The following is a 115343-nucleotide window of genomic DNA, read 5'->3' on the forward strand; positions in this document are numbered from 1 at the left end:
GATTCGCCAGCGTCAGCCCTGAAAACATCAAGGCAATGGCACTGGCCTGGCGGTTGGGGGCCACCAAAGATGCGGCAATGATAGAGCCGATACCAAAAAAGGCGCCATGGTTGAAGGATGTCAATAGCCGCCCGGCTAATGCGACAGTCAAGGTCGGGGCTATCGCGGTGATGATGTTGCCAAGGGTGAAAAGGGTTGCCAGACCAATGAGCATCTTCTTACGTGGCACCCTGGAACCGAGCACCGTCAACAAGGGGGCTCCCACAAATACACCCAAGGCATAGACGGTAGCCATCATTCCAGCCTGAGGAATGTCGATGCCGAATCCCGATGCTACCTGGGGTAGGATGCCGGCGATGACGAACTCCGTCATGCCGATACCGAAAGCGCCTACCGCTAAAGCCAATAGAGCAATGGGCATGAATAACCTCCAATAGAAACTTAATTTAAGCTAACCAAATTCTGTATTTTTCGAATTATCCAGAATAAGGTTCTGCTGTGAAGGAGGTGTTTTGATGTCAGATAAAGAAAGAGATGAGGTTCGGCAAAGACGCCACAAACCGGTGGAACTGGATGACATTGACCGAAAAATATTAAGGGAGCTGGCAAAGGATGCATCCCAGAGTTATGCCGAACTGAGCCAGTCAGTGCATTTGTCTACCGCTGCCGTTCATGACCGGGTGAAAAGACTCAAACGGGATGAAGTGATCACCGGCACCGTTGCTCGCCTCGATGGATGCAAGCTAGGCCGTACCTTGTTGACCTTTGTTCTGGTTGATACCAGTAGCTATGCGGCAACCCGTGAACTTCTGGCATTCAACGTCAGGCCTGATGTGGAGGAGATCCACAGCGTCGCCGGCGACTCGAGTGTGATGATAAAGGTGCGTGCCAACGACACAGAATCATTGGAAGCCTTTCTGATGGAGGTACAACGCTTGGAAGGGGTGCGGTCGGTACGAAGCTATATCGCGCTTTCTACTTTTCTCGAACGCGGCCCAATACCTGACTGATGGCCTTCGATCACGCTTAGTGGCGGTGAGAAGACGAGGCTGCTTGGACTATTTCATTAGCGGTGGGCTTCGGTGACAATAGCGCCCCTTGCTCGGGTACTAAGGTAATAAAGGACATCCATCTTCTGAGTAACTAAAAGTCCAGTTTTCGCATTGCATCGACAGTGCGGCATTAATCAGCCTTGAGGGTGTTTGCTTCGCGCTGACACCGCGTTTTGTTGTTGAAAACACAAATCCAAGTCGAGCGAGATTGTCAGCGGGGGCCGAAGGTCTGTGAGCGTGGCGCTGTGAGGGGATTAAGCGGCTTTTATTGGTGGGCCGACCACGTGCCGTCGATGATGGGCTTTGGCATAGGCACTTTGAGCCTGTTTTTGGCCAATCACAGAGCCTCGGGAAAGCTGGTGCTGGCCCAGGGCGATAAGGAAGCTGTCGGCATCAAGGCCTAAGCGTTCCAAAATGGCAGGTGTTTCTGGGGTGATGAAGCCGCGCTTGTCTTCTCGTTGTGCGCGGCCTGTCCAATCCACCAAGGCCAGGTAATCGGCCAACGCAAAGGGAATGCCCTTGGGGCTGTCTTTAAACTGGGTGACAAAAGGCAGTAGTGCAGGCTTTGTTCCGTCGTCACTATTAAGCCGTGCTGAGAGTGACACATCGGCTGAGGCTTCCGGGGTATCCACTATCTTGGCTCGAAGGGGATTAAGGTCCACATACGCCATGCAAGCCAGTAAACCGGCTTCATCCAAAATGGCTTGCGACTTAAACCGCGCCTCCCAAAACCGGCCTTTACACTTGTCTTCTTCATTGGCCTTGCGGGCAATGTGCTCGTTCAAACAGCGCATAAACCAGGACAGGTCACAGAGCCGCTGCCGCAACGTATCGATATGTGACCGCGCCACAATCCGCTCAGCCTCACAAGTTAACTTACCCGCCCGATAGCGGCTGATGAGCAGTGGTAAAGCAAACAGCAGCTCCCAACGGGCCATTACCGCGTCATCGTCTAACACCGCTGCCGCTTTGGCATCCACATGCACCACCAAGTGGTAATGATTGGACATCACCGCATAGGCACAAAGCTCGATGGTAAAGACTGATTGCAATACCTTTAGCCGCTCCATCACCCACGCCTTGCGGTGACTGAAATCCTGGCCGGTGACAGTGTCTTTGCCACAGAGAAAGGCGCGGCGAACACAGCGACCAATGCAGTGGTAGTAGGGCGTGTCGTTCACCGACACCAGTTCAGCACGAGGACGGGTCATGGCCAGAGCCTTTATCAAGAGAGGGGTCTTTCAAGGCTAGTTTTTGCGAGGCAATTTCGCCATGATGGGGTGGGTGTCCTCTATTACTTCTATTGCCACAGAGAAAGGCGCGGCGAACACAGCGACCAATGCAGTGGTAGTAGGGCGTGTCGTTCACCGACACCAGTTCAGCACGAGGACGGGTCATGGCCAGAGCCTTTATCAAGAGAGGGGTCTTTCAAGGCTAGTTTTTGCGAGGCAATTTCGCCATGATGGGGTGGGTGTCCTCTATTACTTGTCCGCTCCCATTTTCGGGTTGAGGTGGATATCCACTTCATCTTCAAAGAACACCGGATGCTTGTGGCTGCACTGGCTAAGGGCCTGTTCGATAGCCTGCATCTTCTCGGCTTTATAGGGATCTTTGATATGCAACGTTGGCGCGGCCCGGCGCCAGACAATGCCGATACGAGGCAGCCAGCGGCGGACGGTGGATGCGCACAGAGTGCTATTGAGCATCCTATTGATTTCCATAGCCAAGAGTTCGGTGCTCCAACGCGAACGTTGGTAGCCGAAGTCCGTTGGCGTGAGCGCGGTCAAGGCCTTGAGCAAGGCGGTGATATGCGCGTAGGGCAAACGCCGACGGCGTCCCGCCTGCAAGCTTTCCAACCCATCCAGGCCTGCTTCTTGATACCAATCCAACCAGCGACGCACCGATGAACGTCCAGCGGCCAAGAGCGCGGCGGTGGAGGACACGGAATGCCCCTTATCCAACAAGAGAATGGCGTTGAGCCTGCGGCAGAGGGCCTTGTCTAAGGTGTGATGGAGACGCGAGGTCAGTTCACGTCGTTCGGTGGCGTTGAGTAGTGGTAGCATGGCGAGAACCCGGTGTCCGGCGGTAGGTTTTTGTTTGGCGACAGATCTGATCGCACAAACGGACCCGGGTTCCCTTCCTTGAGTGATCTACTATTCGGAACAGTTATTTAGTTTTCACGAGGCAATTTCGCCATGATGGGATGGGTGTCCTCTATTACTTTAAATTTACTAAAGGTGAAAAATGAGTTGTTTAAAAAATATAATTTCTGACTCCGTGGGGGGGGCTTTAAATACATTATTTAGTTCAGTATGTGGACACAATCCTCATGCAACTCTATCTCAGAAGGAGGATCTTTTTTTCAAATGCATATATGAATTACTTCTGTCTGAGAAAGTGAAGTTTATAAGGTTCGGAGCTGATTGCTACAGCTCTCCTGACAATCCAAAGCCTTCATTAACTATTGATGATGAGAATGCAATTTGGAATGATAGTCCTGAAGTTATAGTTGGGAAGATACGTTCTCTTTGGCCAAGAAATATAGTGGATGAGGATGATCCGGAATTGATATTTTATCTTATTGGTACTCTTCCTGGGATCATTTGGTATGATGAAAACGGTAATGTGATTTAGGGAGATAAAGATAACAGGGGACATCCATCTTCTGAGTAACCAAAAATCCACTTTTCGCATTGCATCGACAGTGCGGTATTAATCAGCCATGAAGATGTTTTTTCACGCTGATACCGCGTTTTATCGTTAAAAACGCAAATTCAAGGCGAGCGAGATTGTCAGCGGGTACTGAGGGTCTGTGAGTGTGGTGCTGTGAGGGGATTAAGCGGCTTTTATCGGTGGGCCGACTACATGCCGTCGATGATGGGCTTTGGCGTAAGCACTTTGCGCCTGTTTGTGGCCAATCACCGAGCCACGGGAAAGCTGGTGCTGGCCCAGGGCAATAAGGAAGCTGTCGGCATCCAGGCCTAAGCGTTCCAAGATGGCGGGGATTTCTGGGGTGATAAAGCCGCGTTTATCTTCTCGTTGTGCCCGACCGGCCCAATCCACCAGCGCCAGGTAATCAGCCAATGCAAAGGGAATGCCCTTGGGGCTGTCTTTAAACTGGGTTACTGACCCTGACCTTCGAAGTGGCTTTGCAATAAATCAGGCCGTTAATGACAGGGCACCCCAGGGCGTCTTTTTCGCAGGCAATGCCGGTGGTAGCATGGGCGCCCCTCTTGAGGTAGGCGCCCATGCTGCTGGTTATCGACAACTACGACTCCTTTACCTACAACCTGGTGCAGTATTTCCAGGAGCTGGGGCAGCAGGTGGGGGTGGTGCGGAACGATGCGGCAACCTTGCGCGAGCTGGAGGCCATGGGCCCGAAGCGGTTGGTTATCTCCCCCGGCCCCTGCTCGCCAAATGAGGCGGGTATTTCCCTGGCGGCTATCGAGCATTTTATGAGCCGGCTGCCGGTGCTGGGGGTATGCCTTGGCCACCAAGCTATCGCCCAGGCCTTGGGCGGGCAGGTGGTGCGGGCGCCCAAGGTGATGCACGGCAAAACCTCGCGAATCGACCATGACAACAGTGGCCTCTTTGCCGGGTTGCCCAATCCCCTTACTGTGACCCGCTACCACTCCTTGCTGGTTGAGGCGCAAAGCCTGCCGGCGCCGCTGCGGGCCAATGCCTGGACCGAAGAGGGCCTAGTTATGGGCTTTGCCCACCGGGAGCTACCACTGCACGGCGTGCAATTTCACCCCGAAGCCATCCTCACCGAAGCCGGCCACGAACTGCTGGCCAACTTCCTGGCCCTTTAAGGGCATTTTTGCCGACTTGTTAGCAAATTAGCCTGGCTAATGTTTCATTATCTTGGATAAGCAAAATTTTTTGCGACAATCGGGCAGGCCAGTTATCTAAGGGTAAGACGCCCAAGACAGTGCCTGAGTCCTTTGAAATAATCAGGCCACCGTCCTGCCCGGCCCGCGGGGGCAAGCCTTTTACACTCTCTCTCCCCTCGCTGGCGCAACCCATTGGAGAATCAATATGTCCGAGCAAATGTCTGTCAGTCGTGCCACGTTCGATGAAGTGATGGTCCCCAACTACAACCCGGCGGCCATCATTCCTGTTCGTGGTAAAGGTGCCCGGGTATGGGACCAGGAAGGCAAAGAGTTTGTGGATTTCGCCGGCGGCATCGCCGTTAACGTGCTGGGCCATTGCCACCCGGCGCTGGTAGGCGCACTGAAGGAGCAGGGCGAGAAGCTCTGGCACCTGTCCAACGTTATGACCAATGAGCCGGCCCTGCGCCTGGCCAAGAAATTGACCGATGCCACCTTCGCCGAGCGCATCTACTTTGCCAACTCCGGCGCCGAGGCCAACGAAGCGGCCTTCAAACTGGCCCGCCGTTACGCCCTGGACCACTTCGGTGAAGGCAAAGACCAGATCATCTCCTTCAACAAGTCCTTCCACGGCCGCACTTTCTTCACTGTGACTGTGGGTGGCCAAGCGGCTTACTCCGACGGTTTCGGGCCCAAGCCTGGCGCCATCGACCACCTGGATTTTAACGACTTGGCCGGTCTAGAGGCGCTTATCAGCGACAAAACCTGCGCCGTGATCATGGAGCCGATGCAAGGCGAGGGCGGCATCATCCCCGCCGAACAAGCCTTTATCGAAGGGGTGCGCGCCTTGTGTGACAAACACAACGCTTTGCTGGTGTTCGATGAAGTGCAAACCGGTATGGGCCGCTCCGGCCACCTGTACGCCTACCAAAAATACGGCGTGACCCCGGACATCCTCACCTCTGCCAAATCCCTGGGCGGCGGCTTCCCCATCGGCGCCATGCTGACCACCGCCAAAATTGCGGCCAGCCTGAAAGTGGGCACCCACGGTTCTACCTACGGTGGTAACCCCCTGGCCTGCGCCGTTGCCGAAGCGGTACTGGACGTGGTGAACACCCCGGAAGTGCTGAGCGGCGTGAAGCAGCGCGAAGCCTGGTTCCGCGAGCACCTCGAAGCCATCAACGCCAAGTACAACGTCTTCAAAGAAGTGCGAGGCATGGGCATGTTGCTGGGCGCCGTACTGAACGACCAATACCAAGGCCGCGCCCGCGATTTCCTGACCGCCGCCGTTGATCAGCAGCTGATGGTGCTGGTGGCCGGCATGGATGTGGTGCGTTTTGCCCCGTCGCTGGTGATTAGCGAAGAAGACATCAAGGAAGGTATGGCCCGCTTCGAGCGCGCCGTGGCCAAGGTGGTCGGCGCCTGAGCCGACTTGGGCGGCGCGCTGCGCCGCCCTTGTGACTCACACCAATCTTAGGAGCCATCTATGCTGGTTATCCGTCCTATTACCAGCCGAGATCTGGTCGCTCTGCTGCGCATCGCCGAAGAATCCGGCGTTGGCTTTACCTCACTGCCGGTCAACGAAGAACGGCTGGCGGCGAAGATCGCCCATTCAGAAGCCTCCTTTGCCCTGAGTGACAGCCAGTGCCAGTCCGGCGAGCAAGGTTACCTGCTGGTGCTGGAAGACACCGACACCGGCGAAGTGGTGGGCACTACCGCTTTGGAAGCGAGGGTCGGCCAGACCGACGCCTTCTGGCACTACCATCTGGGCAGCGCGGTGCATTCATCGCCCTCCCTTGGGGTGCATAAAGAGCTGAAAACCCTGAGTTTGTGTAACGACTACTCCGGGGTTTCAGAGCTGTGCACCTTGTTTTTGAGCGAGAGCCACCGCCAGGGTTACAACGGCAAGCTGCTCTCGAAATGCCGCTTTATGTTCCTGGCCGAGTTTCGCGACCGCTTCTCGGATGTGGTGATCGCCGAGATGCGCGGCGTCTCTGACGCGCAAGGCAAATCGCCGTTCTGGAGCTGGCTGCAAGAGCACTTTTTCGACATGGAATTCCCCCAGGCCGATTACCTTTCCGGCCTTGGCAAGAAGACCTTTATCGCCGAGCTGATGCCGCGCCACCCCATCTATGTGGACATGCTGCCCCAGGCCGCCCAAGCCGTAATTGGCCAGGTGCACGACAAAACCCGCCCGGCCCTTAAGCTTTTGAAAGCTGAGGGCTTTCGCTGGCGCGGTTATGTGGATGTCTTTGACGCCGGCCCCACTGTCGAGTGCGACATCGACCATATCAAGGCCATTCGTGAAAGCGAGCGGCTGGAAGTGGCCATTGGCGACGCCTCTGAAGGCGTGCAGACCATGATCGCCACCACCCATATTCAGCAATTTCGCTGCACCCTGGCCCAGGCCTGCCACCGTAAAGGCGACCTGGTGATCGACCAGGCCACCGCCGACGCCCTGGGCGTCAAAGCCGGTGACTGGGTGCGCGCCATTGCCTTTGAGAAGGAGTAACCCATGAGCCAATTGATTAACGGCCAATGGCTGGCCGGCGAAGGCCAGGCTTTGCGTTCCCTCAACCCCGCCGATGGCCAAACCATCTGGGAAGGCCAAGCTGCCTGCCCAGCGCAGGTGGACGCTGCCGTGGCTGCCGCCCGCAGCGCCTTTGTGGCCTGGGCTGACCAATCGGTTGAAGCGCGCCTGGCCATCATCAATGCCTTTGGCGAGCAGCTTAAGGCCAACAAAGAGGCCCTGGCCCGCACCATCGCCGAAGAAACCGGCAAGCCGTTCTGGGAAACCCAGACCGAAGTGGCGGCCATGATTGGCAAAATCGCCATCTCTACCCGCGCTTATGAAGAGCGCACCGGCCTGGTGGAAAACGACGTGGCCGGTGGCCGCGCCTATATCCGCCACAAGCCCCATGGCGTGGTAGCGGTGTTTGGCCCCTATAACTTCCCTGGCCACCTGCCCAACGGCCACATGGTGCCAGCGCTGATTGCCGGTAACACCGTGGTGTTCAAGCCTTCCGAGCTGACCCCGAAAACTGCCGAGCATACCTTGAAACTGTGGCAAGCCGCTGGCCTGCCGGCCGGGGTTATCAACCTGGTGCAAGGGGAGCTTGAAACCGGCAAGGCTCTGGCGGGCCACGCGGGTATCGACGGCCTGTTCTTTACCGGCTCGTCCAACACCGGCCAACTGCTGCACAAGCAGTTTGGTGGCCGCCCGGAGAAAATTCTGGCCCTGGAAATGGGCGGCAACAACCCGCTGCTGGTGCGCGACGTGGCCGATATCAAGGGCGCCGTGCACGAGATCTTGCAATCGGGTTATATCTCCACCGGCCAGCGCTGCACTTGTGCCCGCCGCCTGTTCGTGCCCAAGGGCGCCAAGGGCGATGAGTTGGTCAGCGCCCTGGTTACTGCCGTTAACGCCATCAAGGTCGGCGGCCAGTTCGATGAAGAGCAGCCCTTTATGGGCCCGCTTATCTCCGAAAAAGCGGCCCTTGGCATGGTAGCGGCCCAGGACAACCTCAAGGCCCTGGGCGGCGAGGTGCTGGTGGAGCTCAAACACCTGCAAGCCGGTACCGGCCGAGTGAGCCCGGGCCTTATCGACGTTACGGCGATCAGTGACCTGCCTGATGAAGAATACTTCGGGCCGCTGCTGCAGCTCATTCGTTACAGCGATTTCGATGCCGCCATTGAGCAGGCCAACAACACCCGCTACGGCTTGTCTGCCGGGCTGTTGGCCGATAGCCGCGCCGACTGGGACTACTTTTTCCGTCGTATTCGTGCTGGTATTGTCAACTGGAACAAGCAGACTACCGGTGCCTCCGGTGCCGCGCCCTTCGGTGGCGTGGGCGCCTCCGGCAACCACAGGCCCAGCGCCTACTATGCAGCCGATTACTGTGCTTACCCTGTTGCCAGCGTGGAAGCGGAGGCAGTCAGCGCCCCAGCCACTCTGGCCCCCGGCCTGAGCCTGTAATGACAATAAACGGCAGCCTAGAGCTGCCGTTTTTACAACGAGAAGAGGTTCGTATGCACAAGGACATCAATACCCTATTTGAGTGCCTCTGGAATAACTACCTGGAGGTTACCCCCAGCGCCAAGAAGGTGCATCAGCTGCTGGCCAGCTCCGAGCAGGGCGACGACATCATCAACGACCACGTCGCTTTTCGTACCTTCAACATCGGCAAGGTTGGCCTGGATAAATTGGCCGCCCACTTCCTGGCCCTGGGCTACGAAGAAAAAGGCGAATACCACTTCGAAGCCAAGAAGCTCTACGCCAAGCACTTCGAGCATCCGGACGACACCCAGCCCAAGGTGTTTATCTCCGAGCTTTTGGTAGAAAAATGCAGCCCGGCGCTGCAGGCCCTGGTGCACAAGATGGTCGAGCAGGTGGACGCAGGCGCGGTAAGTGCCGACGACTTCCTCTACTCCGGCACCCACTGGCAGGTGTCTCACAGCGATTATGAAGCCCTGCTGGCCGAGAGCGAGTACGCGGCCTGGATGGCGGCCTACGGCTACCGCGCCAACCATTTCACGGTGTCGGTTAACCACTTGAGCAACTTCGAGACCCTCGAATCGGTGAACCAGGCGCTTAAAGATGCCGGTTTCACCCTCAACACCTCCGGTGGCGAAATAAAAGGCAGCCCCGAAGTGTGCCTGGAGCAGTCTTCCACCATGGCCGACAAGGCCGAGGTGAGCTTCACCGATGGCAAGGTTGCCATCCCCAGCTGCTTCTACGAGTTTGCCCGCCGCTACCCCCTGGCAGACGGTAAGCTCTACACCGGCTTTGTGGCGGCCAGTGCCGACAAGATTTTTGAAAGCACCAACGCCAAGGTGCAGTGCAACGCCTGATTCCTCAGGCAAGAAAAAGGCCGCTTTGAGCGGCCTTTTTTGTTACTCCACGTCGTATTTTTTCTTCAGCTCCCGCCACTTGCCGGAGCGCATCAGCTCCATGCGGCCCTGATTGAGCCACTCGACCAGCTCGGGGCCATTGCGTTTGTTGGAGCAGGCCACGTAGAGCGGCACCGGTTTGGTGAAGGCGCCAGCGTCACGGAACAGCTTACCGAGATCGTGGGTTTTGATGTAGTTGAGCATCTCCCGCTGCGGCGAGGCGATAACGTCGATTTCACCGAAGCGCAGCTGGCGCACCAACTCGTCCATGCCAGCGTTGTCGGAGATTGCCTTAAGTTGGCCGGGCTTGAATTTTTTCAGCGGCTCCAGCGCCGCTTCCATCCGTGAGCCCTTGATCACCCCCACCCGGCGGCTTTGAAAGCTGCTTAAGTCTTCGTACTTGAGGGGATCTTCGGTGCGCACAAAAAGGTGCGGCGACATCACGGTCCAGGCCTCGGAGGTGAAGTTGAGATCCGGCGCTTCCGAGGTATGAATACCCAGCAGGCAGTCATAGAGGCCGCTTTCGCCACCGGCGATCATGGCGTTCCAGGGAACCATCTTGTAATCGGTTTGCTCGCCATGGCTGGCTAATATCGCCTCGGTTGCCTCCACGAAGAAGCCGGGATGGTCGGTGCCGGGCGTGCCGGTAAAGGGATAATCGTCTGGCCCCCTCAGACGCAATTCGGCGGCCTGGGCTACGCCGGCCGCCATCAGTAGTACCAGGGGAAAGATCTTACTTTTCATTGGTGTACTCCTAGAGCCGCTGGTCAGCTTTATCTTAGGCGATAGCGCTGTCGCTTGGTACTTTGCTTTTAAAGACGTAGGCTTAAGAAAACAAAAAGAGGTAGCTTGCGTGTCCCCTTCCAATCAAATCCTGAGCCAACTCAACGGTGTGTTGCTGGGCAAAGACGAGCCGGTGCGCCTGGCGCTGTGCTGTTTGCTAAGCGGCGGCCACCTGCTGATTGAAGACTTGCCCGGTACCGGCAAAACCACTTTGTCTCACGCCCTGGCCGCGACATTGGGGCTCGAGTATCACCGGGTGCAATTTACCTCCGACATGCTGCCGGCCGATTTGATTGGGGTGTCGATTTTTCGCCAGGACCAAGGCCATTTTGACTTCCAGCCCGGCCCTTTGTTTAGCCAGGTGCTGTTGGCCGATGAAATCAACCGAGCCAGCCCCAAAACCCAAAGCGCGCTCCTCGAAGCCATGGCCGAAGGGCAGGTGAGCGTGGATGGCCGCACCTACGAGCTGCCCAAACCCTTTTTTGTTATCGCCACCCAAAACCCGGTGGAGCAGGCCGGCACCTACCCGCTGCCCGAGTCGCAACTGGACCGCTTTACCATGCGCATTACCCTGGGCTTTCCGCCAAGGGATGCCGAGAAGCGGCTGTTAAAAGGCGAGGCCCTGGCGCACCAGACCCTGGCGCCGCTGCTGGATGACAAAACCCTTGCCCAGTTGCAGGCCAAGGTGGCGGCGGTTAGCGCTTCGGACGATCTCCTCGATTACCTGCTGTCGTTGCTTAAGGCCTCGCGAGAGCTTCCTGATGTGCCAAGGCCGCTCTCCCCTCGGGCCGGCAAGGCGCTGCTGGCGGCAGCCAAGGCCTGGGCCTTTCTGGCCGGGCGCGATTACGTGCTGCCAGAGGATATTCAGGCCATCTTCCCGGCGGTGGCCGAACACCGGTTGAGCCCGGTGGTGCAGGGCGGCCAGCAAGCCTACGCCAGCCTGGTGCTGGGCGCTGTGGATCCGGTGCTGTCATGACCGGCTGGCGCCAATGGTTGCTGGCGCGGTTTTTGGCAAAAAGGCAACCGGCTGCCAGCCAGTGCCGCCTGGGTAACGCCAACATCTATATCCTGCCCACGGCCTTTGGTTACGCCTTTTTGGCACTGGTGATGGCCATTTTCCTGCTGGGCACCAATTACCAGAACAACCTGGTGCTGCTGCTGGCCTTCTTCCTGATAAGCCTCTTTACCACCTCCATGTACTTTACCCACCGCAACCTGGCCGGTTTGACCCTGCATCGCCTGGCGCTTGAGCCTCAGGTGGCGGGAGACGACCTTCGCCTTGACCTGCAAGCCGATGGCAAGGGCCATTGGGGACTGGAGTTTTGCTATGGCCAGGGGCCGGTGCGCAAAAGTGATGTGGATGGCCTGAAAAGGCTGGTGCTCTTGGCGCCGCCGGGGGTAAGGGGTCGCCACCGGCCGGGGCGGTTGACGGTAGCTTGCCGCTTTCCGCTGGGGCTGTTTCGGGCCTGGAGCTACCCCGATTTAGACCAGGAACTGCTGCTCTATCCACGCCCGGAGCCCTGGCAGCGGGGCCTGGGGGTGGATCTCGATAAAGGCGCGGTGCAGGGCCAGCACCATGGCGAGGACGACTGGCAGGGCCTTAAAAATTACCAACCAGGCGACCCCCTCAAGCGGGTGGCCTGGAAGCAACTGGCCCAGGGCCGGGGCATGTGGTCCAAGGAATTTGCCCGCCCCGAGCAAGACAGTCGCTGGCTGCGCCTAAGTGAAATAAAAGGCGCCACCCTTGAGCAGCGCCTGGCTCGGCTGGCCTGGCTGGTGCTGGACAGCGACCAGCGGCAGGCCCAGTACGGCCTGGATTTGGGCGGCGTGAAAATCAACCTCGGCAGCGGCCATGGCCACTGCCGGCGCTGCCTGGAAGCCCTTGCTTGTTATGGAGAGCCGGCATGAGGTGGTATTTGCCCCGGCGTACCCTGGTGCTGCTGATCGTCTCGCAGTTAATGGCGGTGCTGCCCACTTGGGACAGAGTCGGGCTGGTGCTGGTGGCGGTAAACCTGTTTTGCCTTGCCTGGTGCAGCGGCATTTGCCTGGGCCGCTTTGGCCAGCCGCCGCGCTGGCTGCTGGTGGCGCTGGCGGTGGGCGGCGCCGTTGCCCTTGGTATCAGCCTGCCCGGCAAAGGGGTGTACCTGGCCATGGTGTCTTTGCTGGTGCTGGGTTACAGCCTCAAGGTGCTGGAGATAAAAGCGCCGCGGGACCTGTTCGCCCTGGTGCTGTTCGGCACCTTTTTGCTGGCCACCAACCTGGTGCGATACCAGTCCATGGCCATGGCGCTGTATTTACTGCTGGCAGCCCTGGTGCAGCTGTCGGTGCTGCTGAGCCTGCAAAACACCTTGCCCTGGCCCCGCTTGCTTAAGGGCATGGGCCGGATGAGCCTGGCCAGCCTGCCGCTGACCCTGCTGCTGTTTCTGCTGCTGCCCCGGCTCTCGCCGCTGTGGCAGATGCCGGATGCTCAGTCTGGCACCACCGGGCTTTCCGATGTGATGAGTCCGGGGGATTTTTCCTCCCTGGCACAATCGACCGAACTGGCCTTTCGGGCCGAGTTGCCCTGGCGGCCAGCCGGTAGCAGCCTTTACTGGCGAGCCCTGACGTTGGAGGCCTTCGACGGCCGGGCCTGGCGCCAGGCCGATTTTCGAAAAGCCGAAGAAGAGCGGGCCAGCAGCCCAAACCCAGGCCAGGGCCGGGACTGGACCCTGATGATGTCGCCATCCAGTAAACCCTGGCTGCCAGTGCTAGATGGCAGTAGGCCGCTCTCTAGCGGGCTGGTTTACACCAGCGACCGGCGGGTGCTGAGTAAAGAACCGCTGGCCAAAACTACCCAGCTTAAGCTGCGCCAGGGTACGCCTTTGCGCGATAAAGACAGCGACGCAGTGCTGGCCTTTGACCAGCGCTTGCCCCAAAGCGGCAATCCCAGGGCCCGCCAATTGGCGCTGTCCCTTCGCCGCCAGTACCCAAGTGATGGCGCCTTGGCCCAGGCCATGAACCGCTACTTTGCCAACCCGGTGTTCCGCTACAGTCTGTCGCCGCCGCCCTTGGGAGCAGACGCTGTAGACCAGTTCCTGTTTGATACCCAAACCGGCTTTTGCGGCCACTACGCCTCGGCCCTGGCGTTTATGCTGCGCGCCGCCGGCGTCCCGGCTCGGGTGGTAGCCGGGTATCAAGGGGGGCAATACGTGCCTGAGGCCGGCTTTTACGCCCTTTATCAATACGATGCCCACGCCTGGGTAGAGGCCTGGTTGCCACCTGCTGGCTGGACCCGGTTTGACCCCACCGCCCAGGTGGCGCCGACTCGTCTGAGCCAGGGGCTGAGCGGTCTTGCCAGCAACCCGGCCTTCAGCGCTGGCGGTGGCTGGCTGTGGCAACTCAAACAGCAACCGGCCATGAAGTGGCTGCGTTACCAGGCCGCCTTGATGGATTACCGCTGGAACCGCTGGGTGCTTAACTACGGCAGCGGCCAGCGTGAGCAGCTGCTGTCGTGGCTACTGGGCACCAGCGACTGGCTACCGGCAGCATTGTTGTTTGGCGGCCTGCTGCTGGGGGCCTTGCTGCTGATGCACTGGTTGACCCATCGCGACCGGCGCCAGCCCTTGGCAGAAGTCAGCCGCCTGTACCTTAAAGGCTGCAAACGCATTGGCCTTGAGAGGCTGCCGGGGGAGGGGGCCGAAGCCTATGCGCTGCGGGTAGCGGCAGCCTATCCGCCACTGGCGGCCCACTGGAACCACATCACCGGCCTTTATCAGCGGCTGCGTTACGCCCAGGCCGAGCCGGCGCTGGTGCGCGAGCTGAAAAGGCGGGTGCGGGCGCTGCCCCGATCGGTGAAAATGCCCACATGAATGATTTCAATACTTTAAAGGCCGAAGCGGCCCAAAGCTGGCAGCGCCGCTTGTTGCTGCTGACCGGCGAGCCCGAGCAGAGCCAAGCCAAGGCCCGGGCCATGGTTGAGAGCGTCGCGTCAAGCTTGTGGCTCGGCGCCGACGGCATCGCCCCCAAAGACGCCCGCCATTACCTGGGCCAGGAATGCGAGCTGCTGGTGGTGGACTGGCACCAGGGCATTCACCTCGATGCCCTTGGCGCCCTGGCAGGCTGTTTGCGCGGCGGCGGTGTGCTGGTGCTGCTTAGCCCGCCACTAGAGATATTGGCGGCCCAAAGCCCGCTGGGCGCCTGGCTGGCGGCGGTGTTGGCCGGGCGCACGCCAAAAGGGACAAGCCAGCACGTGCCCCTTAACGGGCTGAGCGACGATCAGCAAATCGCGCTGGCGGCGGGGCTTAAGGTACTGACCGGCCATCGCGGCCGGCCACTGGTGATGACCGCCGACCGGGGGCGGGGCAAAACCGCCACCCTAGGGCTGCTGGCCGCAGAAGCCCTCAAGGCCGGGCGCGGCCCGGTATGGGTGACGGCGCCGCGCTTTGAGGCGCTGGCGCCGCTTTTTGCCTTTGCCGAGCGGGTACTGGACGGCGCCGAGCGCCGCGGCCAGGCCCTTTATTGGCAGGGGCAGACCATCGCCTTTTATCCGCCTGACCGGCTCCTGGCCGAGCAACCTGAGGCGGCGCTGCTGCTGGTGGACGAAGCGGCGGCCATTCCTACCGGCTTGCTGGACCGGATAGCCAGCCACTACAAACGGCTGGTGCTGTCGACCACCTTGCATGGTTACGAGGGCTCGGGGCGCGGCTTTGCCCTGCGCTTTTTACCCAGGCTCAAGGCGCTCTATCCCGGCACCCAAACTGTGCATCTGAGTGAGCCGGTGCGCTGGGCCGCCGGTTGCCCGGTAGAGCGGGACATCAACCAGATGCTGCTGTTGGACGCCGAGCCCGACCCCATCGCCGCCGGCCCGGTGGCCCTGCATTGGCTCAGTGGTAGCGAATTGGTGGCGCGCCCGGCCTGGTTAAAGGCGGTGATGGGGCTTTTGGTCAGCGCTCACTACCAGACCGCCCCTTCGGATATCCAGCATTGGCTGACCGACGACAAGGTGACCTTTGCCGTGGCCACCTGCCAGGACCAGGTGCAAGGGGTGATGGCACTGGTGGCCGAGGGCGGCCTGGACCCGGCCCTTTGCGAGGCGGTGTACCTGGGCAAACGGCGCCTCAAAGGGCACTTGGTGTTGCAGTCGCTGAGCGCACATCTGGGTATAAAAGAAGCGCCGGCCTTTGAGGGGCAGCGGGTAATGCGCATCGCTGTGCTCAATCGCCGCCAGGGCCTTGGCAGCTGGCTACTGGAAGAGCTGGAACGGCGCGCCAAGCTGCTGCTGGTGAGCTTTGCCGCCGATGAAGAGCTGTGCCGGTTCTGGCAGCGCTCCGGCTGGCAGGCGCTGCGCCTTGGCAGCAGCATTGATGCCGCCTCGGGTTTACCGTCGGTGATGATGGCCAAGGGCCTTGAAGACAAAAGCCAAGCTTTGGTGGCCAAAGCCAGGGCCCGTTTTACCGAAATTCTGCCCTGGCAGCCCGGCTTGCCAGCCGAGCTTATCAATCGCCTTTACCAAGGGGCCGAAGCTGTGGCGCTCAGTGACTGGGACAAACGCGACTTGGCCCGGCTGGTGGCGGGCGGCGCCAACCTCGATACCTTGCAGCTACCCCTTTGGAAGCTGGCCTGGCAAGCGGCCAGTGAGGGCCAGTGCCCGTTGCTGGTGCGGCGATGGTTGGCCGGGATGGCCTGGGAGGCGCTAGGACCGCGCAAGGCGGTCCTGGCAGAGGTTCGAGAGTGGGTGGCTCAGCGGGTACCGTAAACGACGATGGTTTTGCCGCGCGCGTGAATAAGGCTCTGTTCTTCAAGCATTTTCAGCACCCGGCCTACGGTTTCGCGGGAACAGCCGACAATCTGACCAATCTCCTGGCGGGTAATTTTGATTTGCATGCCGTCAGGGTGGGTCATGGCGTCCGGTTGCTTGGCGAGATTCAGCAAGGTTTGGGCGATACGGCCCGCCACATCCAAGAAAGCCAGGTCGCCCACCTTACGGCTGGTGGAGCGAATGCGCTTGGCCATCTGGGCGCTGAGTTTTAACAGGATCTCGGGGTCCTGCTGAATGATCTGGCGAAATTTTTGATAGCTCATTTCGGCTATCTGGCATTGGCTTTTGGTTCTTACCCAGGCGGTACGCACAGGTTCTTCTTCAAAAAGCCCCAATTCCCCGAAAAAGTCCCCCTGGTTGAGGTAGGACAGGATCATCTCTTTGCCTTCATCATCCTTGATCAGTACTACCACTGAGCCCTTTACCACGTAGTAAAGGGTATCGGCCTTTTCGCCGGCATGGATGATGGGTGCCTTGGCACCGTACTGTTTGACGTGGCAGTGGGAGAGAAACCGTTCAAGCACGGGGTCGTTTGGAATGCGACCAAGGATTGCCATGGTTTTGCCTCACTTCTACCCATTGAATTTATGGACGTTATCACACTTTGGCAGGGTCGACGTGGGGCATCAAGCATAAATTGATCCTTTAAATGGCATTTCGTTGTGGTATCGTGGCGCCCACTTTTTGTGAGTGCTCGGGTAGCAGTAATGGAAGCGAAGGTCCGCTGGCTTGAAGGTATGCGCTTTGTCGGCACCAGTGGCAGTGGCCACGACCTGGTGATGGACGGCGACAACCCCGGTTCGGCTCCCAGCCCCATGGAAATGATCCTGCTGGCCATAGGTGGTTGCAGCTCGGTGGATGTAGTGTCCATTTTGCAAAAGGCCCGCCAGGACGTTACCGACTGCGAAGTGGAAATCAAAGGCCTGCGCGCCGACGACCACCCTCGGGTATTCACTGACATTGAGCTGGTGTTTGTTATCACCGGCCGTGGGGTACAGGAAAAGCACGTTGAGCGTGCCGTTAACCTGTCCATGGAAAAATACTGTTCGGTGTCGAAGATGCTGGAAAAGGCGGCCAATGTCCGCCACAGCTACCGCATAGTCGACCTGCCGTAACCTGGCATCAAGCAATCTTGGTGCGTTACACCGTGACTGGCCCTAAGGCTGGTCGCGGCGTCGTTGTTATCGCGCAAGCGAATGCATATCAAGGCGCTTCAATGCTTTAGCGTCTCGACATGCAGACCAGCAATGGCTCTGTCTGCCGCTAAGTCGGCAAGGTGTGCGTTGTGTCCATCGGGGATGCAACCAGTGTTAACGCAAGGTCGCTTTGCGGCCAGGTAGGTGAGGAACCCGATAAGTGGAAGAGTCCAAGCTCAAGCTGCATGGCTTTAATAATCTGACCAAGAGCCTCAGTTTCTGTCTTTACGACATCTGCTATGCCAAGACGGAACAGCAGCGTCAGGAGTACATCGAGTACATCGATGAGCAGTACAACGCGGATCGTCTGACCGACATCCTGACCGAAGTCTGCGACATTATCGGTGCCAACATCCTCAATGTGGCTCGTCAGGACTACGATCCCCAAGGCGCCTCCGTCACCATCCTGGTGTCAGAAGAGCCTCTCAAGGACTCCCAGCAGGTCGATACCTCTGAAAAGCCCGGCCCTATCCCGTCGGACTCTTCCGTGGTGGCGCACCTGAATAAATCCCATATTTGTGTACACACCTACCCGGAAGTGCACCCCGATGACGGCATCTGTACCTTCCGTGCCGATATCGAAGTGTCTACCTGTGGTGTGATCTCCCCGCTTAAGGCGCTGAACTACCTGATCCACGCCCTGGAGTCCGACATCGTCACCGTCGACTATCGGGTTCGCGGCTTTACCCGCGACGTGCGTGGCACCAAGCACTACATCGACCACGAGATCAACTCCATCCAGAACTTCCTGTCTGAAGACACCAAGAGTCATTACCAGATGGTGGATGTGAACATGTACCAAGAGAACATCTTCCATACCAAGATGATGCTCAAAGAGTACGATCTGGACCATTACCTGTTCGGGGTCAGCAAGAACGACCTCACCGGTCACGAAGTCGAAGAGATCACCGAAAAGCTCTGGAAAGAGATGCAGGAGATCTACTACGGCCGCAACATCCCGGACGTAAAATAAAAAGAAGGCCCCGCAAGGGGCCTTTTTTATGGGCCGGTTCGCTCAGCGGCGCCCGAAGATGCCGTTTTTCATCGAGATTTGTTCGTTTAAGGTCCAAAAGTCATACAGCACTCCCACCAGGAACAGGCCGCCGGTCAGCAGGTAAATCAGGCCGGTGATGATTTTGCCCTGGTAGAAGCGGTGAATGCCAAATACCCCGAGAAAGGTCAGCAGCAGCCAGGCGATGTTGTAGTCGATGGGGCCTGGGGTGAAGCGCTGGTCGGCTTCCCTGTCCATGGCCGGGATAAGGAATAAGTCGATGATCCAGCCCACAAAAAACAGCCCCAGGGTAAAGAACCAGATGGTGCCGGTAATGGGTTTGCCGTAGTAAAAGCGGTGTGAACCAGTAAAGCCAAACAGCCACAGCAAGTAGCCAAAGAGTTTTGAATGGGTATCGCCATGTTGCATAAAAGGGCCCCTTTTTACCTTTTGCTAAAGAGTGCCAGGCCAGCCTGACAACTTCACGAAAAAAAATGCGCATTGCGCAAAAAATACCCGTATAATGCGCGACCTTTTACGCTACAGAGAGCCGCTATGACCGCGACCTTTACAGAGCTTTCCTTGCCTCAGCCGATCATGCATGCCTTGGATGACCTGGGTTTCGTAACTCCATCCCCCATTCAGGCCAGTTGTATCCCGCTGCTTTTGGAAGGTCGCGATGTCCTGGGTATTGCACAGACAGGTACCGGTAAAACCGCTGCCTTCGGTCTGCCCCTGTTGGCGGGTATCGACACCCGCCAGGGCGTACCCCAGATGCTGGTGCTGGCCCCGACTCGTGAGCTGGCCCAGCAGGTAGCCGCTGCCCTGGAAGACTTCGGCCGTCACATGACCGGCCTGAAAGTCGTCACCCTGTACGGTGGCTCTCCTTTCGGTCCCCAGCGCAACGATCTGCGCCGTGGTGCCCAGGTGGTAGTAGCGACCCCTGGCCGGATGATCGACCACCTCGACCGTGGCTCCCTGACCCTGGACACCATCCAGGCGGTGGTGCTCGACGAAGCCGACGAAATGCTGCGCATGGGCTTTATCGAAGACGTCGTACGCATCCTTGGCGAAACCCCGGACGACCGCCAGACCGCGTTGTTCTCTGCCACCTTGCCGCCGATGATACGTAACCTGGTTGCCAAGTTCATGAACGACTACCAGGAAGTGAAGGTCTCAGCTCCGGCCCAGACCGTCGATCGCATCACCCAAAAAGGCATCATGGTGTTCGAAGAGCACAAGCCTGCGGTGTTGACCCGCGTGCTGGAAGCCGAAGAATTCGACGCTGCCATCATCTTTGCCCGCACCAAGGACGCTACCGTTACCCTGGCCGAGCACCTGAACCAGAACGGCTTTAAAGCCACCGCCATGAACGGCGACCTGGGCCAGAAAGAGCGTGAAGCTGCCGTTGAAGCCCTCAAAGATGGCCGCCTGGACATCGTGGTTGCAACCGACGTTGCCGCCCGTGGCCTGGACGTAGAACGTATCGGCCTGGTGGTGAACTACGACATCCCCCGCGAGCCTGACGCCTACGTACACCGTATCGGCCGTACTGGCCGCGCTGGCCGCACCGGTACCGCGGTGTTGCTGTACACCCCGCGCGAGCGTTTCCTGCTGGGCCGCATCGAAAAGGTGACCCGCCAGAAGGTGGACGCCATGGAACTGCCTAACAGCGACGCCATCTTCGAGCGCCGCCTGGGCAAGCTCAAAGAGAACCTGGCTGCTGCTGACCGTGCTGCCCGCCTGGCGCTGGTTGAGCGTCTGGGTGAAGAGCTGGAGCAAAGCCCGGCCGAGCTGGCTGCCAGCCTGCTGGCCCTGCTGGAAGGCTTCCAGCCGCTGGTTGTGGGTCACGATCCGAAGATGCCGTCTGACCGTGGCCCCCGTGACGACCGTCCGCGCCGCGAGTTCGACCGTGACCGTCGTGGCAATGACCGTGGCGAGCGCCGTTTCGACCGTAACGACCGTGGCCCCCGCAGTAATGACCGCGGTGACCGCGGCGGCGAGCGTCGCTTCGACCGTGGCGCCGATGAGCGTCCTCGTCGTGACCACGGCGACCGCCCCGAGCGCAGCAACGCCGACATGGAAGCCTACCGTCTGGACGTGGGTCGCAGCCACGGCGCCACCCCGCGCCACATCGTTGGCGCCATCGCCAACGAGGCCAAGATCAGCTCCAAGTTTATCGGCCAGATCAAAATTCACGACGAGCACAGCGTGGTGATGCTGCCCAAGGGCATGCCCAAGGACATCGAGCGTCAGTTCCAGCGCGTGTTCATCTGCTCCAGGCCGATGAAACTGCGCCTCGACAGCAACAACGGTTAATACCCCTTGCTGCCAAAAAAGCCCGCATGATGCGGGCTTTTTTTATGGGCGTGACTCAGGCCTTGGACTTTTGGCCCATCATCCAGGCCGGGATCACCGCCAGAAAGAACACGATGGCGACGATTAAAAAGCCGTCTTGATAGGCCAGCAGCCGCGCCTTGGGCAGCACCACCTGCTGCATGTATTCCATGATGCCGGGGTTTACCTTCAGCGACAGGGTCTCGCCAAAGGGGTTGCCCCAATGGCCGAAGAACAGCCCCAGGCGCCGCACTTCTTCGGCAAAGGCGGGGTTGGCCGGGGTCAGGGTCTGGGCCAGGGCGTCGGAGTGTAAAAAGGTGCGCCTGTCTACCAGCACCGACAGCAGGTTTACCCCAAAGGCGCCGCCCAGTTGGCGGATAAAGTTGAGGCTGCCGGCCCCTTGGGCCAGCAGCTCCGGGGGCAGGGTACGAAGGCCGCCGGCGTTGAGCGCCGGTAACATCAGCCCCAAGCCGATGCGGCCAATCAGCACCCACAGCGCCATCTGCCAAAAGGCGGTGTCGATATCCACCTTGCGTGACAGCCAGCAAGACAGCCCGAAGATGGCCAGCCCCGCCATCACCGGCCACTGGGGCCGGACCTTGTCGCTCAGTTGCCCGGCAATGGGGAACACCAGGGCAAGGATCAGCCCCGCCGGCATCATCAGCAGCCCCGAGCGGGTGGGGGTGTAGCCCTGCACCGTTTGCAGGAAAAGCGGAATGATGTAGGTGGAGCCGTAAATGCCGGCGCCAAGGGCAAAGGCCACCAGGCAGGCCGCCACAAAAGGCCCGACCCGAAAGACCCGCAAATGCAGCAGCGGGTGCGGGCAGCGCAGCTCCCACCAGATAAAAAGCGCGGTAGCCAGCAGCGACAGCGCAAAGCAGCCCAAGATGAAGTCAGAATCCCAGCCGTGGCGCTGGCCGTTGGAAAGGCCAGCCAGCAGTGCGGTCAGGCCGCTGCAAAGCAGCAAAAAGCCCAACAGGTCAAAGGGCACATGGGGTTTGTGGTGGTCCTGGTGCTTGCCGGGAAAGAGCACATTGGCAGCCAGCAGGCCGATAAGGCAAAAGGGCACCACCACCAGGAACACGTCGCGCCAGCTGTATTGGTCCACCAAAATGCCGCCTACTGTCGGCCCGAGGGCCGGCGCCAGCACGATACCGACCCCGTAAATGCCCATGGCCTTGCCGCGCTGCTCGGCGGGGAACACCTGCGACATCACCACCATTGCCATGGGCTGCACTATGCCTGAGGCCGCCCCCTGAATGACCCTGGCCAGGATAACGGTGTCGCTGCCGGTGCTGGCAGCCCCCAGTATCGAGCCGAAGATAAAAAGCCCCATGGCGCCGGCAAAGGTGGCCCGGTAACCGAGGTGGTCGAGGGCCCAGGCGGTCATCAGCATGGTGGCGGTCATGGCCGCCAGAAAGCCGGTGGACAGCCACTGGATTTGGTCGCTGCCCATGCCGAAGGCGCCCATGATGTCGGTCAGGGCGACGTTAACAATGGTGGCGGTGGCCGTGGTGGCGATGGTACCCATCATCACGGTGCCGGTAGCCAGCCACCGATACCAGGGCCCGAAACGGACCCCGTAGCTTTCAAGAACCGACATGGATATCCACCTCCACCATCAAGCCGGGCTTGAGGCGAGGGTCGGTTTGATCAAAGCGGATCCGCACCGGCACCCGCTGGGTGATCTTGGTGAAGTTGCCGGACGGGTTGGGGCTTGGCAGCAGCGCAAACTGGTTGGTAGCGCTGTTGCCGATGCGGGTGACGGTACCGGTGAAATGGGCATCGGGGTAGGCATCGACACTGATATCCACGCTCTGGCCCAGTTTAACCTGGCCTATCTTGGTCTCTTTGACGTTGGCCTCAATCCAAATCTGGGCCGGGTCGTGCACCAGCATCAGCCATTGCCCGGCCTGGGCGTAGTCACCCTTTTCAATCAAGGTCTTGTCTACCACCCCATCGACCGGGGAGCGCAGGCTCAAGTCGTTGATGCTTTGCTGGGTCTGGGCGGCCTGGGCCTTTAAGGCCTGGATCTGTTGCTGCTGCACCTGGATTTGCTGATTCAGCACCGCGGTTTGGCCAAGGGTTGCCTGAGCCCTGGCGAGTTTTGCCTGGGCCGCGCCCAAATTGGCCTGGGCTTGTTGGTGCTGGTCTTCGGCTTGCAGCAGCTGGGTGTGGTGGTCGTCCCATTGCTGGTGGTTGGACAGCCCCTTTTTCAGCAACTCGTCGGTGCGTTTAAAGGTGCTCTTTGCCAGGGTCAGCTGATGCTGGCTGGTGTCGAGGCTCGCCTGGGCCGCCTGCAAGTTGGCGCGGGCTTCGTCGAGGGCGGCGCTGTTTTGGCTGTCGGTCAGCGCTTTTTGGGCCTGCAACTGGCTGACGGTCAGCTCACCGGCGCCAATTTGGGCGGTGATGTCGCTCAGTTCCAGCTTGGTGTTGCGATCGTCAATTTGCGCCAGCAGCTCGCCTTTGTGGATGGCATCGCCTTCGGTGACGGGGCGGGCCATCACCCAGCCATCGAGGCGGCTGGCCAGGTTAATCATCTCGCCTTCGATGCGGGCGTCGGTTTCGTGCACCTTGCCGGCGCGGCTGGTTAGCCACAGCACTGCAGCGGCGGCCACCACCAGGGCGGCAATCACCAACAACCAGGTCTTGGGGGTAATGCGGCGGGGGCTACTGCTCACGACTTCGGCTCCTGTTCCAGGGCACCCAGGCTGACCAATAGCCCTTGCAGCACGGCCAGGGTGGTGTCCAAGTCTTTGTCATCGATAGGGCCCAGCACCTGCTGGCGCACTTCATTACCGACCCGGTTGACCTGCTCGGAAATGGCCTGGCCCTGGTCGGTCAGGTGCAGGGTTTTTACCCGGCGGTCCTGGCCTTCCTGGCGGGTGATAAGCTGCTGCTTCTCCAGGGTGTCGAGGATGCGCACCAGCGCCGAGCCGTCTACCGCCAGCAGTTTGGCCAAGTCTTTTTGGCGCAGCGGTTCACTGGCCCTGGCCATGTACCACAGGGGTAGCCAGGTGGCCTGGGTCAGGCCGAAAGGTTGCAGTTTCTTGTCGAGGGTCTGGCGCCATTGGCGGCTGACTTGGGCGATAAGGCTGCCCAGCACCTGATGATTGGCATTCATATCGTTGACGAGTTAAATAAATGATACGTCAATTATATTCCTGTCAGTCTTTTGAGATCTACCCTCGCCGTTATTCCAAACCGTAGCGTTCCAGCTTTTTCAGCAATCCCTGGCGCGACAGCCCCAACTGGCGGGCGGCGGCGGAGCGGTTGCCCTGCTGCTGGCCAAGGGCTTGGCTGATAAGGCGAATTTCAAGGGCCCGCACCTGTTCTTCGAGGCTATCGCCTTGGGGCTCGGCGCTGGTGTCGGTGGGGTAGAGCAGGGCGATGTCATCCAGCCCAATCACCTGGCCCTGGCTGATGGCCGCCACTGATTCGAGGGTGTTTTTCAGCTCCCGCACGTTACCGGGCCAACTGCGCCCCAAAAACCATTGGCGCGCCGAAGGAGAAAGGCGCAGGCTGCGGCCGCTTCGCCGGCACCAGCCGGCCAACAGGCTTTCGCACAGCAGCGGCAGGTCTTCCGGCCTGTCGTCCAGGGCCGGGGTTTGCAGGTTGACCCCTTTGATGCGGTAGTAGAGATCTTCACGAAAGCGACCGTCCGCCACCCGGTGCTGCAGGTCGGCATTGGTGGCCGACACCACCCGCACGTCGATGCTCTGCTGCTCGCGTCCGCCCACCGGGTAGAAGGTGCCTTCTTGCAGCACCCGCAGCAATTTCACCTGCATCGACAGCGGCATGTCGCCAATTTCATCCAAAAACAGGGTGCCGCCGTCGGCCATGGCCAAAAGGCCCGGCCTGTCCTTGTCGGCGCCGGTAAAGGCGCCTTTTTTGTAACCGAACAGCTCGCTCTCCAAAAGCTCGGCCGGAATGGCGCCACAGTGCACCGAGATAAAAGGCCCCTCGGCCCGGCGCGACAATTTGTGCAGGGCGCGGCTGACCATCTCCTTGCCGGTGCCGGAGGGGCCGGTTACCAGCACCGGCACGTCGGTGGGGGCAATGCGCTGAATAAGGGCCTTGAGGTTGCCCATGGCCTGGCCGGTGCCCACCAGCTCATCCAGAGGGCCTTGGCCCGCTTGTTTGAGGCGGCCGAGTTCGCGGGTCAGGTTCTGCTTGGTGAGCGCCCGGCGAATAACCACCGCCAGCATGTCTGGGTCCACCGGTTTGGATAAAAAGTCCCAGGCGCCACGGGCCATGGCGTTAAGGGCCAGTTGCCGCTCGGCATGGCCGGTGAGGATGATGATGGGCCTGTCACCCAGGCTGGGCAGGGCTTCGAGGGTGTGGCTGGGGTCCATCTGGGGCGGCAGCGCCAAATCCAGCAGGATGAGGTCGGCATCGAAGCTTGCCAGTTGCTCCCTGGCTTGGTCCAGGTTGTGGGCACTTTTGACCTGGTAGCCGTCTTCTTCGAGCCAGGCGCTGGCCAGTTCACAAAAGGCGACTTCGTCGTCCACCAGCAGGATGCGGCCGGTCATAGGGGAAACTCCAGTTCAAAGGTGGTGGGCCAACCGAGGTCGGTGCGCAGCCTGACGCTGCCGCCGTGGGCCTTCATGATGCGCTGCACTATGGCAAGGCCCAGGCCCGAGCCGCCGGGGCGTTTGGACACAAAGGGCCGGAACAGTTTGTCGGCAAGCTCGGCGGGGACCGGCGGGCCGTCGTTGTGGATGAACACCCGGTTGCCCTCGGCCTCAAGGCAGATGTGCTGGGCAAAGGCGCGGGCGTTTTCCAAGAGGTTTACCAGCACCTGGGTCAGGCGGTGAGGGTCGGCGCTCAGCACCAGCGCCTGGGGCACCTTCAGCTCCACCCCGGCGGCCTGGGGCAGGCTTTGTACCAGCGCCAGCAAGGTCACCGGTTGTTTGTCGACGGTCACGTTACCGCCGTAGGAGAGCAAATCCTGGATCAGGCGGTCGGCCCGGCTCAGTTGGTCCTGAATATGGCGGCGGGTTTTTTCTTCGGTGCGGGCCGAGGCCATGGCGATGATGTTAAGGGGGTTTCGAAGTTCGTGGGCCATGGCTGCCGACAGTTCCCCCAGCTCCACCAGATGCTGCTGGTCGAGGCGGCGTTTTTCTTCTTCGGCAAGGGCCAGGGTGCGCTCGAGGTTGTCGCAGGCGCTGGCCAGCAAGGAGGCAAACACTTCTACTTGCAGATGCTGGGCGGGCAGCAGCTCCTGGCCTCCCATCACCTCGGCCTGCCACATGGGGCCCTGGCGGTAGCAATAAATATGGGGGCCGGTGGCGCTTTGCTGGCTAACGCTGATGGCAAGGCCAAGGTCTTCTTGGAGCAAGGCCTCGGCGCCTTGCATCAGGCCCTGCCAGTCGCTGGTGGTGCCCAGTTGGTCGCGCCAGCGGCCCAGCAGCTGCTCGTCAAGACGGGCGCCGGGGTAAATAAGCTGGCGCACCCAACGGCTCAGCATGGGGTAGAGCAGGGCGCTGGCCCCTAAGGTCAGCAGCGAGTAAATCCACAGCAGCAAGCCCGAGCGGGTAAAGCCGAGGCTGGCGGCCAGCGCTGAGAGCACCCCTGCCACCAGCGCCAGGCCAAGGGCGATAAGGATGCGGCTGGCCCAGAGGTTGACCTCCAGCATCCGATAACGCAGCACCGCGAACACCAGCAGCAGCACGTAGCTGGGCAGCGCCAGCATCGAGTAAGGGAAGTAGTCGATACCCAGGGACGGAAACACAAAGCTCGACGCCAGCAGCAAGCCCCAGCCCCCCACCATAAAGATGGCGAGGATGGAGCGGCGCACCGTGCTTTTTTGCTCCCCCCAGGCTTTGAGCAGCACCCCGTGGGCGCAAATCCCCAAAAACACCGTCCAACCCAGGTTCAGCCAGCCCAGAGGATGCAGGTGGATAAAACCGCTAAAGGGCGGCCAGGGCTGAATGCTGGCGCCCCCCAGCAGGCTGCACAAAAAGATAAAGGTGCTGGTGCCGTAGCTTAGGCGTAGCAGCTGCTGCTTACGGGTCGGGGTGGTGGTGAGGTAACCCAGGGCAAAGTGCAGGAAGGTATTGGGCATGAAGGGGTTGGCCAGCAGCAGCGGCAGTGCCAGCAAGCTCGAATAGGGGCTTAGCAAATGGCCAAGGCACCACAGCCCCATCACGGTGACAAACCCGGCCAGGGGGCGCAGGTCGGTCTGGCGCCACAGCCACAAGGCAGTGGCCAGGCCGCTGAGCAGGGTGGCACCCATGGCCACTTCAAACACCAGCACCAGCTCGGGTGTAAACATCGTTGACAGTTCCCTCGTTACTATCGTCAACATCGTTGACGAATAGCCGGCAGCTTAGCCCCTGAAATTGATATAAATCAAGGGTTGGCGTAGTTGGCACGACCTTTGCGAAAAGTTGGCATGCAATCCTTAGCAAGGAGTAGACCATGAGCCAATTTTTTCCCGATCTATTGTTCGTTGTTGCATCCGTCGCCCTGGCGGCATCCCCTTGGTTGGTCAGTCGCTGGCTGCGGAGGTAACCCATGGATGCCGCGCTGCTGTCGCGGATCCAGTTCGCCTGGACCGTGAGCTTTCATATTCTGTTCCCCACCATGACCATAGGTCTGGCGGTGCTGATCGCTACCTGGGAAGGGCTGTGGCTGAAAACCCGCAACCCCCGCTACCTGCAATTGGCCAAATTCTGGATCAAACCCTTTGCCATCACTTTTGGCTCCGGGGTGGTGACCGGTATCGTGCTGTCTTACGAGTTCGGTACCAACTTCAGTGAATTTTCCCATCTGGTTGGCCCGGTGCTGGGCCCACTGATGACCTACGAGGTGTTGACCGCCTTCTTCCTGGAAGCGGGCTTTTTGGGGGTAATGCTGTTTGGCTGGCAACGGGTCGGCGAGCGGCTGCACTTTTTTGCAACCCTGATTGTGGCCCTGGGCACCTTGCTGTCGGCGTTCTGGATCCTGGCCGCCAACTCCTGGATGCAAACCCCGGCGGGCTATGAATTCGTGAACGGCCAGTACGTGCCGGTGGACTGGTTCAAGGTGATCTTCAACCCCAGCTTCCCGCTGCGCCTGGTGCACATGCTGCTGGCCACCTTCCTTACCGCCAGCTTCCTGGTGGCGGGCATCAGCGCCTGGTACCTCCTGAAAGGTTACGACCGCGAGTTTGCCAAGCGCGGCTTGTCCATGACCTTATGGTTCATCCTGGTGCTGGCGCCTTTGCAGGCATTTGTCGGCGACGAGCACGGCCTGGTGGTCAAAGAACACCAACCGGCCAAGCTGGCGGCGATGGAAGGCATCTGGGACAAGGTCGAGAAAAGCCCTGGCCTGCGCCTTTTTGCCATTCCCGATGAAAAGGCCGAGACCAACCATCTGGAAGTGGAAGTGCCGTATCTCGCCTCCATCATCCTCACCCACAGCCTGGACGGCGAAGTAACCGGCCTCAAAGCCTTTGCGCCCAAAGACCGCCCTCCCGTTACCCCGGTTTTCTTCAGCTTTCGGGTGATGGTGGGCTTAGGTGTGCTGATGATACTGGTGGCGTTCTGGGCCAACTGGCGGCGCCGCGGCGGCAAGCTCTGGCAAGACAAATGGCTGCTGCGCCTGTTGGTGTGCATGACCCCGGCTGGCCTCATTGCCACCATCGCCGGCTGGTGGGTGGTGGAAATTGGCCGCCAACCCTGGTTGGTATACGGCCTGGTGCGCACCGAGCAAGTGGTGTCTAACCTGCCCGTCGAGCGGGTAGCGCTGACCCTGGCCCTGTTTGTGGTGACTTACCTGGTGTTGCTGGCGGCCTTCTTGCACTTCTACCGCAAGCTTATCCGCAAAGGCCCGCCGGATATGGCCAAGCTCGAAAGCCAACTGGTGGGCATGCAGGCCCCCGGCTATGCCCTGAACTGGGTACGTGAGCTCAAGAAGGAGGGCTTCTGATGGAACTCTTTTATTTCCTGCTGCTGGGTTTTGCCATTCTGATGTACGTGGTGCTGGACGGCTTTGATCTGGGCCTGGGTATCCTCTACCCGGCCCTGCACGAGCAGCACGACCGCGACATGATGATGCGCTCTGTCTCCCACGTCTGGGACGGCAACGAAACCTGGCTGGTGTTTGGCGGCGTGATTTTGATGGGCGCCTTCCCGGCGGCCTACGCCACCTTGCTGCCCACCTTGTATTTGCCCATCTGCCTGATGCTGGTGGCGCTGATTTTCCGGGGCATCGCCTTTGAATACCGCTTCAAGGCCCACAGCTCGCGCCAATGGTGGGACTTGGCCTTTGGCCTGGGCTCTTCGGTAGCCGCGTTCTGCCAGGGCCTGATGCTGGGCAGCCTGGTGCAGTCCGGCGGCGAAGTGCTGCTAAGCCCCTTTAGCGTGCTGACCGCCTTTGCGGTGATGGCAGGTTATGCCCTGCTGGGCGCCACCTACCTAGTGGTAAAAACCTCAGGGGAGCTGCAAAGCAAGGCCAAGGCCCTGGTCAAGCCGCTGCTGGCGGCGGTGGTGCTGGCCATGCTGGCGGTGAGCCTGTGGAATTTTGCGGCGGTGCCGTCGGTACACAGCCGCTGGCTGGAGAACATCGGCTGGCTGTGGCCCATTCCCTTTATTACCGCAGTGCTGGCCTTTGCGCTTTTAAAAAGCCTCAAGCATTCGGAAGTGGCGCCTTTTTTCTGTGCCGTGGCGCTCTTTGTGATGGGCTTTATCGGCCTGGTGGTGGGCTTGTTCCCAGAACTGGTGCCGGGGCGGTTGAATCTGTTTGAGGCGGCGGCCCCTGCCCAGAGCCTCAAGTTCATGCTGCCCGGAGTGCTTATCTTCGTGCCGCTCATTCTGGCTTACACCTTCTGGGGCTATAGGATCTTTCGCGGCAAAGTGCATGACTTCGAGGAGGGTTACTGATGCTCAAGCAAAAATGGTTTTGGTTTGTCGGCCTTTACTTTGGCAGCGTCGTGGCGCTGTCGGTTGTGGCCTACGGCCTTCGCTGGTTGCTCAGCTGATGTCTGGACAGCTCTAAAAATCCAGACTGTACGCACGATGTTTTAGATGGGTCAGGGCGCTTAATCATCAGCACTCTTTGCGTGTGAATTCGTCCCGCAGATGATGCTCGAAGTGGGGGAGACCCCACTTCCTCGTGACTTTAGTCTTACGGCGGTTTTCGGCATGTTGTCCTTCTTGAGCCGAAGCCGCCGTTTTTTTTGCCTGTTTTTTACCCACAAAAAACCCGCCGTGAAGCGGGTTGTCATTGGCGTTATCGCCGCTTATTTCAAGATGCCACAGCCGATACGGGCGCCGTCAGGGCCGTGAACCACGATGGCGTGGTCTTTGTTGTCCTTGTAGCCGAGGTCCGATACCACGGTGAAGGAGCCGATGGCTTCACCCTTGCTGTCGGCAGACCACAGCCCGCTCTTCCAGTAATCACCGGCGGTGGTGGGGGAGAAGTAGTGGCCGCCTACTTGCTCGGCGTCGTCACAGGTTTTACCCACGTGAATATGCAAGCCGCCGTTGGTCACAGGGCCCAGGCCTTTGAGGTCGTAATGCACCAGGGTGCGGCCGTCGTGGAAACTCACTTTTACCTTGCCGGTAACGGTCTGGCTGGTGCCAGGGTAGGCGCCCACTTTGGCGCTAAGGGTGGCAGCCTGGGCGCTGACGGAGAGGCTACCCAGCAGCAGAGCGGCACCGAGAACAGAAAGGGACTTTTTGGAAGAGAAAGAAATCATGTCAGGAACCTTCAGATGTGATTGTGAAAAAGCTTTTGATTCAACAGGTTAACCATTTGTATGGCCCGTTGGCGCCGCGCAAAAGGAGTGGCCTATATCGGCGTTAAGGCAGCTAGGGGCGCCCGGTACTTAATCGCGAAAAGCCTTAACGAAATATGATTTTGCCATTTCAATTCAGCCTGTCGACAGCTGGCTGTTACTTTTCATACCGCTTTTCCTGCTTTCTATCCTTTTGATAACGCTGTTGTTATTAACGTCCTACATTTTCAGTCTGGGTTATTTTCCAAAAAAGTACCTGCGATTAACTAAATGAACGATATTCGGACTATCCGATTAACTGCCGTTAAGTTTGACTGTTTTATTGAATTAGTTAGGGTGCTAGCATTGATGAACAGGATAAAAAAGCGTCAAGGAGCAATGTTGTGAGTAATGCCAATGCATCAAAGGACAGCTTTAAGGCCCGCAAATCCCTGGTTGTGGACGGCGAGTCCTACGATTATTTCAGCCTGGCGGCAGTCAAGGACCTCGGTGAGGTAGCAAGACTGCCGTTTTCATTACGGGTGTTGCTGGAAAACCTCCTGCGTTTCGAAGACGGCGATACCGTCACCACCGAAGACATCCACGCCCTTATCGACTGGCTCAAGACCAAAAGGTCTGACCGTGAGATCCAGTACCGCCCGGCGCGGGTGCTGATGCAGGATTTCACCGGGGTGCCGGCGGTGGTTGACCTGGCCGCCATGCGCGATGCCATGGCCAAGGCCGGCGGCAATCCTGAACGCATCAATCCCCTTTCTGCCGTAGACCTCGTTATCGACCACTCGGTGATGGTAGACGCCTTCGCCACCCCCCAAGCCTTTGCCGAAAACGTGGCCATCGAGATGGAGCGTAACCAGGAGCGTTACCAGTTCCTGCGTTGGGGCCAGCAAGCTTTTGACAACTTCCGGGTGGTACCGCCGGGCACCGGCATCTGCCACCAGGTGAACCTCGAGTACCTGGGTAAAGCGGTGTGGAGCCAGGACGGCATGGCCTACCCTGACACCCTGGTGGGCACCGACTCCCACACCACCATGATCAACGGCTTAGGCGTGTTGGGCTGGGGTGTGGGCGGCATCGAGGCGGAAGCGGCCATGCTGGGCCAGCCCATCTCCATGCTGATCCCCGAAGTCATCGGCTTTCGCCTCAAGGGCAAGCTCAAGGAAGGCATGACCGCCACCGACCTGGTGCTGACCGTCACCCAGATGCTGCGTAAAAAAGGCGTGGTGGGTAAGTTTGTGGAATTCTACGGCCCGGGCCTCGACGACTTGCCCCTGGCCGACCGCGCCACCATTGCCAACATGGCCCCGGAATACGGCGCCACCTGCGGTTTCTTCCCCATCGACGGCGAAACCCTTCGCTATATGGAGTTGTCCGGCCGCGACCCGCATACCATCAAACTGGTGGAAAACTACGCCAAAGAGAACGGCTTCTGGCGCGATTCTGCCGCCCCCGAGCCGTTCTTTACCGACACCCTTGAGCTTGACCTTAACGACGTCGTGCCCAGCCTTGCCGGCCCCAAACGCCCCCAAGACCGGGTTGCCCTGCCTGAGCTTGGTAGCGCCATCGACGGCGTGCTGGACTTGGCCGGTGTCGACAAAGACCAGCGAGTGCCGGTTGACGGCGAGAGCTTCCAGCTTTGCCACGGCGACGTGGTGATTGCCGCCATTACCAGCTGTACCAACACCTCCAACCCCAGCGTAATGATGGCCGCCGGCCTGGTGGCCAAAAAGGCGGTGGAAAAGGGCCTCAAGCGCAAGCCCTGGGTAAAATCCTCCCTGGCTCCCGGCTCCAAGGTGGTCACCGACTACCTGGCCAAGGCCGACTTGCAGCAATACCTCAACGAACTGGGTTTCAACCTGGTGGGCTATGGCTGCACCACTTGTATTGGTAACTCCGGCCCGCTGCCTGATGCCATTGGCAAGGCGGTGGAAGAAGGGGATCTGACGGTCAGCTCGGTGCTGTCCGGTAACCGCAACTTCGAAGGCCGGGTGCACCCGCTGGTCAAAGCCAACTGGTTGGCGTCACCGCCGCTGGTGGTGGCCTTTGCCCTGGCCGGTACCACCCGCATCGACCTGCAATCCGAGCCCCTGGGCGAGGACATGGACGGTAACCCGGTGTACCTCAAGGACATCTGGCCCACCTCTGCCGAGATCCAAGAGGTGGTGCGGCTGGTGGACGAAGGCATGTTCCAGAAGGAATACGCCGAGGTGTTTGAAGGTGACGCCGACTGGCAGGCCATCAAGGTCAGCCCCGGCAAAACCTACAACTGGTCGAATGATTCCACTTACGTGCAGAACCCGCCGTACTTCGACCACATCACCGAGCCGGTCAAGCCGCTCCAAGATATCGAAAGCGCCCGCATCCTGGCACTGTTTGGCGATTCCATCACCACCGACCACATCTCCCCGGCCGGTAACATCAAGGCCGACAGCCCGGCGGGCCGTTACCTGCAAGAGCACGGCGTGGCGCCCAAGGACTTCAACTCCTATGGCTCGCGCCGCGGCAACCACGAGGTGATGATGCGCGGCACCTTCGCCAACATCCGTATCAAAAACCAGATGCTCGATGGCGTTGAAGGGGGTTATACCCGCCATATTCCCTCCGGCGAGCAACTGGCCATCTATGATGCCGCCATGCGCTACCAGCAAGAGGGCACACCGCTGGTGGTGATCGCCGGTAAGGAATACGGCACCGGCTCCAGCCGTGACTGGGCCGCCAAGGGCACCACCTTGCAAGGCATCAAGGCGGTGGTAGCCCAGAGCTTCGAGCGTATTCACCGCTCCAACCTGGTGGGCATGGGCGTGCTGCCGGTGCAGTTCCCTGAAGGGGTTTCCAAAGAGAGCTTAAAGCTCATTGGCGATGAAAAAATCAGCCTGCTGGGCCTGGCCTCCCTCAAGCCCCGCGCTGCCTTGAAGCTCGTTATCGAGCGCGCCAACGGCGACAAGGTAGAGCAGGAAGTGATTGCCCGGGTGGATACCAACACCGAGCTTGAGTACCTCAAGAGCGGCGGCATCCTGCACCATGTGCTGCGTGGCATGATTGCTTCTTAAGTGCCGCTAGTAAAAAAAGGCCCCGCTTTTTAGCGGGGCTTTTTTATTGATAAACAAGCGTTATTTTAGTCTGGTCATGCGCTGACACTGATCTAGACTGGGAAAGACGGCACACAGCAAGGAGAGCCAATGAAAGGGATCATCGGTCTTATTATTCTCATCGCCGATATCTACGCCATAGTGCAGGTGCTAAAGAGTGGCGCCAAACCGGTCGAGAAATTACTGTGGGTCTTGTTGATACTGGTGTTGCCATTGATTGGACTCATCATCTGGTTTTTTGCTGGCCCCGGCCGCAAGTAACCACACCGACACAAGGACGTCATCATGCTCAGGGATATCTTCCAATCCATGCGCGCCCGTCGCCTGTTACGGGCTACCCCACAACTGCTGGTTAAGCAGTTTTCTTCCTTGCCAAGCTACACCCCCGCCCAGGTGGACTGGGCGCTGAAAAAGTCCTTAGGCAAGCTACCCAACCACCGTTATCTCGCCTACGCCCTGTTCTGCGATAAGCGTGATTTCATGCAGATCACCGGCGAGTCCAGCCACACCTGGGACAGCTGCCGCCGCCAGCTCGGCCGCGCCCTCTTTGCCGGCCGTACCGACTTTACGGTGCGCGAAGTGCTGCACCTGGCCGAGCAGGAAGCCGAGTTCGAGTCCAGCCACTAAGCTGCTGATCACAATGAGATAAAAGCGCCCCTCGGGGCGCTTTTGCGATCCAAGGCTTTACCCGTGGCGCTGCTACACTTTGGCAACATGCCAGATGCAGTAGGTTTGCCCGTGGGGGAGCGGGCATCGGATGCTGAGAAAATTCCTGTGGTCGGGTTTGGGGCTGGTGCTGGCGCTGCTGGTGGCGGCAATGCTGGTGCTGATAAAAAGCAGCCAATTTCAAGCCATGGCAGCGGCTGGCGCCCAGATGCAGATGCCGCCCCAGAAGGTCAATGTGGCCGAGGTGCAGCAAAGCCAGTGGCGTAACCGGCTGCCGGCGGTGGGCACAGTGGTGGCCATGCAGGGAGCGCAGCTGAGGGTAGAGGCCGAAGGGCGGGTCAAAACCATCGCTTTTACCGCTGGCGCCGAAGTGGCTAGCGGGGCGCCGCTTTTATACCTGGACGACGAAGTAGAACAAGCCCAGCTGAAAGAGGCCCAGGCCGCCGCCGCCCTGGCGCTGTTGACCGAAAAACGGGCCCGCGAGCTTATCACCAGCCACAACATCTCCCAGGGGGAGCTGGACCAAGCCCGGGCCACGGTGCAGCAAACCCAGGCCCAGGTGGCTTACATTCAGGCCCTTATCGACAAGAAAATCCTGCGCGCCCCCTTTGCCGGGCGCCTGGGTATTCGCCAGGTGAGCCTGGGGCAGTTTCTCGACAAGGGCAGCAACGTGGTGTCGTTGCAGTCTTTGGACCCTATCTATGTGGAATTCTCCCTGCCTCAGCGCTACCTGGCGCTGCTGGCCGATGGCCTGGCGGTAACCGCCGATATTGACGCCTTCGGCGGCCAGCAGCTCACCGGCAAGGTGAGTGCCCTCAACCCTGACTTGGACCCTGCCACCCGCAACCTGCGGGTGCAGGCCACCTTTGCCAACCCAGAGGGCCAGCTGCGCCCCGGCATGTACGTGACGGTGAGCCTGGCGGAAGCGCAAAGTCGAACCGTGCTGCTGATCCCCATCACCGCCGTGCAGCCGGGGGCATACGGCGATTCGGTGTTTGTGGTGGAAAAGGCCGGCGACCAGCTCAGCCTTCGCCAGCAGCCGGTGGAACTGGGTGAGCAGCGAGGGGATTTTGTGGTGGTGCAAAAGGGCCTTGAAGCCGGCCAGCAAGTGGTGAGCACCGGGGTGTTCAAGCTGTTCCCGGGGATGGCGGTGGAGGTGGACAACAGCCTTGCTCCGCACTTCCAGCTTGATCCCAAGCCCGACAACACCTGAGCGCCGCCATGAAAGCCATCACCGATCTGTTCGTTACGCGCCCGGTACTGGCCCTGGTGGTCAATATCCTCATCATCATTGCCGGGCTGCAGGCCGCCAACTCGCTGTCGGTGCGCCAATATCCGCGCAGTGAAAACGCCTCTGTTACCGTCGCTACCCCCTACATTGGCGCCAGCGCCGAGGTAGTGCGGGGCTTTGTCACCACCGCCATCGAAGGGGCCATCGCCTCGGCCGACGGCATTGATTACGTGGAATCGAAAAGCCTGCTGGGGCTGTCCATGGTCACAGCCCGGCTCAAGCTCAATGTGGATACCACCAAGGCGCTGGCGGACATCACCGCCAAGGTCAACCAGGTGCGCAACCAGCTGCCGCCTGAGGCCGAGCTGCCGGCCATCAGCGTGCAGTCGGCCGATTCTGAATTTGCCGCCGCTTACCTGAGCTTTGCCTCCAAGACCTTGTCGCAAAGCCAGATAACCGACTACCTGGTGCGGGTGGTGCAGCCCAGGCTCTCGGCCCTGACCGGGGTGCAGCGGGTGGAAATTTACGGCGCCCGCACCTATGCCATGCGGGTGTGGCTGGAGCCAGCAAAGCTGGCGGCCCTTAACGTCAGCCCGGCCCAGGTGTTTGACGCCCTGGCCGCCAACAACTTTTTGTCGGCGGTGGGCCAGACCAAGGGCGCCTTGGTGCAAACCTACCTCACTGCCAACACCGATTTGCACACCGCCCAGGCCTTTAAAAAGCTGGTGGTGCGCCAGCAAAACGACACCATAGTGCGCCTCGAAGACGTGGCCAAGGTGGAGCTGGGCGCCGAAGACTACGACACCCAGGCCAGTTTTAACGGCCAGACGGCGGTGTTTATGGGCATCTTCCCGCTGCCCAATTCCAACACCATCTCGGTGATAAAACGGGTCCGTGAAGACTTGGCGGCCCTGCAGGCCGACTTACCGGCAGGCATGACCGCCCTGGTGGGTTACGACGCTTCCGAGTACATCTCCAGCGCCATTCACGAGGTGCTGGGCACCCTGCTGGACACCTTGGTCATCGTTATCATCGTGATCTTCCTGTTCCTGGGCTCGGTGCGCTCGGTGCTGGTGCCGATAGTGGCGATACCGGTGTCCTTGATTGGCGCCGTGTTTTTGATGCAGATCTTCGGCTTTACCCTCAACCTGTTAACCCTGCTGGCCATCGTGCTGTCAGTGGGCTTGGTGGTGGACGACGCCATCGTGGTGGTGGAGAACGTCGAGCGCCACCTTCGCGAAGGGCGCACTCCCCGCGAGGCGGCGCTGATTGGGGCTCGGGAGCTGGTGGGCCCGGTAATTGCCATGACCCTGACCTTGGCCGCCGTTTACACCCCCATCGGCCTGCAAGGGGGGCTGACTGGCGCCTTGTTCCGCGAATTTGCCCTGACCCTGGCCGGCGCCGTGACCATCTCCGGCATTGTCGCCCTGACCTTATCGCCGATGATGAGCGCCAAACTGCTACGCAGCGCCGACAAGGAAGAGCGCGGCTTTACCGGCTGGGTGAACCACAAGTTTGACCGGCTGCGCCTCGGTTATGGCCGGGCCCTTGGGGCTGTACTCAAGCGCCGCAGCGCCGTCTATGTGCTGTGGGGCGGGCTTAGCCTGATGGTGGTGCCCATGTACATTTTCTCGCCAAAGGAACTGGCACCCCTTGAAGATCAAGGCTTTATGTTCGGTATTCTCTACAACGCCGCCAATGCCTCGGCCGACCAAAAACGCCTTTACGGCGAGGCGGCCCAGCAGGTGTTTTTGGATACCCCCGAGTGCGACGCCACTTTTCAAATTTTGCTCTCCCCCTCAGACCCCTTTGCCGCCGCCCTCGATGTAGGGGGCTTTTCCGGCATGGTGGTCAAACCCTGGAACCAGCGCCGCCGCGCGGTGCGCGAAATAGTGCCCGAGGTGCAGGCGGGGCTGTCCAACATTCCCGGCATGCAAATCTTCGCCGCCCAGCCACCGGCGCTGCCGGGGGGCTCCAATTTCCCGGTGGAGTTTTTGCTGCTCTCCACCGACGAGCCCAAGCAGATGCTGGCCTACGCCCAGCAGCTGCAACAAAAGGCTATGGAAAGCGGGCTCTTTTACTTCCCGCCGCAAATCGATTTGAAGATTGACCAGCCCCAGGCCAGCATCGTGCTGGACCACGAAAAGCTGGCGGCCATGGGGCTTACCAACCGCGATGTGGGCCGGGATCTGGGCGCCGCCATGGGCGGCAATTACGTGAACCGCTTTAATATCGAGGGCCGCGCCTACAAGGTGATACCCCAGCTGGTGCGGGCCGAACGGCTTAACCCTGAGCAGCTTGAAGGCCTTTATGTCACCGGCCCCGGTGGCCAGCTGGTGCCGGTCAGCACCTTTGCCCATATCGAAAACAGCACCGTGCCCCGTAGCCTTAACCGCTTTCAGCAACTGAACGCCATCAAGCTCTCGGGCCTCACCGCTCGCCTCGACGAGGGCCTTAACGCCCTGGATAAAGCGGCAGCCGAGGTGTTGCCCCCCAATTACAGCGTCAACTACACCGGCGAGTCGCGACAGCTGCGCACCGAAGGGGGGAAATTCCTGCCGGCGCTGGGTATGGCGATATTGATGATCTTCCTGGTGCTGGCGGTGCAGTTTAATTCCTTTCGCGATCCATTGGTGATCCTGCTGGGCTCGGTGCCGTTGGCCATGTTCGGCGCGCTGCTGTTTACGGTGCTGAAAATGCCCAACCCGGATATCCCCTTTTGGACCAACGGCTGGACCACCACCCTCAATATCTACGCCCAGGTGGGGCTGGTGACCCTGGTGGGGTTGGTGGCCAAAAACGGCATCTTGATTGTCGAGTTTGCCAACAAGCTGCAAGAGCAGGGCAAAGACAAACTGGAGGCCATCCACGACGCCGCCATGACCCGGCTACGCCCGGTGCTGATGACCTCGGTGGCCACCGTCGCCGGTCACTTCCCACTGACCCTGGTCGACGGCCCCGGCGCCGCCGCCCGCAACTCTATCGGCCTGGTGCTGGTGGGCGGCATGGCCCTTGGCACCCTCTTTACCCTCTGGGTAGTGCCCAGCCTTTATATGCTGATCGCCAGGGATCATCGGAAGGATAAGGTGGTATCTGAGGATACTGCTGCGGCGCTGGTTCAGTCTTGAGTCCGCTCTGAGCTGACCTGAGTCGCCTAGGGGTTGTCATTGAGTCCCGCTTCTTAGCAAACACCTTGTAAGGGGTTGGTTACTTTAGATGCCGGGACTCGCCCCGGCGGGCGACCTACTTTCTTGCTTGTCCAAGAAAGTAGGCAAAGAAAGACCCCCCGGCGTTACGCGACGTCCTTACTTCTGGTCGCTTGCCGCTGACCGCTCCACACGCGCTCCAGGCGCGTCTTCCGCTTGTTCGTCATCCCTGACTCACATCAGCTCCCGCTCCCGCCAGTAAGGCGCTCCACTTAAAGGGGCCCCAAGAGCAGCATCTCCAGATCCCACTTAGCCGCTGGCTAACATGCTTCGTTCTTAGATCGGGACCGGGAAGCCGTCTGCTAATAGGCAAATGTACTTTCAAGGGAGATTATTTCTTGGTTGCTTGTTTTTGGCATTGATTCAACGAAGCAGCAATCGTCCAGATACTTCATATCCAGATGGTGAGGCCACGGAGTCCGTTAAGTGGAGCGCTTCGCTGGCGGGGCGAGCGCGTTAAGAAATCAGTCCGGTGGACTGATTTTAGCTGGTGAGCGGGAGCGGCTTGTCCGCGAACTGACGTGGAGGGGCAGCTGAGACAGGGGCGAAGGTCGAAATGAAAGCACAGCTTTCATGCAGCTTCGCGCGAGGCCGAGGACGGCCGAGCTGGGCCCAACCACCATGGAAGGTCCGCATTTCCGTGACCATTCGATAATTGGACCAGCGGCAAGCGACTAGAAGCGAAGACATCGCGACAAAATCGCCGGGAGCGATTTTGAACATCGGAGCACCGCGACGATGGCCCGAAGGGCGAAGGCCAGGGATGGCCTGAGTAAAACAAAGTACCCCGCCCGCCGGTGCGGGAACCGGCAAGTAAACGTGTCAATCAGTTGATGCGAAAGTGGGCGGATTAATTGGCTTGTAATATTTCAGTTCAACTTTTTCTTTCGCGGTGTCCGAAGAAAATTTTTCAAATCCTGTTAAAAATAACGAAGCAATTGAAATGCACAACGCAGCAATTGATGCAGTCAGAGTTAGCTTAAATCTACGGTCTTGAACTTTGAGGTCGGCCAAAACAGATGCCATAAAGGGAAAATGTACACACTTTGGATCTTCTTCCATTTGAAATTCAAACAATCTTACTACTGGAGCTGTACCATTATCATGGTCAGTATATTTGTATTTATTTGCCAAGTGATAGTAAAGTCGACCAAAAACAATATCCCCATTGGTTTTCAGTTTACTAGCTACTCTATAGCAATCGACAGGGACAAAGATCTTTGAACCACGAATAGTTTCATCCTGATCGTAAGCACAAAATTCATCGTAGTAGAGGTCATAGATTGTTTGTAGGATTTGAAGGTCTGTCGGGCTATTCCTTGCCATAGTTTACTCCGAAATATAACACTGTTATCGAATATGGATCAGCCACTTATATTAAATATAAATAAGGTAATTAAATAATGTATCCCTACTTATTCAGCTTTAACAGAGAATCCGGTTGATCCATTTTTTACAGACTCTTGTCCCAGGTATATTCCAAGACCAAAAGCCTTTACCAGTCCGTCGTAGACTTGATCAAGTAATTCATCCGTTACTTCATCTTTTGAGACGGCCAGCAGAAGCGTATCGATGAGTCTAAATTCGTAGGAGTCGTCGAGTTCATGCAATTCTAATTTTAAGTCAACCTGGCTCATTTTTATTCCCTATTTAGACTAAATAAATTATTTATTCACCATATCAATATGCGGTATCCCATCCTCTAGATACTCTTCACCTTCCGCCACAAACCCATACCGCCCATAAAACCCCTGTAAATGGGCTTGTGCGCCTAATTTCACCGGGAGACAGGGGAAGCGCTCGGCGATAAAGGCTAACGCCCGTTCCATCATGGCGTGGCCCAGTTTGCGGTCGCGGGCGCTAGCGTCGGTGACGACCCGGCCGATGATCACCCGGCCTTGATTAAGCGCCGGGTCGAGGATGCGCAGGTAGGCCAGCAGCTTGCCGTTTTCCCAGGCCATCAGGTGGTAGCTGTCGCCGGTGAGATCGTTGCCGTCCACTTCTTGGTAGGGGCAGTTTTGTTCCACCACAAACACGGCGGTGCGAAGGGCAAGGCAGGCGTACAGTTCGCTAGTGCTCAAGTCTTGCTGGTGCGTGATAACCCAGTTCATAGGTAGGGCAAAAATCCTTTAAAGCGGTGAAAGGCGTCGAGGCTGTCGGGGGTAAAGGCGGGGCCGGGGCTTTGCAGCAGCTCATCCAGCGCCAGCCATTCAAAGCTGGTCACTTCGTCATCTTGCGGGTTGACCGGGCCATTGTGGCGGCAGCCGTAGGCGACCCCAAAGCTGTAGTTACCTTGGCTTTTGTGGAGGAACTTACCCAGTAGCGTCAGCTTGCCCTCAAGGCCCAGCTCTTCGGCCAGCTCCCGCTGGGCGCAGCTAAGGTAGCTTTCTTGCCAGTCCACCACGCCGCCGGCGGCGAGATCTCGAAGGCCGGGGCAATAGCCTTTGCTGGTGGCGCGGGTTTGCACGCAAAGCTGGTTGTCGTCGCTCAGCACAAAGATAAAGGTGGTGCGGTGAATTTTCTCGCCGAAGGGGAAGGTGCTGCGCAGCACCCGGCCGAGGGGCTGGTCACGGTCATCCACCTCCACCATCCATTCTTCATGCATAACGCTGCTCCAAGATCTTACGCACTATGGGGCGCAAGATAAGCTCCATGGCCAGGCCCATTTTGCCGCCGGGCACCACCAGGGTGTTCATGCGGGAGATGAAGGAGCCGTGGATCATCTGCAACAGGTAGGGGAAATCCACCTGCGGCATGTTGCGAAAGCGCACCACCACCAGGGTTTCGTCGGCGGTGGGAATGGCCTTGGCCGAGAAGGGGTTGGAGGTGTCCACCATGGGCACCCGCTGGAAGTTGATATGGGTGCGGGAGAATTGCGGAGTGATGAAGTTGAAGTAGTCGTCCATGGAGCGAACGATGGACTCGCGCACCTTCTCGCGGCTGTGGCCGCGCTCTTCGGTGTCGCGGATGATTTTCTGGATCCACTCAAGGTTGACGATGGGCACCATGCCTACCAGCAGATCCACGTGCTGGGCCACGTCGACGTGGTCGGTCTTCACGCCGCCGTGCAGCCCTTCGTAGAACATCAAATCGGTGTTCTCCGGCAGGCTTTGCCAGGGGGTAAAGGTGCCGGGCAGCTGGTTGTGGGGCACCGCTTCGTCAAAGGTGTGCAGGTATTTACGGGTGTCACCGGTGCCTTGCTTGCCGTACTGGGAAAAGAGCTTTTCCAGGCGCTCAAGATCGTTGGACTCTTCGCCAAAGTGGCTGATATGGCGGCCTTCGTCGCGGGCCTTGCGTACGGCGGCTTGCATTTCCTGGCGGGTATAGCGGTGGAAGGCGTCGCCGTTTACAAAGGCGGCGTTAACCCCTTCGGCGGCGAAGATATGCTGAAAAGCCAGGCTAGTGGTGGTGGTACCGGCGCCGCTGGAGCCGGTAACCGCAATAACAGGGTGGCGCTTAGACATGGGGAACCTGATCCTTGGAGACAATGTTCAGGGTTTCATGGTGCTCTGACCATAACAGCACCGCTTCACCTCTGGCCAATTGGGCTTTTACCTGGGCCGCCTTCTGGGCCAGGGGGACTTCCTGGTCGCCGTAATCAGTGCCCTCGCGGAGCACGAAGTGCTCAATGATACTGTCGAGGGTGTCGGCTTCTAACGCCTGCCAGGGCACGATCATGGGAGTTACTCAGTTAAGCCAGGCCCTCCAGTGTAGCAAGAATGCCGCCGCTGCCAACCACCAGACTAGAGCACCAACGACAGCGCAAGCGCGGTCATCAGCACTGCCGTAAAGGCGTCGATACATTGCCAGGCCCGGGGCCGCGCCAGCAGCGGTGCCAAGCGGCTGGCCAGCAGGCTAAGACCGTAAAACCAGAGCAGGGAGGTGGTCATGGCGCCAACGGCAAAGGCCCATTTGGCCGGGCCCTGGTCACCCGCCAGGGTGCCGATAATAAAGGCGGTTTCTAAAAACACCTGGGGGTTGGCAAGGGTCACGGCAAGGGCTGTCATCAGCGCTTTTTTCCGGCTCAGGCGCCGCTCGGGCAGGGCGCTCAGGCCGTGTAAGTCTTTCACCCGCTTGGCCGCCTGCCAGGCCAGGTACAAAAGATAGGCCGCGCCCACGTATTGCAACAAGGCCACCAGCCACGGCAGGCTTTGCAGGAAGGTCGCCAGCCCCAGCACTCCCAGCAGGATAAACAGCAGATCAAAGAAAGTGCATACCGATGCGACCAGCCAGTGGTGCTCGCGGCGCAGGCCCTGGCTTAATACAAAGGTATTCTGCGCGCCAATGGCAACGATAAGGCCCATTGCCGTGAGCAGGCCTTTGGTGAAGACAAGAATAAACATGCGACAAACCCAGAAAAACATTCTGGATGTAAGGCTAGGGGGCTTTCGGTATTATAAAAAGAAATATATTCAAATAAGTCATTAAATAAAATTATGCAGCTTGACCCTAAACACCTGGCCGCCCTGGCCGCCGTTGTCGAACAAGGTTCCTTTGAACAGGCCGCCCGCTGGCTTAACCTCACTCAAGGTTCCATCTCGTTGCGCATTCGTGCTCTGGAGGAGCGGCTGGGGGGGCCGGTGGTGGTGCGCAGCCAGCCTATTCGGCTGACCGAGCTGGGCCAGGTGCTCTATCGCCATTATCAAGAGCTGCAACTGTTGTCGGCCGAGCTGGCGGCGCGCTTGCCGCAGCTCAATGAGGAGCGGCCCCGCATTCGCATCGCCCTTAATGCCGACAGCCTGGCTACCTGGTTTTTGGATGCGGTGGTGCAGGTAAAGGACAAACTGCTGGTAGACCTGCTGGTGATGGACCAAGACATCACCCACGAAAAGCTCAAAGACGGCGACGTGCTGGCTGCGGTGAGCGCCTTTGGCCAGGCGGTACAGGGTTGCAACGCCACCTTCCTTGGCACCATGCCTTATACCGCCATCGCCAGCCCCAGCTATGCTGCCGACTACTTCCCCGAAGGCCCCACCAGCGAGGCGTTCAAGGCCGCCACCGCCATGGTGTACGGCCACCACGACCACCTGCTGTTGCAGTTTTTAAACCCCTGGCAGCTTAAAGACGGCGATTTCCCGGTACACACCATGCCGGCCGCCCAAAGCTTTGTAGACGCCGCCATCAAAGGCCTAGCCTGGACCTTAGTGCCGGTTTGGCAGGCCCAAGAAGCCATCGACAGCGGCAAGGTGGTGGAGCTGACCCCCAAAGATCGCATCAAGGTGCGGCTCTATTGGCACCAGCGCCGCCTGGACGCCGGCCCGCTGCAGGCCCTTACCGAAGCGGTGATGCAGGCCACGTTATCGCTTAGAAAATAAGCATTAACTTTTTCGTCACAATAATTTTTGCCCTTCATCGTCTCTTGCCGGGCCGCCATGCTGGCCTGGCCCTCTCCCATCACGGATAGATGGAGATAACGATGAACAAAACCCTGTTACTGACCCTGGTGGCGAGCCTGTGCTCTGCCCCCGCCCTTGCCGCCAATAGCGATCGCCAACTGGCCCTGGATCTCGCCCGGGACCTTGGCCAATGGCAGCCCGCCACGGTGGCCAAGGATTATGCCGTACCCCTCGGTACCCTGATAAAGCAGTATCATCTTGACGCCCTGGCCACAGAGGCGGCGCAGCGCGAGTTGGCGGTACAAGCCAAACGCGGCCTGACTGGCAAAGTGGACAGCCTGATGCAGGTGCGCCTGGCGCATCCCAGCATGAAGGCGGCGCTGGATAAAGGCGCCGCGCCGCTGGTGGCCTACGTGCCAGACGGCGACGAGTCGCAATGGAGCGCCATTGAAGCCTTTGCGGCAGACGGCAGCAGCCAGATGCTGGACGTACACCAACTGCCGGCCCGGCCGGTGTTTGTGGTGGGCCAAGACGGCCGCAAGGCGCAAAGCGCCGGCCTGAAACTGGTGCGCCAAGCCTTGGTGGAGGCGGGCCTGAGTAGCCCCGTTGTCAGCGCCGACACCGCGCCCCTTTCCACCACCCTGGTGCAGTCCATCCGCGCCAACGACGTGCAAGAGCCTTGGCTTTTGGGCAACGCCGAAGTCTTTGCGGTGGTGGCGGGTATCGACCCCTTCGCCGACGAACCCCAGGTGGATATTGTCGACATGCCGTATCTGGACGACGAAGACAAAACCTATTACCCCAACCAGGTGCTGGTGTACTGGGACAGGTACCGCTGGGGCGCGGCAGACGTGGTGTTCTTCGAGCAGGACTCAGACTACAACTTCCAGGATCTCGCCAGTTTGTTGGTGCAGGTGTTGGGCCAGGCCCTTTCTGCCGGTGGCGTGCCAGAGGCGCTGCCTTTTGCCCAGCTTGGCCAGCAGATCATCAAGGCTATGCCCAGCAACTGGTTTAGCAACGACGACGACTACCTGGACGCCTTCTACACCCTTGAGCAAAACCAGGTGTACAGCAACTACCCTGGGGCCTCGGGCAATATCAGGGTCAACCTGGTGCCCAAGACCATTAACCCCACCCAGTAAGGCAAAGTCCGCGAAAGCGGGCTTTTTTCTTAGCGAAACTGCTGCAAGAAGGCCGGAATGCGGCTCTCCAGGTAATAGCTTGGCCGCCAGATGCTGCCGCTCACAAAGCCCACATGGCCGCCCTTGGCGCTGAGCTCCAAGGTGGTGCTGGGGCTGAGCTCGGCCTCGGTGGGAATGGCGCTGTGGCTGATAAAGGGGTCGTCCTTGGCGTGGATTATCAAGGTCGGCTGGCAAATACCGGCCAGCAGCGGCTTGCTGGAGGCGCGGGCGTAGTAATCGCGGCCGCTTTCAAAGCCGTGCAGCGGCGCGGTAAAGGCGTGGTCGAAGGTGGCGAAATCACGAAACAGCCGGCTGTCGGCGACATCGGGCATGGCCATCGCCAGGGCCGGATCGGTCGCCTTTTGGCGCAGGCTGCGGGCCAGGCAGTTTAATAGGTGGCGCTGGTAAACCCGAGACAACCCCTTGCCAATGCGCTTGGACGACGCCAGTAAATCCATGGGCGCTGACACCGCCACCGCCGCGGCCAGCGGGCTTTGGCCAGCGTCTTCGCCCAGCCATTTGAGCAGCACATTGCCCCCCAACGAGTAGCCCACCGCCATCAGCGGCGTGCTGGGGTAGCGAGCCTTGAGCACCCCGGCCAGCCAGCGCGGGTCGCCACTTTCGCCGCTGTGATAGGCCCGTGGCAACTTGTTGGGCACCCCGCCGCAGCCGCGAAAATGCATCACCGCCACCTGAAAATCGGCCTTTTGCAGCGCCTCCATCAGCCCTTGCACATAAGGGGAGCTTACCGAGCCTTCAAGGCCGTGCAGCACCAGTACTAGGGGCCTGGCCGGGTCGTCCACAACAGGCTTTGGGGTCATCAGCCCCAGTTGATCGCCGTCAGGGGTGGTGAGCCACTCGCCACGGGTAGCCACCCAAGGCTTGGAGCGATTGAGGGTAGGAAACAGGGTTTGGGCGTGGCTGTTGGCCAGCCCCAGCGCGGGAACAAAACGGCTCTCTGAGATCATAACGGCTCTGATCCAACCAAGGAGGTGCACACCATACTGAGCTTTCCAGCCTATACCAAATGTCATTAATCGATTAGCACTATCCGGTTGCCACAACCGGACTAGGCTGAACACAAAGCAGAAAAAGGAGCCTGGCATGAAACCCTTCTTTTATTTGTGGCTGGCGCTGCTGGCCACCCCGGCGCTGGCGGTGACCACCGATCAGGCAGAGGTGAAAGTGCAAACCCTGGCCCAGGGGCTGGACCACCCCTGGGGCATGGCCTTTATGGACGATGGCCGCATCCTTATTACCGAGCGTAGCGGCCAGCTGCGTGTCCTCGAGCCGGGCGGTAAGCTCAGCGAGCCGGTCAAGGGCCTGCCCGCCATCGCCGTGGGCGGCCAGGGCGGCTTGCTGGATGTGGCCTACCGCCAGGGCTGGGTGTATTTCTCTTATTCCGAGCCCTCTGAGCAGGCCGGTACCAACTCCACCGCCGTGGCAAGAGCCCGGCTCAAAGGCGACACCCTCACTCAGCTCAAGGTGATCTTCAGCCAGGTGCCCAAGTTCAGCTCTTACGCCCACTTTGGCTCGCGGCTCGCTTTTGCCCCGGACGGCAGCCTCTTTATTACCCTGGGAGAGCGTTACAGCGCCCGCGACCAAGCTCAAAACCTAGCCAATGACCTGGGCAAGGTGGTGCGCATCTGGCCAGACGGCTCTATCCCCAAGGACAACCCCTTTGTGGGCCAACTGGGGGCGCGCCCCGAGATCTGGTCTTATGGCCACCGCAACGTGCAGGGCGCTGCCATTAATCCGCGCACCGGTGAGCTGTGGACCAACGAGCACGGCCCCCAAGGCGGCGACGAGGTGAACATTGACCGGGCCGGCAAGAATTACGGCTGGCCGGTAGTCACCATGGGCGAGGAATATGGCGGCGGCAAAATCGGCGAGGGCAGCGCCAAGGCCGGCATGGAACCGGCCATCCACACCTGGGTACCGTCCATTGCCCCCTCCGGCATGGCCTTTTATACCGGCGACCGCTTTCCCAACTGGAAGGGAGACCTGTTTGTTGGTTCCCTTAAATTCATGCAACTGGTGCGCCTGGAGCTGGACGGCAACCGCATCACCGGCGAAGAGCGGATGCTGATGGTGCCCATCGGCCAGCGCATTCGCGACGTAAAACAAGGGCCTGACGGTTACCTCTACCTGCTCACCGACGCCGACGACGGCCGCCTTATTCGCCTGGAGCCGGCCCCCAAGAGCTGAGCCAAATCTGAATGAATATCTTATTAAACAAAGGGTTTCATTGTTCATACAGGGGCGTCTTGTAAGGCTGGAATAAAGGGCGCCGCGTCAGGCGGCGCCAAGGCCGGACACAAGGAGGACGTCGTGAACAGCGTTAATGCGGCAAGGCCCGTGATTCTGATCCCTGCCTACCAGCCTGATGAAACCCTCTACCAACTGGTGCTTACCCTCAAGGCCCGTGGCCCCCACTACCCGGTGCTGGTGGTGGATGATGGCTCCAATCGCCACCTCAAACCCCTGTTCGATGCCCTGGCCGAGCTGCGCGGGGTGGAGGTTATTCATCACCTGCGTAACCAGGGTAAAGGCGCCGCCATCAAAACCGGCCTGGCCTGGGTCGAGGACCATGGGGCCGATAACTGCCCGGGAGTGGTCACCGCCGATGCCGACGGCCAGCACCTGGCTGACGACATTCTGGCCCTGGCGCGGCGCCTGGAGGCCTACCCTCGCAAGCTGTGGCTGGGGGTGCGCCAGTTTGACCAGCAAGTGCCGCTGCGCTCGCGCTTTGGCAACAAGCTCACCGAGAAGGTGTTTGCCCTGGCTACCGGCCAGCATCTTAGCGATACCCAAACTGGCCTTAGGGCCATACCCAAGGCTTATTTCCAGGCATTGCTGGCCATCAAGGCCAACGGCTACGAGTTCGAGCTGGACATGCTGCTGGCGGCCAAGGACAACGGCATATCCATTGGCGAGAAGACCATCGCCACCGTTTATGAAGCCGGTAACCCCAGCAGCCATTTTCGGCCCCTGGCCGACTCGCTGCGTATCTACAGCCGCTTTTTCCGTTTCGCCGGGGTAGGGCTGGCTTCGGCGGGGCTCGATTACCTGCTGTTTGCGCTGCTCTACATGGTAAGCGGCGAGATTTTGCTGGCCATGGTGCTGGCAAGGATTTGCTCGGCGGTCTTTAATTTCGGCTGCAACCGGCTCTGGGTCTTTGGCAGCCAGGGCAGTCTGCTCAAAGAGGCTGGCCGTTACAGCGTGTTGGCTATTACCCTGATTGGGCTGGGTTATTTCCTTACCAAAGGCTTTTACGGCATGGGGGTTTCGCCCTTTATCGGTAAGCCTCTGGCAGAGGGAGTCATCATGGTGGTGAGCTTTATTGCACAAAGGTATGTAGTCTTTTTACGAGAAAAAGAGGCTTAAAACCGCTATTCTGCCGGCCCGCTGACACTAATTCGGAAAGAAAATGACACCAGTCGCATGGATCATGATGGCGAGCCTGAGCGCTCAGGACCTGCCAAAGGCTGCAAGCAGCACCGACACCGAGGTGATTGAGGTGCAGGGCCACCGCCTGGGGGCCACCTTGCCGTCGGCTTCCTTGGCCGAGCCAGAGGCTGGGCCGTTATTGGACAACGGCGACTGGTTGCAGGGCCTGCCCGGCCTACAGGTGGACTCGCGGGTCAACATGGCCCAAGACACCCGCCTGGTGGTGCGCGGCTTTGGTGCCACTTCCAGCTTCGGGGTGCGTAGCCTGCGTATCGAGCAAGACGGCATTCCCATTTCCAGTGCTGACGGCCAGGGGCAATTGTCGGCGGTGCAGGCTGGCAGCATTGATCACGCGCTTTTGATCAAAGGCCCGCTGGCGGCCCTTTATGGCAACGCCGCCGGTGGCGTGCTGCAATTGCGCTCCAGCCTGCCCGAGCAAAGCGGCGGCAAGGTTGGCGCCATGGTGGGGCAGGACGGCCAGCGCCGCATCAATGCCACTGGCAATTACCGCGATGGCGACAACTGGCTGAGCCTGAGTGGCCAGCGCCTGGAAATGGACGGCTTTCGCCCCCACAGCGAGGCCAGCCGCAACCAGTGGCGCCTGGCAGGCGGCAGCGGCGGGCTGACCGCCTTTACCCAGCAAAGCGTCGAGCCGCGCCTGAACGACCCTCAATCTGAAACCCTTAGCCAATGGCAAACCGACCCCGATGCCGGCAACGCCGCCGCTATTAAATTCGATGCCCACAAGAGCGTGCGTGACCGCCTGAGTGGCGTGAACTACAACCAGGGCGACTGGCATTTGTCCGGTTGGAGTGGCGACCGCAAAGTATTGCAGTACCTCACCTTTGTGGGCGATACTAGCGCCGGGGGTATTGTCGATCTGGACCGTGAAAACCAGGGCGCCCGGGTGGAATGGACCCCAAGCTGGCAAAACGTCAACTGGACTTTGGGCAGCGAGTATCGCCGCCAGAAGGACGACCGCCAGGGCTATGCCAACCAGTTTGGTCACCAGGGCGTACTGCGCCGCGACGAAACCGGCCGCATCCGCAGCCTCGATACCTACGCCATTGCCGATGTGGCCGGTGTTACTGCCGGGGTGCGTTATAGCCACAGCCGTTTTAGCGTCGATGACCGTTTTGAAAACGACGACAGCGGCAGCGGCAACTTCAACGAGCTGGCCTGGGCCCTTGGCTATCGCCACGAACTGGCGCCGGGCTGGACCGGCTTTGCCAGCATCGGTGAGGGCTTTGAAACCCCCACCCTCACCGAGATGGCTTACTCGGTAGACGGCGGCGGCTTTAACAAAGACCTTCAAAGCAGCAAGCACCGCCAGGCCGAGATTGGTGTCAGTACCGAAATGGGGCAATGGCACGCCACCGTTACTGGCTTTTACATCGACAGCAGCCGCGAGCTGGTGGTGGTGCAAAGCGATAACGGCCGCACCGTTTATGACAACGGTGAAGACTCTAAACGCAAGGGCCTGGAAGGGGAGCTGGTACGCCAGTTTGGCGACTGGCAATACCGCCTAAGCGGCACCTGGCTGGATGCCAGCTTTGACACCGGCGAGCGCATTCCCGGCATCGCCAAGCTGGACATGAGCCAGCGCCTGTCTTGGTTCTTTGCCGACGCGCAGTCACTGGCGCTGGACTGGCACCATCGCAGTCGCACTGCTGCCACCACCGACAACAGCGTCTATGTGCCGGGCGGTAACCGTTGGGACTTGGGCTGGCAGGGCGGCTTTGGGCCGGTGAACCTGTGGGCGCGGGTGGAAAACCTGGCGGATGAGAAGCTGGCAGGGGCGGTAGTGGTTAACCAAAGCGCCGGGCGCTATGTGGAGCCCCTGCCGGGGCGGCAATGGAGCTTAGGGCTGGACTGGACCTTTTAAGCGGCGCAGTTTTCCCAGTAGACGATAACGCCATTTAAGCGGCTGTTGGGCGTCTCGCAGCTGGTGCAGCACCTCTTCTAGGAACTGCGCTTCGCTGGGGGCGGCCTCGGCCGCTTTGCTTTGGGCACATGCATTGCCTCTGGCCTTAGCCAACAAGGGGCCTGCATTACACTCTGTGCTTTTCGCCATCATCTGTTCCTGCCTTTGCTGTGCGTCCTGCGTTAATCGGCCTGTAAAATCACCGGCCCACCTTTCCTTATGGCTTCTTGATACTGCGAGTTTTTTCGACAACGCTCGATGAACGCCATGATATTGGGGCAATCATCAAGCCCGGCGCGGCTGGCGGCGGCCTCCAGCACAAAACTCATCTGGATATCGGCGGCGCTAAATTCCCCGGCAAACCAGTCGCCCCTGCTCAAGTGCTGCTCGATAAAGGCCAGGTGGCGGCTCAGTTGGGGCTGCAAAAAGCTCTGGGTGACCTTGGCCATCAGTTTACGGGCCACCGGGCGCACCAAAAAGGGCATCGGGCCTTTGGGAATGCGGCTAAAGACCAGTTTCATTACCAACAGCGGCATCAATGAGCCTTCGGCGTAGTGCATCCAGTAGCGGTAGTCCACCAGGGCCTGGCCACCGGCAGGCTTGAGGCGGCCCTGGCCGTAGGTGTCCAGCAGGTATTCGAGGATGGCGCCGGACTCGGCAATCACCAGCTCGCCGTCTTCCAGCACCGGGGATTTCCCCAGCGGGTGCACCGCCTGTAGCGAGGCCGGGGCCAGCATGGTTTTGGCATCGCGCTGGTAGCTTTCGATGCGGTATTCAAGGCCAAGCTCTTCGAGCAGCCACAACACCCGGTGTGAGCGGGAACGTTCAAGATGATGAAGGGTAAGCATGAGGGCTCCTTGTTAAGCCTTGCTCTACGCAACAAGCCGCCACCCGGATCGCCACCCAAACCTCTTTTTATGCCACCACCAACGTGCCCCCGCCTTATGAAAACGTATTCAAGGCGGTTGGCTTTGTCGGCGCCCCAAGGCTCATCTAGGGTCAACAATGCCCTCTCCCGGGGCCGGCCCAACAGCATGGGCCGGGTATGCAGCAAATAATAAGATTTAAGGATAAACCAATGAAAGTCAGTGCCTTATGGTGCCTGGCCGCCGGGCTGAGCCTTGCCTCTGCCCAATCACAGGCCGGTGCCTTCGTACACCTTTTCGAATGGAAATGGACCGACGTAGCCCAAGAATGCGAGCAGTTTCTGGGGCCCAAGGGCTACAGCGCGGTACAGGTTTCACCGCCCAACGAGCATATTCAGGGCAGCCAGTGGTGGACCCGCTACCAGCCGGTGTCTTACCAGCTTGAGAGCCGTGGCGGCAGCGCCGCCCAGTTCCAGGACATGGTCAACCGCTGCAAGGCGGCCGGTGTGGACGTGTATGTGGATGCGGTGATCAACCACACCGCCGCCGGTAGCGGCACCGGGGTGGCCGGTTCCAGCTTTGACAGCGCCAGCCTGAGTTACCCGGCCTACAGCAGCAACGATTTTCACAGCAGCTGTGATATCCAGAGCAGCGACTACGCAAACGATGCCTGGCGGGTACAAAACTGCCGGCTGGTGGGCCTGCCGGATCTCAACACCGCCAGCAATTACGTGCAGCAAACCATTGCCAACTACCTCAACGGTTTGACCGCCATGGGCGTGGCGGGCTTTCGCATCGATGCTGCCAAACACATGGCGCCGAGCGACCTGGCCGGAGTCTACAGCAAGCTCAATGGCAGCCCGCTTATCTTCCAGGAAGTGATAGACCTTGGCGGCGAGGCGGTCAGCGCCAACGACTACACCGCCATGGGCAAGGTCACCGAGTTTCGCTACTCGGCCAATATCGGCAATGTGTTCCGTTACCAAAAGCTCAGCTACCTGAGTAACTTCGGCAGCGCCTGGGGTTTTGTGGGTAGCCCGTCGGCGGTGGTCTTTACCGACAACCACGACAACCAGCGCGGCCATGGCGCCGGCGGCAGCGATATCCTCACCTACAAGGACGGTAGTCTCTACACCCTGGCCAATGTCTTTATGCTGGCCTACCCCTACGGTTATCCCAAGGTGATGTCGAGCTTCTACTTCACCGACACCGATGCCGGCCCGGGAGGCGCCAGTGTCTGGCAAAACGGCCAGCCCTCCGGCTGCTACAGCACCTTTGCCTGCGAGCACCGCTGGCGGCCCATCGCCAACATGGTGGGTTTTCGTAACGCCACCGATGGCGGCGCGCTCAGCAACTGGTGGGACAACGGCAACAACCAGGTGGCCTTTGGCCGCAGCGGCAAAGGCTTTGTGGTGATTAACCGTGAAGGCAGCAGCCTCACCCAGAGTTTCAGCACTGGCATGAGCGATGGCAGTTACTGCAATGTCATCAAGGGTGACCCAGAAAACGGCTGCCTGGACGACAGCGGCAATAGCCATTACCTGACGGTGTCAGCAGGTCAGTTGACGCTGACCGTGCCCGCCATGGACGCCGTCGCCATCTACCAGGGCGCTGGCTGCAGCGGCAATTGCTCGGGGGGCGGTAGCGGCGGCAGCGCCAGCGTGGCGGTGAGCTTTAGCTGCAACAACGGCACCACCTACCAGGGCCAAAGCGTGTATGTGGTGGGGGATGTCGCTGCCCTTGGCGGCTGGGACCCGGCCGCGGCGGTGAAACTCTCACCCACCAGCTACCCCACCTGGACCGGCACCATTAACTTGCCCAGCGATACCGCCGTAGCGTGGAAGTGCCTCAAGCGCGAAGAGGCCGACCCCAATGCCGGCGTGCAGTGGCAGGGCGGGGATAACAACAGCTTTAACACCGGCCAGAGCCAGTCGGTCAGCGGCGGCTTTTAAACCGGCCCGGGTTCACCCAAGCGGCCTTTCGGGGCCGCTTTTTTCAGGCGTCGAGCAGGAAATTGACAAAGGCGGTGTTGGCCCTAGACAGGTAACTGCCTCTGCGCCAAGCGATGGACAGCTCCAGCCACACCGGTTCGCTAAAGGGGATGGAGACCAGGTCCGGCTCGCCATCGACGGCTAATTTCAGCAAGGTGCTGATGCCAAAGCCTTGTTTAACAATGGATTTAATCAGCGGAATCAGGTTGGTTTGAAAGACGATGTTGGGGGTACGCCCGGCCTCGCGGGCCAGCCGGTCGACAATTTTGCGGTGAAAGTAGCCTTCTTGGAACATCACCAGTTCCTGGTCAAAAAAGGTTTGAGGGTCGATGCTTTGGCGGCCGGCAAAGGGGTGATCCTTGGCTACGGTGACCCGCATTTCCTCGGTTAAAAACACCCGCGCTTCCAGCTCCGGCGGTAAGAACTCGGAGACGATCACCGCCAAATCCAGCTCACCGGCTTCCAGCATTTGGCGCAGCTGCCAGGTGCCGGCTTCAATCACCGACAGGTTGAGGCTTGGATGGCGGTGGCGAAAGGCCATCAAAATGGGCGGGAAGTAATAAGAGCCCAGCATCGACGGAATCCCCACCCGCACCTCGCCGGTGCCCAGGCCCCTAAGCTCGTCCATCTCGTGCTCGGCGTCGGTCAGGGCGGTGAGAATGCGCTCGGCGTGGGGCAGCAGGCGGCGGCCCTCGTCGGTCAGAGTGACTTTGCGGTCCTGGCGGTGAAACAGGCTCAGGTTCAGCTCCGACTCGAGCTTGCGAATGGCCATGCTCACCGCTGGCTGGGCTACCCCTAACTGCTGGGCGGCCAGGGTGAAGCTTTGCAACTTGGCCACTTCGTGGAAATAGCGCAGCGCTTTGGTGTCCATCTGTTGTGTCCTTGAGTCCCTGTGAAGAGGCGATTGCCCCTATTTGCTCTGGGCGCCTATAACACCGCCAACAATGCCCATACGACCACTCAGGTAAATCCTCGGGCTTTTAAAATGGCGCCTGTGATAGAAAGGCGCCGTTGACGTTAACTGGTTGACGGTCTGTTCATCTTGCATCCGCAACCGGGTTCTACGCTTTTGTCATGCATTCATTTCAGGGAAGTGTTTTCCCCTTGGACAAGAAGAAGTAAACCATGAACTGTAAAAAGACCCTTACCGCAGCCTCTGTACTGTGGCTTATCAGCAGCGGCTATGCAGCACATGCCGACGATTTCAACGCAGATAACTACCTGTTCGGTGATATTGGGGGCTACCGCAGCCAGCTTCATAACGACGGCATCGATGTCAGCCTGGGCTACACCTTCGAAACCGGTGGCAACCTGAGCGGCGGTGAGCGTCACGCCTACAGCTATGCCGACCAGACAGTACTGGGCTTCGACTTCGATCTCAACAAGCTGTTCGGTCTCGACGGCGGCCGTTTCCGCTTCTCCCTGACCAACCGTGGCGGTCAGGCCCAGAACATCAACAACAAAGCCGAAATTGGCCAGTTGATGCAATCCCTGGAAGTGTACGGCCGTGGCCGCACTACCCGTATCTCCGAATTCTTCTACGAGCAGAAACTGCTGGGCGGCGACCTGGACCTGAAACTGGGCCGAATGAACGTCGGTTCCGAGTTTGGCGACTTCCAGTGCGAATTCTCCTACCTGGGCTTCTGCGGCTCCCAGCCGGGTAACTTCAACTCCACCCTGTACAACTGGCCGATCAGCCAATGGGCCGGTACCGCCAAGTACAACCTCAATCCCGAGTGGTACGTGAAACTGGGCGTTTACCAAATGAACCCCAGCTGGCTGAAAAACAGCCAAGGCCTGAACTTCGGCAGCCCCCACGGCACCAAAGGCCTGACCATTCCGGCCGAACTGGGCTGGACCCCGACCCTGAACGGCCTGCCGGGTACCTGGAAACTGGGTTACTGGTATGACACCGCCGGTGGCAACGACCTGTACTACAACGAGCAGGGCCAACCGCTGATCCTCGACGGTGGCGTAGCGCGCACCCACAGCAACAAGTCCGGTGCCTACTTCGTGGTTGACCAGCAGATCACCTCTGTTGACGGCGACAGCAGCCGCGGCCTGAGCGTGTTCTCCAACATCACCCTCAACGACCGTGACATCACCACCGTAGACCGCTCCTTTAACGTCGGTATCGTCTACAAAGGGCCTTTCGCGTCTCGTCCGAAAGACCAGTGGGGCCTGGCCGGCCAGTACCTGCACGTCTCCGATCGCCTGTCTGACAGCCAGCGCCTCTTTAACGCCGCTGTGATGGGTGGCGACATGCCGGTCCAAGACGACGAAATGGTGTTCGCTTCCTACTACAAATTCCAGGTCACTCCCGCTCTGGCGCTGCGTCCTGAAATTCAGTACATCCACAACCCGGGTGGCCTGAGCGAAAACGACAACGCCTGGGTTGCGACCCTCAAAGGCAGCGTAGCTTTCTAAGCTCGCGCAACCATCTGAAAAAGGGAGGCTTAGGCCTCCCTTTTTTGTGCCTATTTAATTAACAAAAAGGTATCGGTACAAACTTGAAACACACAGCGACAACTGAATATTAGCTTTGCTTGATTAATGTTGTGGTCAGCATGGGTGGGCATTTCCTCTATTTTTACTGCCTCTGCTGAAGGGGAGGAGGACATAAAATGAAATATCCAATTTTGTTAATTTTATGTTTGATTTTCGCCTTGGCTGTTTATTTTTTGCGCATGATGAATGTGCCTTAAATTCTGTTGATATTATGAGCATTGCTCGGTAATATCTTAGTGTATTCACACTTTATTCATTATCTTCGGCAGGATGCTCGCAATGGCAAAGGTTTGCTTCTTTTCTCACTCTCCGCTCTCGCTTCTAGCCTGCCACCGGTGCTGCGTGTCTACCTGACACCTGCCATAACTTTTTCGGATAAGACTCCTGTACATACAGGGACAGTGCTGACTTTTATTGGGTCTTTCTAATGTATTTTAAAAAAATCGCTCAAGCTCTTTTGGTAATGGCTTTCTCTGCAAGTTGTTTGGGTTGGACAACCTACAAAAATGGCAGTGATTACTATTTCCAGGCCGATAAAAAAATCGCACTGATCCATGCCTCCCCGTCTTTCCCTATTGCCTTCCGAAATCCTGCCGGTGGTTTTGAGCTTAAGAATAACGGTGACGGAACCTGGAGCCTTGTACCGCTTAGCGATGCCCAATGGGCCAGCATTTCCCCTTCACTGACTGCATCGGACTTCGATATTGTCGAAGCTGACTTTAATGGCAACCTAGAAAACGATTTGCTGCTGGTTTCCAAAGGATCAGCTGGCGATAGCTTTGTTATCAGTGGCAACTATAAAACGCTGCAGCACTTTAACGGCACCGAACTGAATTCCACTATTCTTGCCAGCGCCGATACCAACGGCGATGGGACTTACTCAGCGTCTGAATTGAACGCAGTGATTAACGATAATCACCTGCCCAGTACGCCGCTCTCTGCCAATTTATCCGGCTTAACTGCCGGCCAATTCCGTGTAGACGAATCCGGTAGTGCAACCTATTCCGTACCCCTGACTATTCCTGGTGGCCGAACCAGCGTTCAGCCAAGCATCTCGTTGGATTATTCCAGCGCCAATAAAAGCGATGGCATAGCCGGTATTGGTTGGAGCCTCAGTGCCAGCTCAAGCATTTATCGTTGCCCTAAAAATATTGCCCAGGAAGGCGCCATTGGCGGCGTGACCTACAGCACCGCTGACAGACTGTGCCTTGATGGCCAAAAGCTATTTGTAAAAGGCTATGTTACCCAGCGCCCGGCGCCGAGTGACGCCACCTATTGGGCCGCCAACCAAACCTATGTTACTGAAATCGCCTCGGGTATTGAGGTGCACGCCGTTGGCACCCTCAGTACTGGATCCGGTTATCTCTATGCAGAGACAAAAGCCGGTGAAAGACAGTTCTATGGGCGTAGGAGCGAGGCCAATGCCAAGCTTTGGACCTCCGTCGTAGAAGCCGGCCAACATGCCTCTGTGGTATCGAGCTGGCTAAGGGATGTGGTTGCCGACCGCCTTGGCAATGCGGTGCTTTACGACTATCAGCAACCGCAACAGGGCGAGGTGCTACCCAAGCGTATCTCCTATACCGCGATGGTAAATACCAGCTCAGGGTTGGTCAGCTCTGACGGCAACAATCAGGTGGTATTCCAATATGCTGATCGCAGCTATCCGGAATCGTTGCTGTCTTACGGCACTATCATTAACAAAACCAAGTACCTGACTAACGTCTTGGTTTATGACGATGGTGAACTGTGGCGCAGTTATAACCTGTATTACGATGCTGCAACGTCCGTTGATAAAGCCACTACCTTGGCTTCGGTTCAGGAGTGTACGCCGTCAGTAGATTGTTTGGCACCCCTTGCCTTTGATTGGCAAAAAAGCCATCCAAAAGATGCCGTGTTTCAAACCGCCTCTACCATCAGTGTTGAAAATGGCGACCAAGCAAATAATTATTTCATGGATTTTGATGGCGATGGTAATACCGATCTACTTTATTTAAGTAATGGCAAATGGTACCTACGCTCCAATATTACCGGTTCGCCAGTGTTGTTGACTAACTCCACTATTTCCTCACCAGAAAAGATAAAATTTATTGATTGGAATGGTGATGGCACAATGGACATCCTGGCTAGTATCAATGGTGTATGGAATGTCCTTTATTATTCGCCAACGCAACGGAAAGATATAAAGGTCTGTAATAACCCAGATCTTGGTCGTTGTACTATCGTTATACCCGCTTCTGCAACGAAGTCCTACAACTTAAATATTCCGTCAAAGGGTCTAGAAGCTAAGACTTTTGTCGCTGATTTTGATGGCGATGGACTACAAGATATTCTATTTGTCGATAATGGCGTAATCTCTGGATATAAAAACAAGGTCGAAAATGGTATAGGGTTCTCAGGTTCAAAGAAGCAGACCTTATCTAGCAATAGATTCGGTATGAGCCTTAATGATTGGGATGTTCATAGCTCAAGTATTGATAGCTTAGATAACATGAGTCTGGTTGACGTTAATGGTGACGGTCTGACAGACTTATTGCTTGCCTACACCATGACAGTCGGAACATGTAAAGGATATCCTGACGAAGATAGCGAGGATTCATGCAGTGCAGTAGACGGGCATTGGCAAGAATATACATCAACTTCTTTAGGAGTATGGATTGCGAATGGTCAAGGTTATGATGACCCGGTAACTATTGTCGACGAAAATCACTTTAAGACTATAATGTCAGCCGATTTTAATGGTGATGGTCTGACTGATTTCCTATATCGTAACCTGGGCGGTTGGTCTTACATCATCTCTCTCGGTGACGGTCATTTTACAAAGCCAAAATTGATCTCAATATATGGGGATGACAGCAATTTTTATAAGGTGCATTTGGCCGATATTAACGGTGATGGCCGTACCGATATTATCTTCCCCGGTAGTAGCGGTAATGATGCTTATATTAACTATGCTTATGTACCTGCCGGTAGTACCACTGTTGACTTTACTGGTAGCACTTTCCAGGCAGGACTAAAAATTGAGGACTACTTCCAATTTGCCGATATCGATAACGATGGGCAAATCGATGCGGTGTCGGTATTAAGCGGCAGCCTTAAGGTTTACAAAAACTTTCGCGCTGGGTTAGACGATAACGTTATTACTGCCTTTAATACCGACTCGGCCGCCATGGGTACTAAAACCACGGTCACTTATGGCCAGTTGAATGACTCGGACGTGTACTTTGCGACCGATTCCAACAACGCTACCAATGATGGTGTTTTACGGCGCTTGGGGCCATCCACCATGAAGGTGGTCTCAAAGGTCACCTCTGACGCCCCTGCTAATAGCTCTGTCAGTGTTGCTTATAGCTATGGTGGTGGTTTACTTCATACCCAGGGTCGGGGCTTCCTTGGTTTTGAAGTGTTGGCAACCAAAGATCTGCAGCGTAACGTCACCACCAAAACCAATTACAACCAAATCTTCCCTTTAACTGGTACGCCGGCCAGTACCAGTAAAGTAACCAACGACGGTACCTTGCTCAGCGAGTCCATCACCCTGTATCCGCAAGACGGCAGTATTCCCGCGCCCGAAGGGAGTACTGTTGTTAATCATCAGCTAAGCAAGGTTGCACGTAACCTCGATTCCACTGGTGGTTATGTGGTGTACCCGGCCTACACCCGCGATATCAGCTATGCCTTAGACGGCAGTGGTGCCTCGGTTACCGAGCAAAGTTCCGACCAAGATACCTATGGCAACGTGTTGTATAGCGCCACCGCAACCTACTTCTCTACCACACCGCACGATGTTTTCTACAGAGAGCTGTTTAATAGTTACAGCGATGCCCGCTTTGGGCGCCTTACCTGCGCTGCGGCGGTAAACACCCGTGCCGGTGGTAGCCCAGTGGGTTATCGCCTCTCTGCTTGCGATGGCATGGCTCCGCATGCTGATCGCGGCAAACAGAGCATTACCAAAGTCAGCCACTTTACCTACAACGGTAACTTGCTGCTGGCAACCGAGCAGGTCGACGGGCTTTACCTCAAAAGCTATAGCTACGACAGTTACGGCAATATCAGCCGGTCTGTTACCAGCTCATTGTTTGCTGGCGAAGGCTCACTCTCGCAAGTAGAAGAAGCTAACTACTCTGACCGTGGCCTGATTTCTGACAAAACCGTTTATGGCGTAGATAAAAACGGTACCGAGTCTACCCATCTCACCACGCAGTATCGCTATAACGGCACCACTGCCGCTGCGGTTACCGGCATTATCAGCCAGGTAACCACTATCGATGCCAATAATGTCAGTAGCAGTCAGTACTCCGATGCGCTGGACCGGGTAGTGAAGGTGGTGGATGCTTACGGTAAGAGCCAGCAAACCAGTTACGGTATGTGCACCTCTGGCTGCCCATCTGGCGCACGCTACTATCAGCACAGTTTTGGTGACCAAACACCGGATAAATACAGTTACTTCAATAAGTTTGGTTTGAACGTTCAAACCGCTACCAAAACCTTGAATCCTCAGGGGACTTACGGGATAACCCACACTAGCTACGACCGCTTTGCAAGGGTAGTAACCGCGAGCGAGCCGGTATTGAATGCGAGCCCTTCATATAACGTCAGCAGTGCGCCCTACAGCGTACAAACCTATGACCTCTTTGACCGGGTGCTAACCCAAACTGACCCGCGTAAATACGTTAGCCGCTTTGCTTACAGCCTGGGTAAAACAACCCAAACCAATGCCAAAGGCTATAACGCTATTACTCTGAGCAATGCCAGTGGCGAAACCACCGAAACCATCGACCAACGTGGCCAGAAGGTCGACTTTATCCGCAGTGTTGACGGCTCGGGCTTATTAACCAGCACCGACGTCACGGCTGCTTTTGGGTCAAGTGCCAGTAATACAGTGGGAGTTTCTCGAAGCCACACCAATATTTTTGGTCAAGCCGATTGGAGCGCAGACCTCAATAAAGGTGCCAGCGCTTCACGCTACGATGCCTTTGGCAACATGGTACAAGCCTGGGATATCAATTTGGCTAACAACGCCAGCTTAGATGCTCAGCGGGATGCGGCGCTTGCCGTGCTGGCCGGTGGTAGTGTTGTGGCCACAGACGACAAACTGTGGATTGCCTATGATGGCCTGGGCCGTAAAGTGGGCCAGAAGTCATCGAAAAAGCTCGGTAGCAGCTACCAGGTGGTTACGCAATGCTGGGCATACGACACGGCCAGCAACGGTAAAGGTAAGGTTGCCAGTAGTTGGCAAACTACCAGCACTGAAACCACTGAAAGTAGCACCATTGCCTGTAGTGGCGCTGCCAACAGTGAATGGGTAGAAAGCTACCAGTACAACGGTAAGGGGCAACCGGTCCTTACCACCACAACCATTGACGGCAAAACCTACACTGCCGCCCAAAGCTATGACGGCTACGGCCGGGTGCAATATCAGTCCTTGCCTGGTACTGCTAAAGCCGGTGTCGAATATGTGTATGACAGCAACGGCTTTTTAAGTCAGCGTTACCAGTTTGCCATCAGCAGCGCCAGTGCCAGTGGCATTAGCGGTAGCCGTGGCAACCTTATCGATCACAACGAGTTAATGGATGCTCGCGGCAATATCACTACCCAATCCTTGGGTAACGGTTTAACCAATTCACGTATTTACGGCGGTGATACCGGTTTTATCAAAACCATTGCTGTATCTTCAGGTAGCGCCAATAAACTGCAAGTTGATTACGGCTTTGACTCTTTGGGGAATCTTGAATCCCGTACTTGGAATACCACGCACTTCTTGTTAGATAGTGCTGGTTGGATAGTCAGGCGTGATACTTACCAATACGATTCGCTTAATCGGCTTACTCAGGCAAGCGTTAACTACGATCCCCTCGTTGCGCAAGATCCTGTTGGTGAGGAGTGCGGCAAAAATTTAATTTGTGTCGATGACCCTACCGATCCGGTTTCCAGTATGTCAACGATGTCACTGGCATCTACGTCATTTACGCCGATCGTCTCACCACCCAACAGCGAAGAAACCTACAGCTACGACGGTGCGGGCAACTTCCTTAAAAAAGGCAGTATCAGCGACTACACCTACGACGCGGCCAACCCCTACCGGATGACCCGTGCCAATGGTCGCACTTACCAGTATGACAACAACGGCAATGTCACCTCAGACGGCGTTCGCCAATTCAGCTACAACGCTGCCGACAGGGTCACCCAGATAACCCAAGGCAGTAGCGTTACCAGCTTCCGCTACGGCCCAGGCCAGGTGCGTTTTGCTCGCACCGACACCCGGGTAGTGGATGGTAAAACCGTGGTCATTAAAACCTTGTCGGTCGGTGGCATGGAGCGCATCACCGAAACCACAAACGGCAGCGTAACCAGCGACAAAGAACGCTACGACTTTGGCGATGCCATTCAAACCCACTACATCTCTACCGGAGTAGACTCGGTCAGTTACCTGCATAAGGACTACCAAGGTTCCATCATCGCTGTTAGCGACAGCAGCGGTGTGGTGCAGGAGCAACGTTTTTACGACCCTTGGGGTAAGGCCACCGCTACCAAACTCAATGGCGATACCGGCCCGCTGTTGTGGTTCACCAAACTGGTCACCAACCGCGGCTATACCGGCCATGAACAGCTGCCGGATATGGACCTTATCCATATGAATGGCCGCATTTACGACAGCACAGTCGGCCGCTTTATGCAGGCTGATCCGTTAGTGCAAGCGCCCGGCAATCTGCAGAACTACAACCGTTATAGCTATGTCATGAATAACCCCATGACGCTGACGGATCCCAGTGGATTTTTGTTTGGCAAAATAGGTAAGTTCTTTAAGAAAAATTGGAAAACATTAGCAGCGATCGCAGTTGGTTACGTTACTTTTGGCCTGGGAACAGGTATCTGGTCCCTCACTAACATGGGAAATCTTGCTCTTGGTCAGGCTATTGGTTGGGGAGCCGTCGCTGGTGCAACATCGGGCTTTGTGGCAACGGGGTCTTTACGAGGAGCAGCCTACGGTGCACTAAGTGGAGCTGTATTCGGAGGACTTGGTATGTCCGGGCTTAAAGGCTTCGACGCATTTGCTGTGAGTGGCCTGGCTGGGGGCGTCCTTTCTACAGTTCAAGGCGGTAAATTTGGCAACGGCTTTATTAGTGCCGGTATTGGCGCAGCAGTTGGAGGGCAGTTTGGAGCAAACCCTTACAATCAAGTGCTTGGTTCCGCTGTAGTGGGTGGTACGGTTTCTGTCCTAACTGGCGATAAATTTGCTAATGGTGCAGTAAGTGCTGCATTTGCGGCTGCTCTTCGTGCAGAGTGGAATTCTGAAACCAGATTAGATGGGAATGGTGAGCCTGGGGATATATCAAACGACGTTGATGTAAATAGTATATTAAGAAAAGGAAAGCTTTCGACATCTTATCTAGGTGATAATCATTACGGAGTTGATGTTAACGCGACCATTATGAATGGAGGCGGATTAAGTACCGATGAATTTAGTGATGAAGTTTCAAAAATTGAAAATGCGTTTAATGGGTCATATAAAATTGATAGTGGTGCGATTATTGAAATTCATGTCAGCTTGAGCGTCGTTAACTCGGGTGGTGATTTTAGTATGTCGAGTTGTGGGGATTATGTTTGCTTTGTGGGAGGGAAGCCCGGGTCTGGCTTCGCATATGTCGCAGGAAAAGAAATAACTCTTGCAACTCATCGTAGTAATCTTACATCTGCCCATGAATTTGGCCATATTCTAGGATTTCATCATCAAGCCAACCTAACGAATAGCCTGATGAGCTACTCTGAACAAAGGTCATTGACTGGGAATGATGCTTTTCGCCTATTTAAGGCTTACAGGGAGGCGGGGTATTGAGAGATTTTATTAAAATTTTCATTTTGATATTCATGCTTTTCTCAAATATGGTTTTTTCTCAAGAACTGTTTTTGGTTAATAAGCATGACTACATATCGTTATATAGATTTATTTCTTATAGTGTTGACGGGGCAATGTATAACGGAGAGTCAGAGGGTGATTATTGCATTTATGATTCAACTTTGTTTTATTCATATGATGGTAAAATTTATCCCAAGCAAAAGAAGGTTATTTCGAAAGGTCAATGTTCAGACAAAGAGAAAATAAATGGCTATATATATGAAAATAAAAGCAAGCTCCCGCAAAATGTGGCAATTAGTAAAGTTGACTTTTTCATTGATGAGATAAATAATTTTAAGAATTGTAGTGATGTTTGCAAGACAAATATAAAAGGAAAATCATTTATTATATCTGAGATCAACGTGAGGGCTGATGATACACTTGAAGCTTTTATCATTGCGGATGGAGTCTTAATATCAGCGATTAAGGATAGCAAGATTCACTGGTTTAAGGTTCTACGATAAATTTTTATTCTAACTGATTGTTGTAGAGTGCATTTGTTTGTGTGTGTGATGGGAAATGATTTTTTATAGTGAGAATATCAGGAATATTGATTGATATTCTCTAAAGGAGAACTTTTTCTGAGCACTATAGTGATCTACTTCTTCACACTTATATGTCTTTAACAGCAACCTGCGCAGCACAAACCAGCAGAACTGTGCAGGCTTGGCCAGCAAGCTGTGTGAGTGAGGGCAGCGCCGTCAAGTGACGGTGCTGCAAAGAATGGACGGCTGTGCTGATTTATCTTGCGCAGTTGTGCTGGTTTTGATGGCGCAGTGTAATGACGAAAGATGCGGTATTCAGACTTGGATCTTGTTATTGCTATGGCGATGCTGATTGAGTTTTTGCACTAACCATATCAGGTCATGCCTGGCGGTAGAATCTAAAATATAAAGAGGACACCCATCTTCTGATTTTCGAAATTTCAGTAAATCAGTGAGGCTTAGGGTGTGAAAGAGCCTTTAGCCTAGCAGGCTAAACCAATAAAGCTTTGGCCAGCAGGAGGCGAGTGAGTTAATAATCGTCGCATGATGCTGACAGTGGAAATGTACCTATTCCACCGGAAAGAAAGTTACGTTGGCCTTAACCGGTTTTAGCGAGGGCGGCAGTAAAGGCTTCCCTATTATTGAGCAAGTCTGGCTAAAGTAGCCATAAATAAGGGTAAGAATAATGAAATGGATAGCTGTTGTCTCTCTTTTGCTCGCCTCGGCCGGTGGATTTGCTGATGAGTTAATGGTTACCACAAAGATCCAACCCCTTTTTATGAGGCCGCTTTACGGTAGTCTGGTGTTTTTTGGTGTCGTAAATAAACTTACACAGACTAAATATAATGGTTGTGCCATTAATAGAATGGCATTCGTCAGTCTAGACAATTGGCTTAGTAATAGTCACTTTTTACTATAGATTTCATGGCTTACCGAATGCTGCTCAACGATACACTAGAGTAGTGGCTAATTTCTAATTTTCTATTGAATAAAATTAAGTGTTATAAAAATATTTACTTTGGTATAGAGGACTCGATAGATATGCAATTCATCCTAAAAACCGTCAGAAATCTATTATTTACCGTTATGGCTGTATTCTCATCGCTTTGTCATGCCTATGATGGTTGGTCTGGGGAACTTCAAGTCAACTCCATCCGTGTATATTCTGCGAATTTGGTACTTGTTACGATGCAAGGTGCCGCAAATCCTGGGAATTGTTCTGATACCAGTTATTTAGCACTAACATCTCCAGATACCGAAAGTGGTAAGCGTGCATACAGTGCTCTCCTAACAGCCTATTCCACTGGGAAAAGAGTTACACTAGCTCTGACTGGTTGCAGTGAGGGCGGCAGTAAAGGCTTCCCTATTATTGAGCAAGTCTGGCTGAAGTAGCCATAAAATGAGGGTAAGAATAATGAAATGGATAGCTGTAGTCTCGCTTTTACTCGCCTCGGCCGGTGGATTTGCTGATGAGTTAATGGTTACCACAAAGATCCAAACCCTTTATATGGGGCCACTTTACGGTAGCCTGGTGTTTGTAGGTGTGGAAAACAAGCCTACCCAGGCTAGGCCTAATGGTTGTACTGAAGACAGTAACTTTGATTTCGTTTTAGATTTAAATAGTAACTTTGGTAAAGAGTATTACAGTGCATTACTTGCCGCCTACAGTGCTGGCCGCCAAGTTAGATTGCAATCCTATGATAACTGTAATCTCTATGGAAGTGTGCCAACACTCAAGACCTTATGGCTTAAGTAAAAGGCTGTAAGGCCTGTTTTCATGAAGAGTATAAGAGGGATTTTTTTTGAAAAAGTGGCTATTGATTTTCCTTTTTTCTTTGCCAGCCTGTGCCAACTATACCTGTACTGGGCCGGTATTGGGGGTAGCTATTGAACCCAAAACGGGCGATATTCTTGTCGAGAAACTGGCCAGCTTATCTTGGCCTAGGCTGTGCAGTGTTACATCAGTAAAAAATGGTGTTTCTTTAGAGAGCTGTAAGGCCGTTTATAGCCTACTTCTGTCAGCCCAAGCGCAAAATAAGTCGGTTATTTTGTGGTTTAATGACGGCAAGGATTGCACAACCACCAGTCACCCCACCTGGAATATGTTGGAGGGCTGGTATTTTGGGCCGGAGCTAATGAATAGTCAATAATTCAGGCCTGGGTCTTGCGGTTAAAGAGTACTTATTCTCGCTATTTTAAAAGGCAATGATCATGATGATGAAAAAATACTGGCAGGTGCTTCTTGTCTCACTCATGGTGTTTCCCTCTTTTGCCACCACGATGAGCAACGTAAAAATCACCACTCTGATGATGGACAAATCTCACGGTAATCTTCTTTTTATCAAGACCGACAAGACGCATACAAGTGGTAGTCCCGATTGTTACGCATCATCATGGAGCTTTGTTTTTCAGCTCGATGGTACTCTAGCCGATAAAATGTATTCCGCATTACTTGCTGCAAAAACGACGAACACCACTATCACATTAGTGGGCAGCGATAGCTGTGAGCTGTACGGTGGTATTGAAACACTAAGGCGCTTGGAGTTGTAAAGTAGTGACTTATCTTTCTTAAGGACGTTGACTTATGTATAAGGCCATCCTCACGGTTATTTTCCTTCTTGCTTCTCTTGGCTGCCAAGCAGAAGTCATTACCTGCTCCAACATGGATATTCAATCGGTGGCCGCAGAGGGCGATCGTGATGACAACTTTGTCGCCCAAAGCTCGTTGTTGATTAAACTTAGCTCCAACTGTGCTGGGAAAAATTACGTATTCGCGTCGCTAGACGATCCTGCTTTTAATGCTTTTTTATCCGTAGCGTTGGCTGCCAAATCGACAGGGAAAAAAGTCGAGATAGCGATAAATACCAGTAAAGCCATTAGCTTTGCCAATTATATCGCTTACATCGCGTTCTCCGGCTGATTTTTAATAAAAGTATATAGGTGGTAAAATGAAACGTTTCTTTATGGTGTTTATTTCCTCTTTTATTCTCTTTAGTGTTTCGGTACTAGCCGGTACCCAAACCGGTACGGTAAGCCAGATTATTGTTAGGCAGAGTGATGGTTTGCATTATTTTTATATCTCCGGTCCTAGCTCTGAAAAGCCTGGATGTGCATCCAAATCTTATTGGATGATCAAGGATGAAAGCTCTGCAGCAGGTAAGGATCAATATGCTTTGTTAATGATGGCTTATTCAATGAGAGCTAAGGTCAGGGTCGATGGATTATCAACCTGTACACGTTGGCTGGATGGGGAAGATGTGAACACTATCTTACTTTTACCTCCTTCATCTAGCTAGAATGTGACCTTTATAAAATTATTCATTATTATCTAAGGATTGAGCAGATGAGATTTTACAGGTTAATTTTTCTTTTTATTTTATTCCCTTCAATATGTTTTGCAGCAGCATACCAAGGGAAAGTCGCAAATGTGTTTGCGTCTTCAAATAAAGTGTATATTTTTGTTAATAAAGGCTACTTCGATAACTCTAGCTCTTGTACTGGAGAAACTAGTTACTTTGTTCTGTGGCTTGACCCATCAACAGATTATGGTCGAGCAATGCTATCAATCGCTCTGACGGCTAAAACTTCTAAAACGCTTGTATGGGTTTCTGGTGATAATAATTGTTCCATTGGTCCAAGCTCTCATAAGGCTGAGAAACTATTATCTATTGACTTGAAAGGCGATTAATTTATATTTTTAATATGGATTATTTTATGAATAAGTTTTCATCAATTTAATCAAGATAACTCCAACGGTGTTTTCATGAATAGGTTTTTGCTCTTGATCTCGGTGTTACTTTCATTCCCGAGCTCAGCAAATGAAGAATATGGAAAAGTAGTCGCCACTGTGGGTGTTCAAACTACATCTATAGGTTACTTTCGTATCGAAGGTGGATTTGCCACCAATTGTAGTTCAGGGGTAATGTATTTTGATACCAGCACCGACTTTGGTCGTTCTGCTTTAACAACCATCTTGTCAGCTAAGATGGCGGGTAAAAAGCTCTCTCGGATTGTTTATGTCCAAAATGAAGTGAGCAAATCTTGCAATCTCACATTGGTTGAGGTCGAAGCTTAACCGCCTTTCTTTATTATAGGAGTAAGTGACAGTGCGAAACTTGTTAATCATCTTTTTAGCTGTATTTTCGGTAGTAAGTTATGCCAGCGAAATTAATGGTGTGAAAGTTAAGCAGCTTTCTATTAATGAGAATTACGGTGATTTTATTTTTATAAAGTTAAGCCAGTCACCTGAACGGATCGCCTGTTCAAAGAATGGTTATTGGGATTATACCTTGAAACTGAGCACCGATGCCGATAAGGCGCTTTATTCCATGCTACTCATGGCTGCCTCATCGGGTAAAAGCATTAATGTTTCAGGGTTAGATCAACCGGCTTGTAATGAATTCAATACTATTGAAAGTGCCAGCAGGATCGATTTAAACGTTGAGTAATGGGTGAATTTTTATTAAAAAAGGAATGAGTATGAAATTTTTTTTTGCATTTCTGATTTTCATTTCATTTTCTTCTCTTGCCGATACTAGATGTGACGGTAAGATTAGTGATCTAGCGATTGGACATGGCGGTGTGGTGCTCGTTACGATTCCAGAACAATTTAGTGCTGTTTATATTTGTTCTGTTGTTGATAAACAGAATGGTGTTGACCCGGAAGCCTGTCGAGCGATGTATAGTACTTTATTGGCAGCGAAAGCAGCAGAGAAAAGTGTCTCTATTACATTCTTACCGGCGATTTCGTCTTGCTCTATGAATAAGTCTTGGGCTTGGGCACAAAATATAAATTGGATTTTCCTGAAGAATTAGCGTTCTGATTGGTAGTGCTCATATTTAAAAGTGAGCACTTATCTTTCTACTACTTTTAATTTTCCGGATCGAATTGATTAACAGTACAAAATGGGCTGTTTTTCTTTTCCGTTGTGTATACTGCCCCGGTCGCCTTTCCTGCAATCCAAGTGGCTAGTACGACAGATATAAGTGATCTGTCTTCTTTTCTTATTAGCATCCAACCATACATAGTATCCTTACAGTTATCGGGCAGTCCTGAGTCTAGTTTTATTAGGATGCCATCAGTAGTTGCCGTGAGGTTATTTATCTTTTCATATTGGTAATTAGCAGCTGAAAAAAGAGAGCGTTGCTAACATCATTGTGAAAAACAAGACTAACTTCTTCGTTGATAACTCCTTATCTTTCGTAGAAAAATATGATGCCTTGCTTCCTTTTTGCATGGGTTATTTACATGCCTGTACTAATTTCTATAGCTGATGATAACCCTTAGTTGTCGATCTGAACGCTTCAGATTGATTGAGTGAAATTTCACACATTTACCCCCCTATACCGTACTTGGCTTTGATGGCTTCGCGGTCTTTCTTTTTTAGCCCCGCCACTACCAGCGCATAAGAGCTGTCTACCATCCGTTCTATTTCGCCGGTGGGCACGGTGCCGTCCAGCAGCAGGGTGTTCCAGTGCAGTTTGTTCATGTGATAGGCCGGTTTGACGGCGCTGAAGATATCGCGAAGGGCGAGGGCCTGGTGGGGGTCGCATTTGAGGTTAACGGCGTCGCCACCTAAAAAATGGCCGGTCAGGGCAAACATCTTGCCGCGAATTTTATAGACGGCAGCCTCTGGGCCGAAGGGGAAGTCTTCGATGGCTTCGGGTTTGCTTAAAAGATACTGGCGAAGCTGCGTTGGGGTCATGGCGAGGTTCCGGCAAAACCCCATCCTAAACAGCGCCGGCCCGATAGAAAAGGCCGGCGCTAAACAAGGGGTTAGTTGGGCGCCACGCCCAGGGTTTGCCTGATATGGGCGGCAAAGGGGCCGGCGGCCATAAAGCCGGTCACTCGGGCGGCCCGCAGCTCCTGGCCTTGGCCGTCAAAGAACAAGATGCTGGGCAGGCCAAGCACCGCCAGGGCCTGGGTAAAGGCCTGGCTGTTGGCGTCGTTGCGGCTCAAATCCACCTGCAACAGCAGGCTCTGGGCCAGGGCCGCCTTCACCTCGGGGGCCGGGAAGCTGTTGTGCTCGAACTCTTTGCAGGCCACGCACCAGTCGGCGTAAAGATCCAGCATCACCGGCTGGCCGCGCGCCTTGGCGTCGGCCAGTTGGCGGTTGAGGGCATCAAGGCTGGCCACCCGGGTAAAGGCCAGCGGCGCGGCGGCCTGGCTGGCAGTGGGAGCCGTGCCGGCTTGGCGCTGCCAGTGCAGGTAACCGTATTGCAGGCTGGCAAAGAGCCCGGCAAAGATGATGGCGCTGCGCACCCCTTTAACGGCGCTGGCGGCCGAGTCCTGGTTAATTACCGACAGGTAACTAAAAGCGGCCAGCCCCAGCAGGCTCCAGGTGAGGGCTGTCCACAAGTTGCTGACCAGCCGCTCGATAAAGATCAGGGCCACCGCCAGCAGCATAAAGCCGAACAGCACTTTGACCGCCTGCATCCAGGCGCCGGCCTTGGGCAGCAATTGGCTGCCGGTCATGGCAAACAGTATCAGCGGCAGGCCCATGCCCAGGCTCAATAGGTACAGTGCCAGCCAGCCAAAGCCGAGGTTACCGCTTTGGGCGATAAAGAGCAGTATTCCGGCCAGCGGCGCCGTGGTGCAGGGCGAGGCCACCAGCCCCGACAGCGCCCCCATCAGGAACACCCCGGCCAGCCGGCCGCCCTGTTGGCGATTGCTGGCATCATTGAGGCGCAGCTGCCAGCGCTCGGGCAGGCGCAGCTCCCAAAAGCCGAACATGGCCAAGGCCAGGGCCACAAAGAGTATGGCGATGGCGATCAGCAGCCAAGGCTGCTGCAAGGCGGCCTGGAAGCCCACCCCCAAGGATGCCACCGCCAACCCCATCAGCGAATAGGTCAGGGCCATGCCCTGCACGTAGGCCAGGCTCAGGGCAAAGGTACGGCCCCGGCTCTTGGCGCCGCCGCCGAGTACAATGGCAGAGACGATGGGGTACATGGGAAAGACGCAGGGCGTAAAGGCCAGCAGCACCCCAAGGCCCACAAAAAGCAGCAGCGTCAACGCCCGGTGCTGGCCAACGGCCAGGCGCTTGGCAAGGCTGGTTGACTGACTTTCTGCGGCGGGAGGCGGCTTGGGGGCGGCTTTGACGGCATCGAGGTAAAGGATGCGGGTGACCGGCGGGTAGCAAAGCCCGGCATCGGCGCAGCCGCGGTAGCTTATCTTCACCACCCCGTCCTGGGCGGCGCTCAAAATGGCGTAGCGCAGCTGCACCTGGTGGCGAAACACCGCCGTGTCCCCAAAGTAAGGGTCTTGATGGTGCTCGGCCTCGGGGCTGAAACTCGGCGGTGCCAGCTCGGCGTCTTGCAGCTCGGTTTTGAACTGGTCCTGGTAGAGGTAGTAGCCGTCAGCGATACGCCAGCTCAGCAGCAGTTGGTTGCCCTGCTGCTCGACATGAAAGCCGAACGCTTGGTCAACCGGCAGGAAGTCGGCCTCGGCGCGGGCGCCCAGGGTAGTCAGTGCCAGCAGGCACAATAAAAGCAATTTTCTCATGGCAAGTTACCGGCAAAGGGAAAGCTGCCGGGGCGCAGGCCCCGGCGCGCTTTAGCGGGCGCTGATTTGGGCGGCGATGGCCTCTGGGGAGTCAAAGTCGGTGATGCGGGCTTTGACCTTGCCGTCTTCCAGCAGCAGCAGGGTCGGCAGCTCGCGGATGGCGAAGTGGTTGAACAGCACCCCCTGGGTGTCAATCGCGAAGGGGATCGGCATCTGGTATTGCTGTTCGAACTTGCTGACATCGTCCTGGGTGGTCCAGAGGTGGTTCACAAAGCCTTGCCAGGGTTGGCCGGCCAGTTTCTGGTGCAGGGCGGCCAGGCCTTTTTGAACCTTGATGCAGCGCTGTGACATGGCCGGGCGGGTGTCGGCCAGATACCAGTCGCACCAGGTGGCGGTAAAGAACAGCAGATGCCGGCCTTTCAGCCAGGGTTTGAGCAGCGCCTGGCTTTGGCTGGCCGAGAGGGCGCCGGTGTCGGCGGCCGGGCTAGCCTTGCCGTCTGCCAGCAGTGCCAGATGGCGGTCCAGCTCGGCGTCCGCTTCGTGGCTGGTGTACACCACTTGGCCCTTGGCATCGATAAGCACATGGTAGGGCGTGCCCACCAGGCCAAGCGCCACCCCCAGGGCGCCGTCCTGGTCCAGCCACACCGGCACGGTTAAACCAAAGCGCTGGATCACCCGCTGGATGGCGGCCTTGCGCTCGTTGATGTTGATATCCAGCGCCACCACATTGATGCGGTCATGGTACTGCTGGTAGGCGTGCTCAAAGTGGGGCATCTGCGCCATGCAGGGCTTGCACCAGCTGGCCCAGAATTTGAGGTACAGCGGCTTGCCCTTTGGCAGGCTGTCGAGGTTGACGGTGGCGAGATCCGGAAAGCGTTGCAGGGCAATGCGTTGGTAGTCGGCCGTTTGGGCGCCAGCCCAGGTGCTCAGCAGCAGACAGCAGGCGGCGAGGAGTGCAGGCAGTTTCATGGAAGCCTCAGGGTGGATTTGGGATGGGCGCAGCTTGCCAGCTATATTGGCCCTGTCAGAGGTCCAATTTTAAGGAATGTTATGGAGCCAATTTTCGGCCTGCACCTGCAGCTGGACCGGCAACTGGCCGAGCCCCTTGCCGTGCAGCTCTATCGCCAACTGAGCCGGGCCATTGTTGAGCAGCGCTTGCAAGCCGGTACCTGGCTGCCGGCCAGCCGGCAATTGGCCCAGCATCTGGGGGTGGCGCGCAACACCGTGGTGCAAGTCTATGAGCGGCTGGCAAGTGAGGGGCTGGTAGCTAGCCAGGCCGGCAGTGGCACCCGGGTCTGCCAGTTACATCGCCCGGCGCCCAGCGCCGCCGCCCGGCCCGACGCCAAAAGGTGGGTGAGGCCCTTGTGGCAGCAGCGCCAGCTGTTTGCCATGCCCGAGATGGCCGAGCTGCGCTTTGATTTTGGCTTGGGCCTGGCCGATACCCGCCACTTTCCCGCCGCCCTTTGGCGCCGCTACATGAACCGGGCGCTGCGCCAGCAAGAGAGCCAGCCCCAGCCGCTGCACTGGCAGGGGTATCCGCCCCTTCGCGAGCTGATTGGCCGCTTTGTGTCGCAGTCGCGGGCGGTGTCTTGCGCCGGGCGGCAGGTGCTGGTGTGCAATGGTGCCCAGCAGGCCTTCAGCCTGATTGGCGCGGCCCTGGTCACCCCTGGCGTGACCACCGTGGCGGTGGAATCTCCCGGCTACCCCATGGCCCGCCAGGCCTTTGAGGCCGCCGGCGCCCATATTGTCGAGGTGCCGGTAGACCAGGACGGCCTGGTGGTGGACGCCATCCCCGAAGGGGTCGATTTGGTGTACGTTACCCCGTCACACCAGTTTCCCACTACGGTGGTGATGTCCCAGCAGCGGCGGCTGGCGCTGTTGGCACTGGCCAAGGCCCGGGACTTGTTGGTGATTGAAGACGATTACGACTCGGAGTTTCTGCTGGCCGGCCAGCCCATCGACGCCCTCCAGACCCTGGACCAAGACGGGCGGGTGCTGTACGTGGGCTCTTTTTCCAAGTGCATGTTCCACGACCTGCGCCTGGGGTATCTCATCGTGCCTGACTGGGCTGCTGGCGCTTTAGTGCTGGCCCGGCAAAGCGCGGACCTGGTCGGCGCCATGACGGTGCAGCTGGCCCTGGCCGACTTTATCCGCCAAGGCGATTTGCGCCGCCATATCCGCACCATGCGCCAGCACTACCGGGCCAAATACCTGGCCATTGGCGAGGCCCTGGCCGGTACCGTATTGCGGCCGGTGCCAATGCTGACCGGGGTGCATATGGCCCTGGAGGCAAGCGACGGCCGGCCGCTCGCTGAGGTAGCCAAGCGGGCCCAGCAGGCCGGCATTAACCTTTGCCACAGCAGCCTCTTTGGCAAAGAGGGCAACTTGCTGCTGCTGGGCCTTGGCCCCATCGCCCTTGAAGCCATTCCCGCCGCCATGGCGGCCCTCAAGGGCTGCCTTTAACCGTAAAAAGCGCCGTGAAAGCCCAGCGGCAGGGCCCGTGGCATGGTGGCGGTGGCAATGGGCCCTTGCTGGACCTTGGCCGGGTCAAACAGGGCAAGGCCGGTTTGCAGCCGGGTTTTGTCGAGCAGGGTGTGCAGCAGGTAATTACGGCCATCGCGGGCGGTTACCAGCAGCGGCTCTTCAACGGCGGTGTTGTCGTCAAAGCGGTGCAGCTGGATGTGGTTGCCGGGGCTGATGGCGGCAATGGCGTTGCCAAGGCCACGGTCTTTTTGGGTGCTGGCCACCCCGAACTGGGTTTGGCGCCGGTAGGGTGCGCGCCAGTCGAACTGGGGGAACTCCAAATCCACCGCCAGGGCTTGGCGCTGGCAGCGGCCGCTGGCTAAATCTACCCGGTAGCGGACCATGGCGCTGGGGTAGGGCTGCTGGCCAAGATGGCGGGTATCCATGCCCTTTAGCATGATGTCGGCGTTGGGGTACTCGGCCACCGTCAGCTCCAAGGTGCCCTTTTCTTCAATGGCGGTGCCCAGGTGAAAGGCAAAGCTGGCCGGCACCGACACCACCTTGTGTATCTGCAAACTGTTTTTGTCCACTAGGATGATCTGGTTGTCGCTGGCGCCGTCAAAACGCAGGCCGGCCAGGAAGCTGTCGCCCTTTTGGTAGCGAAGGGCGGTGTTAAAGAGCACCAGGTAACGTTCGCTCAGGGCAAAGGCGTGCATGTAGCCGTCTCGCGGCAGGTCAATCAGCTGGTAGCGGCTTAGCTTACCGCCCGCATCGAAGCGGTAAATCACCGCCTTGGCCAGGCCGTTGTAAAACAGCGAGCCGATATTCCAGGCCGAACCGTCGGGCTCGAACTGGGGGTGGGCCGAGAACGGCAGGTGGGTCAGCTCCGGCGCAAAAGACACCAGGCCTTTGGTGTCCAGGGTGTCTGGGTCGATTTCATAGGCGCTGCCCGCTTCCCAGAGCGCCATATAGCGTTTACCAAAGCGGCGGACGCTGATATTGGCCGGGTTGGCGCTGTCGTTGTGGGCAATGGGCGCGCCGTGCCGCTGGGAACCAACACCGGGGTAGAGAAAGCGCTTGGCCTGCTGCTCGGTCTGGTATTTCTCGGTGCGCACCAGCTTGCCGCTGTGGCTGATGCCGCCCGGGCCGATGCGAAAGGCCTGCACCATGCCGTCGCCGTCAAACCAATGGCGTTGCTGCTCGCCGGCGCGGCGAAAAAGCGCCGGGCCGTTACGGTAGAGGGTGCCGGTCAGTTGCTTGGGCCAGTTGCCCTGCAAGCTCATGGCCAGCGGCGCGAAATCGCCGCTGGCGCCGCTCAGCCAGGTTTCATCGAAGCTCGCCGCCAGGCCCGGCAGCGGCAGGGCGCTAAGGGCTGTGGCGCCGCCCAGGGCGCCAAGGGCTTTTAAAAAATCGCGCCTTTCCATGGCTTACCTCAGCTTGATGGTGATTTGGGTATCGCCCTCGACGGCAAAGGCGGCGTCTTCAAACTGGGCCGGGCCATGGCCGCCGGGCTTGCCGGAAAATCCATAAGGCTCGGTGGGAATGCCGATGAGGTTGGTGTCCAGCTTGCCGTTGTCGTTGGCATCGTGAAACAGCTTGATGGCGTAATGGCCTTCGGGCAGGTCGTGAAAGCTCAGGTGGCTTTGGCCGCCACGGGGTTTTACCCGGCTGGCGGCCACCGGCTGGCCTTTGCCGTTAAAGGCGGCTTGGGAGTCGTACAACGACACCCAGGTGGTGCCGGTGTCGGTGGGGTAGCCGGTAACGGTGACATCCAGGTTTTGGGCCATGCCCAGGGTGGGGGCCAGCAGCAGGGCAAACAGGGTTTTCATCGGGCAGCTCCTTGCGTTTGAGGTATGGCCTTATGCTAGAGGCTGCCCGCTTTTTGCACAGGTGCCAAAAGTCACGTTGTTGCCCCTGACTTTTGGCCTAGAGATCCACCCCCATGTAGCGCTTGGCGGCAAAGCCGATGCCAAAGGAGATAAGCGCCACCCCGAAGGTCAGGGCCATCATGCTGATAAAACGCGAGCTAAAGGGGGCGTCCTTGGCCACCGAGATGTAAAAGCTGTACAGCCAGATCACCAGCACCGCAAAGACAAACATAGTGCCAAGGGCCAGGGCCATGGAGCCAAATATGAAGTAGGGCGCTACCAGCAGCGCCGTGGTGCCAATGTAGGCAAGGCCGGTGTTAAGGGCGTAGAGCTTGGGGTCTATGGCATCAACGGGGCTTTCCTTGGACTCAAGGTAAGCCGAGCCGGCCATGGACAGGCTGGCGGCAATGCCCATGATAAGGCCGGTGACCCCCACGGTAGCGGTTTTGCTAAAGGCCAGGGCCACCCCGCACAGGGTGCCGGTGAGTTCTACCAGGGCATCGTTCATACCCAGCACAATAGCCCCGGCGTAGTTGAGCTTTTTGTCGTGCAGTAGGGTCAGCAGCCGGTTTTCGTGGCGGGTTTCCTGGTCGTAAATCTGCTTGGCTTCGGGGATGTCTTTGGCCAGATCCAGGTAAAAGGCCTCGGCGTCTACCTCACGGCTCTCCATGAATTTGGCGGCAAAGGAGGTGCCCAGCAGTTTTATCAATATCAGGTAGAACAGCACCAGCGGCCGGGAGGCCTTCAGCTCCTTGCCGGTAAGGGTGCGGCAGAAGTGGTAGTGGGCCTTTTCTTCCTCGGCGATTTTATGGAGCAGTTTGACGTTGTGGGGGTCTGGCTCGTGGCGGGCCAGCAGGGTGTAGATGCTGTAGTCGTTGATTTCGTTTTGTTGCTGAATAAGGGCTTTTTGGACCAACTGCTCGGAAAAGGCCATGGCAGGTTACCGGTACGGTGTTTGATGCTTCACCTTACTGCGGCCAAAGGGGGATGTCAGTGGCTAAATGAAAAAGTCGCCCGAAGGCGACTTTATTACTGCACTTGGCCGTAGAAGCTGCCATATGGCGGCAAGTTCAGTACTGTTCCTGCCATGTCGCCACTGACCAGCCCATGCTCGCCCAGGGCGCTGATGTGGCCGGTAACGGCCAGCGTCTGGCTCACCGGCTGGTTGGAGAGGTTAAAGGCCACCAGCAGTTTTTGGCCGTCCAGCTCCCGCTCGAAGGCCAGCACCGGCTCGGCGGTATCCAAGAAGCGGATGCTGCCCGCCACCAGGGCCGGGAACTGCTTGCGCCAGGCCAGGAACTGGCGAAAACCGTTCAGTACCGAGGCGCTGTCTTGTTCCTGGTGGGCTACCGCTTTTTGCTTGTGGCTGTCCGGCACCGGCAGCCAGGGCTTGGTGGTGCTGAAACCGCCGTATTCGCCGCTGGTCCAGGGCATGGGAGTGCGGCAACCGTCGCGGCCCTTGAATTCGGGCCAGAAGGTCATGCCGTAAGGGTCTTGCAGATCTTCAAAGGCCACTTCGGCCTCATCCAGCCCCAGTTCTTCACCCTGGTAGATGCACACCGAGCCGCGCAGCGAGCAAACCATGGCGCTCAGCATTTTGGCCATGTGCGCAGGCGCTTCTTTGCCGCCCCAGCGGCTGATGGCACGGGGCACGTCGTGGTTGGAGATGGCCCAGCAGGGCCAGCCCACGGTCATTTTCTGCTCCAGGCCCTCGACGGTGCTGCGGATATAAGCCACCGAGAAGTCGTTAACCAGCAGCTCGAAGCTGTAGCCCATGTGCAGGCGGCCCTGCTGGGTGTATTCGGCGGTGGTGGCCAGGGAGTCCTCGGCGGAGATCTCGCCAAGAGTGGTGGCGCCGGGGTAGTTGTCCACCAGGGTACGCAGCTCTTCGAGGAACGGCAGGTTCTCGGGCCGGGTGTTGTTGTAATAGTGGTATTGGAAGGCGTAGGGGTTGTCGGCGCTAAAGCCGCGGCCTACCCGCACTGCCTTGGGCTTGGCGGGGTTGTCCCGCAGCGCCTGGTCGTGGAAGCAAAAATTGATGGCGTCCAGGCGAAAGCCGTCCACGCCCTTGTCCAGCCAGAACTTGACGTTATCCAGGGTGGCTTGTTGCACCTCTGGGTTGTGGAAGTTCAAATCCGGCTGGGAGGACAAAAAGTTGTGCAGGTAGTACTGGCCGCGGCGCGGCTCCCAGCGCCAGGCCACGCCACCAAAGAGGCTCAGCCAGTTGTTGGGCGGGGTGCCGTCTTCCCGCGCGTCGGCCCAGACGTACCAGTCGGCCTTGGGGTTGTCGCGGTTCTCGCGGCTTTCCTTGAACCAGTCATGCTCCACCGAGGTGTGAGACAGCACCTGGTCAATCATCACTTTGATGCCGCGCTGATGGGCGCCAGCCAGCAGCCGGTCGAAGTCGTCCAGCTTGCCAAACAGCGGGTCTACGTCGCGATAATCGGCAATGTCGTAGCCAAAATCAGCCATGGGGGATTTGAAGAAGGGGGAGATCCAGATGGCATCCACACCCAGGGACTGGATGTAGTCCAGGCGGTCGATGATGCCCGGCAGATCGCCCACGCCGTCACTGTTGGTGTCGCTGAAACTGCGAGGATAGATCTGGTAAATAACGGCGCCACGCCACCAAGGAGCTTGACTCATAGGTACCCCAAATTCGTTTACTGCGCCTTTTCAGGCTTGTTTTGTCTGCCGTGCAGCTTAAGGCAGGGGCCTTCGGGCTCACAACCAGCTGCATACGTATGCAGGGTAAAATCTTTACCTTGGCGTCAACCTTTTGGGCGGCCGTGCTTTTGGGAATAAAGGCCCGGTAGTTAATGTGTTTTTCCCTTATCATGCCTGGGCTGGGGCGGCCATGAAGGGGGTGGATTGGCCATGAATACGTATGCAGGGCGTTGTCCGCAGCCGGGGTGCAGGCGAACATGTCGCCAACGTAAAGGTAAGGTGTTCGGGGCAAAGGCTCCGGCAGGGCGCCAGCCGGGGCCCCAACGAGGAATAACAAGATGACCACTAAACCGCAGTTGTCCTTCTGGCAGATCTGGAACATGTGCTTCGGCTTTCTGGGGATCCAGTTCGGCTTTGCCCTGCAAAACGCCAACGTCAGCCGTATTTTCCAGACCCTGGGGGCCTCGGTAGACGACATTCCCATCCTCTGGATAGCCGCGCCTTTGACCGGCCTGCTGGTGCAGCCCGTGGTGGGTTACCTGAGCGACCGCACCTGGACCGGCCTTGGCCGCCGCCGCCCCTACTTTTTAGTGGGCGCCGTGCTTACCACCCTGGCGCTCTTTGCCATGCCCAACTCTCCCACCTTGTGGGTAGCGGCCGGGCTGCTGTGGATCATGGACGCCTCCATCAATATCTCCATGGAGCCGTTTCGCGCCTTTGTTGGCGACCAACTGCCTGCCAAGCAGCGGCCCTTGGGTTACACCCTGCAAAGCTTCTTTATCGGCATCGGCGCCGTGGTGGCATCCATGCTGCCGTGGATCCTCGCCAAGTGCGGGGTCAGTAACGTGGCCGAGCCCGGCGCCATTCCCGATACCGTCAAATACGCCTTTTACTTTGGCGGCCTGGTGCTCTTTGTGGCGGTGGGCTGGACAGTGGTCTCTACCCGCGAATACCCGCCCGAGGCCCTCAAGGGCTTTGATGGCCAGCCAAGCAGCGAGCAGCCTTTGGATAAAAGCCGCGCCCGCAGCAGCGGCCTTAAATGGCTGGTGGCCGGCGTGCTTTTAGGGGCCGGTGTGGCGTTTTGGCAGCTTGAAAAAGAGCTGTACCTGCTGGCGGCCGGGGTTGGTCTTTATGGTCTGGCGCTGCTTTTGCTGTCTCTTCGCAGCGGCCGCGGCATGTTCAGCACCATCATGACGGATCTTTACCAGATGCCGGAGGCCATGCGCCGCCTGGCGGTGGTGCAGTTTTTCTCCTGGTTTGCCCTCTTTGCCATGTGGATTTACACCACCTCGGCGGTAACCGGCATTCACTTTGGCACCACCGATCCCAGCTCCGCCGCCTACAACGACGGCGCCAACTGGGTGGGGGTGCTGTTTGCCGCCTATAACGGTTTTGCGGCGGTGGCGGCGCTGATTATCCCGCTGATGGTCAAGGCCTGGGGGCTGCGGGTGGCGCACCTGGTGAACGTCTGCCTGGGGGCGGCGGGGCTTATTTCCATCGTCCTTATCAAAGACCCTGACTGGCTGCTGCTGTCCATGGTGGGGGTGGGTTTTGCCTGGGCCTCGATTTTGTCGCTGCCCTATGCGCTGCTTTCCGACAGCCTGCCGGCCGAGAAAATGGGCATCTACATGGGCATCTTCAACTTCTTTATCGTGATACCGCAGCTGCTGGCGGCCAGCGTGCTGGGCTTTATGCTCAAAAGCTTCTTTGGCAACCAGCCGGTCTACGCCCTGGTGATTGGCGGGGTGAGCCTGGTGATCGCCGGCCTTTGCGTGCTGCGGGTGCAAGACGGCAGCGCCGCCCCCGAAGGGGCGTTGGCGGGCAGCAAATGAAGGCCCTGGCCCTTGGCGCCCTGGCGCTGCTAGGTGCGCCGGCGCAGGCGACCGACTACTACGGCACCACCGAGCCCTTTGCCAGCAACGCCATTTACTTCGTGATGACCGACCGCTTCGTCAATGGCGACACCAGTAACGACCATCGCCACCAGGGCGGCGCTCATCCCACCTTTGACATCCCGGTCAAAGGCCCAGACGGCCAAAGTGCCAACATCGGTTACCTGGGCGGTGATTTTAAGGGCATCCTCGACAACGCCGGTTACATCCACGGCATGGGTTTTGGGGCGGTGTGGATAACCCCCATCGTCGATAACCCCGACCAGGCCTTTACCGGCGGCAAGGCGGTGAGCTTTGGCAGCAGCTTTACCGACCAGGGCAAAACCGGTTACCACGGCTACTGGGGCGATAATTTTTACAAGGTGGACGAGCACCTGGAGAGCAAAGGCCTCTCTTTTAGCCAGTTCACCGCCAAGATGCGCCAGCAGGGCCTGAAGACGGTGCTGGATATCGTGGTTAACCACGGCTCGCCGGCCTATGACATGCCCGCTGCGCAGCCCAAGTTCGGCCAGCTGTTCGACAAAGACGGCAAGCTCATTGCCGACCACCACAACCTGCCCCCAGACCAGCTGGACCCAAAGGACCCGTTGACGGCCTTTTTCCACCGCAAGGCGGAGATGGTGCAGCTCTCGAACTTCAACGAAGACAACCCGGCGGTAATTGATTACTTCGTTGGCGCCTACCAGAAGTGGATAGACGCCGGGGCCGATGCCTTTCGTATCGACACCATCATGTGGGTGGACAACGCCTTCTGGAAAACCTTCAGTGACCGCATCCGTGCCAAGCACCCGGGCTTTTTCATGTTCGGCGAGGCCTACGATTACAACCCGGCCAAGATAGCGCCCCACACCTGGCCACAAAACGGCGCCATCAGCGTGCTGGATTTCCCGCTCAAGGCGGCGCTGGACAAGGTGTTTGCCAAGGGCGAGGGCTTTGAGGCCTTAACGCCGGCCCTTTACTTGGATAAAGGCCCCTACCAGAACCCCTACCAGCTCACCACCTTCTACGACAACCACGACATGCCGCGCATGAATGCCAGCGACAACGGCTTTGTCGATGCCAACAACTGGCTCTTTACCGCCCGCGGCATACCGGTGATTTACCAGGGCTCGGAAGTGGGCTTTATGCGCGGCGCCGCCGAGCACGCCGGCAATCGCAACTACTTTGGCCAGGCCCGTATCGACGCCGCCCCAAAAAGCCCCATCTACCAGAACTTAAAGCGGGTAGGGCAGCTGCGCGCCGCCAATGTGGCGCTGCAAAAAGGGCTGCAACTGGATTTGAAACTGCAAGGCAACGAGGCCCAGTTTTTACGGGTCTACCAGCACCAAGGCGTTAACCAACAGGCGCTGGTGGTGCTCAACAAAGGCGATAAGGTGTTGGATACAACCGCTCGGGGGCCATTGCAGACCGGTAACTGGGTTGATGCTGTCAGCGGTGAAACGATTCGGGTAAAAGAGGGCCTGGCACTTCGCGTCCAGCCCCATTCGCTTCGGGTGTTGTTGCTGGACGCGCCGGTCACCGACCCGGCGCTGGCCAAGGCTCTTAACCGGCTGATGGCGCGCCCGGTTGACCACAAGAGCGGCGAATAACCAGCTCGGCAGGAATTTTGGCGCTGTGCGCTGGCAGCTTGTGAATGGTTTTGAGTAAAGACTGCACCAGCATCTCGCCAGCCAGCTTGGTGTTCTGGCGCACCGTGGTGAGCGGTGGGTTGGCAAAGGCGGCCATGTGGATGTCGTCAAAGCCCACCACCGCCACCTGTTCGGGCACCTTGATGCCGCGGTCGGCCAAGGCGCGCATGGCGCCAAGGGCGATAAGGTCGCTGGCGCCGAACACGGCGTCGAAGGACTGGCCGGCATCGAGCAGGGCGCACACGGCTTCGTAGCCGGCCTGCTCGGTGGTGATGGCGTCCAGTTGCAGCGCCGGGTCGGCCTTGAGACCGGCCTCGGCCAAGGCGGCGCCATAGCCCTGGTAGCGCTCAAAAAACTCCGGGTAATGATTGGAAGCGTGGCCAAGAAAGGCTACCCTTCGACGGCCCAGGGACAGCAGGTGGCGCACCAAATCGCGGCCACCCTGGAAGTTGTCACAGCCAATGGACAGGCCCGGCTGCTGTTGCAGCACCGCACCCCAGCGAACAAAGTGGGTGCCCTGGGCCACCAGTTGGTCAAGCTTTGACTGGTACGCGACATAATCACCGTACCCTAACAAAATAATGCCGTCAGCCTTGTTGCTGTCTTCATAATCGGCGTGCCAGTCATCGCTAAGCTGTTGGAAGGACACCAGCAGATCAAACCCGGCCTGGGCACAGGCGCGGGTGATGGACCCCAACATGGACAGAAAAAATGGGTTGATCAGGGAGTCGTCCGGGGTTGGGTCCTCGAACAGCAGCAGGGCCAGAGTGCCGGAATGCTGGCTACGCAGGTTGGAGGCATTTTTATCCACCTTGTAGTTGAGTTCGCGGGCAATGGCCTGGATGCGATCACGGGTTTCCTTGTTGACCAGGGGACTGCCGCGCAAGGCGCGGGAGACAGTGGACTGCGAAACGCCCGCTTTATGGGCGATGTCAAAAGATGTGGCTTTGCCTTTGTTACGCATTGGGAAGGGTCTTTTACGTTTTCGCGCCAGGGTCCGAGGAAATAAATTACCACGAATTTGTTTTATAAGAAGACGGTACGGTATCCATGGCAACGCAGACATCTCCATACGTCGTCGCAGACATTGGCGGCACCAACGCCCGCTTTGGTCTGGTCACTGGCAAAACAGACGGCCGCTTTGACATCATCCACCAGGAACGCTTCGCCAGCTGCGACTTCCCCGACATGCAGTCTCTGGTCGCCCATTATCTCGAGATTGTCTCCGACTACGCCCCCCAGCACGCCTGTCTGGCAGTGGCTGGCCCGGTGGGCGGCGACGAAGTGCGCCTGACCAACCTGTCCTGGCACTTTTCCATCAAGGAAACCCAGCAGAACCTGGGGCTGACCCAGCTGGAAGTCATCAACGACTTCGTGGCCTACGCCAGCTCCATCCCGCTGTTGCCGCCCCAGGCCCTGGTGCAGGTGCGTGACGGTAAACCCCTGGAAACCGCTCCTATCGCGGTACTGGGCCCAGGCACCGGTCTGGGCGTGGCGAGCCTTATCCCCGACGGAAAAGGCGGCTGGAGTGCCATCGGCTGCGAAGGTGGCCACATTGCCCTTGGCGCCTCCACCGAGATGCAGCGCAAGGTGCTGTGCGCCCTGGCCGAGGAGCTGGAGTTTGTCTCTGCCGAGTTGGCGCTGTCCGGCTCCGGCCTGCCCAACCTGTACCGGGCCGTGGCCAAGGTACGGGGCGTGCAGCCCAAGGCGCTGACCTCGGCCGACATCAGCGAGATGGCCCTGGACGGCGAGCCGACCTGCTACGAGACCCTGAGCCTGTTCTGTGAATGGCTGGGCGGCATGGCGGCAGACATCACCCTGGCCCAAGGCGCCCGTGGCGGCCTGTACCTGGGGGGCGGCATCCTACCGCGCTTCCTGGAGTTCTTCTTGAAGAGCAATTTCGTCAAAGGCTTTACCGACAAGGGCGTGATGTCTGCCTATATGGCTGATATTCCTGTGTATCTGGCCATCGAGACCCACTCGGCCCTGACCGGTTCCGCCGCCTGGATGGAAGCGCATAAGGTTTGATTATCAAACCTATAAATTGAATATATTTTCTTGATGATGGTGCCGGCCTTTATCATGTGATCTTCGTCACCCGAGGAATCACCATGATAGAGGTCGGCACCAAAGCCTTCTGGCGCGCAACCCTGGCCATGAGCCTGGGCTCCTTCCTGATCTTCGCCAACCTGTATTTCACCCAGCCGCTGCTGCCGATGTTGGCCAGCGAATTTGGGGTGTCTCCGTTGACGGCCTCTTACAGTTTCACCCTCTCCACCCTGATGCTGGGGGTGTCGCTGCTGCTGTACGGGCCCCTATCCGACGCCCTGGGGCGCCGCGCCATCATGCTCACCACCATGGTTGGCGCCGTGGGCTGCACCTTGCTGCTGTCTCAGGTGCACAGCTTCGGGGCGCTGTTGGCGCTGCGGGCCTTGCAGGGGTTCTTCCTCGGTGGCTTGCCGGCCATTGCCATTGCCTACATGGGCGACGAAATGAGCCGCAAGGCGCTGGTGTCGGCGGTGGGGTTTTATATCAGCGCCAACAGCCTGGGCGGTATCTGTGGCCGGCTGCTGGGGGGCTTTTTGGCCGATACCCTGGGCTGGCAGATGGGCTTTGCCATCACCGGCGCCCTGAGCCTGGTGTTGCTGGGGGTGTTTGCCTGGCTGTTGCCGCCCAGCCAGCAGTTTGTTCGCCAAAAGCTGCATCCCAAACAGATGGTGCGCGACTTGGTGGGGCACTTGAAAAACCGCCTGCTGGTGGTGAGTTACGCCATTGGCGGCCTGAATTTCTTTATCTTCGTTAACCAATACAGCTTTTTGACCTTCCGGCTCTCGGATGCGCCCTACAACCTGCCGGCCCGTTACCTTGGGCTGCTGTTTTTGACCTATCTCTCCGGCACCTTAGGCTCGGCTTTGTCCGGCAAGGTGTCGGCCAGGTTCAGCCAGCCGGTGGTGATGATGATGGGGATCGGCCTGATGGTGGTAGGAACCCTGGTGAGCCTCGGAGAAAGCATCAGCGTGATCATGCTGGGCTTTTTGTTCAGTGCCTTCGGCTTCTTTTTGTGCCACGCCAACTGCTCAAGCTGGGTTAGCCACAATGCTCGCCACGCCAAAGCCAGCGCCTCGTCGCTGTATCTGGTGTTTTACTACCTGGGGGCAAGCCTTGGCGGTACCTATCTGGCGCCGTTTTGGCACCATGGCCAGTGGGCCGGGGTGGTGCTGGGGTCCCTTATCATCCTGGCTCTGACTTTTAGCCTCTGCTTGCTGCTGCGCCACTGGGCGACGGCCCGGGAAGGGGCGCTGGTCAGTAACTGAAGTAGCGGTTGGAGCGGGTGGAGACCATCTGCACCTGCAAAAGGCCGGTTTGGCTGTCCAGCAGTTCCTGAACCGGGTGAAAGCCCTGGCGCTTGAAGTACTGCTGGCCTTCGCCTGCCGCCGTAAAGAGCTGCACTTCCAGATCGCTAAAGCGGCTTAGGGTGTAGTAGAGCAGCGCCTTGCCAATACCTTTGCCTTGGGCCGCCGGGTGCACGCAAAGAGCGCCGAGTTTACGGCCCTTGAGCTGCGCAAAACCCTGCACGCCGTGGTAGTCGTAGATAAAAACCTGGCTTTGGGGCAGCAGCTCGTTGTCCAGCCACAGGGCAAAGGACTGCCACTTAGACGCGGCAAATTGCGGGTCCAGCTGCTGGGCGGCGGCCTGCCAAAGCGCCAGGATAACGCTTCTGTCCTGGGCCGATTGGGCTTCACGGATCATCTACCTACTCCTTCACTGAGATCCCTTAGCCATGCTAAGGCCCACCATTGCCTTTGGCTTGTAGATTTGCGTTAGCAAATATGTAGAAAAGCTCTTTTATTCACATTTACACACCAAGGACTTAGCGTTGGAAATAGCCCTGGCTGGTGCTGTGGATCATAAGCAGCTGCCACTGGCCGGTGCGCCCGTCCAACTGCTCGCTGACCGGCTTAAAGCCCTGGTGGCGAAAAAAGGCGATGGCGTCTTTGTGCTGGCAAGGGGCGCTGAGCCGCAGCGGGTGGCGACGGGACTGGGCAAAGCTGAGCAAGGCCCGGCCTATGCCGCGCCGCTCGGCGTCTGGGTCTACGCAAAGGTGGTTGAGGCCGTCTCTAGACAGCAGCACAAAGCCGCGCACCCGGCCGTCGTCATAGAGCCAGGCCTCGCTTTGGGCCAGCAGCTGCTCGTTAAGCCAACACAGTTCTTGCTGCCATTGGTGGCGCGGCAGGTAGGCAAGGGCCTTGGGGGCTGATGCCAACCAGATATCGCTGACCATCTGCCGGTCCGCCTGGCTTTTTAGTTGCCGGATCATCACAACACTTCCGTTAAGCACCTTTTGCCAGACTAGCGCCCCCTTTGGGCAGCATTGTGGAGCCTGGGTTAAGAAGTGTTGCCGGCCCTGAACGGGGCTGGCCTTGCAATGAAAAGACAGCGCTGTCATCTTGGCAAAAAACAGGGAGGTGGCAGTGAGTTCTTCTTCGCGCTTGTTAAGTGTCGATGCCCTGCGCGGTTTTGACATGTTCTGGATCCTCGGGGGTGAGCTGCTGTTTGCCGCCCTGTATCACTTGACCGGGCAGCCTCTGTGGCAGCGCTTGGACATGCAGGTGCACCACTCGCCTTGGCACGGCTTTACCGCCTACGACGGTATCTTCCCGCTGTTTATCTTCCTGGCCGGCACGGCCTTGGGGCTGGGGAGCGAGGCTGTGGCCGGGCAGCCCTTTGCCGCGCGGCGGCGTCTTTACCTCATGGCACTAAAGCGCCTGGCGCTGCTGCTGGTATTTGGGGTGCTCTACAACCACGGTTGGGGCAGTGGCTTGCCAGCCGAGTGGGGCGAGGTGCGTTACGCCTCGGTGCTGGGGCGCATTGGCCTTGCCTGGTTTGTGGCGGCCATGCTGGTTTGGCATTGCCAGCCCAGAGTCTGGTTGGGAGTGGCCTTGACCATCTTGCTGGGCTACTGGGCGTTGCTGGCAGGACACCTGGATAACCCGGCCCTTACCCCCAATGCCTGGGTGGATGCCCACTTTTTGCCAGGCATTCATTACCATCAGATGCCTGCCGACCCCGAAGGGCTGCTCTCTACCTTGCCGGCGGTGGTTAATGCGCTGTTAGGTGTGATGGCCGGGCGGCTGTTAAAAGGCGTCTTGCCACCCTGGCAAAAGGCAGCAAGGCTGGCGGCCATGGGGTTTGGCCTGTTGCTGCTGGGGTATTTGTGGGCCCTGGTGTTGCCCCTGAATAAAACCCTCTGGACCTCCAGCTTCGTGCTGGTCACCAGCGGTTGGAGCGCCTTGCTGTTGGCGCTGTTCTACGCCCTGATTGACGTGCTGCGCTTGCGCTGGCTGGGCTGGTTTTTTGCCGTTATCGGCGCCAACGCCATCGTGATTTATCTCGCCTCCAGCCTGGTGGACTGGCGTTATATCGCCAACAGCCTTCTTGGCCAGTGGATTGCGGCGCTGAGCCCGGCCGCCCAGCCCTTGGCGGCCGCTTTGGCCTTGCTGGCGGTGCAATGGCTGGTGCTCGCCTGGCTTTACCGGCGGCAGATCTTTATCAAGGTCTGAGATAAGAAAATCTGGGGCAAAAGCGGCAAAAAGACTGGCCTGAACATCACCGCCTTGTCATGGGGCTTTTTTACGCTGTGCGCAGTTGATTACCGATTGGCACTTTAAGGAGCCGTGCGTGAAAAAGTCCCTGCTTGCTTTAGCCTCTCTGCTGCTCTGTGGCCAGGCCCTGGCCGCCGATGTCTATTCAAACCAGGAGTATTGCGCCCTCAAGGGGGCGGTGTCCCAACGCTACCTGGCCGCCTACGCTGGCAAGCTGGGGTATGCCCCCAGCCGCCAGGAATGCCGCCTGCTCAAGGCCAGTAATGTGACCGCCAGTAAAAATGCCTGGGATTTTCAGGGGAATAAGGCGCTGCAAGGTTCGGTAGTGAGGTTGCCGGTGGCGGTAGTGACCAAGCTGCGGGCCATGCCGCCCAAGGCGCGCGCCGAGGCGCTGTCAGCCCACTAAGGCCGCTGCCTCAAGGCAGCTGATAGAGCGCTTTTAACCGCGGCAGGTTCTTGGGACCTGCCGCTTTGTTTTTGGGGTAATCCTGGGCGCTGCTGTCGCGGCCCACCAGGGCCATAAATTGGCGCTGGGCTTCGCGCTCCAGGCGCAGCTCCTGGGTTTTAAGCTCGTCATAATGGCGTTGGCTAACCTCGGCCTTAAGGCTGTGGCGCAGCGCCCGGTAAGGGGCCAGCCACTGGGCCTGGATGCGGCGGCTCTCAGCCAAAAGCGCCAGCCAAGTGGCTTGCTCCAGGTACAGCGCTTCTTCGTCCAGCCAAGCGGCCAGCAGGTAGAGGTTCACATCCAATTCGTGGCTTTGCTGCCAGGCCAGCAATTGCTTTTCCCATTGGGGGTAGACCAGCAGGCAGTAATCCCAGAAGGTCTCGCTCATGCAAACTGCTCCTCAAAGGCGCTGTCCAGGCCTTCGAGCTCTTCGGACAGGGTCATCCATTCCAACTCCACCGTTTCCAACTCGGCCCTGGCATCCCCTTGTTCTTTAAGGAGCCGGGTCAGCTCGGCCTTGTTGGCCGCTTCGTAGATATCAGCGTCCCCCAGGCGGCCTTCAATGGTGGCCAGCTTGTCACCGAGGCTCGCCATGGTTTTGTCGAGCTTTTCAATCTTTTGCTTAAGAGGCCGGGTTTTGGTGCGGTGCTCGGCTTCCAGGCGCTTGCGGTCTTTGCGGGACTGGGCCGAGTTGTCCTTGGCAGACACGGCATCGGCGTCGGCGTTGGCTACTTTTTCGCGGTCTTTTAGCCACTTGTGGTAATCGTCGAGATCGCCGTCAAAAGGCGCCACCTCGCCGTGGGACACCCGCAAGAAGGTGTCGGTGGTGGTGCGCAGCAGGTGGCGGTCGTGAGAAACGATGACCATGGCGCCGTCAAAATCCTGCAGGGCCAGGGTCAGCGCTTCGCGCATTTCCAAGTCAAGGTGGTTGGTGGGTTCGTCCAGCAGCAACAGGTTGGGGCGCTGCCAGACGATAAGGGCCAGGGCCAGGCGCGCCTTCTCGCCACCGGAGAAGGGGGCGATGGGGTCTAAGGCCTTGTCGCCACGAAAATCAAAATGGCCGAGAAAATCGCGCAGCTCTTGTTCGCGCACTTGCGGCGCCAGGCGCTGCAGGTGCAACAGCGCCGAGGCGCCCGCGTCCAGGTATTCCAGTTGATGCTGGGCAAAATAGCCCACCTTCAGGCCCTGGGCCGGTACCAGCTCGCCACGTTGCGGGGCAAGGCCGCCTGCCAGGAATTTAATCAGGGTGGATTTACCGGCGCCGTTGGGGCCCAACAAGCCAATGCGCTCGCCGGGTTGTAGCCGCAGGCTGACGTTACTGAGGATTTGCTTGTCGCCGTAACCCAGGCTCACTTTGTCGATGGCCAGCAGTGGCGAGGGCAGGGTGGCGGCGTTTTCAAAGACAAAGGAGAAAGGCGAGTCCACGTGGGCCGCTTGCAGCTCTTCCATCCGCTCCAGGGCTTTGATGCGGCTTTGGGCCTGGCGGGCCTTGGTGGCCTTGGCTTTGAAGCGGTCGATAAAGCTTTGCAGATGGGCGCGCTGGGTCTGCTGGCGCTCGAACATGGCTTGCTGCTGGGCCAGGCGTGCAGCGCGCTGGCGCTCGAAGCTCTCGTAGTTGCCGGTGTAGCTGTTGAGCTTCTGGTGCTCCACATGGCAAATGTGGGTGACCACATCGTCGAGGAAATCCCGGTCGTGGGAAATGAGCAGCAAGGTGCCTTTGTAGCTGGTCAGCCAGTCGGCCAGCCAGAACACCGCGTCCAAGTCCAAGTGGTTGGTGGGTTCGTCCAGCAGCAACAGATCCGAGGGGCAGATCAGCGCCTGAGCCAGGTTAAGGCGCATCCGCCAACCGCCCGAGAAGGATGACACCGCCCGCAGCTCGTCACCGCCGTTAAAGCCCAAACCGTGCATTAGGCTGCCTGCCCGGGCGCGAATGTCGTAGCCGCCGGCCTGCTCTATGTCGCCCATGATGCGGGCAATGGCGTCGCCATCGTTGTGCGCCTGGGCGGTGGCCAGTTTGGCCTCCAGGGCCCGATAGCGGGCGTCGCCGTCAATCACATAATCGATGGCGGGGCGCTCAAGGGCCGGGGTTTCCTGCTTGACCGAGGCAATGGTCCAGTTGGCGGGCAGTTTGACGTCGCCGCCGTCCACTTCCAGTTCGCCGCGCAGCAGCGCAAAGAGGGTGGATTTGCCGCAGCCATTGGCGCCTACCAGGCCCACCCGGTGGCCAGCGTGTACGGTGAGGGAGGCGCCGTCGAAGAGTTTCTGGCCGCCGCGGATCAATTGCAGGTCTTGAAGGTGTATCATGTGCGGTCTACATCTGCCGTGATGTCGGCAATCCTACTAGGTTGGAAGTCAGTATGGCAAAGCGTCGTTTTATCGCCGGGGCCAAGTGCCCAGAGTGCGAGCAGCAGGACAGCATTCAGCTCATCATTGAAAACAACGTCGAGCGCATTGAATGTGTTTCTTGCGGCTACAAGCAGACCCAGACCAGCCGCGACGCAGAAGGCGCCGCCAAGGGCGACAAGGAAAGCATCATCGGGCTGTTTAAACCCGAATAAGGGCGCCTGCGGCGCCCTTTTCAATAATGGGGAGGCGGGGTTTCTTCATGCTCGCCGGCGATGTTGCTACCCGAGACCCCTTTGAGCTTCCTGGCCATCAGCGTCAGTTGTTCACGCTGCTTTTCCACCAGCCGCTGCAGGCTGGCCATCTCGTCCGACAGCTCCTGTAGGGCTATCTCTTGAAAGGCCAGGCGGCTCTCCAGATCGTTTAGGCGTTCATCACTCATGGGGTTTCTCCAGCGGCCAGGCTTCTAACAGGCCGGCGGAGCTTACCGAATAGACCCGGTCTCTGGCAAAGGCTGTTGCGTAAACCACCGCCGAGCGCGGCCCAAAGCCTTTGGATACCCCTACTTCGGTTTGCCACAGGCGCTGGCCGCTTTGGGTGTCCCACATGATGAGCTGGCGGCCGGGGCCACCGGTGAGCAGGCGGTTGCCGTCGCTGCTAAAACGGGCCGCGGTAAAGAGCTCTTGCTTGGCTTTGGTGACGAGGCGAGCCTTCACCTCGCCGGTGCGGATATCCCACACCACGGCATTGTTGTCGGCGTCGTCGGTAAAGGCGTAACGGCCGTCGTCGGTCATGGCCACCAACACCACTCGGTTGCTGGCGTCAAACTTCCTGACCACCTGGCCGGTTTGGCTGTTCCACAAAAAGGCGCGGTGATCGTTGCCGCCAGACAGCACATAAAGGCCGTTGCCGGACATGGCGATGGAGTTAACCTTCTCACTGTGGCCCAAAAATTCCAGGCGCCGGCCGGTAATGCGGTTGAAGTGGGTGACAACGCCGTCGGCCTGGGCATAGGCAATGAAGTTGCCGCCGCTTGATACCGCTATGTCGCGCAGGGTCTGTACCTGGCTGGTGCCGGGTTCGTCGATGCGGGGGCTGCCCCGATAGCTGCCGGCCTGCCAGTAGCCGAGGTTTTCACCATCATCGCTTTTCCAAAGGGCAATGCGGGTTTGGTCGGCCGTAACCAGGTAGTCGCCATTGACTGAAAAACGGACCAGGGTGACCGGCAGCGGCTCGGCTGGTAGCCTGTCATCCGGCTTGTAGCCATCCCGGGTCAGGGCGGCTTTTGTTGGCGGCGCCACATTCATTTGCAACCTATAGCGCGGTTTGTTGTCTTTTAAACTCCAAACCACGACCCCCTCGGGATCGCCACTGATGGCGGCCAGTCCGGCCGGTACGCTGATGTCAGCGCCATAGGCACCGTTCCCCACCACTGGCCAGCTAGCCAGTGACTGAGGTTTGGGGCTGCAACCGAACAGCAGCACAACGCAAAATAAAAGGACTCTGGGCATAGATTTAATAATGCCGGAATTTGTGTTTAGTATAAGGACTTTATCAAAGACGGAAGGGGATGGCCCCTTTCACTTAAGGAGCATTTTTATGAAACCCTGGTTCAAGCTGGCGGTGATCCCTGCCTTCGTTCTGGCAGTGACAGCCTGTCAACAAAAAGAAGAAAAAACCGACAAGGCCACCGACACAAAGGTTGAGCTGAAGTCCGATCAAGAGAAACAGGCTTACGCCATTGGTTCCAGCATTGCCGAGTACATCCGTACTACCATGGAAAAGCAGGAAGAACTGGGTATCAAGCTGGACAAAGAGCTGGTGATCGCCGGTTTTGAAGACGGCATCCACAACAAAGCCCAACTGGACGAAGACACCGTCAAGACCCAGCTCCAGGCCCTGGACAAAGCTGCTTCCGAGAAAATGGCCACCAAAGCCAAAGAAGAAGCTGACAAGAACAAAGCCGCCGGTGAGAAATACCTGGCTGAAAACGCCAAGAAAGACGGCGTGAAAGTCACCAAATCCGGCCTGCAGTACGAAGTGCTCAAGGAAGGTACCGGTGAGCATCCCAAGGCGACCGACCGCGTTACTGTTAACTACAAAGGCACCCTGACTGACGGCACCCAGTTCGACAGCTCCTACGACCGTGGCGAGCCGATTACTTTCGCCCTGAACCGCGTTATCCCCGGCTGGACCGAAGGCGTACAGCTGATGACCGTGGGCTCCAAGTACCGCTTCGTGATCCCTGCCGACCTGGCCTATGGCGACCGCAACATGCAGACCATTCCCCCCAACTCCGTACTGGTGTTTGAAGTGGAACTGCTGGGCATCGACAAAGGCGACAAGGCCGACGAGTCCAAGGCTGAAAAGCCTAAAGCCGAAGCCAAAAAATAAGTTTCAAAGCTACCCAAAACCCGGCTTAGGCCGGGTTTTTTTATGGTATTTCGCCTGGGGTTTAAGCTAGGGGTCTTGCGGGACGCTTTGAGGCGTTTTAGTTAAGGCTGGTAGCATAAACGGTCTTTCTTTAGTCTGATTTTTGCACGCTTTGGGCTTTAGTGGGTCTGTAACGAGAATGATCGTCTTTATTCGACATCAATCAACCCTCTGCCTTCACGAGCTAAACGTCCCTCCAACGCACTGCTGCTAAAGCAGCAACTCAAAACTCTCTTTAGAACCCGATGTCTTTGGGTCCTCTTTATTTACAAATGTTAACTCTCTGTGTGTCTTATTTTACCGCTAAACCGCTTTCATAGAGGTGTCATGGTCGAAATTTGTACAATTCATGGCGTTTTTTGAACAAGTTAAAAACCCATAGGAGGAGTGACAGCATTAAGGCCGATTCCTCATTCGAAAGGGGGTCATCCTATTTGTTAATGTAAGAATATGATTTTAAAGGGTTTTTTCTTTTTCTTGGTTGGCCTTTAATGGGCTTTGTTTGCTTTTTATTTCAATAAGTGTGATCAAGGTAGTGCATATGGGATTTTTATGTAAATTGCATAATCATTCATGTTAAAAATGTCGTTGCTTGTGTTTCATTTTATGTCCAAGGGATGACTAAGCAATGTTTACAACATCAAAACTAAGCCAGTCAGTAAGGCTGGCATTGTCTGTAGGTGCGCTGCTTTCATTTTCATCAACGGCTTTTGCTGCCGAAGAAAGTGCTGACAGCGAAACCAAAAACGTTGAACGTATCGAAGTAACCGGTTCGCGGATCCCGCAATCGGCCAACGTGGTCAGTTCAAGCCCTATTTCCCAGGTAACCGCCGAAGAATTTAAGCTGTCGGGCACGGTGCGGGTCGAGGATTTGATTAACGACCTGCCTCAGGTATTTGCCGGCCAGGCTTCTACCGACAGTAACGGTGCCACCGGTACCGCCACCATCTCACTGCGGGGTTTGGGTTCCCAACGGACCCTGGTTCTGATCAACGGCCGCCGCATGGTCATGGGTTCGCCTTTGGCTGGCGGTATCGCTGCTGACCTTAACCAAATCCCCGTGCAGCTGGTTAAGAAAGTGGAGCTGCTGACCGGTGGCGCGTCGGCAACCTATGGTTCAGACGCCGTGGCCGGTGTTGTCAACTTCATCATGGATGACGAGTTTGAAGGGGTGAAGGTTAACTACCAACACAGCTTCTACGACCATCATAATGACAGTGGCAATGACATCGCCCAGGCCAACCTGGACTCCGGCTTCCCGCTGGCTCCGAGCAATATTCGCGATGGCCATAGCAATGATTTCTCCATCGTCATGGGCGGCAACCTCGATGGCGGCAAAGGCAACATCACCGTTTATGCCACCCACCGTAACATCGAAGCCGTAACCCAGAACAACCGCGACATCAGCGCCTGTGCCCTGCGTGGCCATGCCGGTGATTGGAGCTGCGGTGGTTCCGGTACCACCCCCGATGCCTATGTGTTTACCAATGATGGCAGCCTCGATGCCTTTGTCGACAACGGCCAGTTTGTTCCCTATGACGGCCGCGTATACAACTACGGGCCTCTGAACTACTTCCAGCGCCCTGATGAGCAGACCACCATGGGTGCCTTTGCTCATTACACCATCAACGATTACCTGGAGTTCTACAGCGAACTGGGTTACATGAAGGATACGTCTGTTGCGCAGATCGCTCAGTCCGGCGCCTTCTTCGTTGATACCACCTTCAACTGTTCCAACCCGCTGCTCACCGCTGCCCAATACCAAGTGGCCTGTGCGGACCGCGGCCTGGGTGTGAACGACTCCTTTGACGTGACCATCGCCAAACGTAACGTGGAAGGCGGTCCTCGTCAGGATGACCTGCAACACATCAACCAGCGTTTTGTGTTTGGTGCCCGCGGCATCATCAATGACGACTGGAACTACGACGTGTCATTCAACTATGGCAACGTCAACATGACCGAGGTCTATCAAAACGACATGAGCAACAAGGCCATTGCCAATGCGCTCAACGTCATTGCCGACCCGGTAACTGGCCAGGCTGTCTGTGCCGGTAACGATCCTGATTGTGTGCCCTGGGATATCTACAACCCCCAGAATATCACTCAGGACCAGCTTGATTACCTGACCCTGCCGCTCTACTCCAAGGGCGAAACCGTGCTGCGGGAGTTCAACGCCTACACTACTGGCGACCTGACCAACTACGGCATCAAAACCCCTTGGGCGACCCTGGGTCCGCAAGTGCTGCTGGGCTATACCCACCGCAGCGAGTCGCTGAGCTTTGATCCCGATAAAGGTTACGAGTCCGGTGACGGTGCTGGCCAAGGTGGCCCGGCCACTGCCGTAGACGGCTCCTTGACTGTAGACGAGTACTACACCGAGGTCCGTGTGCCGCTGGTTGAAGATGTGCCTTTCGCAGACAACCTCAACCTGGACCTGGGTTATCGCTACTCCGATTACTCCACCAATATCAATACCAACACCTATAAAGTGGCGCTGGGTTGGGACATCAACAGCCAAATCAAGCTGCGTGGTAGCTATCAGAAGGCTTCTCGTCACGCCAACATCCGTGAGCTGTACGTCTCCACCGGTCTGGCACTGTTTGATTTGGATGAAGACCCCTGTTCTGGCGACACCCCTTCGGCAACGCTGGAGCAATGTGCCCGTACCGGTGTTACCGCGGCCCAATACGGCAACATCATGAACAACCCGGCTGGTCAGTTTAACTACCTGCAAGGTGGTAACCCTGACCTCCAGCCTGAGCGTTCCAAAACCGTGTCCTTCGGTTTTGTGTATCGCCCCTCTTGGCTGGACGGCTTGGACTTCACCGTTGATTACTTCGATATTGACGTAAAAGACGCCATCAGCAACGTACCGCCCTCTTTCATCATTGACCAATGTCTGGCTACTGGTGACGCCACTTTCTGTGACGCCATCCACCGTAACGCCAATGGCTCACTGTGGCAGGGTTCTGGTACTTCAGCTGGCTATGTCTCTGCAACCAACATCAACATTGGGTATGAGAAGCGTACCGGTATCGACGTAAACAGCAACTATGTCACTGATTTGCCTGCTGGTTTGGGTACTCTGCACCTGAACTTGGTCGGTACTTACTACGACAAGTTTGAGAGTCAACCTGTGGTCGGTTATGACACCATCGAGTGTGCTGGTAAGTGGGGTGGTGACTGTGGTTCCCCGAACCCTGAGTGGTCTCACAACCTGCGTACCACCTGGGAAACTCCGTGGTTGGGTATGGCGCTGTCAGCCAACTGGCGTCACATCGGTAAGGTTGATGACTTGAACGAAGTTCAAAACATCAATGCTCAAAACTACATCGACCTGACTGCTCAGTTTGCAGTACTGGAAGGCGGCAAGATCACTCTGGGTGTGAACAACGCCTTCGATAGGAATGCTCCGGCCGTGTCCAGCAGCAGCACTGGCACCAACGGTAACACCTATCCCTCCACCTACGACGCTCTGGGTCGCTACGTGTTCCTGGGTGTTGAATACACTTTCTAAAACCACTCCCTGGTTTTTTTAAAGGGCCTTCATTTGAAGGCCCTTTTTTTGCGCCGACATTGCCGAGCGGGCATTGTTTTACATCAGGAAAACCCATTGCACGCGATATTGATAATTATTATCATGCCGAAAATTAACATTCCTTAACCGGCGTGCTGGCCAACAGGTATTGGCAGCACTCCCTTTGCTCGAAAGGACTTGCCATGACCCCGCGATTTTCCCACCTGGCCATTGCCGTAACGACCATTTTGCTCAGCCAGCCCGGTTGGGCCGACGACGACCAGGTAGAACGTATCGAGGTGCTGGGCAGCCAGGGCAATATCACCGACTTGGGCACCGGCCTTGGCCTGGATGAGCGTCAGACCCCGCAATCAATGACGGTGATAGGCCAGGATGTGCTGAGCGATTACCGGCTCAGCACCCTTAACGAGGTACTGGATTACACCCCGGGGGTAACGGTTGAGCGGGTGGAGACGGACCGCACCTATTTCACCTCCCGTGGCTTTGAGATAAACAACATCCAGGTAGATGGCCTGGGTGCACCCTTTTATTCCGATGTGGTCAATGGCGATATTGATCTGAGCATGTACGACCAGGTGCAGGTGCTGCGCGGCGCCGGCGGCCTGATGGCGGGGATAGGTAACCCGGCCGCCACCATCAATCTGGTGCGTAAGCGCCCCACCGACGACACCCGGGGTTATGTGAATCTGAGCGCCGGGCGCTGGAGCGATTATCGCGGCGAGGTGGATGTGTCAGGCAGCCTGGCCAGCAACCTGCGCGGCCGTTTTGTGGGCAGCTACCAGGACAAAGACTCCTACATCGACCTTTACAGTAAGACCCTGTCGTCCCTTTACGGTGTGCTGGATACCCGCCTGGGCGACAACACCTTGCTGACAGTCGGCGTTAATTACCAGGAGAGTAAACCCGAGTCGCCGATGTGGGGCGCCCTGACCCTGGCCTATACCGACGGTTCGCCAACCCACTTTGACCGCTCGTCCAGCACCTCGGCGGATTGGGCTTATTGGAACAGTTACAACACCCAGGCCTTTGCCGAGCTTGAACACCGCTTTGCCAACGGCTGGAGCGCCAAGCTGGCATATAACTACCGGGCCTCTACCCAAAGCGGCGACCTGTTCTATGTCTATGGCACTATTGACCCGGATACCAATGCTGGCCTTATCGGCTATGCCAGCCGTTACACCCTGGACAGCCACGCCAACCAGGTGGACTTGTCCCTTTCCGGCCAATATCAGCTGTGGGGCAAAAGCCACGAGCTGATGCTGGGGGCCAACTGGGTCGAGAACAAGCTCACCGATCAATCCTTGTATGACTTTGTTAACGGCTTTCCGCTGATTGGTGATTTCACCCAGTGGCACGGCCAGGCGCCTTACCCCAACCTGATTGATGGTGCTGATGGCTCCGATCTCAAAGACACCCAAAAGGCGATTTACGGCGCTACTCGCCTTAATATCACCGATAGCCTGCATGTTATTGCCGGTAGCCGGGTGGTTCGCTACCACAGCCAGGGCACCAGTTACGATGAGCCTGAAGACACCAAGGTCAACGACAAGGTCATTCCTTACGGCGGGGTGGTATACGACGTAACCGATGCCTTGTCGCTCTACACCAGCTACGCCAAAACCTTTGACCCGCAAACCGAGCGCACCCTTAGCGGCCACATGGCGCCGTCCGAAGGCAAAACCCTAGAAGGGGGTATCAAGGGCGAATGGTTTAATGGCGGCCTCAACGCCAGCCTGTCGGTGTTTAAAAACGAGTTCAACAACCTGGCCACCAGTCTTGGCCGCTACCAGGGTCAAACCATCTACGAGGGCCGAGATTTTCAAACCAAGGGTTTTGAAGCGCAGCTGAGCGGCGAGCTGAGCGACGAGGTCTCGGTGCTGCTTGGCTATACCCAACAGAACATTGAAGACGCCGACGGCAACACCACCCGCCGCTATGTGCCCAAACAGAGCTTCAAGGCCCTGGCCAGCTACAGCCCAAGCCAAGTCGAAGGCCTAAAACTGGGGGCCAGCATGCGCTGGCAATCGAACATCTATGTCGATGCCACCTATAACGACGCCGGCGATACGGTGCGGGTTAACCAAGGGGCCTTTGCTCTGTACGGACTCTTTGCCAAATACCAGTTCACCCCCAACATTACCGGGCAGCTGAACCTCAATAACATCACCGACAAGACCTATTACAGCAGCCTCTATTGGGATCAGGCCTTTTACGGCTCCCCCCGCAGTTACACCGCCTCCCTGACCTGGAGTTTTTAAAAAAAGCCGCCTCGAGCGGCTTTTTTATTCTCAAGGGTCGGCACTTTGGTAAGCTCGAAGAAAATGCTCTGACAAGGAAAGCAAGGTGCCAGTGACTCCCCTTTATGCCGCCGTGCTGGCGGTGCTGCTGATCGCATTGAGTGTCCGTACCATCCGTGAGCGGCGCCGCGCCCGGGTGGCCATTGGCTGTGGTGGCGACCCGCGGCTCGAGCGCGCCATGCGGGTGCAAGGCAACTTCACCGAATACGTGCCCATGACGCTGCTCCTGATGTGGCTAACCGAGAGCCTATGGGGGCAGGGCGCAGCCTTGCTGCACCTGCCGGGCATGTTGCTGCTGGTGGGGCGGCTTTTACATGGCTACGGGGTAGCGCAACTGGATGAGCCCTACACGTTTCGCATTACCGGTATGTGGCTGACCTTTTTGGCCATGGCGCTTTGCGTGTTGGCCATTCTGGCCCGTTACCTGCTGGCGTTATGAGGAGGTAGCATGCGCGCAATACTGACCCTGTTATGGCTGCTGGTTTTACCGGCGCAAGGAGAGACGCTAATGAGTCAACACACTGCAACCGGCACCTTTGAGGTGAAACTCGATGCCCAGCAAGACGCCAACAGCCCCCTGGGCCGTTGGCTGCTGGGCAAAACCTTCGTCGGCGACCTCAAAGGTCACAGCCTTGGCCAGATGCTGGCCTATGGCGACCCGCGTAGCGGCTCGGCGGGTTATGTGGCGCTGGAGGTCTTTACCGGCAGCCTCAATGGTAAAGAAGGCGGCTTTGCCCTTGCCCATAAGGGGGAGATGGACCAAGGCCAGCAGCAACTGGAAGTCTCTGTGGTGCCGGGTAGCGGTAGCGGCGCCCTCAAGGGGATCAGTGGCCGGTTGCAGATAGATATCAAAGACGGCCAGCACTTCTACCACTTTCAATACCGCCTGCCCGAGCCATGAACATCAGAGCCATCGAAAGTCGCGACTGGCCAGCACTGATGGCGGTGCAGGCCGCCTGCTACACAGAACTTGAGCCAGAGAGCGAAGCGGCCCTCAAAAGTAAATGGCAGTTGGCCCCCGCCACCTGCCTGGCCTTGGCTGACGCCCAAGACCGGCTGGTGGGATATTGCCTGGCTCACCCCTGGAATGGCCAGGCGCTACCCAAGCTTGGGGTGAAAACCACCCCTGCTGACGGCGAGCGGCTCTATCTTCACGACTTGGCTATAGCCCCCTCGGCCAGAGGTAAAGGCCGGGCGAAATCGCTGGTTGAAGCGGTACTCAAGTGTGCCAAAAGGCAGGGCTTTAAGAAGGTCACCTTGGTGTCGGTGCAGGGTTCACAAGGGTTTTGGCAAGGTTGCGGCTTTGCAGCCAGTGCCCGCCAGGCACCGCCCGACTACGGGGACGAGGCTCAGGTAATGGCCCAGCACCTGTAAGCCCGGAGCCGGGTTGTGGGGCGCCGCATCATGGCCAACGGCGCCCGAGGGGTGGAGCGTTAGGCCAGTTGGGTTTGGTGCTGGTAAAGGGCGGCGATCAGCTTGTCTTCAAGGGCGAAGCGCTGCTCCAGGGTTTCTCCCAGGGCTGACAAGTCGCCATCAAGGTTTAGCAAGCTGTCTTCGTCTTCTAGGTCTTGGTATTTGTCATTGAAATCCAGTACCAACTGGGTGGTGTCGGTTATCTTGGGGTAGATGCGCTGGGCCAGCGCCTTGCCTTCTTCACTGCGTTTTTCGCAGCCCATCACCACCTGCTCAAAGACCTCAAAGTGGCCAGCAGAGATGTAATCGAGCAAAATAGCGCAGAAGTTCTCCAGTTGATCGGCATCCGGCAGAGCGGATTGGCCTGGGCCCTTGGCTGCCAGTTTGCAGTAGGTGACCAGGAGTTGTTGGCGGGTTGCCAGCCAGCGATCGATGGTGTCGCTGGCGCCGCCCCATTTTTCTTTGGCTTGTTCGAGCTGGGTGAACATAGTGGTCTCCCTCATTTGGCCATGGCGGGTACGGCTGCCATGTCTCTATCTCTAATGAAAAGGCCGGATGGGATCAACACTTTTCCACAAGGAATCCAACATGTCAGAGCTGTATGTGTCTTTCCCCTCATATACCGATGAGGCGTTGTGGTTACTGGTCAGGGGTGATCAGGTGTGGCTTGACGAAGGCCAGTTACCCACAGGAAATAAGGCGGTTCTCCCCAGTTTTGACACCGAGGCGCCGGCCATTAATGTCGGGCTCTGGCAGGGGCGTACCGTGCTGATGGTGGAATGGCCAGACCGCAATGCCGAGCCGGAGCGCGGCGCGTTCAGCGGCCTGCGGCCCTTTATGGAGCAGGGCCAGTCGCAACTGTTCCAACTGGCTGGCCGCGGCGTGCAATTGGCCAATTTTTTCCGTACTCATCGCTTTTGCGGCCAATGTGGCGCGCGGATGCGGGTGGTGCAGGAAGAGTTGGCGACCCACTGCGACCACTGCCAACACCGCTGCTACCCGCGTATTTCGCCGTCGATGATCGTGGCCATCAAGCACGGCCGGCAACTGCTGCTGGGTCAATCGGTGCGCTTTAAAAACGGTATGTACTCCACCTTGGCCGGCTTTACCGAGCCTGGCGAGTCCATGGAAGACACGGTGCGCCGCGAGGTAATGGAAGAGGTGGGGGTAACGGTGAAGAACATCCGTTATGTCTGCTCCCAGAACTGGCCATTCCCACACTCGATGATGGTGGGCTTTATCGCCGATTATGACAGCGGTGATATTCGGGTCGACCCGGCCGAGCTGCAAGACGCCGCTTTTTTTGATATCGACGCCCTGCCGCCGCTGCCGGTTGAGGGCACCATAGCCCGGTACCTGATTGAACAGGCGCTGGCCGAGATCCGCAGCTCGCTGTAAAACACTTTGCCCGCACCTGGGGGGCGGGTAAGATGGCCCTTCTCTTAATGCAAATCGTTATCATAAGCAGATGTCATCAAAGAAGTGGACGCAGCGGATCAGTTTCAGGGTGCACCAGTGGCTGGGGCTGGCCAGCGCTGCCGTGTTGTTGGTGGTGGGCCTGACCGGCGCCTTGCTGGCCCTTGAAGACCCCATCACCCAGCTTTGGCCTGCTCCCAAGGTGGCGGTTAGCGGAGCGGTGCTGAGCCCGCCGCAGCTGGTGCCGGCTCTGGCCTTGCCGGGCAAGACCTTAAGCCGCATCTATCTTGATGACGACCCGGCCCAGCCTGGCCGGGCTCTGTATTTTGTCGATAACAGCCAAGAGCTTTACTGGCGCGCCTTCAATCCCTACACCGGGCAAATTCTCGGGCCACGGCCTGCGCTGAGCGGCTTTTTCGCCGAGGTGATGGCCATCCATCGCTGGTTGCTGCTGCCCCGGTCCGTTGGCAGTGTGATCACCGGCAGCGCCGCCCTTTGCGCCATCGTGCTGCTGATTGCGGGCCTAGTGCGCCGGGCGCCGGATCGCATCGGCCGCCTCAAAGACTGGCTGGCCTGGAAAAAGGGCGCCAAGGGGCGCCATGCCCTGTGGCAGTTTCACGCCTTGCTGGGTACCTGGTTTTTTATCCCGCTGCTGATCATGGCCCTGACCGGCCCTTATTTCGCCTTTGACTGGTACCGCCAAGGGGCCACCTCGCTGCTGGCCTCACAAAGCGTGGCCAAGACGCCGGCCAGTGAGACCAAGGGGCTAAACCTTGAGGCGGCCTGGCAGGGGTATCTCAAGGTGCGGCCCGATGGCCACTATGCCCGCTGGCAGATGCCCCGTGGCCCCAAAGGAGCGCTGGTGGTGCGTTACCTCGAAGCGGACGCTCCCCATCATCATGCCTATTCCTTTGTCAGCCTGGACGCCCTGAGCGGCAAGGTGCTGGCCCATAAGCGCTACTCCGAGCTCCGCGGTGGTGATGCGCTACTCGCCAATGTCTATGCGCTGCACACCGGCCTTTATTTTGGCCTGGCAGGGCACGTTATCTGGTCGCTGGCGGCCCTTGCTTTTGGCTCTTTTGCGGTCACCGGGGTCTGGCTCTTTGTGGTGCGCCGGGCCCGGCCCAAGAACAGCCAGGCTGGCGCTGCCGATACCCTTATCGCCTATGCCAGCCAAAGCGGCACTGCCGCCGCCTGCTCAGAGCGTCTTAAACGCTGGCTGGACGGCCAAGGAGTAAACAGCCATCTGGCAACCCTCGCCACCCTGGAGCCGGCCCAGCTCACCCAATACCGGCAGGTGTTGTTGCTGGCCGCCACCTATGGCGAAGGCCAGGCCCCCGATGCGGCATTAGCGTTCCAGCAGCGGCTGAGCCAGGGTGGGGTGTCGCTGCACGGGCTTGAAGTGGCGGTGCTGGCCTTTGGCGACCGCCAATACCAGCATTTTTGCGCCTTTGGCCATTGGCTGGCGGCGCAGCTGACCGAGCTAGGGGCCAGCCTGCTGCTGCCGGTCACCGAGGTAGACAGAGGCGCGCCGGGTGCCATCGATGCCTGGCACCATAACCTGGCCGGGCGCCTGGCCCTGGAAGCGGCCGAAACCGTCGACGACTGGCAAGAGGCCATGGTGATGGCCAACCGCTGCTTGAACCCCGGCAGCCAAAGGCCGGTGCACGACCTGCACCTGGCCGTCGATGGCGCCTATCAGGCGGGCGATCTCCTCGAAGTCTTACCCCAGCGGGAGGAATCCTGGGCGCGCGCGCAGCTGGCGAGCATTGGGCTCGACCCAGCCGCCCTGGTGTTGGTGGACAACCAACTGCTGCCCCTTTGGCAGGCCATCGCCCTGCACCGCGAATATGCGCCGCTCTGCGGCCTTGGCGCCCAGGATTATGTTGACCAGCTCACCCCGCTGCGGCCCCGCACCTACTCGGTTGCCAGTGACCAGGGGCCGGTCAGGCTGATGGTGCGCGAGCAGCGCCTGGCCGATGGCGGCTCTGGGCTGGCCTCTGGCCTGCTAGCGAGCTGCCGGCCAGGCCAGCGCCTCAAGGTACGGCTGCGCCATCACGGCAGCTTTCACCTGCCCAGCGATGACAAGCCGCTTATCCTGCTGGGGGCTGGCACCGGTCTGGCGCCTTATCTTGGTTTTTTGGAGGCGCGCCAGCGCCTGGGACACAAGGCGCCGCTGTGGCTCATTTTTGGCGAGCGCCACGCCCAGCAAGACGATTATTACCGCGCCGAGCTTGCTGCTTTTGAGGAGCTTGGACTGGTAAGCCGGTTGGATAAGGCCTGGTCCCGCGACCAGGGCCAATATGTGCAGCATTGCCTTGCCGATCAATCGGATTTGCTTGAGCGCTACCTGGCTGGCGGCGCCCATCTTTACCTTTGTGGCGCCTTGGGCGGTATCGGCAAAGGGGTATCGGCGATGCTTGATGAACAGTTGGGCGAGACCGCCGTTGCAGCGCTGCAACAGCAAGGGCGGCTGCACCGCGATTTGTATTGATTTACGGCAAGGGTTCGGTGGCAACTGCTGTTACAATGCGGCCGTTGTGAACATTGAGGCGGCATTATGCGCGAGTTGAAAAACGATCGTTACTTAAAAGCCCTGCTTCGCCAGCCGGTGGACCAAACCCCGGTGTGGATGATGCGCCAGGCAGGGCGCTACCTGCCTGAGTACAAGGCCACTCGCGCCGAGGCGGGTAGTTTCATGGACCTTTGCAAGAACGCCGAGCTGGCTTGCGAGGTCACCTTGCAGCCGCTGCGCCGTTACGCCCTAGACGCCGCCATTCTGTTTTCCGATATTCTTACCATTCCTGATGCCATGGGGCTGGGCCTGTACTTTGAAACCGGCGAAGGCCCCAAGTTCGAGCGCCCGATAAAAAGCGCGGCCGACATCAAGGCCTTGCCGGTGCCGGACCCAGAGCAGGAGTTGGGTTATGTGATGAATGCGGTGCGTACCATCCGCAGCGCTCTTGATGGCGAAGTGCCGCTGATTGGTTTTTCCGGCAGCCCCTGGACCCTGGCCACCTACATGGTGGAAGGGGGCCCGACCAAGACCTTCTCCAAGATCAAAAAGCTGATTTTCTCCGAGCCGGCCCTGGCCCACGTGATGCTGGATAAATTGGCCGATGCCGTCACCCTTTACCTCAACGCCCAAATCAAAGCTGGTGCCCAGGCGGTGCAGATCTTCGATACCTGGGGCGGGGTGCTGTCAGGCCCGGCGTACCGCGAGTTCTCCCTTAAATACATGGAGAAAATCGTGGCCGGCCTTATCCGCGAGCACGAGGGGCGCCGGGTGCCGGTGGTGCTCTTTACTAAGGGCGGCGGCCTGTGGCTCGAAGACATCGCCGCCAGTGGCTGTGACGCCGTGGGCCTCGACTGGACCATCGACATAGCCGATGCCCGCCGCCGCATCGGCGACAAAGTGGCGCTGCAGGGCAACATGGACCCGTCCATGCTCTACGCGCCGCCGGCGGTTATCGAGCAGGAAGTGGCGCGCATTTTGGCCGGCTTCGGCCAAGGCCCCGGCCATGTATTCAACCTGGGCCACGGCATCCACCCCGACGTAGACCCGGCCAACGCCGGCGCCTTTATCGACGCGGTTAATCGCCTCTCCCGCTCCTACCACGGTTGAGCCCAAGCCCCCTTCACGGGGGCTTTTTGTTGCCGGCGTTTGTTTTCTCTTTGTTTCCTGCCAATACTCAAATCCCCAAGGGATGTAAGGAAGGCAGGATGCACAGAGTCTCCCTCACCAACAGAGTGGCCTTGCTGGCAGTGGTCGCGGTTCTGGTTACCGGCATCTTGGTGCAATGGCTGACTTTCTCCCAGATGGCCAGCGGCCTGACCAAAGAGCAGCAACAGCTGCTGCAATCGAAAACCCTCAACCTGCAACAAGCCATGGACAGCTACCGCGACGACGCCCAGTTGCTGGCGAGCCTGGGTGACGTCAAGCGCTGGTTGGCCCAATCCCCACGTGCACCGGCCCCGGCCTCCTTGGTGGATACTTTCGCCGAGATGATGGAATACACCCCGGATTACTTTCAGGTGCGGCTTCTGGATGGCAGCGGCCAGGAACTGCTGAAGGTAGAGCGCCAGGACAACGGCCGTATCCACCAAGTGACGGATGACTTGCTTCAAGACAAAAGCGACCGCGACTACATGATCAACAGCCAGGGCCTGGCCCCGGGCGAGCTCTATATCTCCCCCATGAACCTCAACCAGGAATTTGGCCGCATCCAAATTCCCCATCTGCCCACGGTTCGCTTGCTGGCGCCGGTGGTAGACGATGCCGGCAAGCGCCTCGGTTTTGCCGCCCTCAATGTGGATTTTCGCTACGACCTCAACAGCTACCTGGTGGACGACCGTAACGAGTCCTACACCTATCTGCTCAATGAAAAAGGCCAGATATTGTTCTCGCCTCAGCCCAACGAGAGCTTTGCCTTTGAGTTGGGCCAAGATCTTCGCCTGCAGGACAAATTCCCGAGCCTGATGCACTCGGCCTTTACGCTCACCGAGGATGACCGCCTGGACTTGCTGAGCAACATGGTGCACCAGGACGGGCGCTACTTTTTCATCAGCCCGGTCTACTACACCGCCAACGGCGAAGGCCGTTATTGGTTTGTGGTCAGGGCTCTGCCGCAGCATTTTTTGCTGGCCGATGCCCTGAAATTTCGCAATATCTTCCTGTTGCAGCTGCTGGCATTGGTGGTGCTGATGTTCCTGCTGCTGACCTTCGGTATCAGGCGACTGCTCTACCCATTACGGCTGCTGGGCCAGGCCACCTATCAGGTTGCCAGGGGCAACTATGGCGCGGCGCTGCCAGCAGCCAACTCCAAGGAGCTTCGGCGCCTGACCGACGATTTTACCCATATGCTCAACCGCCTCAAGGACAGGGAGATTGAGCTGACCCAGAACAAAGACCGCTTTGCCTTGTTTTTGTCGAAGGTGCCCTGCGAGGTGGCCATTTTTGATATGGGCATGCGCTATGTGGCGGCCAGCGATCAGTGGATCGCCAGCCACAGCTTGGATGCCCTGCATTACAAGGGCCGCAACCATTACGATGTTTTTGAGAGCGAGTCGGAGGAGTGGCGTAGCATCCATGCCCGCTCTTTGCGCGGCGAAAGCCAAAAACGTGATAGCGACAGCTTTATGGTGGGCGACCGGGTGCAGTGGCTGCGCTGGGAAGTGGTGCCTTGGTATGACGGCAGCGATCGCCAGGGCGGCATCATCGTCTTTCAAGAGAACATCACGGAGCGGGTGGCCTTGGAGGCTGGCAAACAGGAAAGCGAACAGTTGCTGCGCGCCACCTTCGATAACGCTCCCGAAGGCATTGCACTGGTGGATACCGAGCTGAAATGGCAGCGGGTCAATCGGTGGTTGGCCAAGGTGCTGGGCAATAAGCCAGCCGCCTTGGAAGGCAAAAGCGTGGTGGCTATGGTCAGCCACGACAGCCGTGACCGGCTGCGGGCGGCGCTGATGTCCCTTAAAGAAGGCGGGGTCAAGCATCGCCAGATTGATCTGTGTTTCGAGTTTGAGCTTGACGACGATCTGCTGCTGGAAGCCCATATCGCGGCGGTGCGAGGCCGGGGTGGGCAGCTGCGCCATTATGTGTTCCAGATGCGCGATGTCACGGTGATCCGCCTGCTGCAACAGCAGCAGCAAAGCGTGTCGGAACGCTTGGACATGGCCACCAAGGCCGGGCGCATCGGTATTTGGGAATACCAGGTTGAGACCGCAGAGCTGCACTGGGACGAGCTGATGTACAGCCTCTATCAACTGGAGCCGGAGAACGATAAAGAGTTGTTGAGCCGCTGGCGGGCCAGGGTGCATCACGACGACCTGCCGGATCTGCAAAAGCGCTTTGACGATACTCTCAAGCTGGGCTTGCCTCTCGATTCCCAGTTCCGGGTGCAACTGGACGATGGCGAGCTGCGCTTTATCCGCACCATGGCTCAGGCCATTCGTGACGAGCAGGGCAGGGTAGTGCGGGTGGTGGGCTGCAACTGGGATGTCAGCGAATTCAAGTTGGCCGAGCAGGCCCTGGCCGAAGAAAAAGAGCGCCTTAATGTCACCCTTGGCGCCATTGGCGATGCGGTGCTGTGCACCGATGCCCAGGGGCATATCACCTATCTCAACCATGTGGCCGAAGAGTTGCTGGCCTGGAGCAGTGGCGAGGCAATGGGCCGCAATGCAGAGCTGGTGTTCACCCTGTACGACGAGCATAGCGATCAGCTGCTGGATAACCCCATCCACCGCTGCCTGAGCCTTAACAGCCTGCAACACCCGGCTCAGGATGTGGTGATGGTCAACCGCCGTGGCAAGCGCTTTGACATCCTTTCCTCGGTGGCGCCGGTGCGAAGCCCCCAGGGCGCGGTTACCGGCACGGTGATGGTGTTCCAGGACATGACCCGCACCAAGTCGTTGCAGCGTGAGCTCAGCCACGCCGCCGCTCACGACGCCTTAACAGACCTTCTTAACCGCGCCCAGTTCGAGCAATGTGTCGAGCATTGCATCGACAGGGTGCAGCGCTCCGGTAAATCGGCGCAGCTGTGCTTTTTTGACCTCGACAGCTTCAAGGTGCTAAACGACAGTGCTGGCCACAGCGCCGGTGATGCGCTGCTTATCGAGCTGGGGCAGCTGTGGCGAAGCCTTATCCGCAGCGAGGAAGACACCCTGGCCCGGCTGGGGGGCGATGAATTTGGCTTGCTGTTGGAGCATTGCAGCCAGGAAAAGGCCAAGCAGATCGCCGAGCAGATGCTCGATGAGGCCCGCAAGCTCAACTTCCGCTGGGAAGGCCAGGATTACGACGTAACTGCCTGTGTGGGCATTGCCAGCATTACCCCCGGCACCCAGTCACTGGCGGAGGTGATGTCCCATGCCGATGTGGCCTGTTATGCCGCCAAGGCCTCGGGCCGGGCCCGGGTCTGTATCTACAGCGGCGATGACATGGCGCAGATGAGCCATCAGGAGCTGATGATGGCCTCGCGGCTCAAGGCCGCCATCTCCCAGCAGCGCTTCTTGCTCTACAGCCAGCTTATTCAGCCCTTTGACGGTGAAGAGCGGATGGTGGAGCTGCTGCTGCGGCTGCGTTCAGACGACGGCGGCATCATCGGCCCCGGCGCCTTTATTCCGGCGGCAGAGCGCTACGATCTGATGGAGCAGCTCGACTTATGGGTGCTGGAGCAGGTGCTGGTCAAACAAGGGCCCAGTCTTGCCGAGGCGCCCATCGACTGCTTCTTCGTTAACCTCTCGGCCAATTCTCTTGGCAGCGAGCGTTTTGCCCACCACCTTTTGGAATGGCTCAACAACAGCCCCCTGGCGGCCCATCGCATCTGCTTTGAGATAACCGAAACCGCCCTTATCAACCAGATGTCCAACGCCATCCGCCTGGTGCAGCAGATCCGCTCCATCGGCGCCAAGGTGGCCATCGACGACTTCGGTTCGGGGCTCAGTTCTTTTGCCTATCTGCGCCACTTCCAGGTGGATTTCATCAAGATTGACGGCTGTTTTGTGCAAAACGCCGTCCAAAATCCCCTGGACAGGACCATCATCTCCTCGGTCAGCAACATCGCCCACCGGATGCAGGCTAAAAGCATTGCCGAATGGGTGGAGGACGATGTGACCGCCAACCTGATGCACAAGCTGGGGCTCGACTATGCCCAGGGCTATTTCTTCAGCCACCCGCAGCCTCTGGCCCAATTGCTGGCCCAAGAGGGCAAGGCCGAGCGGCCGGCGCCACAATACGGCAAATCAGGAGGCCTTAATTAGCGGCTTTGAACTGCAGCTTGCCGTCGCCCACCGTCATGTTGAGAGGGATATGGGCAAAGGGGCTGCTGTCGGGGATGCGATACACCGGGTGGTTGTCGAGGTACTGGGTCAGCCATTTGCCCATGGCGCTGGTGTCGGGGCCCAAGCTGCCGCTGTAGCCGAGCAAGTCGGCCTTGGCGGCCAACAGCCGCACGTTACGTAGATAAACCGCTTTGCCTTCCAGTGACGGGGTGCCCTCCACCGACAGGTGAATGGCCAGTGGCACCGCCTTGAATAGCCTGCTGAGAGCGGCTTCACCGCCAACATCTATCCGCGCTTTTTGGTCGGCCAGTTTGATATCCAGCTGGTCGATGTGGGTTTCTACGCCCAATTCCTTACCCAAATCCTGGCTCCAACCGTCCAGTTGCTGGTTGAGGCGGCTTTGCAGCTCGCTTTGGCTGATGCTAAAGCCGGTCAGGCTAGCAAGTTGGGCGCAGCCGGTCAGGGCCAGGGCGGCAAAGGCAATAATGCGTTTTTTCATAGGGGTATCTTTTGGTTGGCTTTTTAAAAGCTTACCAGCTCATTGCTGAACCGGTGGCGCCGGGTGGGGCTTTTCAGTAAAGGCTTTTTTACTGGCCCGATGACTCTGGCAGGCAAGTTTGATGGGCGCACTCTTCGTAGGGTTATTAGTGCAGCAAGGGCCTGCTCTTTGATCGAGATCCGGTTGCCATAAGGATCTTGAGCGCAGACTGGGCCCACTTCATAACAGCCATCTTCCAATGAAGGAGCATGTCATGGCTATCAAAGCACTTGCCGATCAAACCTTTGGATTTTTCATTCCCTGCGTCACCCTGATGGGGCTGGGCAGCGCCGCCGAAGTGGGCCCCAAGGCCCGTGAGCTGGGCGCGCGCCGGGCTCTTATCGTCACCGACGCTGGCCTGCACAAAATGGGGGTGTCGGACCAAATCGCCACCTTCCTCAAGGCCGCCGACGTGGATGCGGTTATCTTCCCTGGCGCCGAGCCTAACCCCACCGACACCAACGTCCACGATGGGGTTAAGGTCTACCAGGACAACGACTGCGACTTTATCGTCTCCCTCGGTGGCGGCAGTGCCCACGATTGCGCCAAGGGCATCGGCCTGGTGACAGCCGGTGGCGGCCATATTCGCGATTACGAAGGGGTGGATAAGAGCACCGTGCCCATGACCCCCTTGATTGCTGTGAACACCACCGCCGGCACCGCCTCGGAGATGACCCGCTTTTGCATCATCACCAACACCGACACCCATGTGAAGATGGCCATTGTCGATTGGCGCTGCACTCCGCTGGTGGCCATTGACGACCCCAAACTGATGGTCGGTAAGCCGCCGGCCCTGACCGCCGCCACCGGCATGGACGCCCTGACTCACGCCATCGAGGCTTATGTGTCTACCGCCGCCAACCCCATCACCGATGCCTGCGCGGAAAAGGCCATTCGCCTCATCGCCAAATGGCTGCGCCCGGCGGTTGCCAACGGCCAGAACCTCGAGGCCCGCGACGCCATGTGTTACGCCCAGTACCTGGCGGGCATGGCCTTTAACAACGCTTCTTTGGGGTATGTGCACGCCATGGCGCACCAGTTGGGCGGCTTTTACAACCTGCCCCACGGGGTTTGTAACGCGGTATTGTTGCCCCATGTGTGCGAGTTCAACCTGATTGCCTGCCCCGAGCGCTATGCTGACATCGCCGATTTCATGGGTCTCGATACCCTGGGCATGACCGTCACCGAAGCGGCCGAGGCTGGTATTGGCGCCATTCGCGAGTTGGCAGCGGCCATCGGCATTCCTGCGAACCTCAGCGTCCTTGGGGTAAAAGAAGCCGACCTTGGGGTGATGTCCGAGAACGCCCAGAAAGACGCCTGCATGCTCACCAACCCGCGCCTTGCCACCCACGCCCAGGTGGTGGCGATCTTCCGGTCTGCCCTGTAAGGGGTGCTGGCAACAAAAAGCCCGCCAATCGGCGGGCTTTTTAATTGAGCTTTTGGCGATAGCGCCCCGGGGTGACCCCGGCGGCGGCCTTAAAGCGGCGGTTAAAGTGCGACAGGCTCTGGTAGCCCAGTTCAAAGGCGATTTCGGTCACGCTCATCTGGCCTTCAGTGAGCCAGCGCCGGGCCTGCTCGATACGCAGCTGCTGCAGATATTCCCCTGGGGTCTGGCCCAGCTCCTGTTTAAAAAGCCGGTAAAGCTGGGCCTTGGAGATACAAGCGGCCCGGCTTAGCAGGTCCATGTCCAGGTGCTGGCTGGGGTCGTCTTTTAGTTGCTGCATGGCGGCCAGCAGGCCGTGGTGGATCTGCCCTTGTTCGACGGCGCTTAACAGCAGGTCACGGCTTTGCTGGCGCAGCAGGCGCATCACCAGTTCGGTCAGTTGCAGCTCGATAAGAATTTTTTGTTCTGCCACCGGTTCGATAAAGGTGCCTATCAAGCGTTCCAGCAGCCGCTGGGTTTCGCCGTTATGGCGGCAATGTACCGCCTTGGCCTGGTACTGGCAGGGGCCAAGAGTCGGGTCGCGCTGGTCGCTTAGCATCTGCGCCACCTGCTCGATACGGGCCGGGGTGATGTCGATGGCAAGGCAGGTGGTGGGAGTTTGCGGGCGGGCGTCGGGGAAATCTATCCACACCGGTTGGCCCGGCGCCAGCACAAAAGATTCGTGGGGTAAAAAAAGCTGCGGGCTGTCGCTGACGCCGTGCATGCTCTTGGTACCGCTGAGCATGGCGCAGTACAGCAGGTTCTCGGAACTGAGCGCCACCTGGCTGGCCGGCTCGTAGGTGTCGTAAATGGCCAGCTCGACTTGGGGGCCGTTGAAACAGAGCCGGTTTTCGACCGCTTCCTTTCGTCTTTTATCGCCGTGCAGTAATTCGAGCTTTTGCATGAACGCAATTCCTCCGGTGGCACATCACCTTAACGTAAGCGTCTATCCTTATCTGGCCCGATGAGTGTGTGAGGCAAGTCTTTGCAACTCAGGGGCAAGTGTCCTTGGCAGTAGGCAGCCATAGTAACCGCAATACAACAACAGAGGAATGCAGCATGATTTATGCTCAACCTGGTCAAGCTAACGCTGTGGTTAACTTTAAAGATCGTTACGAAAACTTCATCGGTGGCCAATGGCAGCCGCCGGTAGAAGGCCAGTACCTGGACAATCTCTCGCCGGTCAACGGCAACGTTTTTTGTAAGGTGCCCCGCTCCAGCGCGGCAGACGTAGACAAAGCCGTGGCTGCGGCCCACAAGGCGGCCGCCACCTGGACCAAAACCTCGGTCACCGAACGCTCCAACCTGCTGCTGCGCATTGCCGATCGCATCGAGCAAAATGTCGAGATGCTGGCCGTGGCCGAAACCTGGGACAACGGCAAGTCGGTCCGTGAAACCCTCAATGCCGACGTGCCGCTGGTGGTGGACCACTTCCGTTACTACGCCGGTTGTATCCGCGCCCAGGAAGGCAGCATCAGCGAGATTGACGAAAACACCGTGGCCTACCACTTCCATGAGCCGTTTGGGGTGGTGGGGCAGATCATTCCCTGGAACTTCCCGCTGCTGATGGCGGCCTGGAAGCTGGCGCCGGCGCTGGCGGCGGGTAACTGCGTGGTGCTCAAACCCGCCGAGCAGACCCCGGCCTCCATCTGTGTGCTGATGGAAGTGATTGGCGATTTGCTGCCGCCCGGGGTGGTGAACATCGTCCACGGCCTTGGCGCCGAAGCCGGGGAAGCCCTTGGCACCCACACCGGCATTGCCAAAATCGCCTTTACCGGCTCCACCCCGGTGGGCTCGCGGATCATGGCCAACGCCGCCAAGCTTTTGATCCCCGCAACCCTCGAGCTGGGCGGAAAGTCCCCCAACATCTTCTTTGAAGACGTAATGGACCACGGCGATGCCTTCCTCGACAAATGCGTCGAGGGCCTGCTGATGACCTTCTTCAACCAAGGTGAGGTGTGTACCTGCCCGTCGCGAGCCCTTATTCAGGAGTCCATCTACGACCGCTTTATGGAGAAGGTAATGGCCCGCGCCAAAGGGCTGCGCCAGGGTAACCCGCTGGACACCGAGACCATGATTGGTGCCCAGGCCTCCAACCAGCAGCTGGAGAAAATTCTTTCCTACATGGATATCGGCCGCAGCGAAGGGGCCGAAGTGCTGATGGGCGGCGCCAGGGCCACTGTGTCTGGCCTGGAATCAGGCTTTTATGTGCAGCCCACCATGCTCAAGGGCAACAACAGCATGCGGGTGTTCCAAGAAGAGATCTTCGGGCCGACCCTTGCCATTACCACCTTCAAGGACGAGGCCGAAGCGCTGGCCATTGCCAACGACACCAGCTTTGGCCTTGGCGCCGGGGTCTGGACCCGCGACACCGCCCGTGCCTATCGCCTGGGCCGGGGTATTCAATCCGGCCGGGTTTGGACCAACTGCTACCACCTGTACCCGGCCCACGCCGCCTTCGGGGGCTACAAACGCTCCGGTATTGGCCGCGAAACCCACAAGATGATGCTGGACCACTACCAGCAGACCAAGTGCATCTTGATGAGTTACGACGAAAAGCCGCTGGGTTTGTTCTAACGCTAAAAAACGCCGCTGCTGCGGCGTTTTTCTTATCCCCCTGGTGCGTATTCATGCAGGGCAATGGCGTGGCGGGCAGCGCCAAAGCGGGCCTGGAAATCGCCCTGATTTTTCGCATTTTTCCCTTGTTGTTCCTATGCTTGACGAGCGCCACCCCGGCCGCAGCAATGGCCTGGGAAGAGGCGACTTGGCACCTGCATTTTGGTGCAGCTCTCATAGATAAAAAAAATCTGCCCGAGGGATGAAAAAACCGTTTGGCAAGGCCGGATTTGCGATTATATTACGCGAAAATTTGAGCTCCTTTCCAAACCTGGGGTGCGACCCACCTCTAGGCGTAAAAAGCAAAGCATTCCAAACCTTGGCAGTGGATGCTGCCGGTTTTGGGCAATAGGGTCCTGGCTTGCCTGCCAGGGTTTTGATTGGGATGTAAGCGCCCGGCTTCCCGGGTTGCCATTGAAGTGGGTCTTAACGTGCTTTCGAGTGCGGTGTGCCGTTTCGGCTGCCCCCGGCAAGGCAGGTTTGACCAAAACCTGAAGGAGACTTCCATGCACAAGTCCGTGTTCGCCCTGGCAGGCCTAGCCCTGATGAGCGCCACTGCCCTGGCCGATGACGCCAGCCTGCACATCTATAACTGGTCCGACTATATCGACGAACAGAGCGTGCCGCTGTTCGAGAAAGAGACCGGTATCAAGGTTACCTACGACGTTTTCGACAGCAACGAGATGCTCGAAGCCAAACTGTTGGCCGGGCGTAGCGGCTTTGACGTAGTGGTGCCTTCCGGCCAGTTCCTGGGTAAACAGATTCAGGCCGGCGCCTTTATGAAGCTGGACAAGAGCAAGCTGCCCAATTGGCACAACCTCAACCCCAAGCTGATGAAGATCCTCGAAACCTACGACCCGGGTAACGAGCACGCCTTCCCCTACATGTGGGGCACCACCGGCATCGGTTTTAACCCCGACAAGGTCAAAGCGGTACTGGGCGCCGATGCCCCCACCGACAGCTGGGCCCTGGTGTTCGACCCCAAGAACATGGAAAAGCTCAGTAAGTGCGGCGTGGCCTTTTTGGACGCCCCTTCCGAAGTGCTGCCTGCCGCCC

General features: G+C 57.9%; 101 protein-coding genes and 1 pseudogene (2 of these 102 only partly in view). 62 read left to right on the forward strand and 40 right to left on the reverse strand.

Annotated elements, in window-relative coordinates; genetic code table 11:
- A protein-coding gene (locus EDC28_RS14840; RefSeq protein ID WP_123422140.1) for an MFS transporter crosses the window boundary here: on the reverse strand, positions 1-421 show its 5' end (the start). Its footprint begins 749 nt before the window's first position; only the first 421 of its 1170 coding nucleotides appear in the window; it begins with the start codon at positions 419-421; its stop codon lies off the left edge, out of view.
- A 94-nt stretch (positions 422-515) separates the two neighbouring features.
- On the opposite strand from EDC28_RS14840, the gene EDC28_RS14845 reads away from it, so the two are divergent.
- On the forward strand, positions 516-1010 hold the full coding sequence (locus EDC28_RS14845; RefSeq protein ID WP_008482778.1) for an Lrp/AsnC family transcriptional regulator: 495 nt from the start codon (positions 516-518) through the stop codon (positions 1008-1010).
- 296 nt (positions 1011-1306) lie between these two features.
- Here the strand turns inward: EDC28_RS14845 and EDC28_RS14850 are convergent, their stop codons facing one another.
- The gene (locus EDC28_RS14850) at positions 1307-2263 is read right to left on the reverse strand and encodes a transposase (RefSeq protein ID WP_123422141.1); all 957 of its coding nucleotides are present in this window, start codon (positions 2261-2263) and stop codon (positions 1307-1309) included.
- A gap of 276 nt (positions 2264-2539) precedes the next feature.
- A pseudogene (locus EDC28_RS14860) lies at positions 2540-3115 on the reverse strand (IS630 family transposase); the annotation flags it as partial.
- 181 nt (positions 3116-3296) lie between these two features.
- On the opposite strand from EDC28_RS14860, the gene EDC28_RS20025 reads away from it, so the two are divergent.
- Positions 3297-3686: a hypothetical protein gene (locus EDC28_RS20025; protein ID WP_148049861.1), complete on the forward strand. Its 390-nt coding sequence runs from the start codon at positions 3297-3299 to the stop codon at positions 3684-3686.
- A gap of 201 nt (positions 3687-3887) precedes the next feature.
- On the opposite strand, the gene EDC28_RS14865 is transcribed toward EDC28_RS20025, so the two are convergent.
- On the reverse strand, positions 3888-4136 hold the full coding sequence (locus tag EDC28_RS14865) for a hypothetical protein (RefSeq protein WP_211355744.1): 249 nt from the start codon (positions 4134-4136) through the stop codon (positions 3888-3890).
- 164 nt (positions 4137-4300) lie between these two features.
- Here EDC28_RS14865 and EDC28_RS14870 point away from each other — a divergent pair, with 164 nt between their 5' ends.
- The 5 genes from EDC28_RS14870 (at position 4301) to EDC28_RS14890 (ending at position 9733) form a co-directional block, all read left to right on the forward strand.
- Entirely contained in the window at positions 4301-4864 is a 564-nt protein-coding gene (locus tag EDC28_RS14870; protein WP_123422144.1) for an anthranilate synthase component II, read from the forward strand.
- Between the two features lie 226 nt (positions 4865-5090).
- Entirely contained in the window at positions 5091-6308 is a 1218-nt protein-coding gene (locus EDC28_RS14875; protein ID WP_198174011.1) for an aspartate aminotransferase family protein, read from the forward strand.
- 60 nt (positions 6309-6368) lie between these two features.
- Positions 6369-7394, forward strand: coding sequence for an arginine N-succinyltransferase (astA, locus tag EDC28_RS14880; RefSeq protein ID WP_050659233.1), 1026 nt, complete (start codon positions 6369-6371; stop codon positions 7392-7394).
- Between the two features lie 3 nt (positions 7395-7397).
- On the forward strand, positions 7398-8858 hold the full coding sequence (gene astD / locus EDC28_RS14885) for a succinylglutamate-semialdehyde dehydrogenase (protein WP_123422145.1): 1461 nt from the start codon (positions 7398-7400) through the stop codon (positions 8856-8858).
- A complete protein-coding gene (locus EDC28_RS14890; RefSeq protein WP_336391548.1) occupies positions 8858-9733 on the forward strand; it encodes a DUF1338 domain-containing protein in 876 nt (291 codons plus the stop codon). The genes astD and EDC28_RS14890 overlap by 1 nt, the downstream gene beginning before the upstream one ends.
- 42 nt (positions 9734-9775) lie before the next feature.
- Here the strand turns inward: EDC28_RS14890 and EDC28_RS14895 are convergent, their stop codons facing one another.
- Positions 9776-10516, reverse strand: a complete 741-nt coding sequence (locus EDC28_RS14895) for a substrate-binding periplasmic protein (protein WP_050659236.1) — start codon at positions 10514-10516, stop codon at positions 9776-9778.
- A gap of 109 nt (positions 10517-10625) precedes the next feature.
- On the opposite strand from EDC28_RS14895, the gene EDC28_RS14900 reads away from it, so the two are divergent.
- Genes EDC28_RS14900 through EDC28_RS14915 form a run of 4 tightly spaced genes read left to right on the forward strand, consistent with a single transcriptional unit; the run spans position 10626 to position 16289 of the window.
- Positions 10626-11531 carry an AAA family ATPase gene (locus EDC28_RS14900; RefSeq protein ID WP_050659237.1) on the forward strand — a complete coding sequence of 302 codons (906 nt, stop codon included), beginning with the start codon at positions 10626-10628 and terminating at the stop codon, positions 11529-11531.
- Entirely contained in the window at positions 11528-12463 is a 936-nt protein-coding gene (locus tag EDC28_RS14905; protein ID WP_050659238.1) for a DUF58 domain-containing protein, read from the forward strand. Before EDC28_RS14900 ends, EDC28_RS14905 begins: the two co-directional genes overlap by 4 nt.
- The gene (locus tag EDC28_RS14910) at positions 12460-14403 is read left to right on the forward strand and encodes a transglutaminase TgpA family protein (protein WP_123422146.1); all 1944 of its coding nucleotides are present in this window, start codon (positions 12460-12462) and stop codon (positions 14401-14403) included. The genes EDC28_RS14905 and EDC28_RS14910 overlap by 4 nt, the downstream gene beginning before the upstream one ends.
- Complete coding sequence (locus tag EDC28_RS14915) at positions 14400-16289, forward strand: tRNA(Met) cytidine acetyltransferase TmcA domain-containing protein (protein WP_123422147.1); 1890 nt, start codon at positions 14400-14402, stop codon at positions 16287-16289. Before EDC28_RS14910 ends, EDC28_RS14915 begins: the two co-directional genes overlap by 4 nt.
- On the opposite strand, the gene crp is transcribed toward EDC28_RS14915, so the two are convergent.
- Positions 16274-16909 (reverse strand): cAMP-activated global transcriptional regulator CRP, encoded by a 636-nt coding sequence (crp, locus tag EDC28_RS14920; protein ID WP_050659241.1) that lies wholly within the window; start codon positions 16907-16909, stop codon positions 16274-16276. The two genes, EDC28_RS14915 and crp, sit on opposite strands and share 16 nt — an antisense overlap.
- A 150-nt stretch (positions 16910-17059) precedes the next feature.
- On the opposite strand from crp, the gene EDC28_RS14925 reads away from it, so the two are divergent.
- The gene (locus EDC28_RS14925; protein WP_123422148.1) at positions 17060-17467 is read left to right on the forward strand and encodes an OsmC family protein; all 408 of its coding nucleotides are present in this window, start codon (positions 17060-17062) and stop codon (positions 17465-17467) included.
- A 241-nt stretch (positions 17468-17708) separates the two neighbouring features.
- Entirely contained in the window at positions 17709-18521 is an 813-nt protein-coding gene (speD, locus tag EDC28_RS14930) for an adenosylmethionine decarboxylase (protein WP_050659243.1), read from the forward strand.
- A gap of 42 nt (positions 18522-18563) precedes the next feature.
- Here the strand turns inward: speD and EDC28_RS14935 are convergent, their stop codons facing one another.
- A complete protein-coding gene (locus EDC28_RS14935; RefSeq protein ID WP_050659244.1) occupies positions 18564-18968 on the reverse strand; it encodes an NINE protein in 405 nt (134 codons plus the stop codon).
- Positions 18969-19094: 126 nt separating this feature from the next.
- Between EDC28_RS14935 and EDC28_RS14940 the strand changes: the two genes are divergently transcribed.
- A complete protein-coding gene (locus EDC28_RS14940; RefSeq protein ID WP_123422149.1) occupies positions 19095-20858 on the forward strand; it encodes a DEAD/DEAH box helicase in 1764 nt (587 codons plus the stop codon).
- A 55-nt stretch (positions 20859-20913) separates the two neighbouring features.
- Here the strand turns inward: EDC28_RS14940 and EDC28_RS14945 are convergent, their stop codons facing one another.
- The 5 genes from EDC28_RS14945 to EDC28_RS14965 form a co-directional block, all read right to left on the reverse strand.
- A complete protein-coding gene (locus EDC28_RS14945; RefSeq protein WP_123422150.1) occupies positions 20914-22479 on the reverse strand; it encodes a DHA2 family efflux MFS transporter permease subunit in 1566 nt (521 codons plus the stop codon).
- Positions 22466-23557 (reverse strand): HlyD family secretion protein, encoded by a 1092-nt coding sequence (locus EDC28_RS14950; protein ID WP_123422151.1) that lies wholly within the window; start codon positions 23555-23557, stop codon positions 22466-22468. Before EDC28_RS14950 ends, EDC28_RS14945 begins: the two co-directional genes overlap by 14 nt.
- Complete coding sequence (locus tag EDC28_RS14955) at positions 23554-24000, reverse strand: MarR family winged helix-turn-helix transcriptional regulator (RefSeq protein ID WP_050659248.1); 447 nt, start codon at positions 23998-24000, stop codon at positions 23554-23556. The genes EDC28_RS14950 and EDC28_RS14955 overlap by 4 nt, the downstream gene beginning before the upstream one ends.
- Positions 24001-24070: 70 nt before the next feature.
- A complete protein-coding gene (locus EDC28_RS14960) occupies positions 24071-25408 on the reverse strand; it encodes a sigma-54-dependent transcriptional regulator (RefSeq protein ID WP_123422152.1) in 1338 nt (445 codons plus the stop codon).
- The gene (locus EDC28_RS14965) at positions 25405-27153 is read right to left on the reverse strand and encodes a sensor histidine kinase (RefSeq protein ID WP_170164142.1); all 1749 of its coding nucleotides are present in this window, start codon (positions 27151-27153) and stop codon (positions 25405-25407) included. The genes EDC28_RS14960 and EDC28_RS14965 overlap by 4 nt, the downstream gene beginning before the upstream one ends.
- 242 nt (positions 27154-27395) lie before the next feature.
- Here EDC28_RS14965 and EDC28_RS14970 point away from each other — a divergent pair, with 242 nt between their 5' ends.
- From EDC28_RS14970 to EDC28_RS14980, 3 genes are read left to right on the forward strand one after another with little or no spacing between them, the layout of a single operon-like run.
- Positions 27396-28790, forward strand: coding sequence for a cytochrome ubiquinol oxidase subunit I (locus EDC28_RS14970; RefSeq protein ID WP_123422154.1), 1395 nt, complete (start codon positions 27396-27398; stop codon positions 28788-28790).
- Positions 28790-29743, forward strand: a complete 954-nt coding sequence (locus EDC28_RS14975) for a cytochrome d ubiquinol oxidase subunit II (RefSeq protein ID WP_050659252.1) — start codon at positions 28790-28792, stop codon at positions 29741-29743. Before EDC28_RS14970 ends, EDC28_RS14975 begins: the two co-directional genes overlap by 1 nt.
- Entirely contained in the window at positions 29743-29841 is a 99-nt protein-coding gene (locus tag EDC28_RS14980) for a DUF2474 family protein (protein ID WP_083445884.1), read from the forward strand. Before EDC28_RS14975 ends, EDC28_RS14980 begins: the two co-directional genes overlap by 1 nt.
- A gap of 261 nt (positions 29842-30102) precedes the next feature.
- Here the strand turns inward: EDC28_RS14980 and EDC28_RS14985 are convergent, their stop codons facing one another.
- Positions 30103-30561, reverse strand: coding sequence for a superoxide dismutase family protein (locus EDC28_RS14985; protein ID WP_050659253.1), 459 nt, complete (start codon positions 30559-30561; stop codon positions 30103-30105).
- A gap of 422 nt (positions 30562-30983) precedes the next feature.
- Here EDC28_RS14985 and acnA point away from each other — a divergent pair, with 422 nt between their 5' ends.
- The 5 genes from acnA (at position 30984) to EDC28_RS15010 (ending at position 38711) form a co-directional block, all read left to right on the forward strand.
- Positions 30984-33647, forward strand: a complete 2664-nt coding sequence (gene acnA / locus EDC28_RS14990; protein WP_123422156.1) for an aconitate hydratase AcnA — start codon at positions 30984-30986, stop codon at positions 33645-33647.
- Between the two features lie 129 nt (positions 33648-33776).
- Positions 33777-33947: a PLDc N-terminal domain-containing protein gene (locus tag EDC28_RS14995; protein ID WP_083445885.1), complete on the forward strand. Its 171-nt coding sequence runs from the start codon at positions 33777-33779 to the stop codon at positions 33945-33947.
- Between the two features lie 24 nt (positions 33948-33971).
- A complete protein-coding gene (locus EDC28_RS15000; protein WP_050659255.1) occupies positions 33972-34313 on the forward strand; it encodes a DUF6559 family protein in 342 nt (113 codons plus the stop codon).
- Positions 34314-34443: 130 nt separating this feature from the next.
- A complete protein-coding gene (locus EDC28_RS15005) occupies positions 34444-35565 on the forward strand; it encodes an efflux RND transporter periplasmic adaptor subunit (RefSeq protein ID WP_123422157.1) in 1122 nt (373 codons plus the stop codon).
- An 8-nt stretch (positions 35566-35573) separates the two neighbouring features.
- Positions 35574-38711, forward strand: a complete 3138-nt coding sequence (locus EDC28_RS15010; RefSeq protein WP_123422158.1) for an efflux RND transporter permease subunit — start codon at positions 35574-35576, stop codon at positions 38709-38711.
- A 900-nt stretch (positions 38712-39611) separates the two neighbouring features.
- Here the strand turns inward: EDC28_RS15010 and EDC28_RS20030 are convergent.
- From EDC28_RS20030 to EDC28_RS15045, 7 genes are all read right to left on the reverse strand, one after another.
- Positions 39612-40115 carry a hypothetical protein gene (locus EDC28_RS20030; RefSeq protein ID WP_148049862.1) on the reverse strand — a complete coding sequence of 168 codons (504 nt, stop codon included), beginning with the start codon at positions 40113-40115 and terminating at the stop codon, positions 39612-39614.
- Between the two features lie 89 nt (positions 40116-40204).
- Positions 40205-40426, reverse strand: a complete 222-nt coding sequence (locus EDC28_RS15020; RefSeq protein WP_123422160.1) for a hypothetical protein — start codon at positions 40424-40426, stop codon at positions 40205-40207.
- 27 nt (positions 40427-40453) lie between these two features.
- Positions 40454-40900, reverse strand: a complete 447-nt coding sequence (locus tag EDC28_RS15025; RefSeq protein ID WP_123422161.1) for a GNAT family N-acetyltransferase — start codon at positions 40898-40900, stop codon at positions 40454-40456.
- The gene (locus EDC28_RS15030) at positions 40897-41394 is read right to left on the reverse strand and encodes an NUDIX domain-containing protein (protein WP_050659260.1); all 498 of its coding nucleotides are present in this window, start codon (positions 41392-41394) and stop codon (positions 40897-40899) included. The genes EDC28_RS15025 and EDC28_RS15030 overlap by 4 nt, the downstream gene beginning before the upstream one ends.
- The gene (locus tag EDC28_RS15035) at positions 41387-42253 is read right to left on the reverse strand and encodes a phosphoribulokinase (RefSeq protein WP_050659261.1); all 867 of its coding nucleotides are present in this window, start codon (positions 42251-42253) and stop codon (positions 41387-41389) included. Before EDC28_RS15035 ends, EDC28_RS15030 begins: the two co-directional genes overlap by 8 nt.
- On the reverse strand, positions 42246-42467 hold the full coding sequence (locus tag EDC28_RS15040) for a YheU family protein (protein WP_050659262.1): 222 nt from the start codon (positions 42465-42467) through the stop codon (positions 42246-42248). Before EDC28_RS15040 ends, EDC28_RS15035 begins: the two co-directional genes overlap by 8 nt.
- 65 nt (positions 42468-42532) lie before the next feature.
- A complete protein-coding gene (locus EDC28_RS15045) occupies positions 42533-43132 on the reverse strand; it encodes a LysE/ArgO family amino acid transporter (RefSeq protein WP_123422162.1) in 600 nt (199 codons plus the stop codon).
- Positions 43133-43225: 93 nt separating this feature from the next.
- On the opposite strand from EDC28_RS15045, the gene EDC28_RS15050 reads away from it, so the two are divergent.
- Complete coding sequence (locus EDC28_RS15050) at positions 43226-44104, forward strand: LysR family transcriptional regulator ArgP (protein WP_050659264.1); 879 nt, start codon at positions 43226-43228, stop codon at positions 44102-44104.
- Positions 44105-44205: 101 nt separating this feature from the next.
- Complete coding sequence (locus EDC28_RS15055; RefSeq protein WP_123422163.1) at positions 44206-45267, forward strand: DUF3103 family protein; 1062 nt, start codon at positions 44206-44208, stop codon at positions 45265-45267.
- Positions 45268-45296: 29 nt separating this feature from the next.
- Here the strand turns inward: EDC28_RS15055 and EDC28_RS15060 are convergent, their stop codons facing one another.
- Entirely contained in the window at positions 45297-46274 is a 978-nt protein-coding gene (locus tag EDC28_RS15060) for a hydrolase (protein WP_123422164.1), read from the reverse strand.
- A gap of 136 nt (positions 46275-46410) precedes the next feature.
- Here EDC28_RS15060 and EDC28_RS15065 point away from each other — a divergent pair, with 136 nt between their 5' ends.
- The 3 genes from EDC28_RS15065 (at position 46411) to EDC28_RS15075 (ending at position 50641) form a co-directional block, all read left to right on the forward strand.
- A complete protein-coding gene (locus EDC28_RS15065; RefSeq protein ID WP_050659267.1) occupies positions 46411-47514 on the forward strand; it encodes a PQQ-dependent sugar dehydrogenase in 1104 nt (367 codons plus the stop codon).
- Positions 47515-47637: 123 nt separating this feature from the next.
- Complete coding sequence (locus EDC28_RS15070) at positions 47638-48693, forward strand: bifunctional glycosyltransferase family 2/GtrA family protein (RefSeq protein ID WP_123422165.1); 1056 nt, start codon at positions 47638-47640, stop codon at positions 48691-48693.
- Positions 48694-48736: 43 nt separating this feature from the next.
- Entirely contained in the window at positions 48737-50641 is a 1905-nt protein-coding gene (locus EDC28_RS15075) for a TonB-dependent receptor domain-containing protein (RefSeq protein ID WP_123422166.1), read from the forward strand.
- 221 nt (positions 50642-50862) lie between these two features.
- On the opposite strand, the gene EDC28_RS15085 is transcribed toward EDC28_RS15075, so the two are convergent.
- Complete coding sequence (locus tag EDC28_RS15085; protein ID WP_050659271.1) at positions 50863-51528, reverse strand: glutathione S-transferase; 666 nt, start codon at positions 51526-51528, stop codon at positions 50863-50865.
- A 230-nt stretch (positions 51529-51758) separates the two neighbouring features.
- Between EDC28_RS15085 and EDC28_RS15090 the strand changes: the two genes are divergently transcribed.
- A complete protein-coding gene (locus EDC28_RS15090) occupies positions 51759-53498 on the forward strand; it encodes a carbohydrate-binding module family 20 domain-containing protein (protein ID WP_123422168.1) in 1740 nt (579 codons plus the stop codon).
- A gap of 43 nt (positions 53499-53541) precedes the next feature.
- On the opposite strand, the gene EDC28_RS15095 is transcribed toward EDC28_RS15090, so the two are convergent.
- Positions 53542-54408, reverse strand: a complete 867-nt coding sequence (locus EDC28_RS15095; protein WP_123422169.1) for a LysR family transcriptional regulator — start codon at positions 54406-54408, stop codon at positions 53542-53544.
- Positions 54409-54662: 254 nt separating this feature from the next.
- Between EDC28_RS15095 and EDC28_RS15100 the strand changes: the two genes are divergently transcribed.
- From EDC28_RS15100 to EDC28_RS20045, 12 genes are all read left to right on the forward strand, one after another.
- A complete protein-coding gene (locus EDC28_RS15100; protein WP_050659274.1) occupies positions 54663-55964 on the forward strand; it encodes a carbohydrate porin in 1302 nt (433 codons plus the stop codon).
- Between the two features lie 508 nt (positions 55965-56472).
- Complete coding sequence (locus tag EDC28_RS15105) at positions 56473-63879, forward strand: FG-GAP-like repeat-containing protein (RefSeq protein WP_123422170.1); 7407 nt, start codon at positions 56473-56475, stop codon at positions 63877-63879.
- Positions 63876-64403 (forward strand): hypothetical protein, encoded by a 528-nt coding sequence (locus EDC28_RS15110; protein WP_123422171.1) that lies wholly within the window; start codon positions 63876-63878, stop codon positions 64401-64403. The genes EDC28_RS15105 and EDC28_RS15110 overlap by 4 nt, the downstream gene beginning before the upstream one ends.
- A 1435-nt stretch (positions 64404-65838) precedes the next feature.
- Positions 65839-66180 (forward strand): hypothetical protein, encoded by a 342-nt coding sequence (locus tag EDC28_RS15115; RefSeq protein WP_123422172.1) that lies wholly within the window; start codon positions 65839-65841, stop codon positions 66178-66180.
- Between the two features lie 46 nt (positions 66181-66226).
- Positions 66227-66574 carry a hypothetical protein gene (locus tag EDC28_RS15120; protein ID WP_123422173.1) on the forward strand — a complete coding sequence of 116 codons (348 nt, stop codon included), beginning with the start codon at positions 66227-66229 and terminating at the stop codon, positions 66572-66574.
- A gap of 61 nt (positions 66575-66635) precedes the next feature.
- On the forward strand, positions 66636-66974 hold the full coding sequence (locus EDC28_RS15125; RefSeq protein WP_148049863.1) for a hypothetical protein: 339 nt from the start codon (positions 66636-66638) through the stop codon (positions 66972-66974).
- Positions 66975-67008: 34 nt separating this feature from the next.
- Positions 67009-67344, forward strand: coding sequence for a hypothetical protein (locus tag EDC28_RS15130; protein WP_123422175.1), 336 nt, complete (start codon positions 67009-67011; stop codon positions 67342-67344).
- Positions 67345-67372: 28 nt separating this feature from the next.
- Positions 67373-67720 carry a hypothetical protein gene (locus tag EDC28_RS15135; RefSeq protein ID WP_244946600.1) on the forward strand — a complete coding sequence of 116 codons (348 nt, stop codon included), beginning with the start codon at positions 67373-67375 and terminating at the stop codon, positions 67718-67720.
- A 47-nt stretch (positions 67721-67767) separates the two neighbouring features.
- On the forward strand, positions 67768-68112 hold the full coding sequence (locus tag EDC28_RS20035; RefSeq protein WP_148049864.1) for a hypothetical protein: 345 nt from the start codon (positions 67768-67770) through the stop codon (positions 68110-68112).
- 75 nt (positions 68113-68187) lie between these two features.
- Positions 68188-68499 carry a hypothetical protein gene (locus EDC28_RS20040; RefSeq protein ID WP_148049865.1) on the forward strand — a complete coding sequence of 104 codons (312 nt, stop codon included), beginning with the start codon at positions 68188-68190 and terminating at the stop codon, positions 68497-68499.
- A gap of 31 nt (positions 68500-68530) precedes the next feature.
- Positions 68531-68872, forward strand: coding sequence for a hypothetical protein (locus tag EDC28_RS15140; protein WP_123422176.1), 342 nt, complete (start codon positions 68531-68533; stop codon positions 68870-68872).
- Positions 68873-68903: 31 nt separating this feature from the next.
- The gene (locus EDC28_RS20045) at positions 68904-69239 is read left to right on the forward strand and encodes a hypothetical protein (protein WP_148049867.1); all 336 of its coding nucleotides are present in this window, start codon (positions 68904-68906) and stop codon (positions 69237-69239) included.
- 518 nt (positions 69240-69757) lie between these two features.
- On the opposite strand, the gene EDC28_RS15150 is transcribed toward EDC28_RS20045, so the two are convergent.
- From EDC28_RS15150 to EDC28_RS15160, 3 genes are all read right to left on the reverse strand, one after another.
- Positions 69758-70129 (reverse strand): MmcQ/YjbR family DNA-binding protein, encoded by a 372-nt coding sequence (locus EDC28_RS15150; RefSeq protein ID WP_123422177.1) that lies wholly within the window; start codon positions 70127-70129, stop codon positions 69758-69760.
- A gap of 71 nt (positions 70130-70200) precedes the next feature.
- Positions 70201-71925, reverse strand: a complete 1725-nt coding sequence (locus tag EDC28_RS15155) for a protein-disulfide reductase DsbD (protein WP_123422178.1) — start codon at positions 71923-71925, stop codon at positions 70201-70203.
- A 51-nt stretch (positions 71926-71976) separates the two neighbouring features.
- Positions 71977-72894 carry a redoxin family protein gene (locus tag EDC28_RS15160; protein WP_123422179.1) on the reverse strand — a complete coding sequence of 306 codons (918 nt, stop codon included), beginning with the start codon at positions 72892-72894 and terminating at the stop codon, positions 71977-71979.
- A gap of 81 nt (positions 72895-72975) precedes the next feature.
- Here EDC28_RS15160 and pdxR point away from each other — a divergent pair, with 81 nt between their 5' ends.
- Positions 72976-74388 (forward strand): MocR-like pyridoxine biosynthesis transcription factor PdxR, encoded by a 1413-nt coding sequence (gene pdxR / locus EDC28_RS15165; protein ID WP_123422180.1) that lies wholly within the window; start codon positions 72976-72978, stop codon positions 74386-74388.
- On the opposite strand, the gene EDC28_RS15170 is transcribed toward pdxR, so the two are convergent.
- The 4 genes from EDC28_RS15170 to EDC28_RS15185 all read right to left on the reverse strand — a co-directional run bounded on the left by EDC28_RS15170 (position 74385) and on the right by EDC28_RS15185 (position 78902).
- Entirely contained in the window at positions 74385-75812 is a 1428-nt protein-coding gene (locus EDC28_RS15170; RefSeq protein WP_123422181.1) for a carotenoid oxygenase family protein, read from the reverse strand. The two genes, pdxR and EDC28_RS15170, sit on opposite strands and share 4 nt — an antisense overlap.
- A 3-nt stretch (positions 75813-75815) precedes the next feature.
- The gene (locus tag EDC28_RS15175) at positions 75816-76217 is read right to left on the reverse strand and encodes a DUF2141 domain-containing protein (RefSeq protein WP_123422182.1); all 402 of its coding nucleotides are present in this window, start codon (positions 76215-76217) and stop codon (positions 75816-75818) included.
- Positions 76218-76314: 97 nt separating this feature from the next.
- The gene (locus EDC28_RS15180; RefSeq protein ID WP_211355745.1) at positions 76315-77190 is read right to left on the reverse strand and encodes a VIT1/CCC1 transporter family protein; all 876 of its coding nucleotides are present in this window, start codon (positions 77188-77190) and stop codon (positions 76315-76317) included.
- Positions 77191-77285: 95 nt separating this feature from the next.
- Positions 77286-78902: an alpha-glucosidase family protein gene (locus tag EDC28_RS15185; RefSeq protein WP_123422183.1), complete on the reverse strand. Its 1617-nt coding sequence runs from the start codon at positions 78900-78902 to the stop codon at positions 77286-77288.
- 359 nt (positions 78903-79261) lie between these two features.
- On the opposite strand from EDC28_RS15185, the gene EDC28_RS15190 reads away from it, so the two are divergent.
- Positions 79262-80755, forward strand: a complete 1494-nt coding sequence (locus EDC28_RS15190) for an MFS transporter (protein ID WP_123422184.1) — start codon at positions 79262-79264, stop codon at positions 80753-80755.
- Complete coding sequence (locus EDC28_RS15195; protein ID WP_123422185.1) at positions 80752-82404, forward strand: alpha-amylase family glycosyl hydrolase; 1653 nt, start codon at positions 80752-80754, stop codon at positions 82402-82404. Before EDC28_RS15190 ends, EDC28_RS15195 begins: the two co-directional genes overlap by 4 nt.
- Here the strand turns inward: EDC28_RS15195 and EDC28_RS15200 are convergent.
- The gene (locus EDC28_RS15200) at positions 82358-83407 is read right to left on the reverse strand and encodes a LacI family DNA-binding transcriptional regulator (RefSeq protein ID WP_050659286.1); all 1050 of its coding nucleotides are present in this window, start codon (positions 83405-83407) and stop codon (positions 82358-82360) included. The two genes, EDC28_RS15195 and EDC28_RS15200, sit on opposite strands and share 47 nt — an antisense overlap.
- Positions 83408-83493: 86 nt before the next feature.
- On the opposite strand from EDC28_RS15200, the gene glk reads away from it, so the two are divergent.
- Complete coding sequence (gene glk / locus EDC28_RS15205; RefSeq protein ID WP_050659287.1) at positions 83494-84471, forward strand: glucokinase; 978 nt, start codon at positions 83494-83496, stop codon at positions 84469-84471.
- An 83-nt stretch (positions 84472-84554) separates the two neighbouring features.
- Positions 84555-85757: an MFS transporter gene (locus EDC28_RS15210; protein WP_123422186.1), complete on the forward strand. Its 1203-nt coding sequence runs from the start codon at positions 84555-84557 to the stop codon at positions 85755-85757.
- Here EDC28_RS15210 and EDC28_RS15215 read toward each other — a convergent pair.
- Together EDC28_RS15215 and EDC28_RS15220 are read right to left on the reverse strand one after the other, a co-directional pair.
- Positions 85747-86193 (reverse strand): GNAT family N-acetyltransferase, encoded by a 447-nt coding sequence (locus EDC28_RS15215; RefSeq protein ID WP_123422187.1) that lies wholly within the window; start codon positions 86191-86193, stop codon positions 85747-85749. The two genes, EDC28_RS15210 and EDC28_RS15215, sit on opposite strands and share 11 nt — an antisense overlap.
- 121 nt (positions 86194-86314) lie before the next feature.
- Positions 86315-86761: a GNAT family N-acetyltransferase gene (locus tag EDC28_RS15220; RefSeq protein WP_050659290.1), complete on the reverse strand. Its 447-nt coding sequence runs from the start codon at positions 86759-86761 to the stop codon at positions 86315-86317.
- 154 nt (positions 86762-86915) lie between these two features.
- On the opposite strand from EDC28_RS15220, the gene nagX reads away from it, so the two are divergent.
- Positions 86916-88004 (forward strand): transmembrane glucosamine N-acetyltransferase NagX, encoded by a 1089-nt coding sequence (nagX, locus tag EDC28_RS15225; RefSeq protein WP_336391549.1) that lies wholly within the window; start codon positions 86916-86918, stop codon positions 88002-88004.
- 118 nt (positions 88005-88122) lie between these two features.
- Entirely contained in the window at positions 88123-88452 is a 330-nt protein-coding gene (locus tag EDC28_RS15230) for a hypothetical protein (RefSeq protein ID WP_050659291.1), read from the forward strand.
- Positions 88453-88462: 10 nt separating this feature from the next.
- Here the strand turns inward: EDC28_RS15230 and EDC28_RS15235 are convergent, their stop codons facing one another.
- Positions 88463-88879, reverse strand: a complete 417-nt coding sequence (locus EDC28_RS15235; RefSeq protein ID WP_123422189.1) for a DUF2390 domain-containing protein — start codon at positions 88877-88879, stop codon at positions 88463-88465.
- Entirely contained in the window at positions 88876-90795 is a 1920-nt protein-coding gene (locus tag EDC28_RS15240) for an ABC transporter ATP-binding protein (RefSeq protein ID WP_123422190.1), read from the reverse strand. The genes EDC28_RS15235 and EDC28_RS15240 overlap by 4 nt, the downstream gene beginning before the upstream one ends.
- A gap of 53 nt (positions 90796-90848) precedes the next feature.
- Here EDC28_RS15240 and EDC28_RS15245 point away from each other — a divergent pair, with 53 nt between their 5' ends.
- Complete coding sequence (locus tag EDC28_RS15245; RefSeq protein ID WP_050659294.1) at positions 90849-91049, forward strand: YheV family putative zinc ribbon protein; 201 nt, start codon at positions 90849-90851, stop codon at positions 91047-91049.
- Positions 91050-91069: 20 nt separating this feature from the next.
- Here EDC28_RS15245 and EDC28_RS15250 read toward each other — a convergent pair whose 3' ends face one another.
- Together EDC28_RS15250 and EDC28_RS15255 are read right to left on the reverse strand one after the other, a co-directional pair.
- A complete protein-coding gene (locus tag EDC28_RS15250; RefSeq protein ID WP_050659295.1) occupies positions 91070-91276 on the reverse strand; it encodes a SlyX family protein in 207 nt (68 codons plus the stop codon).
- Positions 91269-92345, reverse strand: a complete 1077-nt coding sequence (locus EDC28_RS15255; RefSeq protein WP_123422191.1) for a WD40 repeat domain-containing protein — start codon at positions 92343-92345, stop codon at positions 91269-91271. Before EDC28_RS15255 ends, EDC28_RS15250 begins: the two co-directional genes overlap by 8 nt.
- Positions 92346-92433: 88 nt before the next feature.
- On the opposite strand from EDC28_RS15255, the gene fkpA reads away from it, so the two are divergent.
- The 6 genes from fkpA to EDC28_RS15285 all read left to right on the forward strand — a co-directional run bounded on the left by fkpA (position 92434) and on the right by EDC28_RS15285 (position 100476).
- Positions 92434-93228, forward strand: a complete 795-nt coding sequence (fkpA, locus tag EDC28_RS15260; protein WP_050659297.1) for an FKBP-type peptidyl-prolyl cis-trans isomerase — start codon at positions 92434-92436, stop codon at positions 93226-93228.
- 667 nt (positions 93229-93895) lie between these two features.
- Positions 93896-96784: a TonB-dependent receptor domain-containing protein gene (locus tag EDC28_RS15265; protein ID WP_123422192.1), complete on the forward strand. Its 2889-nt coding sequence runs from the start codon at positions 93896-93898 to the stop codon at positions 96782-96784.
- 203 nt (positions 96785-96987) lie between these two features.
- Positions 96988-99063, forward strand: coding sequence for a TonB-dependent siderophore receptor (locus EDC28_RS15270; RefSeq protein WP_123422193.1), 2076 nt, complete (start codon positions 96988-96990; stop codon positions 99061-99063).
- An 85-nt stretch (positions 99064-99148) separates the two neighbouring features.
- Positions 99149-99541, forward strand: a complete 393-nt coding sequence (locus EDC28_RS15275) for an MAPEG family protein (RefSeq protein WP_123422194.1) — start codon at positions 99149-99151, stop codon at positions 99539-99541.
- A 69-nt stretch (positions 99542-99610) separates the two neighbouring features.
- Entirely contained in the window at positions 99611-100003 is a 393-nt protein-coding gene (locus EDC28_RS15280) for a DUF3224 domain-containing protein (RefSeq protein ID WP_123422195.1), read from the forward strand.
- Complete coding sequence (locus tag EDC28_RS15285; protein WP_123422196.1) at positions 100000-100476, forward strand: GNAT family N-acetyltransferase; 477 nt, start codon at positions 100000-100002, stop codon at positions 100474-100476. The genes EDC28_RS15280 and EDC28_RS15285 overlap by 4 nt, the downstream gene beginning before the upstream one ends.
- A 59-nt stretch (positions 100477-100535) precedes the next feature.
- On the opposite strand, the gene EDC28_RS15290 is transcribed toward EDC28_RS15285, so the two are convergent.
- Positions 100536-101003 (reverse strand): Rsd/AlgQ family anti-sigma factor, encoded by a 468-nt coding sequence (locus EDC28_RS15290; RefSeq protein ID WP_050659301.1) that lies wholly within the window; start codon positions 101001-101003, stop codon positions 100536-100538.
- Positions 101004-101103: 100 nt separating this feature from the next.
- Here EDC28_RS15290 and nudC point away from each other — a divergent pair, with 100 nt between their 5' ends.
- The 4 genes from nudC to EDC28_RS15310 all read left to right on the forward strand — a co-directional run bounded on the left by nudC (position 101104) and on the right by EDC28_RS15310 (position 109689).
- Complete coding sequence (gene nudC / locus EDC28_RS15295; RefSeq protein WP_050659302.1) at positions 101104-101913, forward strand: NAD(+) diphosphatase; 810 nt, start codon at positions 101104-101106, stop codon at positions 101911-101913.
- Positions 101914-101983: 70 nt separating this feature from the next.
- Positions 101984-104425, forward strand: coding sequence for a PepSY domain-containing protein (locus tag EDC28_RS15300; protein ID WP_123422197.1), 2442 nt, complete (start codon positions 101984-101986; stop codon positions 104423-104425).
- Between the two features lie 66 nt (positions 104426-104491).
- A complete protein-coding gene (gene hemE, locus EDC28_RS15305; protein ID WP_050659304.1) occupies positions 104492-105556 on the forward strand; it encodes a uroporphyrinogen decarboxylase in 1065 nt (354 codons plus the stop codon).
- A gap of 98 nt (positions 105557-105654) precedes the next feature.
- Complete coding sequence (locus EDC28_RS15310) at positions 105655-109689, forward strand: EAL domain-containing protein (RefSeq protein ID WP_123422198.1); 4035 nt, start codon at positions 105655-105657, stop codon at positions 109687-109689.
- Here the strand turns inward: EDC28_RS15310 and EDC28_RS15315 are convergent.
- On the reverse strand, positions 109682-110209 hold the full coding sequence (locus EDC28_RS15315; protein ID WP_050659306.1) for a DUF1439 domain-containing protein: 528 nt from the start codon (positions 110207-110209) through the stop codon (positions 109682-109684). The genes EDC28_RS15310 and EDC28_RS15315 overlap by 8 nt on opposite strands.
- Positions 110210-110462: 253 nt before the next feature.
- Here EDC28_RS15315 and mdh point away from each other — a divergent pair, with 253 nt between their 5' ends.
- Positions 110463-111635: an iron-dependent methanol dehydrogenase gene (gene mdh / locus EDC28_RS15320; RefSeq protein WP_123422199.1), complete on the forward strand. Its 1173-nt coding sequence runs from the start codon at positions 110463-110465 to the stop codon at positions 111633-111635.
- 40 nt (positions 111636-111675) lie between these two features.
- Here the strand turns inward: mdh and EDC28_RS15325 are convergent, their stop codons facing one another.
- Positions 111676-112575, reverse strand: a complete 900-nt coding sequence (locus EDC28_RS15325; RefSeq protein WP_050659308.1) for a helix-turn-helix domain-containing protein — start codon at positions 112573-112575, stop codon at positions 111676-111678.
- Between the two features lie 155 nt (positions 112576-112730).
- On the opposite strand from EDC28_RS15325, the gene exaC reads away from it, so the two are divergent.
- From exaC to EDC28_RS15340, 3 genes are all read left to right on the forward strand, one after another.
- Positions 112731-114248: an acetaldehyde dehydrogenase ExaC gene (gene exaC, locus EDC28_RS15330; RefSeq protein ID WP_123422200.1), complete on the forward strand. Its 1518-nt coding sequence runs from the start codon at positions 112731-112733 to the stop codon at positions 114246-114248.
- A gap of 53 nt (positions 114249-114301) precedes the next feature.
- Positions 114302-114493, forward strand: coding sequence for a hypothetical protein (locus EDC28_RS15335; protein ID WP_050659310.1), 192 nt, complete (start codon positions 114302-114304; stop codon positions 114491-114493).
- A 300-nt stretch (positions 114494-114793) separates the two neighbouring features.
- Positions 114794-115343, forward strand: the 5' portion of a protein-coding gene (locus EDC28_RS15340; protein WP_123422201.1) for a polyamine ABC transporter substrate-binding protein. The gene runs 539 nt beyond the window's last position; only the first 550 of its 1089 coding nucleotides appear in the window; it begins with the start codon at positions 114794-114796; the stop codon falls past the right edge of the window.

The organism is Gallaecimonas pentaromativorans, assembly GCF_003751625.1.
GTDB classification, from domain to species: Bacteria; Pseudomonadota; Gammaproteobacteria; order Enterobacterales; family Gallaecimonadaceae; genus Gallaecimonas; species Gallaecimonas pentaromativorans.

Coding starts and splice junctions, on each gene's coding strand:
- EDC28_RS14845 (WP_008482778.1), top strand. CDS start 516: ATGTCAGATAAAGAAAGAGATGAGGTTCGGCAAAGACGCCACAAACCG.
- EDC28_RS14850 (WP_123422141.1), bottom strand. CDS start 2,263: ATGACCCGTCCTCGTGCTGAACTGGTGTCGGTGAACGACACGCCCTAC.
- EDC28_RS20025 (WP_148049861.1), top strand. CDS start 3,297: ATGAGTTGTTTAAAAAATATAATTTCTGACTCCGTGGGGGGGGCTTTA.
- EDC28_RS14870 (WP_123422144.1), top strand. CDS start 4,301: ATGCTGCTGGTTATCGACAACTACGACTCCTTTACCTACAACCTGGTG.
- EDC28_RS14875 (WP_198174011.1), top strand. CDS start 5,091: ATGTCCGAGCAAATGTCTGTCAGTCGTGCCACGTTCGATGAAGTGATG.
- astA (WP_050659233.1), top strand. CDS start 6,369: ATGCTGGTTATCCGTCCTATTACCAGCCGAGATCTGGTCGCTCTGCTG.
- astD (WP_123422145.1), top strand. CDS start 7,398: ATGAGCCAATTGATTAACGGCCAATGGCTGGCCGGCGAAGGCCAGGCT.
- EDC28_RS14890 (WP_336391548.1), top strand. CDS start 8,858: ATGACAATAAACGGCAGCCTAGAGCTGCCGTTTTTACAACGAGAAGAG.
- EDC28_RS14895 (WP_050659236.1), bottom strand. CDS start 10,516: ATGAAAAGTAAGATCTTTCCCCTGGTACTACTGATGGCGGCCGGCGTA.
- EDC28_RS14905 (WP_050659238.1), top strand. CDS start 11,528: ATGACCGGCTGGCGCCAATGGTTGCTGGCGCGGTTTTTGGCAAAAAGG.
- EDC28_RS14910 (WP_123422146.1), top strand. CDS start 12,460: ATGAGGTGGTATTTGCCCCGGCGTACCCTGGTGCTGCTGATCGTCTCG.
- EDC28_RS14915 (WP_123422147.1), top strand. CDS start 14,400: ATGAATGATTTCAATACTTTAAAGGCCGAAGCGGCCCAAAGCTGGCAG.
- crp (WP_050659241.1), bottom strand. CDS start 16,909: ATGGCAATCCTTGGTCGCATTCCAAACGACCCCGTGCTTGAACGGTTT.
- EDC28_RS14925 (WP_123422148.1), top strand. CDS start 17,060: ATGGAAGCGAAGGTCCGCTGGCTTGAAGGTATGCGCTTTGTCGGCACC.
- EDC28_RS14935 (WP_050659244.1), bottom strand. CDS start 18,968: ATGCAACATGGCGATACCCATTCAAAACTCTTTGGCTACTTGCTGTGG.
- EDC28_RS14940 (WP_123422149.1), top strand. CDS start 19,095: ATGACCGCGACCTTTACAGAGCTTTCCTTGCCTCAGCCGATCATGCAT.
- EDC28_RS14945 (WP_123422150.1), bottom strand. CDS start 22,479: ATGTCGGTTCTTGAAAGCTACGGGGTCCGTTTCGGGCCCTGGTATCGG.
- EDC28_RS14955 (WP_050659248.1), bottom strand. CDS start 24,000: ATGAATGCCAATCATCAGGTGCTGGGCAGCCTTATCGCCCAAGTCAGC.
- EDC28_RS14960 (WP_123422152.1), bottom strand. CDS start 25,408: ATGACCGGCCGCATCCTGCTGGTGGACGACGAAGTCGCCTTTTGTGAA.
- EDC28_RS14965 (WP_170164142.1), bottom strand. CDS start 27,153: ATGTTTACACCCGAGCTGGTGCTGGTGTTTGAAGTGGCCATGGGTGCC.
- EDC28_RS14970 (WP_123422154.1), top strand. CDS start 27,396: ATGGATGCCGCGCTGCTGTCGCGGATCCAGTTCGCCTGGACCGTGAGC.
- EDC28_RS14975 (WP_050659252.1), top strand. CDS start 28,790: ATGGAACTCTTTTATTTCCTGCTGCTGGGTTTTGCCATTCTGATGTAC.
- EDC28_RS14980 (WP_083445884.1), top strand. CDS start 29,743: ATGCTCAAGCAAAAATGGTTTTGGTTTGTCGGCCTTTACTTTGGCAGC.
- EDC28_RS14985 (WP_050659253.1), bottom strand. CDS start 30,561: ATGATTTCTTTCTCTTCCAAAAAGTCCCTTTCTGTTCTCGGTGCCGCT.
- EDC28_RS14995 (WP_083445885.1), top strand. CDS start 33,777: ATGAAAGGGATCATCGGTCTTATTATTCTCATCGCCGATATCTACGCC.
- EDC28_RS15000 (WP_050659255.1), top strand. CDS start 33,972: ATGCTCAGGGATATCTTCCAATCCATGCGCGCCCGTCGCCTGTTACGG.
- EDC28_RS15005 (WP_123422157.1), top strand. CDS start 34,444: ATGCTGAGAAAATTCCTGTGGTCGGGTTTGGGGCTGGTGCTGGCGCTG.
- EDC28_RS15010 (WP_123422158.1), top strand. CDS start 35,574: ATGAAAGCCATCACCGATCTGTTCGTTACGCGCCCGGTACTGGCCCTG.
- EDC28_RS20030 (WP_148049862.1), bottom strand. CDS start 40,115: ATGGCAAGGAATAGCCCGACAGACCTTCAAATCCTACAAACAATCTAT.
- EDC28_RS15020 (WP_123422160.1), bottom strand. CDS start 40,426: ATGAGCCAGGTTGACTTAAAATTAGAATTGCATGAACTCGACGACTCC.
- EDC28_RS15025 (WP_123422161.1), bottom strand. CDS start 40,900: ATGAACTGGGTTATCACGCACCAGCAAGACTTGAGCACTAGCGAACTG.
- EDC28_RS15030 (WP_050659260.1), bottom strand. CDS start 41,394: ATGCATGAAGAATGGATGGTGGAGGTGGATGACCGTGACCAGCCCCTC.
- EDC28_RS15035 (WP_050659261.1), bottom strand. CDS start 42,253: ATGTCTAAGCGCCACCCTGTTATTGCGGTTACCGGCTCCAGCGGCGCC.
- EDC28_RS15040 (WP_050659262.1), bottom strand. CDS start 42,467: ATGATCGTGCCCTGGCAGGCGTTAGAAGCCGACACCCTCGACAGTATC.
- EDC28_RS15045 (WP_123422162.1), bottom strand. CDS start 43,132: ATGTTTATTCTTGTCTTCACCAAAGGCCTGCTCACGGCAATGGGCCTT.
- EDC28_RS15050 (WP_050659264.1), top strand. CDS start 43,226: ATGCAGCTTGACCCTAAACACCTGGCCGCCCTGGCCGCCGTTGTCGAA.
- EDC28_RS15055 (WP_123422163.1), top strand. CDS start 44,206: ATGAACAAAACCCTGTTACTGACCCTGGTGGCGAGCCTGTGCTCTGCC.
- EDC28_RS15060 (WP_123422164.1), bottom strand. CDS start 46,274: ATGATCTCAGAGAGCCGTTTTGTTCCCGCGCTGGGGCTGGCCAACAGC.
- EDC28_RS15065 (WP_050659267.1), top strand. CDS start 46,411: ATGAAACCCTTCTTTTATTTGTGGCTGGCGCTGCTGGCCACCCCGGCG.
- EDC28_RS15075 (WP_123422166.1), top strand. CDS start 48,737: ATGACACCAGTCGCATGGATCATGATGGCGAGCCTGAGCGCTCAGGAC.
- EDC28_RS15085 (WP_050659271.1), bottom strand. CDS start 51,528: ATGCTTACCCTTCATCATCTTGAACGTTCCCGCTCACACCGGGTGTTG.
- EDC28_RS15090 (WP_123422168.1), top strand. CDS start 51,759: ATGAAAGTCAGTGCCTTATGGTGCCTGGCCGCCGGGCTGAGCCTTGCC.
- EDC28_RS15095 (WP_123422169.1), bottom strand. CDS start 54,408: ATGGACACCAAAGCGCTGCGCTATTTCCACGAAGTGGCCAAGTTGCAA.
- EDC28_RS15100 (WP_050659274.1), top strand. CDS start 54,663: ATGAACTGTAAAAAGACCCTTACCGCAGCCTCTGTACTGTGGCTTATC.
- EDC28_RS15105 (WP_123422170.1), top strand. CDS start 56,473: ATGTATTTTAAAAAAATCGCTCAAGCTCTTTTGGTAATGGCTTTCTCT.
- EDC28_RS15115 (WP_123422172.1), top strand. CDS start 65,839: ATGAAATGGATAGCTGTAGTCTCGCTTTTACTCGCCTCGGCCGGTGGA.
- EDC28_RS15125 (WP_148049863.1), top strand. CDS start 66,636: ATGATGATGAAAAAATACTGGCAGGTGCTTCTTGTCTCACTCATGGTG.
- EDC28_RS15130 (WP_123422175.1), top strand. CDS start 67,009: ATGTATAAGGCCATCCTCACGGTTATTTTCCTTCTTGCTTCTCTTGGC.
- EDC28_RS15135 (WP_244946600.1), top strand. CDS start 67,373: ATGAAACGTTTCTTTATGGTGTTTATTTCCTCTTTTATTCTCTTTAGT.
- EDC28_RS20035 (WP_148049864.1), top strand. CDS start 67,768: ATGAGATTTTACAGGTTAATTTTTCTTTTTATTTTATTCCCTTCAATA.
- EDC28_RS20040 (WP_148049865.1), top strand. CDS start 68,188: ATGAATAGGTTTTTGCTCTTGATCTCGGTGTTACTTTCATTCCCGAGC.
- EDC28_RS20045 (WP_148049867.1), top strand. CDS start 68,904: ATGAAATTTTTTTTTGCATTTCTGATTTTCATTTCATTTTCTTCTCTT.
- EDC28_RS15150 (WP_123422177.1), bottom strand. CDS start 70,129: ATGACCCCAACGCAGCTTCGCCAGTATCTTTTAAGCAAACCCGAAGCC.
- EDC28_RS15155 (WP_123422178.1), bottom strand. CDS start 71,925: ATGAGAAAATTGCTTTTATTGTGCCTGCTGGCACTGACTACCCTGGGC.
- EDC28_RS15160 (WP_123422179.1), bottom strand. CDS start 72,894: ATGAAACTGCCTGCACTCCTCGCCGCCTGCTGTCTGCTGCTGAGCACC.
- pdxR (WP_123422180.1), top strand. CDS start 72,976: ATGGAGCCAATTTTCGGCCTGCACCTGCAGCTGGACCGGCAACTGGCC.
- EDC28_RS15170 (WP_123422181.1), bottom strand. CDS start 75,812: ATGGAAAGGCGCGATTTTTTAAAAGCCCTTGGCGCCCTGGGCGGCGCC.
- EDC28_RS15175 (WP_123422182.1), bottom strand. CDS start 76,217: ATGAAAACCCTGTTTGCCCTGCTGCTGGCCCCCACCCTGGGCATGGCC.
- EDC28_RS15180 (WP_211355745.1), bottom strand. CDS start 77,190: ATGGCCTTTTCCGAGCAGTTGGTCCAAAAAGCCCTTATTCAGCAACAA.
- EDC28_RS15185 (WP_123422183.1), bottom strand. CDS start 78,902: ATGAGTCAAGCTCCTTGGTGGCGTGGCGCCGTTATTTACCAGATCTAT.
- EDC28_RS15190 (WP_123422184.1), top strand. CDS start 79,262: ATGACCACTAAACCGCAGTTGTCCTTCTGGCAGATCTGGAACATGTGC.
- EDC28_RS15195 (WP_123422185.1), top strand. CDS start 80,752: ATGAAGGCCCTGGCCCTTGGCGCCCTGGCGCTGCTAGGTGCGCCGGCG.
- EDC28_RS15200 (WP_050659286.1), bottom strand. CDS start 83,407: ATGCGTAACAAAGGCAAAGCCACATCTTTTGACATCGCCCATAAAGCG.
- glk (WP_050659287.1), top strand. CDS start 83,494: ATGGCAACGCAGACATCTCCATACGTCGTCGCAGACATTGGCGGCACC.
- EDC28_RS15210 (WP_123422186.1), top strand. CDS start 84,555: ATGATAGAGGTCGGCACCAAAGCCTTCTGGCGCGCAACCCTGGCCATG.
- EDC28_RS15215 (WP_123422187.1), bottom strand. CDS start 86,193: ATGATCCGTGAAGCCCAATCGGCCCAGGACAGAAGCGTTATCCTGGCG.
- EDC28_RS15220 (WP_050659290.1), bottom strand. CDS start 86,761: ATGATCCGGCAACTAAAAAGCCAGGCGGACCGGCAGATGGTCAGCGAT.
- EDC28_RS15235 (WP_123422189.1), bottom strand. CDS start 88,879: ATGAGCGAGACCTTCTGGGATTACTGCCTGCTGGTCTACCCCCAATGG.
- EDC28_RS15240 (WP_123422190.1), bottom strand. CDS start 90,795: ATGATACACCTTCAAGACCTGCAATTGATCCGCGGCGGCCAGAAACTC.
- EDC28_RS15245 (WP_050659294.1), top strand. CDS start 90,849: ATGGCAAAGCGTCGTTTTATCGCCGGGGCCAAGTGCCCAGAGTGCGAG.
- EDC28_RS15250 (WP_050659295.1), bottom strand. CDS start 91,276: ATGAGTGATGAACGCCTAAACGATCTGGAGAGCCGCCTGGCCTTTCAA.
- EDC28_RS15255 (WP_123422191.1), bottom strand. CDS start 92,345: ATGCCCAGAGTCCTTTTATTTTGCGTTGTGCTGCTGTTCGGTTGCAGC.
- fkpA (WP_050659297.1), top strand. CDS start 92,434: ATGAAACCCTGGTTCAAGCTGGCGGTGATCCCTGCCTTCGTTCTGGCA.
- EDC28_RS15265 (WP_123422192.1), top strand. CDS start 93,896: ATGTTTACAACATCAAAACTAAGCCAGTCAGTAAGGCTGGCATTGTCT.
- EDC28_RS15270 (WP_123422193.1), top strand. CDS start 96,988: ATGACCCCGCGATTTTCCCACCTGGCCATTGCCGTAACGACCATTTTG.
- EDC28_RS15280 (WP_123422195.1), top strand. CDS start 99,611: ATGAGTCAACACACTGCAACCGGCACCTTTGAGGTGAAACTCGATGCC.
- EDC28_RS15285 (WP_123422196.1), top strand. CDS start 100,000: ATGAACATCAGAGCCATCGAAAGTCGCGACTGGCCAGCACTGATGGCG.
- EDC28_RS15290 (WP_050659301.1), bottom strand. CDS start 101,003: ATGTTCACCCAGCTCGAACAAGCCAAAGAAAAATGGGGCGGCGCCAGC.
- nudC (WP_050659302.1), top strand. CDS start 101,104: ATGTCAGAGCTGTATGTGTCTTTCCCCTCATATACCGATGAGGCGTTG.
- EDC28_RS15300 (WP_123422197.1), top strand. CDS start 101,984: ATGTCATCAAAGAAGTGGACGCAGCGGATCAGTTTCAGGGTGCACCAG.
- hemE (WP_050659304.1), top strand. CDS start 104,492: ATGCGCGAGTTGAAAAACGATCGTTACTTAAAAGCCCTGCTTCGCCAG.
- EDC28_RS15310 (WP_123422198.1), top strand. CDS start 105,655: ATGCACAGAGTCTCCCTCACCAACAGAGTGGCCTTGCTGGCAGTGGTC.
- EDC28_RS15315 (WP_050659306.1), bottom strand. CDS start 110,209: ATGAAAAAACGCATTATTGCCTTTGCCGCCCTGGCCCTGACCGGCTGC.
- mdh (WP_123422199.1), top strand. CDS start 110,463: ATGGCTATCAAAGCACTTGCCGATCAAACCTTTGGATTTTTCATTCCC.
- EDC28_RS15325 (WP_050659308.1), bottom strand. CDS start 112,575: ATGCAAAAGCTCGAATTACTGCACGGCGATAAAAGACGAAAGGAAGCG.
- exaC (WP_123422200.1), top strand. CDS start 112,731: ATGATTTATGCTCAACCTGGTCAAGCTAACGCTGTGGTTAACTTTAAA.
- EDC28_RS15335 (WP_050659310.1), top strand. CDS start 114,302: ATGCAGGGCAATGGCGTGGCGGGCAGCGCCAAAGCGGGCCTGGAAATC.